This is a genomic window from Xanthomonas sp. DAR 35659, assembly GCF_041242975.1.
GTDB lineage: Bacteria > Pseudomonadota > Gammaproteobacteria > Xanthomonadales > Xanthomonadaceae > Xanthomonas_A > Xanthomonas_A medicagonis.
In genome coordinates, this window is the sequence record NZ_CP162488.1 from 1 (window position 1) to 111,759 (window position 111,759).

Below are 111,759 nucleotides of genomic sequence, written 5' to 3' on the forward strand. Positions count from 1 at the left end.
ATGGATGCTTGGCCCCGCTGCCTGGAACGTCTGGAAGCTGAATTTCCAGCCGAAGACGTTCACACCTGGTTGAAACCGCTGCAAGCCGAACAGCGCCATGACAACAGCATGGTCCTGTACGCCCCGAACGCCTTCATCGTCGAACAGGTGCGCGAGCGCTACCTGGCGCGGATCCGCGAACTGCTGACCTACTTCGCCGGCAACGGCGAGGTCGCGCTGCAGGTCGGCTCGCGCCCGCGCGCGCCCGAACCGGTGGCGCCGGCCGCCACCGACGCGGCCGCGGCGCGCACGCCGCCGGCGCCGCTGCTGGAACCGTTCGCCGGCAACCTCGATGCGCACTACACCTTCGCCAACTTCGTGGAGGGCCGCAGCAACCAGCTCGGCCTGGCCGCGGCCACGCAGGCCGCGCAGAAGCCCGGCGACCGCGCGCACAACCCGCTGCTGCTGTACGGCAGCACCGGCCTGGGCAAGACCCACCTGATGTTCGCCGCCGGCAACGCGATGCGCGAGCAGAACCCGAACGCGCGGGTGATGTACCTGCGTTCGGAACAGTTCTTCAGCGCGATGATCCGCGCGCTGCAGGACAAGACCATGGACCAGTTCAAGCGCCAGTTCCAGCAGGTGGACGCGCTGCTGATCGACGACATCCAGTTCTTCGCCGGCAAGGACCGCACCCAGGAGGAGTTCTTCCACACCTTCAACGCGCTGTTCGACGGCCGCCAGCAGATCATCCTGACCTGCGACCGCTACCCGCGCGAGGTCGAGGGCCTGGAGCCGCGGCTGAAGTCGCGCCTGGCCTGGGGCCTGTCGGTGGCGATCGATCCGCCGGATTTCGAGACCCGCGCGGCGATCGTGCTGGCCAAGGCACGCGAGCGCGGCGCCGAGATCCCGGACGACGTGGCGTTCCTGATCGCCAAGAAGATGCGCTCGAACGTGCGCGACCTGGAAGGCGCCCTCAACACGCTGGCCGCGCGCGCCAACTTCACCGGCCGCGCGATCACCACCGAGTTCGCCCAGGAGACCCTGCGCGACCTGCTGCGCGCGCAGCAGCAGGCGATCGGCATTCCCAACATCCAGAAGACCGTGGCCGACTACTACGGCCTGCAGATCAAGGATCTGCTGTCCAAGCGGCGCACGCGCTCGCTGGCGCGGCCGCGGCAGGTGGCGATGGCGCTGACCAAGGAACTGACCGAGCACAGCCTGCCGGAGATCGGCGATGCGTTCGCCGGGCGCGACCACACCACCGTGTTGCACGCCTGCCGCCAGATCAAGCACCTGATGGAGACCGACGGCAAGCTGCGCGAAGACTGGGACAAGCTGATCCGCAAGCTGAGCGAGTAGGGCGGAAGGGCGGCGCGGGGCACCGTCCGGCGCCGCGTGATAAATCGGTGCATGACTTCGCGACAAATCCGGGAGAAACTGTGGATAAAGCGCGACGCGGCAACCGCGGCAAAACTATCCACAGGTTTCCCCACCCTTCCAGGGGCAGTAATACAGGGGATTGAAGGGGAGAAAATCCCTTTTAATACAGATAGTTGAGCCATGTTTACACCGAAATTCGCTCTACCATCACCACCAAGCTTTTGATTTATTCCATATCTTTTTAAAGCATAGGGGCACGGAACCACATGCGTTTCACACTGCAGCGCGAAGCCTTCCTCAAGCCGTTGGCGCAAGTCGTCAATGTGGTCGAACGCCGCCAGACCTTGCCGGTTCTGGCCAACTTCCTAGTCCAGGTCCACGGCGGGCAACTGTCGCTGACCGGTACCGACCTGGAAGTGGAGATGGTGTCGCGCATCGCGGTCGATGACGCAGAGGACGGCGAAACCACGATTCCGGCGCGCAAGCTGTTCGAGATCATTCGCGCGCTGCCCGACGGCAGCAAGATCACCGTCTCGCAGAGCGGCGACAAGATCACCGTGCAGGCCGGGCGTAGCCGCTTCACCCTGGCCACCCTGCCCGCCAACGACTTCCCGTCGGTCGACGAGGTCGAGGCCACCGAACGCGTCGCCGTGCCCGAGGCCGCGCTGAAGGAACTGATCGAGCGCACCGCGTTCGCGATGGCGCAGCAGGACGTGCGCTACTACCTCAACGGCCTGCTGTTCGACCTGCGCGACCAGACCCTGCGCTGCGTGGCCACCGACGGCCACCGCCTGGCGCTGTGCGAGACCGAACTGGAGAACGCCGGCGGCGCCAAGCGGCAGATCATCGTGCCGCGCAAGGGCGTGACCGAGCTGCAGCGCCTGCTGGAAGGCGGCGATCGCGAGGTGGAACTGGAAGTCGGCCGCAGCCACGTGCGGGTCAAGCGCGACGATGTCACCTTCACGTCCAAGCTGATCGACGGCCGTTTCCCGGATTACGAGGCGGTGATCCCGATCGGCGCCGATCGCGAGGTCAAGCTGGATCGCGAAGCCCTGCGTGCCGCGCTGCAGCGCGCGGCGATCCTGTCCAACGAGAAGTACCGCGGCGTGCGCGTCGAAGTCTCGCCGGGCCAGTTGAAGATCAGCGCGCACAATCCGGAGCAGGAAGAAGCGCAGGAAGAGATCGAGGCGGACACCAAGGTCAGCGACCTGGCCATCGGCTTCAACGTGAACTACCTGCTCGACGCCCTGTCGGCGCTGCGCGAGGAGTTCATCGTGATCCAGCTGCGCGACGCCAACTCCTCCGCCCTGGTGCGCGAGGCCAGCAGCGCCCGCTCGCGCCACGTGGTGATGCCGCTGCGTCTCTGACCGGTCGAGCCATCGTGTTCCACGTGGAACACGGCATGAAAGCCCGGCGCAAGCCGGGCTTTTTGTTTCCTGGACGCAGCGCCGTCCGTAGGAGCGGCTTCAGCCGCGACAGACGCCATCTACTTCGCGTAAATCCCAAGACGGCAGGGGGCGATGCCCCGCTTGGATCAGTTGGGTATCGCCAGCTTCCGATCTCCCGCTACCCGCTGTGCTGCCCACAGGACGTTCGCAACGGCTTTGGGTATGCTGCCGCCCTATCCCCACGAACGATCCGCGTGCGCCCGGTGCGAGCGCCCTCGCCTCCGATCTCCACATGCACGTTTCCCGTCTCGACTTCCACCACCTGCGCCGGTTCGCGACGCTCGAACTTGCGCCAGCGCCCGGGTTGAACCTGATCACCGGCGACAACGGCGCCGGCAAGACCACCATCCTCGAGGCCCTGCACCTGATGGCCTACGGTCGCAGCTTCCGTGGACGGGTCCGCGACGGCCTGGTCAGCCAGGGCCAGGAGGCGCTGGACGTCTTCGTCGAATGGCAGGAGCAGTCCAGTCCCCTAGGCACCGAGCGCCGACGCCGTGCCGGCCTGCGGCACAGCGGCCAGGACTGGCGCGGGCGCCTCGACGGCCAGGATGTCGCCCATCTGGGCACCTTGTGCGCGGCGCTGGCGGTGGTGACCTTCGAGCCGGGCAGCCACATCCTGGTCAGCGGCGGTGGCGAACCGCGCCGCCGCTTCGTCGATTGGGGCTTGTTCCACGTGGAACCAGACTTCCTGTCGCTGTGGCGGCGGTATGCACGAGCGCTCAAGCAGCGCAATGCTCTCCTGAAGAGTGGTGGGAACGGCGCCGCGCTGGATGCCTGGGACCACGAACTGGCCGAGTCCGGCGAGCCGCTGACCTCGCGCCGCCAGGAGTACTTGGACCGCCTGCTACAGCGCCTGCTCGCCCTTGCGCCTGATCTGGCACCCGCACTGGGCATTGCGCATCTGCAGTTTTCTCCCGGTTGGCGCCGGCAGGAGGTCTCGCTGGCCGACGCGCTGCTGCTCAACCGCGAGCGCGACCGCCTGCTCGGCTACACCTCCGCCGGCCCGCATCGCGCCGACTGGGGCCTGAGCTTCGCCGAGATTCCCGGCCGCGACGCGCTCTCGCGCGGTCAGGCCAAGCTCACCGCCCTGGCCTGCCTGCTGGCGCAGGCCGAGGACTATGCGGAGCAGCGTGGCGAGTGGCCGGTGATCGCCCTGGATGATCTGGCCTCGGAGCTGGATCGGCATCATCAAGGTCGCGTGCTGCGGCGCCTGCGATCCGGTCCGGCCCAGGTCTTCGTCACCGCCACCGAAACGCCGCAGGCACTGGCCGATGCCGACCTGCCGATCACGCGGTTCCACGTGGAACACGGTCGTCTCCTGGCCCAGGGCTAGCCCGCCACGGGTCCCCTGCCCGGGGCTGCTATAATTTGCGCCAATCCCCTATCCAGCGGCGCGAACCGGCCCCGGCCTGTCTTCGCCGCCTCGTGGAGCCTACGGCACCCGCATGACCGACGAACAGAACACCCCGCCCAACAACGGCAACTACGACGCCAACAGCATCACCGCCCTGGAAGGCCTGGAGGCGGTCCGCAAGCGGCCCGGCATGTACATCGGCGACGTCCATGACGGCACCGGTCTGCATCACATGGTGTTCGAGGTCGTCGACAACTCGATCGACGAGGCGCTGGCCGGCCATGCCGACCATGTCGCGGTGACGATCCACGCCGACGGCTCGGTGTCGGTGTCCGACAACGGCCGCGGCATCCCGGTCGGCAAGCACGCGCAGATGAGCGCCAAGCTCGGCCGCGAGGTCTCGGCCGCCGAGGTGGTGATGACCGTGCTGCACGCCGGCGGCAAGTTCGACGACAACAGCTACAAGGTCTCCGGCGGCCTGCATGGCGTGGGCGTCAGCGTGGTCAACGCGCTGTCGGAGAAGCTGCTGCTGGACGTGTTCCAGGGCGGCTTCCACTACCAGCAGGAATTCAGCGACGGCGCGGCCGTGGCCCCGCTCAAGCAGGTGGGCGAGACCAGCAAGCGCGGGACCACGGTGCGTTTCTGGCCGTCGGTGGTGGCCTTCCACAACAACGTGGAATTCCACTACGACATCCTGGCGCGTCGCCTGCGCGAGCTGTCCTTCCTCAACTCCGGGGTCAAGATCGTGCTCGCCGACGAGCGCGGCGAAGGCCGCCGCGACGACTTCCACTACGAAGGCGGTATCCGCAGCTTCGTCGAGCACCTGGCGCAGTTGAAGACCCCGCTGCACCCGAACGTGATCTCCGTCACCGGCGAGCACAACGGCATCACCGTGGACGTGGCGCTGCAGTGGACCGACTCCTACCAGGAGACGATGTACTGCTTCACCAACAACATCCCGCAGAAGGACGGCGGTACGCACCTGGCCGGCTTCCGCGGCGCGCTGACCCGGGTGCTGAACACCTACATCGAGCAGAACGGCATCGCCAAGCAGGCCAAGATAAACCTGACCGGCGACGACATGCGCGAAGGCATGATCGCGGTGCTGTCGGTGAAGGTGCCGGACCCGAGCTTCTCCAGCCAGACCAAGGAAAAGCTGGTCAGCTCCGACGTGCGTCCGGCGGTGGAGAACGCCTTCGGCGCGCGCCTGGAGGAGTTCCTGCAGGAGAACCCCAACGAGGCCAAGGCCATCGCCGGCAAGATCGTCGACGCCGCGCGCGCCCGCGAGGCGGCGCGCAAGGCGCGCGACCTGACCCGCCGCAAGGGCGCGCTGGACATCGCCGGCCTGCCCGGCAAGCTGGCCGACTGCCAGGAAAAGGATCCGGCGCTGTCGGAACTGTTCATCGTCGAGGGCGACTCGGCCGGCGGCTCGGCCAAGCAGGGCCGCAACCGCAAGAACCAGGCGGTGCTGCCGTTGCGCGGCAAGATCCTCAACGTGGAACGCGCGCGTTTCGACCGCATGCTGGCCTCCGACCAGGTCGGCACGCTGATCACCGCGCTGGGGACCGGCATCGGCCGCGACGAGTACAACCCGGACAAGCTGCGCTACCACCGCATCATCATCATGACCGACGCCGACGTCGACGGCGCGCACATCCGCACCCTGCTGCTGACCTTCTTCTACCGGCAGATGCCGGAGCTGATCGAGCGCGGTTACATCTACATCGGCCTGCCGCCGCTGTACCGGCTCAAGCAGGGCAAGCAGGAGCTGTACCTGAAGGACGACAACGCGCTCAACGCCTACCTGGCCAACAGCGCGGTCGAAGGCGCCGCGCTGGTTCCGGCGAGCGGCGAGCCGCCGATCACCGGTGCGGCGCTGGAAAAGCTGCTGCTGCTGTTCGCCGGCGCCAACGATGCGGTGGCGCGCAATGCGCATCGCTACGATCCGGCGCTGCTGACCGCGCTGATCGACCTGCCGCCGCTGGACGTGGCGCAATTGGAGGCCGAGGGCGATCGCCATCCGAGCCTGGAGGCGCTGCAGGCCGTGCTCAACCGCGGCAGCCTGGGCACCGCGCGCTACGAACTGCAGTTCGAGCCGGGCAGCGAGCAGAAACCGGCCATGTTGAAGGTCGTTCGCCGCCATATGGGCGAAGAACTGATCAGTTGGGTGCCGATGGCCGCCTTCGAGAGCGGCGAACTGCGTCCGCTGCGCGAGGTTGCGCTGGCCCTGCACGGGCTGGTGCGCGAGGGCGCGCAGATCGCGCGCGGCAACAAGACCCAGGGCATCGCCAGCTTCGCCCAAGCGCATGCCTGGCTGTTCGAGGAAGCCAAGAAGGGCCGGCAGATCCAGCGCTTCAAGGGCCTGGGCGAAATGAACGCCGAGCAGTTGTGGGAGACCACGGTCAACCCGGATACGCGCCGCCTGCTGCAGGTGCGCATCGAGGACGCGGTGGCCGCCGACCAGATCTTCAGCACCTTGATGGGCGACGTGGTCGAACCGCGCCGCGACTTCATCGAGGAGAACGCGCTGAAGGTCGCCAACCTCGACATCTGACCGCGGCGGTGCCGTGTGCGGCCGGTGCCCGAACGGCGCCGGCCTTTCCTTCCGCCCGTTGCTGACCAGGACCGCGATGACCGCGCTGCCGTCGCCCACCCCGCCCTCGCTTCCCCGTCCCGCGGCGCCGACCGGCTGGCCCAAGCCGGTGCTCGGCTTCGTCATCGACGTGCTGTTCGCCGCGGTCGTGCTGTTCGGCGTCAGCGTCGTGTGCGGCGTGGCGTGGGGCGTGCTGCGCGGGTTCCAGGTCGGCATGGAGCTGCGCGCGCAGGGCATTCCCAGCGACCGCATCGCCTCCACCGTCGCCGCGCATCTCGGTCAGCCCGGCGTGCTGGCGCAGTTGCTGATCGCGCTGTTCAGCACCCTGTCGGCGGCGTTGTTGCTGTACTTCCTGCGCCGCCCGGCCGATGCCGCCGAGCGCCGCGCGTCCTGGCGGGCGGCGCGGGTGCCGTCGACCTGGGGCTGGGTGCTGCTGGTGGCGGTGTCGGTGTTCGTGGGCAGCAGCCTGCTGTCCAATCTCGGCGCCCAAGTGGGAATCAAGCCGGTCCCGACCAATCTGCCGCTGATGCGCGACGCGATGGCGCAGATGCCGCTGTTCCTGATCGTGTTCGCGGTGCTGATCGCGCCGGCTTACGAGGAACTGCTGTTCCGGCGCGTGCTGTTCCGGCGCCTGTGGGATGCCGGCTGGCCACGGCTGGGCATGGCGCTCAGCGGCTTCGCGTTCGCGCTGGTGCACGAACTGCCCGGCACCACCGGCAACGGCGTGGCCGAAACCCTGCAGTTGTGGCTGATCTACGGCGGCATGGGCGCGGCATTCGCGTGGCTGTACAAGCGCACCGGCACGCTGTGGGCGCCGATCGCCGCCCACGGCCTGAACAATGCCGTCGCCGTCGCGGGCCTGTACTGGCTCGGTACTTCCTGAGGCCGTTTGACGAAAAGTTAAGCCGCTCCCCAGCACACTGCGACACGTGTCATAGGGGGAACGATATGAAAAACGCTGTACTTGGCGCCTCGATCGCGCTGCTGCTGGCTGCCTGCGCGACCACCACGTCGCCGACCGGGCGTACGCAGGTGGTGGGTGGCGTCTCGCAACAGGAGCTCGATCAGCTGGGCGTGCAGGCCTTCGCCGAAGCCAAGGCCAAGGAACCGATCGACCGCGATCCCAAGCGCAATGCCTATGTGCGTTGCGTGGTCGATGCACTGGTCGGACAGCTGCCCGCGCAATGGCGCGGCACCGCCTGGGAAACCGCGGTGTTCGACGACAAGGAACCCAACGCGTTCGCGCTGCCCGGCGGCAAGGTCGGCGTCAACAGCGGCATCTTCAGCGTGGCCAAGAACCAGGATCAGTTGGCGGCGGTGCTCGGTCACGAGATCGGCCACGTGATCTCGCGCCATCACGAAGAACGCATCACCCGCCAGATCGGCGCCCAGACCGGCCTCAGCGTGCTGGGCGCGTTGGCCGGCGCGCGCTACGGCAGCGCCGCCGCCGACACGGTGGGCCAGGTCGGCGGCATGACCGCGCAGGCCGCCTTCCTGCTGCCGGGGTCGCGCACCCAGGAAAGCGAGGCCGACGTGGTCGGCCAGCGGCTCATGGCGCAGGCCGGCTTCGATCCGGCGCAGGCGGTGGACCTGTGGAAGAACATGATGGCCGCTGGCGGCCAGCGCCAGCCGCAATGGCTGTCCACCCATCCCGATCCCAGCGCCCGCATCGGCGAGTTGCAGCGCGACGTCGCCGCGCTCGAGCCGGTGTACACGCAGGCACGCAGCGCGGGACGCACGCCCAAGTGCGGCTGAGCGCCTCGCCGGCTGGAGCGGATGCGGGGGGCGCTGGCAATGCCAATGCATCCCAAAAACGTTTTCACGGCGTACAGGTTTCTGTTAGTTTTGCGGGCTCGGCCTTGGCCGGCCACTCCGTCTTCCGTGCCGCTCCGGGCGGTTCCACCGAGGTGATCCATGAAATTCCGTAATCGCAAGCACGCGCTGTTGTCCCTGCTGATCACCGCTGCCCTCGGCGGCGCGGTGGTGGCCGATGCCGTGGCGCAGAACGACCGCACCGAGCAGCGTTCCTCGCGCAAGTCGAAGAACGAGAAGGCCACGGTGATGTTCCCCAACGCCACCCGCCAGGAGCCGACCGGCAAGCCCTCGTCCAAGCTCGGCAGCAAGCTGCAGAAGTTGATCGACACCTACAACAAGGGCGAGGACTACGCCGGCGTGCGCAGCCAGGCCGACGAGATCCTGGCCAACAGCGCGGCCAACGAATACGACAAGTCCATCGCCGCGCAGCTGGCCGCGCAGGCCGCCTACAACCTCGACGACAGCGCCGCCGCCAAGCAGTACCTGCAGCAGGCGATCCAGCTCAATGGCCTGGACAACAACGGCCACTACCAGTCGATGCTGATGCTGGCGCAGTTGCAGTTGCAGGACGACCAGACCGCCGAAGGCCTGGCGACGCTGGACAAGTTCCTGGCCGAAACCAAGTCGACCCGTCCGGAAGACCTGATCCTCAAGGGCCAGGCGCTGTACCAGACCGAGCGCTACCAGGAAGCGATCCCGGTGCTGAAGCAGGCCATCGCGGCCTCGCCGGAGCCCAAGGACAGCTGGAACCAGTTGCTGATGGCGTCCTACGCCGAAGCCGGCCAGACCGGCGAAGCGGTCAAGGCCGCCGAGGCGCTGGCGGCCAAGTCGCCCAACGACAAGAAGGCCCAGCTCAACCTGGCCAACATGTACATGCAGGCCGACCAGATGGACAAGGCCGCTGGGGTGATGGACAAGCTGCGCGCCTCCGGCCAGTTGACCGACGAGAAGGAGTACAAGCAGCTGTACTCGATCTACGCCAACACCGATGGCCACGAAAAGGACGTCATCGCGGTCATCAACGAAGGCATGCAGAAGGGCATCCTCAAGCCCGACTACCAGACCTACCTGGCCCTGGCGCAGTCCTACTACTACAGCGACCAGCTGCCGCAGGCGATCGAGAACTGGCAGAAGGCCGCGCCGATGTCCAAGGACGGCGAGACCTATCTGAACCTGGCCAAGGTGCTGCACCAGGAAGGCCGCATCCCGGAAGCCAAGCAGGCGGCGCAGCAGGCGCTGGCCAAGGGCGTCAAGAAGCCGGAAGACGCCAAGAAGATCGTCAATCTGAAGTAAGCCGCAAAAAAAGCCCCCGAAAACCAGTGCTTAAAGTAGTGCAGGTCGCAGGGATTGGTATAAGCTTGGAGGTTCCTGCGGTGTGACACCGCGTGAACTGGGATTCAGATTCTGCGAATCCCGACCCCCCTAAACGAGTCATTGGCGCATGACGGAACAACTGGTCATCAATCGGCATTACAGAGATGAAGCCACCGGCCTCAGCTGGGCGCGCATCATCGGTATTGCCTTCGTAATCGCACTGCATCTGGCAGCGCTGATGTTGCTGCTGATCCCCGCGGTTGCGCCGAAGGCGGCAGTGGAGAAGGAACGCAACATCGTCGTGACCCTGGTCGACGTGCCGCCGCCGCCACCGCCGCCGCCGCCGCCGCCGCCGAAGCCGCCGGAAACGCCGCCGCCGCCGGTGAAGAACCTGGCCCCGCCGAAGCCGACCCCGACCCCGCCGCCGCCGGAAGCGCCGCCGATCGACGTGCCGGAACCGCGTCCGAGCGACATCGCCACGCCGCCGACGCCGCCTGCGCCGCCTGCACAGGCGACCGACATCGGCGCCAGCGTGGATATTTCGTCGAAGAACATGAACCCGCCCAAGTACCCGCCGTCCGCATTCCGGTCGGGCGCGCAGGGCGAGGTGATCCTGATCATCGACGTCGATGCAAACGGTAACGTCACCAACGTTTCCGTCGAGAAATCCAGCCGCAACCGCGACCTGGACCGCGCCGCGATGGATGCAGCGCGCAAGTGGCGGTTCAATGCCGCTGTCGTCAATGGACAGAAGACTGCCGGCCGCGTCCGCGTCCCGGTCAACTTCGCGCTGAACTGATGCAAAGGCGGCAGGCCGGCGCACCCGCCGGCCTGCAGGGCCTGTCTACTCTTTGCACCACCCTCATCACCACACACAACAAAGGTACGCGTCATGCTGCAGGAAATTTTCATCGCCGCCGCGGGGGGCAACAACGCATCTGCCCTGTCGCAGATGGGCTTCGAGCACCTGATCACCGAGATGACCTCCAAGCCGGGTGACTTCGCCGTCTCCTGGGTGGTGCTTCTCACCCTCGTCATCATGTCGGCGGCCTCCTGGTACTGGACCGTCATCAACATTTTCCGCGCCACCCGTCTGAAGGGACAGGCCGACCGCGTCACCAGCCTGTTCTGGGATACGCCGAACGCGCAGGACGCCATCCGTGCGATGGAAGAGCAGCCGGCCTCCGAGCCGTTCTCGAAGATCGCCCTGGACGCCGCGCAGGCCGCTGCGCACCACCAGCGCGCCGAAGCCGGCACCGGCGCTGGCCTGGGCGAGACCCTGAGCCGTTCGGAGTTCGTCGACCGCGCCCTGCGTCAGGCCGTGACCCGCGAAAGCACCAAGCTGCAGTCGGGCATGACCCTGCTGGCCACCGTCGGTGCGACCGCGCCGTTCGTCGGTCTGCTGGGTACGGTGTGGGGTATCTACGGCGCGCTGATCAAGATCGGTGCCAGCGGCAACGCCGGTATCGAAGCGGTGGCCGGCCCGGTCGGTGAAGCGCTGATCATGACCGCGATCGGTCTGTTCGTCGCGATCCCGGCCGTGTTCGCCTTCAACTTCTTCAGCAAGGTCAACAGCTCGGTGATCGCCAAGTTCGACACCTTCGCCCACGACCTGCACGACTTCTTCGCCACTGGTTCGCGCGTTCGCTGATCCGCGGTCGAGTAGTCCACGCAACGATTAACGGAGCCCGTTATGGCTTTCAGTAGTGGTAACAGCAACGGTCCCATGGCCGACATCAACGTGACGCCCCTCGTGGACGTCATGTTGGTCTTGCTGATCATCTTCATCATCACCACACCGCTGATGCAGCAGAAGATCAAGGTCGAGCTTCCCCGTGCGAATCTGAACGAAAACCCAGAGCAGCAGAAGCCGAGGCTCAACCCCATCACGGTCGCCGTGAAGGAGGATGGGACGATTTTCTGGAACGATGAAAAAGTCAGCAAGGAGACGCTGGAGTCCAGATTTTCTACCGCTGCACAGCAAAGCCCGCAGCCGCCGCTCAACCTGCGCGGCGATCGCACCACGAAAATGCGTACCATCAACGAGATCACGAAGATCGCGCAGTCCCAAGGTATGCTGGACGTAGGCTTCGTTGCGACAAAAGATAAGGGCCAATAACCATGGCATTTTCTAGTGGTGGTGGTAAGGGCCCGATGGCCGACATCAATGTCACGCCGCTCGTCGACGTGATGCTGGTGCTGTTGATCATCTTTCTTGTCACGGCGCCGATCATGACCTACCCGATCGACGTCGACCTGCCGCAGCGAGTCATCAACCCGCCGCCGCAGCTGCGTGAGCCGCCGCCGCCGATCGATCTGCGCATCGACGCGTCGAACCAGATCTTCTGGAACAACAGCCCGGTGGCAGTGACGGCGCTCCCGCAGATGATGGAAAACGAAGTACAGCGCGATCCGACCAACCAGCCGGAACTGCGCATCGATGCCAATCCGGATGCCGAGTACGAAGTGATGGCCAAGGTGCTGGCCGCCGCCAAGAACTCGGACATGAAAAAGATCGGCTTCGTGCAGCAATAAGTTTCACCGCAACACCTCAGTCATGACGCGACTGCAACGCCACCGGAAACGGTGGCGTTTTTTTTGGCCGCGCCCGCATGCCACCAATGGCATCGGCAGCGCGGCGCGCGACCCCGTGTGACTTTTTGTAGGAGCGACTTCAGTCGCGACACGCACCCCCGACACGTTTCGTGCCGCGGCCGATACCCATCGCGCCGCCGCCGCCGCTGCCTGGAGAAGGACGTGCAGGCGCGCACGCGGCCGCGCCGCGATGCGGCCGGTCGCGCTCCACCCGATCTCCGCTTTTCGCGTTGGTGCCCATCGCGCAACGGCCTGGCCCGGGTGTAGGCTGGGGACGCGACACCACAACCACAGGACGGAGGCAGGCCATGGCGTTCAGTACCGCAGGGAACCGGGGACCGCTGGCGGAGATCAATGTGACACCGCTGGTCGATGTGATGTTGGTGCTGTTGATCATCTTTCTGGTGACCGCGCCGCTGGTGACGCGGCCGATCACGCTGGACCTGCCGCAGCGCACCTCCTCGCCGACGCCGCCGCGCGAACCGCCGCCGCCGATCCAGTTGCGCCTGGACGCCAGCGGCCAGTTGTTCTGGAACGCCAGCCCGCTGCCGCTTGCCGACCTGCAGCCGCGCCTGCATGAGGCGATGGCGGAGGCGGCAGGCAATCCGCCGGAGTTGCGCATCGATGCCAATCCCGATGCCGAGTACGACGTGATGGCCAAGGTGCTGGCGGCGGCGAAGAACGCAAACGTGGAAAGGATCGGCTTCCTGCAGCAGCAGTAGCGTCTATTGCCGCCGTCAGGCGAAGATGCGGCGCCATCGACAACGGTGGCGTCGCTTCGCTTGGCGGTTCCACGTGCGATCTGGGTGCACGCCGATACCGGGCGCCGCGGCTCTCGCGAGCTCTTCAGGTCCGCGCCGTCCGGAGATGGCTAGTCTCAGCGATCGAGCCACGCGACGTAGTCGCAATGGCCTTCGCCTGCCTGGCAAAAGAACACCCAGGTGGTGTGGTCCTGCTCGTAGGTCCAGGCCGTGAATCCTCTGCCCTCGTAGTGTTGGACAGTCTCATGCCATGCCTCGAACGGCGCGGCTGCGCTGGCGCCGGCTGCCAGGCGGCGAAACAAGCGGGGTGCCTGCGCTGGCGCGAAGTGGAACTCTCCCGATGAGGTCCCCAGGTCGAGATTGTTGGACGTGCGAATCCGCACCGTCGACGGTGGGAGAAGATCGGGCAGCCAGCCTCGCTCGAACAGGCGGTCGGCGCGCGCAGCGGCCAAGGTGGCGTAGCGGCTGGTCACTGTATCCGGCGAGCAGGCGGCCAGGCTCCAGGCCATTGTGAGCAGGACACCGATCGATCTCATGCGTCGCAGCGTGATGCGGTAGATCGACGTTGTGGCATCGGCTCGATCGCAGCGCCGGACCAAGCAAGCTGCGGCGGCGGACGCGGCCAGGAGCGGGCCGCGAGTACGAGCGCATGCATCATCGAGCGCCTGCCACGTCGACCGTGCGGCAGCAACGCCGCGTGTCGGCCGCGTTGCTGGGCGACAGGCAGCAGAACGGACTCGATCGAGCCAGCAATCAGCGCTGACCACGACACGTCGAAGCCGCGATTCCCGATCGCGCTGTTGCGCGACCGCCAAGCGTGCGACGTGCTGGTGGGAAGGTCGCATGGGGCCAGGCGACCGCGGTGTTATCGACCCGAGGCCAGGATCGCCAGGTAGGCCTTTACCGTCGCATCGAGGCCCGCATACAGCGCCTCGCTGATCAACGCATGTCCGATCGACACTTCCAGCACCTGCGGCACCGCGGCCAGGAACGCGCCGAGATTGGCCTGGGCCAGGTCGTGGCCGGCATTGACCCCGAGTCCCGCGGCCTGCGCGCGATGCGCGGCCGCCGCAAAGGCCTCCGCTGCCGAGGCGTCGCCGCGCGCGAACGCTTCAGCGTAGGGGCCGGTGTACAGCTCGACGCGGTCGGCGCCGAGCTCGGCGGCGCGCGCCAGGTCGGGCGTGTCGGCGTCGACGAACAGGCTGACCCGACACCCCAGCGCCTTCAGTTCGCCGATCAGCGGGCGCAGGCGTTCGCTGTCGCGGCCGAAGTCGAAGCCGTGGTCCGAGGTCAATTGGCCGTCGCCGTCCGGGACCAGGGTGGCCTGCGCCGGGCGCGCCTGCGCGCACAGCGCGATCAGCCCCGGGTAGCCGGGCCGCGGCGGCGCGAACGGATTGCCTTCGATGTTGAATTCCACGCCACGCGCGCGGGTCAGCGCGGCGAGCGCCAGCACGTCCTCGGCATGGATGTGACGCCGGTCCGGGCGCGGATGCACGGTGATGCCGTGCGCGCCGGCATCCAGGCAGGCTTGCGCCGCCTCCAGCACGCTGGGCAGCTCGCCGCCGCGCGAATTGCGCAGCACCGCGATCTTGTTGACGTTGACGCTGAGCTGGGTCATCGGCACGGGCGGCTCACGGCGACATCGCGTCGTCGCTGGCGGCGGCCGCCGCCGCGGCGGCGCGGCGCGCCTCGGCCTGCTCGCGCAGCCGGCGCAGTTCGGCCGGATCGATCATCGGCAGCGCGTCGCGCTGGCTGGCGTCGCCGATCTTGGCCACGTACCAGCCGCGTGCCCAGGCCATCAGGAAGCCCAGCGCCGCCAGCAGCGCCAAGACCAGCAACGCCATGTGCGGCGTGGAGAACGCCAGGACGAAGGCACCCAGCGCAAGCAGCAGAAAGAGCCAGTACATGACGACCTCCCCAAGGATGGGCGCAGTGTAGCGCTGCCCGGCCGAGCGGTTCCACGTGATCCGCTTGTCCGGGGGCAAATCGGTCGCGCGCCACAGACGTAGGGTCGGGCCGCAAGACGTCGGCGTGGCGCCCCGGCCGGTCCGACCGACTGCGCGTACCGCGATGTTGGCAGGAGCCCGCCCGCAATGTGGGAAGCGCTAATCTCGGGACGGATGTCGTGCCGCTGCGGCATCGGCGATGACAACGGCATATCGAAGCGATACCGCGCCTGGCAGCCGAGGCGATTGCGCGGGGGCGGTGCTGCGCAGCCTGCGCCGGTCGGCGGATCGGCGATCACTCCGCCGCGATCGCTGCAGCGCCGCCCTACCCTGGCGCGAGCCTGCACCGCGCCGGTCGCTGTCCGCCGCGATCGGCGCGCCAGTGCGGCTCCCTCGCTACAGCAGCGGCGAGGTCAGCCGGGCCAGCGCTTCGGGCAGGCGATAGCGCCACAGCGAGCGCTTGCGGTCGTCGCGTACCTGCACCGCGTCGGCGATCTCGCGGCCGATCAGCGTGGCCAGTTCCTGGGTCAGCTTGCGGTCGCGGAACATCGCCGACACCTCGAAATTGAGGCGGAAACTGCGGTTGTCGAAGTTGGCGCTGCCGACGATGCACAGCTCCTCGTCGGCGATCAGCGCCTTGGTGTGCAGCATGCGTGGGCCGTATTCGTAGATCTTGACGCCGGCCTGCAGCAGTTCGTCGAAGTACGAGCGCGCCGCCAGGGTCACCAGCCGCGAATCGCTGCGCTTGGGTACCAGCAGGCGCACGTCGAGCCCGCCCAGCGCGGCCGAGGTCAGCGCCATGCGTGCGGCCTCGCCAGGGACGAAGTACGGCGTCACCAACCACACCCGGCGCTGCGCCGCGTAGATCGCCGCCACCTGCATGCGGTGGATGCTCTCCCACGACGAATCCGGGCCGGACACCAGCACCTGCGCCTGGATCGTGCCGTCGTCGCGGCCGGGCATGTCGTGCGGCCAGATCCGCGCCATGTCGAAGGTGTCGCGGCCCTGGCGGGTGGCGTACAGCCAGTCCTCGACGAACACCAGTTGCAGGCTGCGCACCACGTGTCCCTCGCAGCGCACGTGCAGATCGCGATAGGCGTCGGCGCGCAGCGCCTCGTTCTCCTCGTCGGTGACGTTGATGCCGCCGGTGAAACCGATGCGCCCGTCGATCACCACGATCTTGCGGTGGGTGCGCAGGTTGACCCACGGCCGCTTGAACTTGAACGGGCGCAGCAGCTGCGCGGGATGGAACCAGGCCACCTCGCCGCCGGCGTCCAGCAGCGGCTGCAGGAAGTGCTTGCGCACCTGCGAGGACCCCACCGCATCCAGCAGCAGGCGCACCTTGACCCCGGCGCGGGCGCGCTCGACCAGCGCATCGCGGATGCGCGTGCCGCTGCGGTCGGGATTGAAGATGTAGTACTCCAGGTGCACGTGGTGCTGCGCGGCGGCGATGTCGCGCTCGATCGCCGCGTAGGTGGCCGCGCCGTCCACCAGCCATTGCGCGCTGGTCGCCGAACTCGGCGCCAGCCCGGTGGTGGCCTGGGCGATCTTGGCCAGCTCGGTGCAGTCGGCGTCGGGCGGGCAGACGCTGCTGTAGTGCTCCATGCCCGAACGCGAACGGCCGCGGCGCAGGCGCTGCCGCTTCACCTTCTGCGGCCCGAGCAGGTAGTAGATGACGAAGCCCAGGTAGGGCAGCGCCGCCAGCGACAGCACCCAGCTCAGCGTCGCCGCCGGTTCGCGCTTCTGCAGCACGATCCAGCCGCTCAGCCACAGGATGTACAGCAGGTAGGCGGCGGTGACGTAGGCGCCGAAATGCGGGATGCCGGTGAGCCAGTCCCAGGTATTTTGCAGGGTCGCGATGACGAACATCGGCGGATTCTACGGGGCGCGCGCGCCTGCTGCGCGTGGCGCCGGAAGATTCCGTGGCGCCGGCGCGTTGTCGCACCGGCGCACAGGCTGAGGCGGCCGCGTGCGCGCGCCGATGGGCACGGCCGTCGTGGGGCGCGGCGCTGCCCGCCATCTGTCCGGCCGCTTCCACCGAAGGGGCAGTTGGCTTCAGCCTTTGGCACTATCCGCGTCGCCCCTGGATTTCGGAACGACGCCTTGGGTGCGCCGTATGATTTGGCGAGTTGCCGGCGACCAGGACTTCGAAGATGAGCCAGCCAATGCCGATAGATCGACTCAGCATGACGACGCTCAGGCTGTTCGTCGCCGTGGTGGAGGAAGGCTCGTTGTCGAAGGCGGCCGAGCGCGAGTCGATCGCCACTTCCGCCGCCAGCCGCAGGCTCAACGAGTTGGAGAGCGGGTTGGACGTTGCGCTGTTCACGCGCAATAGTCGCGGCATGCAGTTGACGTTGGCCGGAGAGAGCCTGCTTCAGCACGCCAGGCGGATGCTGTTGGCCGCCTCGGCCCTATCGTCGGAACTGCTGGAGTACCGGCGTGGGATCCGAGGCCACATCCGGATGCTCGCCAATCTCTCGGCCATCGTGGCCTACCTGCCGGAGGAACTGGAACGGTTCTTCCTCATCCATCCCGATCTTCGCATCGAGCTGGAGGAGCGCCCCACCTCCGGTGTCGTTCGCGGCATCAAGGAGGGATGGGCGGAGGTTGGGGTCTGCTCGGGAGACAGCGACCTAGAGGGTCTGGCGACCCGCTCGTTCAGGCGCGACAGGCTGGTCATGCTGATGCGCGCGGACCATCCGCTCAGCGGCACCGGCCCGATTTCATTCGCCGACACCCTTCCCTTCGACCAGGTGGCGCTGCACGCGGAGAGCTCGATCTTTACCCGCTCGCAGATGGCCGCTCGCGACGCCGGGCGCTCGCTGCGGCGACGGATTCACGTTCCCGGCTTCGATGCCATCTGCCGGACGGTGCAGGCGGGCCTGGGAATCGGCCTGGTGCCGGAACCCATCCATGCGTTGTTCGGTCGCGCCATGCAGTTGCGCTTCGAGCACCTGATGGACGCCTGGGCGCATCGGCAGCTCAAGCTGGTCTGGCGCAGCGACCGCGCGCTCTCGACCGCTGCCCAGCAACTGGTGGAGCACCTTCAAATCGACGGATAGGCGTTCGCATTATGCGAATGCGGATTCGCCAGAAAGGCATGGCGAAGCCGGGCCGACACTGGATAACCTGCGGGCATTGTCATGGGAGGTATGACGATGCCTGGTCCACTGCACGGAATTCGCGTTGTCGAATTCGGAACGCTAATCGCGGCGCCGTTCGCCGCGCGCCTCTTCGCCGAATTCGGTGCCGAGGTGATCAAGATCGAGTCGCCGGACGGGGGCGATCCGCTTCGCAAGTGGCGCAAGCTGCATGGGGATACCTCCCTGTGGTGGTCCTTGCAGGCTCGCAACAAGAAGTCGGTGGCGCTGGACTTGAAGTCGCCTGGCGGCCTGGACGCTGCGCGCGCGCTGGCCGCGAGCGCGGATGTGGTGATCGAGAACTTCAGGCCAGGAGGCCTCGAGAAGCTCGGCCTTGGCTGGGAGGTGCTCTCCGCGCTCAATCCCGATTTGGTCATGGTGCGTATCTCCGGCTACGGGCAGACCGGTCCCTACCGGGATCGCCCCGGCTTTGGCGCCATCGGCGAGGCGATGGGCGGCATCCGCTATACCACGGGCGATCCGCAGACCGCTCCCTCGCGCGTCGGCATCAGCCTGGGAGATTCCCTCGCCTCGCTGCACGGTGTCATCGGCGCCCTGATGGCATTGCTACGGGTCAGGACCGGCCAAGGTGGCGGCCAGGTTGTGGACGTTTCCTTGGTCGAAAGCGTCTTCAACCTGATGGAGAGCCTGGTCCCCGAGTACAGCATGTTCGGGACGATCCGCGAACGCACCGGTGGCGCCTTGCCCGGCATCAGCCCGTCCAACACCTATCCAACGGCCGACGGCGGCTTCGTGGTCATTGCCGGCAACAGCGACCCCATCTACCAGCGGCTCATGCGCGCGGTCGGCCGTCCCGACCTGGCGGACGATCCCGATTTGGCGACAAACCCCGGGCGCGTGGCCAGGAATGCGGAGCTGGATGCGGCGATCACGCATTGGACGAGCGGGCTGACGGTCGACGCGGTGCTGGCCGCTCTGGAGGCGGCGGACGTCCCCTCCGGGAGGATCTATTCCGCCGCCGACATCGTCGCCGATCCGCACTACCAGGCCCGGGAGATGCTGCTCGAGACCACCTTGCCGGACGGCGCGCGCGTGACGCTGCCAGGCATCGTTCCCAAGCTCTCCGAGACCCCCGGACAGATGCGCTGGACGGGACCCGCGCTGGGCGAACACACCGTCCAGGTGCTGGCGCAGTTGGGCCTGACGCCCGAGGCCATCGCGCGGCTCACCCAGCCGGAGGAATCCGTATGACCACCACACCCGCTCTGATCGTGCAGGAGGTCAGCCTCCGGGACGGCCTGCAGATCGAACCCGTCTTCGTCCCCACCCAGCACAAGATCGCGCTCGCCAATGCCTTCACCGCACTCGGCTTCTCGCGCATTGAGATCAGTAGCTTCGTATCGCCCAAGGCGGTTCCAGCGCTGGCGGATGCGGGCGAGGTCTTCGCTAGCATCGACCGCGGCGCCGACGCGACGTACGTTGCGCTGGTGCCCAATCTGATTGGCGCCGAACGAGCGCTGGCGGCCAACGCCGACGAACTCAACATGGTCGCTTCCGCGAGCCGGACGCACAACCTGGCCAACATGCGGATGACCCCGGCGCAGAGCTTTGCCGAGTTCGAGCGCATTGCCGCCGTCGGCGCGCACCGCGCATCGCTCAATGGAACGGTGGCCACTGCCTTCGGGTGCCCGTTCGAGGGCGCGCAAGCGCCCGGCAAGGTGCTGGACTTCGTGCGTCGCTATCTGGACCTGGGGTGCAGCGGGATCACCCTCGCGGACACCACCGGCATGGCGAATCCCAGGCAGGTTCGGGCGCTCGTCGAGCAGGTGCTGGCGCTTGTCGATCCGCGCGGTTTGACCCTGCACTTCCACAACACCCGCGGCTTGGGACTGGCCAATGTCATCGCGGCCCACGAGGCTGGCGCCAGGCGCTTCGACGCATCGCTGGGCGGCCTTGGCGGTTGCCCGTTCGCGCCAGGGGCATCGGGAAACATCTGCACCGAGGACCTGGTCGCCATGTGCGAGGAAATGGGAATCGCAACCGGTCTGGATCTGCCGGCGCTGATCCACCTTTCGCGAAGGCTGCCGGGCCTGGTGGGTCATGAGACGTCGGGACAGGTCGCCAAAGCGGGGCGGGTGGCCGACCTGCATCCTGCGCCGGAAGGGCTTCGCGCCGCGTAGAGCATCGAAAAGCGCCGACGGCCGCTTGGAGGAAAGCGGCCGTCGCCAGCGCATCGCTTCAATCCAGCCTGTATTCCTGGGAGGGGATCATGCACGAGTGGTTCGTTCTGGCGAACGCCATGTTCGCTATTTTGCTGATTGTCCTGCTGATCATCTACTTCAAGGTCAATCCGATGATTGCCTTGGTCGCGGGGCCGCTCTATCTCGGCGTGAGTTCCGGGCTTGGCTTCGGCGAGACCGTCAAAGCCATCACCGATGGCTTCGGTGACTTGATGGGGAAGATCGGCCTGTTGATCGGGTTCGGTGTGATGATTGGCGCCTTCCTGCACCGGATGGGCGCGTTCCAGCAGGTTGTCGGGCTGCTGGTTCGCACCTTCCGGCCCATGCAGATGCCGTATGCCTTTGCGAGCATTCTTGCGGCGATCTTCCCGCCGATCTACACGGACGTCCTGCTGCTGATGTCCGCCCCCTTGGCGAGGGCGACGGCCAAGACCATGGGGGGCACGGCGTTGCCACGGATGGCGGCGGCGGTCGGGGTCGGCATCTATCTGGCATTGACCATGGTGGTGCCCGGCGTTGCGGCGCTGGCCCTGTCCGCGGTCCTGAATGTGTAACTCGGGACCATGCTCCTGGTCGGCCTGGGGATCGCTGTGCCGACGATCTTCCTGACGCTCTGGACATTCCACTGGATGCTTCGTCGCGGCTTCTGGAAGCAGGAAACCGACGAGCTGCCCGTGGACGAGCAGCCAGCGGTCATCGGCGGCGGCGATCAGGACGATCGGGTCGAGGGACATCGGGTTCCTCTCCGGTTTTCGCTGCTCCCCATCATCGTGCCGATGCTGATGATTGCCGTGGGTGCCATCGACCGCGCGTTCGAGCTCGACATGCCCTTGCTGAAGGCCGTGGGCAACTCCACCTTCGCGCTGTTCTGCGGGCTGGGCCTCGCCTTCTTCATCGCCAGATTCACGATCCCCGCGCGGGACCGCAGCGGCGCCGCCAACGATGCGTTCAAGGAGAGCGGCCAGATCCTGTTGCTGACCGGCGTCGCCGGTTCCCTGTCCGCCGTTGTCGCGACCACCGGGCTCGGCGACATCCTGTCCGGATACTTCAGCGCCAACACCGCTGCGCCACTGCTGCTGGTCTGGGGCGTGGCGGCCATTCTGCATATCGCCATCGGATCTGTGTCCGCCTCGGCCATCACCGCCGCCAGCCTCCTGGCGCCCGCGCTCCACGCCTTGCATGTCCCGCCGGTGCTGGTGGCCCTGGCGGCAGGCTCGGGCTCCCTGTTTCTGGTGCACGTGACCAGCAACACGTTCTGGCTGATGCAGACCACGATGGGGCTCACCTTGCGCGGCACGTTGAAGACGCTGAGCCTGCCGCTCTCCATGGCATCGGTGATTTCCCTGGTCCTGATCCTGATCTCCAATGCGATCTTCTGATCGTGGCGCGCACTGAAGAGTGGAGTCTGGGGCGGTTCAAGGCGACTGTCGAGCAGGGAGAACTCAGGGATCTCTATCGTCAGCAGGTCGTGGCGCTCGCCGCCAGCCAGCCTATCGCCGGCGCCACGCTGGACGCCGAGGTCAGGTACTACGTGTCCGCTGACATTGGCGGCGGCCTGGCGGGACCCGTCGACAATCGCGCATGGAACATGATGCTCGCGTGGAAGCGAAACGGCCAGCAAATCGCCGTTGCCTATCAGGGCCTGAGCGGGCGTACCGCGATGCCCTGGGTGGGAGGCACGGACGGGAACGTGATGAACTGGACGTTCATCAACGACTTCATGGAGCGAGACGAAAGGAGCTGGCAGCTTCGCTACCAGCTGGACGGCAAGGCCATCCGTGTGCCGGGTCTGAAAGTGCTTGTGCGCTACGTGCGTGGCGACCACGCGCGGCCGTCGTTCTACTCGGGAGAGGGGCGCCAGTGGCAGCGCGATGTCGAGTTCGAATACACGTTCCAGCGACAAGCGCTGAAGGGCTTCTCCGTGCGTTGGCGCAATGGCTTCTTTCGGTCCAACTATCAGCGTGATGCGGAAGAGAATCGTCTTATGCTGATCTACACCGCCCGTCTTTGAAGCAGCGACGCATCCGGCCGGGCGTGGCCGGTCGGCGCTGCCCGGGAGGGCGGCCGGCGTGCGTCTCTGTGTGGCCTGCATCGGTTGTCGAGACAGTCCAGATGGCGTCTTCCGATGTGCGCCAGGTACCTCAAGCGCGTGCATTCACGGTGGCATTCGCTCAGACCCTGACTTGGGGCTTCATGCTGTCGAAAGCACGTGGTTCGCCGCCCGTCGCCGACGCGGATCAGAAGAGTTCGAGTTGCGGGGTCCGCAAGCGAGGAGGAGCGAACTGGCTGGTGTCCAGCCGTGGCATTCGTCCAAATCCAAGCCGACGGTAAGCTGCGGCGAATCGCTGCGAGATGAGCTGGGCGAATGGACCTTCTCCGACCATCCGCTTGCCGAAGCTGCTGTCGTAATCCCTGCCGCCGCGCATCTGCTGGATCAAGCTCATGACGTGCTTGGCGCGCTCGGGATAGTGCAACTGGAGCCATTCGCGCCACAGTTCGGCCAGCTCGTGCGGCAGGCGCAGCAGGACGTAGCCCGCGGCGCAGGCACCGTGTTCCCTTGCCGCCTCCAGGATGCGCTCGAGTTCCTTGTCGTTGATCATGGGAATCACGGGAGCGACGAGGACGCCGACCGGAATACCCGCGTCGTGCAGCGCCCGCATTGCGCGAAGGCGTGCATGAGGTGCGGCGGCACGCGGCTCCATTTTCGCCGCCAGGCGATTGTCGAGCGTGGTCACGGAGAAGTACACGGCGACCAGGTTTTGTCTTGCCATCGACGCCAGCACATCGATGTCGCGCTCGATCAGCGCGGACTTGGTGACGAAACTGAGCGGATGCCTCGCCTCGGCCAACACTTCCAAGCACTCCCTCGAAATGCGGCGGTGTCGTTCGGCGGGCTGATAGGCATCGGTATTGATGCCCAGCGCGATCGGCGAGCAGACATAGGATGGACGCGCGATCTCGGCACGCAGCAACGTGGCGGCGTTGGGTTTGGCGAAGATCCGCGTCTCGAAGTCCAGGCCCGGCGACAGGTCCAGATAGGCGTGCGATGGCCTGGCGAAGCAGTAGACACAGCCGTGCTCACAGCCCCGGTAGGGGTTCACCGACTGCGAAAACCCCACGTCCGGTGAGTTGTTGCGGCTAATGATGCTCCTCGCCATCTCGTCGCTCACCACCGTCCTGGGCCGGGCGGTGGATTCGCCGTCCGGCGCAGGGGCGTGCCAGCCGTCATCGATCTCAACCGCCGTGGTGGCCGCGAAGCGACCAGGCACATAGGAGTTGGTGCCTCGTCCTTTGATGGCCGTCCGCGAACTTCGCACGTCGCGGCCAGCCGAGCGGTCACTCGTGCCCATGGGTATCGTCCTCGAACAGGCGGATATTAGTAGGAATACTAACAAACGCCCGGGGCGACTCCAAAGGTCGAATGTTCCGCCGCAGAGCCAGGTTCAGGCCGATACCCGACGCCGCCCATTCAGACAGTTCTGCCTGTCAGCCGCGTCAGGGAGATCGCAGGCGACGAAGGCCGACGGACGAGCCGCGAGCGCCTGCCGCCCTTGCGAACCCCCACTCCCGAATCCCTACTCCCGGCCGTACAGCGCCTGCGCCGACTGGAACAGGATCCAACTGGTGGCGATGAACTTGTCGCCGCCCTGCGGCCGGTTGCCGCGATGGGTGTGGGTGAAGGCGGTCGGGGCGATCAGCAGGCTGCCGGCGCGCGGCGCGATCTTGCGCTGCTGGAACAGGAACTCGGTCTCCCCGTCCTGGAAGTCGTCGTTGAGGTAGAGCGTCCACAGCAGGTGCCGGTGCAGGGTCTCGGCACCGGGGTCGCGCGGATACAGTTCGCAATGCCAGTACGGGTAGCCGCCCTCGCCCGCCTCGTACCACTGCAGGTTGATCGCGCCCGGGCGCAGGCAGGTGCGCGCCAGGTTGGACAGCGCGGCGTCGTCCAGCAGCGCGAAATCCTCGGCATTGAGCCGGTGCGGCTGGCCGTCGGCGCCGGGCACCTGCAGCATCAGCGGCGAGATCAGCGTCTGCGGATACTTGCGCAGGTAGCCGAGCAGGCCGCCGAACACCGCCTGCTGCAGGCGCTGTTCCACGTCGCGCCACGGCTCCAGGCCGCTGATGCGCAGGTCGCGGCTGCGCTTGAGTTCGGGGAACACGCCGCTGCCCACCTCGCCCGGCTGCAACTGGGCGCTGCCGCGCAGGCGCCGCATGATCGCGGCGCAGTCCTCGCGGGACATGGCGCCGTCGAAGACTTCGATGAAATCGGCAGTGGGATCGGGCATCGGGTGACCTTGGCGGCGTTGCGGCGGCGTCGCCGCTGCGCGGGAATCGGGGGGGGCGGTATCGGTCGAGCTAACGTCTGGCGGAGGACATCGCGCCACCGCGGATGGCATAACCCAGCAACACCAGCCAGGCCGCCAGCGCCAGCAACGTCGGCAATTGGAACGTGCTGGAGGTGCCGATGGTGAAGCTGCGGGCGGCGAAGAAGATCAGCGCCCACAGGACGAGGTTGCCGGCCACGATCAGCCGCCGCGCCTTGTGCCGGGTCAGCCAGGAAATGACGCTCGGCATCAAGGCGATCGGTGCGGTTGCGAAGAAGAACAGCAGGAACACGGTCTGGTTCATGGCAGTGCCTACGTTGTCCTCTTCGGCGCCGTGGATGGAAGCAGGCCCGTGGCGCGGGCGCTACGCCACGCCGCAGCCCGATCGATCGACCGCGACAGAAGTGGCGACGATCGCCGTGCAGCGATTCTATGCGTTTCCAGGGTCTTGACCTACCGGACGACGCGCGGCACGGACATGGCGAGCATCGGGACGGATGCGTCGACCGAGCCGGAAACGAGCGGCGGCGAGAGAGGCCTAGAAGTAGCCGCCCTCCGCGTCGCGCCACATGTCGTAGCCCTCCAGTTCCTCCGCGGTCACCGAGGACTGCTGGACGAAGCGGGCGTTCCAGCCGGAAAAGGAGGCCTTGGAGATCGGCAGATGCCCCATGCCCAGCGGCTCGTCGTCGCGCCTGTCCACACCCGCCATGTACAGGGTGGATTCGTCGATGGTCTTGGGAGGCGCACGGAACACGTTGCTGTACACGCGGACATGGACACCGCGCTCGTCCACCTTGAGGATCTTCAGCGGCACGAAGCGGCCGGGCTCTTGCTCGGTCACGTAAAGGCCGCCCTCCACCCACCGGTCGGCGGCGGCGGACGACGCGGCGATGGCTGTTCCGAACAGAACCGAGAGCAATCTCTTGAGCATGTGTGCGCCGCCTGCATGGACCGACGCATCGCGCGTCGGCTGGAAGTGATGGGATCGGTCGTCCGGTGCCTACCGGACCCAGCGCATCCTACGACGGCCGGGATCGGCCAGCAAAAGCGGGTGCGAGCGGGCTGCACGGCCATGTGTCTCCGGTGCGACGGCACGTGCGCGGACGACGGCTCATCCAGTGCGCTCGTCGCAGGCGCATGCGCGCACCGCTTGCCACGCCGTCGCCGCCGTTCGGCGACAACCCTCTAACACCGAAAGAAGAAGTACACGAAGGCCAGCGCGAAACCGGCGATCCACAGCGCGAGCATCCCGACGAACCCCGCTGCGAGAGCTGCACAGCGCGGCAACCGGCGCAAACCGCGCGTGCGCTTGACGAGAGACGCGAACAGCCATCCGCCCACGGCCACGCCCACCGCGACGACCAGCCAGCCGATGACGTTGACGAGCGGATCCTTCGCGCCGAATTCCTGCGGACATTGCGCGGTCGCATAGGCGGGTGTGGAAAAAACCAGCGACGCTGCAAGAAGGCAGCTGCCGCGCCTGACCCACCCCGTCCGTGCACCGCAGCCGAGGATGCGGTGCATGTCGGCGACCATGCTGGCGATCCAGTGCATGGTGAAGTTCCGGCCGCGCACGCCGTCACCGCCGGCGGGCAGCCGGACCGCGTCGCCGTGCGCGGGCGAGTTCACCTCGCGGGGCCGTCGCCGGAGCCGCTCGACCGCTTGCGGTCCTTGCGGCGCCGGTTGTCCGCGCGGATCGCGGCCGCGCACGCCTCGGCGGTAGGCAGCGTCGTGTGCCGGTCGATCGTGTAGAAGCCCGAGCAGCCGACGTCGGAACAGCCGCAGACGGTGAACCGCACCGGATGCCGGGTCAGGCCGAGGCGCTTCTGTTGCGCGTTGATGCACTCGCGCCGCTTGATGGCGTCGATGATGGCACTGCGCTGCAAGAATTTCCCTGCCACGGCTCCTCCCGTTGTCGGCGCTACCGACGGTCCATGGAACGCGCACATGCGTAGCGTCCACTGCCGGCCGCCATCATAGCCAAGGCGCCGGTGGGCCTGCTATCGCGGCATCGGTGTCGCGGGGCGGCGGAGCTCAGGCCAGCGGCGGCGGCTAGGGATTGGTCTTTCAGGACCGATTGGATGGCGCCGTGTTGCCCCGGACCGCGATGCCCAGCAGGACCAACCACACCGCCAGCGCCAGCAGGGTCGGCAGCTCGAAGCGGCTGGAGTTGTACAGGGTGAAACTCCTGGCGGCGAAGAACAGCAGCGTCCACAACGCCAGGTTGACCAGCACGATCCGCCGCCGCCACCGGTGGCGGGTCAGCAACGCGATGACGCTGGGCATCAATGCGACCGGGCCGGTGGCGAAGAAGAACATTACGACAAGGGTTTGGTTCATGGGTCTTCTCCCGCCCGATGCGGCCAGTTGCGCGCGCCGTCCGCCGGCGTTCGTCGTCTCCACACAGCCACTGCGCTGTCGCTACCCTATCGCAGCGCGACCGCGCCGCCAGCGTCGGCGGTGGCAGAGTGGGACGCGCCGCCCGCGGATCACGCGTGCTGCAACAGGTTGACCAGTCTGCCGAACGGATCGCGGACGTAGAAGCGCCGCACGCCCCAGGGTTCGTCGACCGGGCCGTACTCCACGGCGAGGCCGGCGTCGCGGACGCGGCGCAGCGCCTCGTCCAGATCGTCGACTTCGATCGACAGATCGGGCACCGGCGTGCCCGATCCGCCCTGGCTGGCGACACTGAGCTGCACCCGCATGCGCTCCGCACCGCCATAGGTGCGGATCCATCCATGGTCCATCACCAGGTCCAGCCCCAGGATGCCGCGGTAGAACGCGTCCGCCGCGGCCGGGTCGGCGGCACCGAGGTTGGCGATGATGCGCTGTACCTTCATGGGGTCGGCTCAGCCCTGCGCGCGGTCGTGCTGCTGATGGTACCGCACCGCTTCGGCCACCTCGTTCTTCGAACCCAGGAACACCGGCACGCGCTGGTGCAGTTGCGTCGGCTGCAGGCCGAGGATGCGCTCGCGGCCGGTGCTGGCGGCGCCGCCGGCCTGTTCCACCAGCAGGCCCATCGGGTTGGCTTCGTACATCAGGCGCAGCTTGCCGGGCTTGCCCGGGTCCTTCTTGTCCCAGGGGTAGATGAAGATGCCGCCGCGGGTGAGGATGCGGTGCACGTCGGCGACCATGCTGGCGATCCAGCGCATGTTGAAGTTCTTGCCGCGCACGCCCTCCGTGCCGGCGAGCAGGTCGGCGACGTACTGCTGCATCGGCGCTTCCCAGTGGCGCTGGTTGGACATGTTGATCGCGAACTCGGCGGTGTCCTCGGGGATGCGCATGTCGGCCTGGGTCAGCAGGAAGCTGCCTTCCTCGCGCTCCAGGGTGAAGGCGTGGGTGCCGTGGCCCAGGGTCAGCACCAGCATCGTGCTGGGGCCGTAGATGCAGTAGCCGGCCGCGACCTGGGCGGTGCCCGGTTGCAGGAAGTGTTCGTCGCCGGGCTTGTCGGTGCCCGGCGGCGCGCGCAGCACCGAGAAGATGGTGCCGACCGAGACGTTGACGTCGATGTTGGAGCTGCCGTCCAGCGGATCGAACAGCAGCAGGAAGTCGCCGCTGGGATACTTGTCGGGCACCGGCTGGCTGTGGTCCATCTCTTCCGAGGCGCACGCGGCCAGGTGACCGCCCCAGGCGTTGGCTTCGAGCAGGATGTCGTTGCTGAGTACGTCCAGCTTCTTCTGCGCCTCGCCCTGCACGTTGCCGGTGCCGGCATCGCCGAGCACGCCGCCCAGCGCGCCCTTGCTGACCGCGATGGAGATGCGCTTGCAGGCGCGCGAGACGATGGTGACGAGCTGGCGCAGTTCCGGGCCGATGCGGCCGGCGTGCTGTTCTTCGATCAGGAAGCGGGTCAGCGAGGTTCGCGACATGGGCAGCGGTTGCCTTGCGTGGGGAAGGAACTCCTATTGTCGCATCGGGTCGCACCGCGATGGCGTGGGCAGGTTCGATCTCCATTGCGGAGAGGGCATGCGGGGACCTGCTGCGACGGGCACAATGGCGGCATTCATCGACACAAGGAGCAAGTCAATGGAAAGGAAGCGAGGTCCCTCCTTCGCCGGTGGCGCAGTGGCGGTCGTCCTGGCGCTTGCCGTATCGGCACCGGGTCTGGTGCATGCGCAAGAGGCGCAACCCGCCCCCGCGGCCGGATCGCCCGCAGGACGCATGTTCTACGTGGAAATGCCCGCCGCCAGCAATGCGATCTCCAACGCCCTGATGGGCCCGGCCATCGGCAGCAGCAATGCGGTGAAACAGTTGGAGAGCGTCATGGCGCGGGGCGAAACGGAACCGCTCGAGGTGGTGGCCTACGGCGGCAACGAGCGCCTCGTGCTGAAGTCGGTGGAGGCCGCGCTGAAGTCCTTCCAGGGCAAGCGGCTGCCCTACCTGACGCTGGGCGTGGTGGCGAGCGCCGACAAGGTGGAAAAGCTGCGTCCCTTGGCCGAACCGCTCGGCGTGCGCCTGGTGGTCGGCAGGCCGCTGCAATGAGCGGGCGACGGCAAGCGCGGCAGGGCATGGTGCCGCAGGAGGCCGAACGCATGGAGGGATTACCGGCCGGGGTCGTCCGCGATCTGAACAACTACACGCCTCTGGCGCCCTATCCGGCTGGCAGCAAGGAGCACGACAATCTGCTGCGGCACGGCTTGATGCTGCCGCCGCAAACGCTCACCCACGACCAGGTGGGCGATTGGCTGCTGGAGGAGATGCGGAACACGACCAAGGCGTCGGTGGTCTCCGCGTTTCTCCGTGGATTGGCGCTCGACTCGGCGCCCATGCGTTGCGGGTTGGCGGCGTACGCCTACGCGCGCCACTTCAAGAAGCACGCCTTCCGCAAGGCGCATCCGCAGGCGGAGAGCTGCGCTGTTTGCGCGGCATTTCCCGCCGAGACCTACGACCTGACCTTTCTGCATAGCTGCAGATGGACGGGCTCGCTGATCGGCAGCACGCCCTTGATGGGGAAGGCTGCGCTCTACCTGCAGGCGCACCGCCAGGCCATCGGTTATTCCGGTGGCGCCGACGCCCAGACGCTGGAGCGTGGCAAGCAACGCTTGATGGACATGCTGGCGCTCATCGGCGCTGCGCCCGGCGACGAAACGCCACGTCACCTGGCGAAGCGTCTGAGGACACTGCAGGCACCGAAGCTGACGACCGATGCGGCCAGGTCGATGATCGAGCTGCTGGGGTATGCGGGCGTGCTGCAGCCGCGCGACCATCCTTCCTGGATCGCGACGTTCATCGAGGGTGTCCCTCCGAGCAAGCGGCATAGCTCGGACTGGGCGTATCCCGTCGATTTCTGGACGGGGCGAGACGGCGTGAACGCGGACGCCGTGGCGTTCTGGTTCGACGATGCGCTCGAGGATCCCCGCCAACGCGGGTCTTGATGCGCCAGCGCGGCAGGATCCGCGTGGGGAACCGGAACAGCGACCGATAGCCCCGGTGCCGCAACGACACCGGGGCTGTTCAGTCGCGGGGAATGCGCGCCCGGCTCAGCCCTTGGCGACCGTCGCCACGGCCTGGGTCACGTAATCCAGGTTGTTCTGGCTCAGCGCGGCCACGCAGATGCGGCCGGTGCCGACCGCGTAGATGCCGAACTCGTCGCGCAGCCGGTCCACCTGCGCCTTGCTCAGGCCCGAGTAGGAGAACATGCCGGCCTGCTGCTGGATGAAGCCAAATTCCGGCGCGCCGAGGGCGGCCAGCTTCTGCACCATGCCGGCGCGCAGGGCGTGGATGCGTTCGCGCATCTCGGTCAGTTCCTGCTCCCACATCGCGCGCAGCTCGGGGCTGTTGAGCACGCCGGCGACCAGCGCCGCGCCATGCGTGGACGGGCTGGAGTAGATGGTGCGGATGATGCGCTTGACCTGCGACTGCACCGCCTTGCTCTCGGCGGCGTTGGCCGAGACCACCGACAGCGCGCCGACGCGTTCGCCGTACAGCGAGAACGACTTGGAGTAGGAACTGGCGACGACGTAGGTGTCGATGCCGACCTCGGCCAGCAGGCGCACCGCGTAGGCGTCTTCGTCGATGCCCTTGTCGAAGCCCTGGTAGGCGATGTCCACGAACGGGAACAGCTTGCGTTCCTTCAGCAGCTCGGCCACGGTACGCCACTGCGCCTGGCTCAGGTCGGCGCCGGTCGGGTTGTGGCAGCAGGCGTGCAGCAGCACCACGCTGCCCGGCGCCAGCTTGCCCAGGTCGGCGAGCATGCCGTCGAAGTTCAGCCCGTGCGTGGCCGGATCGAAGTAGGTGTACTCGACCACGTCGAAGCCGGCGGCGCCGAACACCGCGCGGTGGTTCTCCCAGCTCGGGTTGCTGATGGCGATGGTCGAGGTGGACAGCAGCTTCTTCAGCAGGTCCGCGCCCACGCGCAGCGCGCCGCTGCCGCCGACGGTCTGCGAGGTGGCGACGCGGCCGGCGGCCAGCAACGGCGACTCGGCGCCGAACAGTAGCTTCTGCGTGGCCAGGTCGTAGGCGGGCAGGCCGTCGATCGGCAGGTAGCCGCGCGGCTTGGCGTCCTGCGCCAGCTGCTGCTCGATCTGCTGCACCGCGCGCAGCAGCGGGATGCGGCCGCTCTCGTCGTAGTAGATGCCCACGCCCAGGTTGACCTTGGTCGGGCGGGAGTCGGCGTTGTAGGCCTCGGTCAGGCCCAGGATCGGGTCGCCTGGGACCTGTTCCACGTTTGCAAAGAAGGACACGGCGGTACTCGTTCGGTGGCGAAGGGTGGGGGCCGGGAGGGACCGGAGCCGGCGCGGTCAAACGCCCCATCCTAACAAACGCAGGCTTGCGTGGCGGGGCGTTGCGGCACGCGGCGTGCGGGCCGGCGACGCATGCGCGATGATGGCCGCATGCCCGATCGCACCCCCCTTGCCCTGCTCTGCGGCCTGCTCGTCCTGGGCGCGCCGCCCCTCGTTCGCGCCGCCAGCGCCGCGGCCGACCCCGCCACCCTGCCCGCCGTGCAGGTCCAGGCCGCGCGGGTCGGCGGCGTCGACGATTTCGACCTGCCGGCGTCGCTGAGCACGCTGGAGCTGGGCGACAGCGACCGCACCGGCGTGCAGGTGTCCGAGGCGCTGTCCGGGGTGCCGGGACTGCTGGCGCGCGACCGCCAGAACTATGCGCAGGACACGCAGTTGTCGATCCGCGGTTTCGGCGCGCGTTCGGCGTTCGGCGTGCGCGGCGTGCGCCTGTTGCTGGACGGCATTCCGGCGACGATGCCCGACGGCCAGGGCCAGCTGTCGCACTTCAACCTGCTCGGCGCCGAGCGCATCGAGGTGCTGCGCGGGCCGTTCTCGGCGCTGTACGGCAACTCCTCCGGCGGCGTGGTGCAGCTGTGGAGCGCCGACGGCCAGCCCGACGATCCATGGCGGCTGCGCAGCACCGTCGGCAGCCATGGCACCTACAGCGCGGGGGCGCAGCTGCAGGGCCAGCAGGGCGACGTGCACTACAACGTCGCCGCCACCCACTTCCGCACCGACGGCTACCGCGACCACAGCCAGGCGCGGCGCGACTCGGTCAACGCCAAGCTCGGCATCGACCTGGCCCCGGGGCGGCGCCTGGACCTGCTGCTGAACTACCTGGACGCGCCGCGGGCGCAGGACCCGCTGGGCCTGACCCGCGCGCAGTTCAGCGCCGATCCGCGCCAGGCCACCTCGGTGGCCACCCAGTTCGACACGCGCAAGTCCACCCGCCAGGCGCAGGCCGGGGCGATCTTCACCCAGCAGGTGGAGCAGCAGACCTGGCGGCTGATGGCCTACCTCGGGCGCCGCGACGTGCAGCAGTACCTGGCGGTCCCGGTGGCGGTGCAGGCCAATCCGTTGCACGCCGGCGGGGTGATCGACCTGGACGGCGACTACGGTGGCCTCGACGCGCGCTGGGCCTGGCAGGGCGAGTTGGCCGGGCGCCCGTTCCAGCTCACCGTCGGCGCCAATGCCGACCGCCAGAAACAGCACCGCACCGGCTACGAGAACTTCGTCGGCAGCACGCTGGGAGTGAAGGGCCGACTGCGCCGCGACCAGGAGGACCAGGTGCAGAACGTGGACCAGTTCGCCCAGGCCTGGTGGCAGTTCAGCCAGCGCTGGTCGCTGCTGGCCGGTCTGCGCCACAGCCAGGTGCGCTTCCGCTCCGACGACGCCTACATCGTCGGCCGCAACCCGGACGACAGCGGCCGCACCGACTACGCGGCGACCACGCCGGTGGCCGGGGTGGTGTTCCGCGCCAGCGACGACCTGCGCTTCTACGCTTCCGCCGGCCGCGGCTTCGAGACGCCCACCTTCAACGAGCTGGGCTACCGCAACGACGGCGGCGCCGGCCTGGCGCTGGACCTGGCCGCGGCCAAAAGCGAGAACCTGGAACTCGGCGCGAAGTGGCGCGACACGGCCGGCGCGGCGTGGGAGGCGGCGCTGTTCCGCGCCGACACCGACGACGAACTGGCGGTGGCTAGCAACACCAACGGCCGCAGCACCTACCGCAACATCGGTCGCACCCGCCGCCAGGGCGCCGAGGCCAGCTACCGGCTGCCGCTGGGCGAGGCCGCGCAGCTGCAGGTGTCCTACACCTGGCTGCAGGCCACCGTGCGTCAGGCCTACCTGACCTGCGCCAGCAGCGGCTGCGCCACGCCCACCGCGGTGGTGGCGGCCGGCGCGCGCCTGCCCGGCGTGCCGCGCCAGCAACTGTTCGCGCGCTGGCAATGGCAGCCGCGCGCCTGGCAGTTCGCGGTGGAAGGCGTGGCCGCCGGCGCGACCGTCGCCAACGACCTGGCCACCGCGCGAGCGCCCGGCTACGGGCTGTTGAACCTGGAAGCCTCGCGGCGCTGGACCACCGCGCATGGCGTGCTGCGCACCTTCGCGCGCATCGACAACGCGCTCGATCGCGCCTACATCGGCTCGGTCATCGTCAACGACGGCAACGCCCGCTACTACGAGCCGGGGCCGGACCGTGGCTACACGGTCGGCCTGCAGTGGGATTTCGCGCACTGACCTCGCCCGGGCGCACGCACGACGCTCCGCGATCCTCGCGCCTCGGCTCCGCCGCACGCGCCTTCGCGCGATGATCGATCGGTGCGCGACGACGTGGCGCGCGCTTCGCGGAAGACGCGACGTCGGCGCCGCGGCTCAGCTGCGATTGATCGAGATGCCGCCATCGACCAGCATCGCGCTGCCGGTCATGAACGAGGCATCGTCTGACGCCAGGAACAGCGCCGCGCGCGCCAGCTCCTCCGGTTGCGCCAGGCGCTTGAGCGCGTGCAACTGCGCCACCTGCGCCAGCGCCTGCGCGTCGCCGTTCATCGCGTGCGCCATCGGCGTCTCGGTGCCGCCCGGCAGCAGCGCATTGACCCGCACCGCCTGCGGCCCGAATTCGGCGGCCAGCGCCTGGGTCAGCCCGATCAGCCCCGCCTTGCTGGCCGCATAGGCGGCGGTGCCGGGGAAGCCGACGGTGTGGCCGACGAAGGTGGAGGTGAAGATCAGCGCGCCGCCGCCGCGCGCGAGCAGCGCCGGGAGCTGGTGCTTGGCGCCATAGAACGCCGCGCTGAGGTTGGTGTCGATCGCCTCCTGCCAGGCGTGCGCGTCCACTGCGGGCGTGGGCGCCAGCGTGCCGAGCGTGCCGGCGTTGTTGAAGGCGATGTCCAGGCCACCGAAGCGTTCCACGGCCAGCGCGACCAGCGCCTGCGCGTAGGCCTCCTCGCGTACGTCGCCGGCCAGGCACGCGGCGCGCCCGCCGGCGGCGGCGATCTCGGCCACCAGCGCGTCCAGCGCCGCGCCGCGGCGGGCGCCCGCCACCACGCAGGCGCCTTCGCGCGCGAACAACAGGGCGGTGGCGCGGCCGATGCCGGAACTGGCGCCGGTGATGAGTGCGATCTTGCCGTGCAAGCGTTGCATATGGAGTTCCGTGGTCTCGAAGGAGACTGGAGCATCGCCGGCATAACCGCGCGCTGCTCGCCGCGTTCGGACGCGGCAGTCCGGTGCGAAAGCGGCAGGGGAAGCGGCTTCAATTGCGGCGCGCCATTTCCGGGTAGGCCTGTCGCGGCCGATCCCGCAAAGGCAACAGGCACCCGCAGGCATTGTGCGGCCATCATTGAGCGAGGCCCTCTACTGCGCACGCATCTGCAGTGCCCATGATGGTGTGGGAGCGACTTCAGGGCACCTCCAATAATCTCGGAAAGTGCCCTGTAGGAGCGGCTTTAGCCGCGACGAGGCGTTCCCGGTAAAGCCTGTCGCGGCTAAAGCCGCTCCTACAGGGCAAACCGCATCTGACTTGATTGCGGGGAAAGCAGGTTGTCAGAGATGCCCTGAAGTCGCTCCCGCGCTGGCAATGCAGCGCAATAGGCGACGCCGTACCGCGTGTCGGTGCAGACGCCCCTCAGTGCCTCCCCAACTTCAGCCGCCGGTACAGCGTGCTGCGGCTGACGCCGAGCTGGCGCGCGGCACGCGCGACGTTGCCGCCGCAGGCGTCCAGCGCCTCGCGCATCGCCGCCAGGGCGAGGCTGTCCAGATCGGTCGCGTGCGGCGAGGCGCTCGCCGCCGTCGCCAGCGGTGGGCCGTGCGCCCCGCCCTGCCCTGGCGCCGCGCTGCCGGCGGCCGCGCGCATGCCCCGCCCCGCGCCGGGCAGATAGGCCGGCAAGGCATCGACGTCCACCACGCTACCGGCATCGCTCAGCGCGACCAGGGTGCGCAGGCAGGCCACCAGTTGGCGCAGGTTGCCCGGCCAGGGATAGGCGGCCAGCGCCGCGAGCGCGGCCTCGGTGAGGCGCCGGCCCTGCCCCACCTGCGCCCACAGGTCCTGCACCAGCGTGCGGCGGTCCGGGTGCGCGCGCAGCGCCGGGATCTGCACGCAGTGATGGGCGATGCGGTAGTACAGGTCCGGACGGAAGCGCTGCTCGGCCATCGCCGCGTCCAGGTCGCGATGGGTGGCGCAGATCAGCGCGAAATCCAGCGGCACCGGCTTGCCGCCGCCCAGCGGCAGCAGTTCGCGCTCCTGCAGCACGCGCAGCAGCCGCGGCTGCAGGGCCAGCGGCATGTCGCCGATCTCGTCCAGGAACAGCACGCCGCCGTCGGCCTGGCGCAGCAGGCCGGGGTTGCCGTGCTTGCGCGCGCCGGTGAAGGCGCCGTCCTCGTAGCCGAACAGTTCGGCCTCGATCAGCCCCTCCGGCAGCGCCGCGCAATTCACCGCCACGAACGGCTTGCCGGCGCGCGCGCTGCGCCGGTGCAGTTCGCGCGCGAACACTTCCTTGCCGGTGCCGGTCTCGCCCTGCACCAGCACCGGCAGTTGCGCATCGAGCACGCGCCGCGCGCGTTCCAGCGCCTGCGCCTGCGCGGCATCGAACAGCGGTGCGTCGCCGCCCGGCTGCGCGCGCGCGGCCGCCGACACGGTGATCGGCGCCTGCGGCGAACGCCGCCGCGGGCGCGCGTCGCCGGCGCTGTCCACGCGTCCGTGCAGCACGCGGCCCTGCAGGTCGAACACGCTTCCCTGCTGGCGCAAGCGCGACAGCGGTTCCTCGAACAGGGCCGCGTACGGCGCGCGGCCCAGGTCGTGGCGTTCCAGTCCGAACAGCTGCAGGCCGGCACGGTTGGCCGCGACCAGCTTGCCGTTGCGGAACGCGAGCAGGCCCTCGCGCGCGGTGCCGAGCAGGGCCGGATCGTGGTGCACGCGCAGCAGCTCGCAGCCGGCGATGCCCTCGTCGAAATAGCGGTGTTCGATGCTGGCCACCGCCCTGCGCGCCAGGCCCAGCGCGTGCATGTGCTGCACGCTGGCGTCGCCGGAGATGTCGAGCACGCCGGCGAGCTGGCCGTAGGGATCGAAGATCGGCACCGCGGCGCAGCTGAGGATCTGGTGCGGCGCGAAATAGTGCTCGCCGCCGCGCACTTCCAGCGAACGGCTTTCGACGATGGCGGTGCCGATCGCGTTGGTGCCGACCTGGGTCTCGCTCCAGCACGCGCCCGGCATCAGCGCCACGCGCCCGGCCTTGTCGAGGAAGCCCGGGCTGCCTTCGGCGTCGAGGATCCAGCCGGCCTCGTCGGTCAGCAGCACGATGCTGCCGGTGGCGGCGGCGTCGCCGGCCAGGCCGTCCAGCTCGGCGCGGGCCAGCCGCCACAGGCGCTCGTGCGCCTCGCGCAGTTCGCGCAAGCGCGGCGCGCTGACCGGCTCGATCGGCGGCGTGCGCTGCGCGGCCAGGCCCAGGCGCTGGCAGCGCTGCCACGATTGCAGGATGGTGTCCGGCACCTGCCCGGTCGGCGCGCCGCCGCGCTCGAAGAACAGGCGACGGGCGTGGCCGAGGTGGTGCTGCGATTGCGGGTGCGCCATGGGCGGCTCCACTGTCGCAAAGTGCGACAGGTCGTGAGACGGGTGTTTCGATAAACACCACATCCGGCGTCCGCGCGCAATCGTTGCGCGTGATGCGGCGCAACAGGAATCCGGTGGCTGCGTCGATCCGTCGCGGTGCGCGGCCATGACGCAACGCAGCAGCGAAAACCTGGCATCGCTCTTGCGGGACTCCCGGACCTGGATGGGCGCATCGCCCGTCCCTTCCCACCGCCGCAGGAGTCGTCGATGAACGCCGTCACCACCGCCAAGCCGCATGCCACCGATCCGCAGTCCATCTTCAAGTCGCGTTACGGGAACTTCATCGGCGGCCAATGGGTGGAACCCAGGAGCGGCCAGTACTTCGACAACAGCACGCCGATCAGCGGCAAGGTGTTCACCTCGGTGGCGCGCTCCAACGCGCAGGACGTCGAGGCCGCGCTCGACGCCGCGCACGCGGCCAAGGACGCGTGGGGCAAGACCTCGGCGACCGAGCGCAGCAACGTGCTGCTGAAGATCGCCGACCGCATCGAGCAGAACCTGGAGCTGCTGGCCTATGCCGAGACCTGGGACAACGGCAAGCCGCTGCGCGAGACGCTCAACGCCGACGTGCCGCTGTGCGCCGACCACTTCCGCTACTTCGCCGGCGCGGTGCGCGCGCAGGAAGGCGGCATCTCCGAGATCGACCACGACACCATCGCCTACCACTTCCACGAACCGCTCGGCGTGGTCGGGCAGATCATCCCGTGGAACTTCCCGCTGCTGATGGCGTGCTGGAAACTCGCCCCGGCGCTGGCCGCCGGCAACTGCGTGGTGATGAAGCCGGCCGAGCAGACCCCCGCCTCGATCCTGGTGCTGATGGAGGTGATCGGCGACCTGCTTCCGGCCGGCGTGCTCAACGTGGTCAACGGCTTCGGCCTGGAGGCCGGCAAGCCGCTGGCCAGCAGCCCGCGCATCGCCAAGATCGCCTTCACCGGCGAGACCACCACCGGCCGCCTGATCATGCAGTACGCCAGCCAGAACCTGATCCCGGTGACGCTGGAGCTGGGCGGCAAGTCGCCGAACATCTTCTTCGCCGACGTGATGGCCGAGGACGACGATTTCCTCGACAAGGCGGTCGAAGGCTTCGTGCTGTTCGCCTTCAACCAGGGCGAGGTGTGTACCTGCCCGTCGCGCGCGCTGATCCAGGAATCGATCTACGACAAGTTCATGGAGAAGGCGCTCAAGCGGGTGGCGGCGATCAAGCAGGGCAACCCGCTGGATCCCAACACCATGGTCGGCGCGCAGGCCTCCAGCGAGCAGTTGGAGAAGATCCTGTCCTACATCGACATCGGCAAGCAGGAAGGCGCCGAGGTGCTGATCGGCGGCGAGCGCAACGCGCTGGACGGCGAGTTGGCAGGCGGCTTCTACGTCAAGCCGACCGTGTTCAAGGGCCACAACAAGATGCGCATCTTCCAGGAGGAGATCTTCGGCCCGGTCGTCTCGGTGACCACCTTCAAGGACGAGGCAGAGGCGCTGGCGATCGCCAACGACACGCTGTACGGGTTGGGTGCGGGCGTGTGGAGCCGCGACGCGGCGCGGCTGTACCGCATGGGCCGCGCGATCCAGGCCGGACGGGTGTGGACCAACTGCTACCACGCCTATCCGGCGCATGCCGCGTTCGGCGGCTACAAGCAGTCGGGCATCGGCCGCGAGAACCACAAGATGATGCTCGACCACTACCAGCAGACCAAGAACCTGCTGGTCAGCTATTCGCCGAAGGCGCTGGGCTTCTTCTGAGCGCCGGCGGCGCGCGGCAGGCGTTGCCGGCACCTCGGTCGCGGCGCCGCCCTCCCACGCAAGCGATCGCGGGGAGGGCGGCGCGGGTCGCCGCCGCGCCGGCCGGACTACATCGCCATCGCGCGCGTCGTGTCCCGTGCCGGCTGCGCCGGCTCCTGCCGCAGCCCGATGTTCAGGTCCTGCTGCAGCTTCTGCGTGGACTGCTCGAGGGTCTGCTGCACGGCCTGGTCGCGATCGACGAAGGCGCGCCGATGCGCCGGATCGTCCAGCTTGCCTTCCACCGCGATGAATCCTTTGCCGTTGTTGCTGGGAACCACATGATCGATCTGCGACATCCCTCCGATGCTGGCGTCCTGGGTCAGCGTGCCCGCGGCCCGCTCGAGTTCGGCCCGGTTGGCGAATCCGGCCGCCGGCCCGAGCTTCTCCAGTCCGGCCACGGCCTGCAGGAACATGGGGTGGCGCGGGTGCGACCGATCCGACAGCAGCGGCGCGCGCGCCGCATCGTCCGCGGCGGTGGCGGGCGCACGCGCCTGCGCGTCCTTCAGCGCCTTGAGCGTGTCGCGCCCGGCGATGCCGTCCACGTCCAGATGGTGATCGCGCTGGAACGCTTCGACCGCGTGCTTGGTGCGGTCGCCGAACTTGCCGTCGGGGACCAGCGCCCGACCCTGCGCATCGGTGTAGCCCAACTGCACCAGCCGTTCCTGCAACGCCTTCACTTCCGGGCCGTGTTCGTCCTTGCGCAATACGCCATCGGCCATCGGCGCGGCCTGCTTCGCGGCGGCGGCGGCACCGCCCGGCGCGGCCACCGTGTGGCCATTGCCGGAGATGTTGGCGACCGTGGCCGGCGCGGTCAGGTTGGGCGCGGCGTGTTGCGGGCGCCGATCGGTGCTGATGGCGCCGCTGTCGATGTCGCGGATGTAGCGGTCGGCCTGCGGCAGGTAGCTGGTGTTGATGTCGACATGCACGTGCTTGCCGAACGCACTGGGGTTGCCTTTGTTGAAGCCGCCCTGGATGCCCACCGACTCGCCGTATTCGATGCGGTCGCCGGTGTGCAACTGGGTGTTGCGCAGATCCAGGTGCCGGTACTGGGCGATCATCTCGCGGCTGGGATCGTTGGCCGGCTTGTCGTAGATCTGCACGATGCCGTTGCGCGGATCGATCTGGCCGATATAGCCGCTGGCGATGGCCGGCACCGGCACGGCGTTGTTGTTGCCGACCTTCAGCACGAAATCCTTGGAGACGTAATGGTCGCCGTCGTGCGAGACGGTGGCCGAGCCGCGGTAGTTGCCGAGCAGCTCCTCGCGCTCGCCGTTGACCGTGGCGTAGACCCGGCCGCGCTCGTTGCCGCGGGTCGGATGATGGCGCTCGATATCCTCGTAGTCGTGAATCGCTTGCGTGCCGTGTCCGACGGACTCGACGATCGTGTACCTGGGCATCGTCCTTCTCCTTTTTCCATGGTGCCAACGAGGGCGGCACCCGCGTCGTGGCGGGCGCCGCGCCGATCAGCGCAGGTGCTGGGCCAGCCGCCAGCACTGCTGCGTGTAATCGAACACGTACGCTTCCGGCGCGCCGAGGGTCTTGACCACCTCGTCGTCGGCGGAGAATTCGGCCTTCACGAAGTCCACGCGCATCCGCTCGCCGTCCGGCGTGATGTCCAGCTTCACGCGCGCCAACTGGCCGGGGTCCTTGCCGGGCTCGTCGTAGGACCAGCTGTAGTCGATCAGGGCCAGACGGAACGGCTCGCCGGGGCGGGCGACATGCTTGGACGGATCGCGCAGATCGCCCTCGGCGACGGTGGGCGCGCTGTAGGCGGCGCGCACGGCCGGATCGGACACGATCGCCTCCAGGAACGCGGCGAATCCGTCCTGTGTCCTGTCGCACGCGCCCGACGGCAGGGCCGGGCGGGCGTCGCTCGGGGCGGGCTTGGGCGCGGCTGCGGGTGCCGTCGCCGGGGCGGGCGTGGTGGCCGCCGCCGCCGCCGCCGGGGCGGTACCGGCAGCGGACTCGGGCGCCTTGCAGCCTGGCAGCAGCAGGGTCAGCAGCGCGGCGCAGAGCAGGCATCGCTTCATGGAGTCGGTCCCTCGTTTCCCGGTGATCGGTCGGCGCCGCGCGGCCAGGCCGCCGTGCCGGGCGGTGCGCAGGCGGGGGCGCCGAGGCGCAGTGTACGAACGGCGTGTGATGACGCCGCTAACGTGCGGCTGGCATCGGCATCGGCATCGGCGGGAAGGGCCATCGGCACCGCCGCCGCGACCCGCGTCCACGCCCGCCGCGCCGCCCGCGTCGCTCCCGACGGCACGCCGGTGCGGCGCAGGCGGACAGGGGCGGGGGCGACCGGTCCGCCCGGTTGACTTGGATCAAGGCGGGAGCGGCGCAAGGCGCCTAGTGTGGATCGCAATCAATGACATGGAGTGGAAGATGGACAAGACGATGAAAGCCGCGGTGGTGCGTGCGTTCGGCCAGCCGCTGACGATCGAGGAAGTGGCGGTGCCGCGGCCGCAGGCCGGCGACATCCTGGTCAAGATCGAGGCATGCGGCGTGTGCCACACCGACCTGCACGCGGCCGAGGGCGACTGGCCGGTGAAGCCGAACCCGCCGTTCATTCCCGGCCACGAGGGCGTGGGCCACGTGGTCGCGGTCGGTGCCGGCGTGGACCACATCAAGGAAGGCGACCGGGTCGGCATTCCGTGGCTGTACTCGGCCTGCGGGCATTGCGAACACTGCCTGGGCGGCTGGGAAACGCTGTGCGAGGCGCAGCAGAACTCCGGCTACTCGGTCAACGGCGGCTTCGCCGAGTACGCGCTGGCCAACGCGGGTTATGTCGGCCATCTGCCGAAGAACGTCGGCTTCGTCGAGATCGCGCCGATCCTGTGCGCCGGCGTCACCGTGTACAAGGGCCTGAAGGTCACCGACACCAAGCCCGGCAACTGGGTGGTGATCTCCGGCATCGGCGGGCTCGGGCACATGGCGGTGCAGTACGCCAAGGCGATGGGCCTGAACGTGGCGGCGGTGGACGTGGACGACGCCAAGCTGGCGCTGGCGCGGCGCCTGGGCGCCACGGTCACGGTCAACGCGTTGACCACCGACCCGGTCGCCTACCTGAAGAAGGAGATCGGCGGCGCGCACGGCGCGCTGGTCACCGCGGTATCGCCGAAGGCGTTCGAGCAGGCGATCGGCATGGTCCGCCGCGGCGGCACGGTGTCGTTGAACGGATTGCCGCCGGGCCAGTTCCCGCTGGACATCTTCGGCATGGTGCTCAACGGCGTGACCGTGCGCGGTTCCATCGTCGGCACCCGCCTGGACCTGCAGGAATCGCTGGAGTTCGCCGAGCAGGGCAAGGTCGCCGCGACCGTGGCCACCGCCGCGCTGGAGAACGTCAACGACGTGTTCGACCGGATGCGCGCCGGCCAGATCGAAGGCCGCATCGTGCTGGACATGGCGGCGTGATGGACGCCGCGCCCGCTTCCGGCCTGCCGTTGCAGGTGCTGGCCACGCTGCCGGCGCTGCAGCTGATCGAACGGTTGCGGGCGCGGCACGGCGCGCTGCTGTTCCACCAGTCCGGCGGCTGTTGCGACGGTTCCTCGCCGATGTGCTACCCGCAGGACGACTTCATCGTCGGCGACCAGGACGTGCAACTGGGCGAGATCGGCGGCGCGCCGTTCTACATCAGCGCTTCGCAGTTCGCGTACTGGAAGCACACCCAGTTGATCATCGACGTGGTGCCCGGCCGCGGCGGCATGTTCTCGCTGGAGAACGGCGAGGGCGTGCGCTTTCTGGTGCGCTCGCGGCTGTTCGACGACAGCGAGTATGCCGCGCTGGAGGCGGCGGGGAAGGTGTAGCGGAATAGCGCGCTTCCTGTAGGAGCGGCTTCAGCCGCGACAGGCGCTCTGACGGGCCTGTCGCGGCTGAAGCCGCTCCTACAACAGCGGCAGTCGCGCTACGGCGCCTTGGACGGCACGAACGGCGAAACCGGGTCGCTGGCGGGGAAGGTCTCTTCCAGCGCTTCGTCCTGATTGGCATCGGCGTGCCGTGCGTGCGCCGCGTCCGGGGTGGAGTGCGCCGCGGCCTGCGGGGCAGGGCGCTCTTCGCCGGTACGCGGCTCGTGCGCGACGATGGTGGCGGGGCGGTCGCCGGCGCCGCGGTCTTCGCGGTCCTGGCCGTCGCGCTTGCCGCGCTGTTCGCCGGGGATGGGGGCGCCGTCGCGCAGCGGATCGGTGGGCGTGGACATGGCCGATGCCTCGTGGTGTGGGGAATGCCGCGCACAGTGCAACGCGAGGCCGGTGAAGCCACTGCGAATCGCGGTATGTCCACGCGACTGTCACGACTGCCTAACGGCGCCGGCGCTACTGCTGCGCATCCGCCCGCCGCCGCTGCCGCCCGGAGCCTCTCATGCGTCCCCGCGACCGTCTCGACCCGCTGTTGTTCAATGCCCATCTCGATCCGCTGCCGGCGCCGCCGCCGCGCCGCGGCGCCCGCCTGCGTCCGCACGATGCGCCGGACTATCGTCAGTACAGCCTGGCCGACTACCGGCAGCGTCGCGCGCGCCACGGCACGCCATGGCGCGATCTGTGTCCGGCCTACACGTTCGCGTTGCGTACCCATGCCGGCGGCTGGCCGCGCGCGCCGATCGCCGAGACCGACGGCGAACTGGCCGCGCATTGGGAACAGACGCGCGGCGAATCGCAGCTCGACTGGGGCCAGGCGCGGGCGGTGATCGAGGACGCCTGGCAGGCGCTGGACCACCTGCCGGCGCCGGCGCTGCAGCAGGTGACGCACTGATGGCGCGCCCGATCTGGACCGGCACGCTGTCCTTCGGCCTGCTCAACGTGCCGGTGGCGCTGATGTCGGGCGAGCGCCGCATCGACCTGCACTTCCGCATGCTCGATGCGCGCGACAAGCGCCCGATCCGCTTCGAGCGGGTCAACGCCGACACCGGCGAAGAGGTGCCGTGGAAGGACATCGTCAAGGCCTACGAGTACAGCAAGGGCAACTACGTGGTGGTCGAGCAGAAGGACATCGCCTCGGCCGCGCCGGAGAGCCACGAGACGGTGGAGGTGGAAGCCTTCGTCGACGCCGGCGACATCGACCTGCGCTACTTCGAGAAGCCCTACGTGCTGGTGCCGGGCAAGAAGGCGGAGAAGGGCTACGTGCTGTTGCGCGAGACCCTGCGCGCGACCGGCAAGGTGGGCATCGCGCGGGTGGTGATCCGCACCCGCGAATACCTGGCGGCGGTGATGCCGCAGGAGGACGCGCTGGTGCTGATCCTGCTGCGCTATCCGCAGGAACTGGTCGACCTGGACGACTACGCGCTGCCCAGCGGCAAGGCCGCCGACTACCGGATCAGCGCCAAGGAAACCGCGATGGCCGCGCAACTGATCGACTCGATGTCCGGCACGTGGGATCCGTCCTCCTACCACGACGAATTCCGCGAACGCCTGCATGCAGTGATCCAGAAGCGGATCGAGGCGCAGGAGGGCACCGCGCAGGTGGACGACGAGGCCGAGGCGCCGCAGCGCGAGGACGCCACGACCAACGTGGTGGACTTCATGTCGCTGCTGCAGAAGAGCCTGGACGCCAAGCGCCGCACCCCGGCCAAGCGCGGCGACGACGCGCTGCCGGTGCGCAAGACCGCGAAGAAGCCGGCCAGGAAGGCCGCCAGCAAGACCGCGGCGAAGAAGGCGGCAAAGGCCGGCAGCAAGGCCAAGCCGACCAAGGCCGCCGCACGCAAGGCGCCGGCGCGGCGCAAGGCGGGGTAGGGCGCCATGCCTGCACGCCGGACCCTCGGCGCTGGTCGCGCGGCGCCGACCAAGCCGGCCAGGCGCGGCAAGGCGACCAAGCTCGGTGCGACCGGGAAGGCCGGCAAGACCGCCGCCGCCAGCGGCGCCGGCAAGACCGGCACGGCAGTCAATGGCGCTACGCCGACCCGGGTCGCCAAGCCCGCCAAGCCCGCATCCGCCCCCCGCGCCGCTGCCGGGCCAGCGCCGCGCAAACGCGCGGCCAGTGCGCCCAGCGCCACCAAGGCGAAGACCGGCGGCGCCGCTCGCGGTCGCCCTGCGACCGCAGGCGCCACCGCGGCGCGCCGTCGCACGAGGGCACCCACGTCCTCGCCCGGCGCCGCCGACAGCGCGGCCGACGCCATCGTCATCACCCATCCCGAGCGCGTGGTCTATCCGGCCGTCGGCATCAGCAAGGGCGAGGTGGCCGCCTACTACCGCGCGGTCGCGCCGTGGTTGCTGCCGGAAGTCGCCAATCGCCCGCTGTCGTTGCTGCGCTGTCCGGACGGCAGTGCGGGCGAGTGCTTCTTCCAGAAACACGGCAACCGCGCGCTCGGCGACCACGTGCAGGCGATCGCGCTGCGCCAGAAGAGCGGCACCGAGGACTATCTGTACATCGCCGATCTCGCCGGCCTGCTCGAACTGGTGCAGATGAACACGCTGGAGCTGCATCCCTGGGGCGCCACCGTCGCCGATCCGGAACATCCGGACCGGCTGGTGTTCGACCTGGACCCGGGCGAGGGCGTGAGCTGGACGCGGACCAAGGCCGCCGCGCGCGACATCCGCGCGCGCCTGCGCCAGGCCGGGTTGGAGAGCTTCGTGCGCCTGTCCGGCGGCAAGGGCCTGCACGTGGTGGTGCCGATCATGGCCGGCAGCGCCGACTGGGAGCAGGCGCGCGACTTCTGCGAGGCGTTCGCGCAGGCGCTGGCCACGCAGGCGCCGGACCGCTACGTGGCCACGATGCGCAAGGCCAAGCGTGGCGGGGTGATCTTCGTCGACTGGCTGCGCAACGGCCGCGGCAACACCAGCGTGTGCTCGTGGTCGCTGCGCGCACGCGCGCAGGCCACGGTGGCGGTGCCGCTGCGCTGGGAAGACCTGGCGCGGATCGCCTCGCCGCAGGCGTTCCCGCTGGACAAGGCGCTGCAGCGCGCCGCGCGCCTGCGCGAGCATCCCTGGAAGGACATGGAGACGCTGCGCCAGCGGTTGCCCGGCACCTGAGCCTCCCGTTGTCGCGGCCCAGTGCGTGCTTCACCGGCGCCGTCGCCTGCGCTGGACGCACGGGTTTCCCGCGCTGCGGCTGGCACTGTGAGCCCGCGCCACGTCGCGCGCGTCGTCCACCTGCCGTGCGCTTGCGCGTCACAGATCGCGCCGCGGCCGAATGCATCGGCATGGCACGCCGCACCTACGTCCGGCGCTGGTCATCCCATCCGGCAATGCACATGCGATGGCGCCGCTCGCGCCGCAGTGAATCCAGTGCGGGGGCGGGGCGCAACCACCTGATCGCCCAGCCTGCGCGCTGCCGCCGTGTGGCGCCGATCGCCCTGCGCCATCGCGGTCGCCGCGTCCGCGCGCCATGCCGGCCGGCGCGCACCGCCATGCTAGGCTCCGCACTTCCTAGGAACCGACGAAAGGATTCGATCATGCGGATGCGCCTGTACGTTTTCATGTGCGCCTGGCTGTGCGCGCTGCCGGCCTTCGCCGGCGATCGCCTGGACGCGGTGCTGGCAACGGTGCAGGGCAGCACCACCGACGCCGGCCAGGTGCGCGCCGCGGTCGCCGCCGCGCCGGCGTTGCGTGCGCAACTGCAGCAGCTGGCCGAGGCCGGGCAACTGCAGCGCATCCGCGTCGTCGCCGAGCAACCGGTGGTCCGGGACCATCCGTTCGCGGCGGCGGCGCTCGACCAGGACCTGGTGCTGACCAGCGGCCTGCTGCAGCAACTGCGCGATGCGCCGCGCCCGCACCTGTTGCGCAGCGGCGACGTGGCCGCGGACAACCTGGTGTTCGTGCTCGCGCATCTGGCCGCGCACCTGGCGGTGGCCGAACGCCACGCCCAGTTCGAGCGCGCGCTGGCCGACAAGATCGCCGCCGGCATGCGCGAGGCGCAGGCCAAGGGCACCGACTTCGACGGCACGTCGTTGGCGCAGGAGTCGCTGAACCACAACATCACGATCGAGGCCAACGCCTATATCGCCGGCTGGAACGCGGTGGTCGATGCCGCTCAGCACCAGGCCTCGCCCGACGCGCCGCTGCCCGAAGCCAAGCGCGCCATGCTGCTGGGTCCGCTGATCCTGAGCCTGCGCTACGGCAAGGTGCTGGAGCGGGCGATGGACGGCCCCGAGGACACGCGCGTGGTGATGGGCGCCGACGGGATCCAGCCCGACGCGCGCAACCTGCTCGCCGTGGCCAAGGCATTGCTGGCCGGGGGCATGCTCGAGATCCAGTGACCGCGGGGCGCCGGCAGCGTGCCTGCCGCGCGTGGCCGCCGCCGTGGCGCTCAGCCGTGCCGGTGCGCGTGCGCGTCGCCGCAGTCCTGCCAGTGCTTGCCCTTCGGCGTCTGGCCGATGCCGGGGTTGAAGCTGTTGCTCGGGTCCAACGCGCGGTAGAACGCGGCCAGCGCCGGCTTGGCCCGGTACAGGTGGCCGACGTTGTGTTCGGCCGGGTACTCGGCGCCGCGCCGGTCGAGCAGCGCCCACATCGCGTGCTCGATCGCCAGCGGGTCGTGGCCCTTGCGCACCAGGTAGTCCTGGTGGAACACGTGGCAGAAGAAGTGCCCGTAGTAGAGCTTGCCGAGCAGCGCGGCCTCCAGTGCCGGCGGCAAGGTCTCCTGCCACTGGCGATCGTTGCGGCGCAGCGCCACGTCGAGCGCGACGATGTCCTCGACCGTGTCGCGGTGCACCTGCCGATAGCGCACCGCCGCGCCGGCCACGGCGAACCGATGCAGGAACGCCTTGCGCCCCTCCTCGGCGTCGCAGCGGAAATAGCCGCCATCGCGGCCGGCGAAATGGGCGGCGAGGAACGCCTCGGTCGCCGTCGCGTCCTGCGCGGATACGCGCAGCAGCAGATGGTGTTCGTAGCGGTCGCGCCAGGCGCGCATGCGCGGCGGCAGGTGCTCGGGCAGCCGGTCGGTCAGCGCCTGCAGCAGGCGGTCGGCCAGCCCGGGCAGGCGCAGCGCTTCGCACCAGCCGTCCAACCGGCTCTTCAGCGCGAACGCGCGCGGCACCGCGCCGGTGCCGAAGCGGTCGATCAGCAGGAAGGTGTCCTTGCCGTAGCGCGCGCCGATGTCGAAGGCGTCGCGGTGCAGGTATTCGCCGCTGATGGGCGGCTGCGCGAAGGCGGTGAGCAGGCCGCGACGCAGCGCGGTCAGGTCCTCGCCGGCGTTGCTGCCGATGTAGAACACCGTGCTGTCCTCGCGCGGGAAGGTGTCCAGCCGCACCGCGAACACGCACAGCCGCCCGGCCGAGCCGGAGGCCTCGTAGTGCCGCGCCGGATCGGCGTTGAAGCGCGCCGGCGTGGCCGCGTCCACGTCGCGCACGTGCGCGGCGTAGTGCGGATCGGAAGCCGCCAGCGCGGGATCGTCGCGGATGTCCGCCGGCGCGTAGTCGCCGGCCTGCAGCCGGGTCAGGATCTGCTCGGGGGTGTCGCCCAGCGCGATGCCCAGGTGGTTCACCAGGCGCAGCTGCCCGTCGGCGCCGAGCTGGGCGAACAACGCCAACTGCGTGTAGGCGGGGCCGCGCCGCACCAGCGCGCCGCCGGAGTTGTTGCAGACCCCGCCCAGCACCGAGGCGCCGATGCACGAGGAGCCGATCACCGAATGCGGCTCGCGCTGCAGCGGCTGCAGGCGCCGTTCCAGCGCGTCCAGCGTGGCGCCGGGCAGGCACACCACCTGGCGCCCTTCGTGCAGCAACTGCACGCCGCGCAGGCGCAGCGTGCTGATCAGCACGATCTGCCGGTCGTAGCCGTCGCCGTCGGGGGTGGAGCCGCCGGTGAGTCCGGTGTTGGCCGCCTGCACCAGGACGATGCGGTCCGCGGCGACCACCGCCTGCAGCACCCGCCACAGCTCCAGCAACGTGCCCGGCCGCACCACAGCCAGGACCGGCCCCGCGCCGAAGCGATAGCCACTGCGGAAGCGCCGCGTGGCGCGGGCGCCGACCAGCACATGGCGGCGGCCGACCACGCTGCGCAACTGGCGCAGCAGCTCGGCGGCGGCGATCGGCGCGTGCGTGGCGTCCACCGCGGCTACGGCGAGATGGCGGCGTCGCGGGTGACCCGCGCCAGCGAATCGCGCGAGATCGCGGCCAGCGACGTGGCCCCGGTCAGCGTCATCGCCACTCGCATCTCGTTCTCGATCAGGGTCAGCAGGTGCTCCACCCCGGCCTGGCCGCGGGCGGCCAGCGCATAGACGAAGGCGCGGCCCAGCAGCACCGCGTCGGCGCCCAGCGCGAGCATGCGCACCACGTCCAGCCCGTTGCGGATGCCCGAGTCGGCCAGGATCTTCAGCTCGCCCTTGACCGCATCGGCGATCGCCGGCAGCGCGCGCGCGCTGGACAGCACGCCATCGAGCTGGCGCCCGCCATGGTTGGAGACCACGATGCCATCGGCGCCGAAGCGCACCGCGTCGCGTGCGTCGTCTGGGTCGAGGATGCCCTTGATCAGCATCGGCCCGGTCCAGAACTCGCGGATCCACTCCAGATCCTTCCACGAGATCGACGGATCGAAGTTCCCGGCGAGCCAGCCGATGTAGTCGGCCAGCCCGGTCGGATGGCCGCGGTAGGCGGAGACGTTGCCCAGGTCGTGGGGCCTGCCGCGCAGGCCCACGTCCCAGGCCCAGCGCGGATGGGCGACGGCCTGCAGCATGCGCCGCAGCGGCGCGTTCGGCCCGCTCATGCCCGAGTGCGCGTCGCGGTAGCGCGCGCCGGGCGTGGGCATGTCCACCGTGAACACCAGCGTGGTCACGCCGGCGGCCTTGGCCCGCTCCAGCGCGTTGCGCATGAAGCCGCGGTCCTTGAGCACGTACAGCTGGAACCACAGCGGACGCGCGATCGCCGGCGCCACTTCCTCGATCGGGCACACAGACACCGTCGACAGGGTGAACGGCACGCCGCGTGCGGCGGCGGCACGCGCGGCCTGCACCTCGCCGCGGCGCGCGTACATGCCGGTCAATCCCACCGGCGCCAGCGCCAGCGGCAAGGCCAGGCGCTCGCCGAACAGTTCGCTCTCCAGGCTCAACTCGGCCACGTTGCGCAGGATCCGCTGGCGCAGCGCGATGTCGGCCAGGTCGGCGACGTTGCGCCGCAAGGTGTGTTCGGCGTAGGCGCCGCCGTCGATGTAGTGGAACAGGAACGGCGGTAGCCGCCGTTGGGCGGCGGCGCGGTAGTCGGAGGCGGCGGAGATGATCATGGGAGGCGCGTCAGCGGGGGGAGGGAAGGCGCGAGGCGCGGGCGCGGCGCGCCTCGTCCTCGTCCAGCGTGCGCAGCGCGGTGTGCACGAAGGCCAGATGCGCGTGCGCGGCGTCGCGCGCGCGTTCCGGCTCGCCGGCCAGGATCGCGTCGTGCAGCGCGCGGTGCTGCGCCAGCAGCGGCACGAAGGTACGCGGCGACTGGAACAGCAGGTGCCGGCTCTGCGAGATATTGGTCTGCAGCAGGTCGAACAGCCCGCGCATCATCTGCAGCAGCACGCGGTTGTGCGCGGCCTCGGCGATGGCCAGGTGGAAGTCGGCATCGGCGCGCGCCTCGGCCGCCGCGTCGCTGCGCGCATGCGCCTGCAGCATCGCCTCGAACGCCGCGGCGATGCGCGCGCGGTCGGCGTCGGTGGCGCGCAGCGCCGCGTGCCAGGCGGTGGCGCCTTCCAGCGCATGGCGGGTTTCCAGCACGTCGAAGCGGTACGCCGGGTCGCTCTGCAGCAACGGCAGGAACGGTTGCAGCGGCGCCACCACCTGGTCCTCCGGGGTGGGCGGCCGCTGCACGTAGGTGCCGCCGCCGACGCGGGCGCGCAGCAGGCCCTGGCTGGCGAGCTGGGCGATGGCTTCGCGCAGCGCGGTGCGCGAGACGCCCAGTTCCAGCGCCAGCGCGCGCTCGGCGGGCAGGCGCGTATCGGGTTGCAGCCCGCGCTCGGCGATCAGCGCGCGCAACTGCGCGGCGACGCGATCGCTCAGGCGGCCGCCGCCGGCCTCCGGCGCCACGGTCGGCGGAGCGCCGCGCGCCCCGGAGGCCGCCATCGCAGGCGCGGATAATTTGGTCATACCAATTGCCACGGAGGGTGGGAGAGAGCGGCCATTAAATTCCCAGAACCGCCCGGGTGTCAACGGAGATCTGCCTATATTGGTATTACCAATTAAAACATGCCGTAGCGCGCCATCGTCGCGGCCAGCACGAACAGCAGGGCGAGCAGACCCAGTTCGACGGACACGACACGGAACACCGTGACCACCTGCGCCGGTGCCGGCACGAAATCCGGCCGGGCACGCGCCTGGCGGCGCCAGCGCAGCAGGCGCAGCGTGGGCAGCAACGACAGCAGCCCGATCGCCGCGAACACGCCCAACTTGGCCCAGAACCAGGGATTGCTCAGAAAGGAGTCCGCACCCTTGAGCCCGTAGCGCACGCGCAGGCCGCCGACGACCAGGATCGCCAGCGCCGCCAGGCCGTACCCGGCATCGGCCCGCAGCAGCCGTGTCAGCCGTGCCGCATCCGGCGGTTCGCGCAGCAGGGTCCATTCGACCGCCAGCGCGACCGTCAGCAACAGGACGGCCAGGTGGTGCAGCACGGCGAGCAGCAGGTCGAGCGCGAGCATCGCGCCGCCCTCACCAGACGAACGGCAGCAGCCGCCAGCTGTGCGCGGCGTACCGCGGGTACTCATCGGGGAAGGCCTGGGTCAGCATGGCTTCCTCGACCTGGATGCGGCGCAGGAACGCCCAGGTCACCGGCAGCACGATCGCCAGCAGCGACAGCACGTCGCCCAGCCCGATCGCCAGCCCGTAGAACGACAGCAGCACGCCGGTGTAGGAGGGATGGCGCAGGTAGCGATACGGGCCGCGGCGCACCAGCCGGTGACCCTGCTGGATGGTCACGTCCACGGTGAACCAGCGCGCCAGCACCCGGATCGCCCACAGCCGCAGCGCCAGCCCGGCCGCCAGCAACGCGCACCCGGCCCAGCGCGCCGGTTCCCGCAGCGCCGGCGCATAGCGCCATAGGCCGAGGATGGACAGCAGCACCGCCACCGCCAGCGCCGCGTACAGCACGCGCCACAGCAAGCGCAGCGTGCCCTGGTCGCGTGCGCCGCCATCGGCGGCGCGGCGGCGCCGGCTGAGCAGCACCTCGTACAGGCCCCAGCTTGCGCCCAGCAGCGCGAACAGCAGATCGGGATGGTGCAGGCTCGGGTGCATGGTCGTTCCTCCTCGCGAACGGTCCCGGTGTACGCCACGGTGGCGTCGCTCGGGTGAATTCCCGCCGCCGTCGCCTGCTTCGGTATGGAGCGCGGCGCGCGATGGCGTGGGGCCAGTGTCGCGCCATTGCCGTGGCCGGGCAGTGGCCGCTGGTCACCGATGCGACCTGCCGGAAGTCACTTTCTGCGCCCGCCCCATTGCCGCGGACGGGGCGCGCGGTCAGCATCGTCCGCATGAACCGATTCCTGCGCGAGCTGATCGAACCCAAGCGCCTGGCCGGGCTGCTGACCGTGGCCACCGTGCTGTGGTCGTTCCAGTTCGCGCCGCACGCCTCGGCGGCCTGGCGCTGGAGCGCCGTGACGCTGTTCGTGCTGTTGCTGCTCGGTGCCCACTGTCTTCCCGCCAGATGGCGCGATGCCGCTCTGTGGCTCGAGGCGGCGGCGGCGATGGCCCTGGTCTGGCTGGAGCCGCATGTCGGCACCGCGCCGGTGCTGCTGGTGGTGGTGGTGACGCAGGTGGCGCTGCAGTGGCCGCCACGGCAGGTACTGGTGCTGGCGCTGCTGGCCAACCTGGGCACCTTCCTGGCGCTGTCCGCCGCCGGGATCAGGCATCCGCTGCTGACCACGCTGATCTACGCCGGCTTCCATGCCTTCGCCGGGCTGAGCGCGCACTACGCGCGCACCGCCGAACTCGCCCGCGCCGCGCTGGCCCGGGTCAATGCCGACCTGCTGGCCACCCGCGCGCTGCTGGCCGACAGCGCGCGCGACGCCGAACGCCTGCGCCTGGCGCGCGAACTGCACGATGTGGCCGGGCACAAGCTGACCGCGATGCGCATCAACCTGCGCCTGCTGCTGGCCGATCCGGCGCTGGCCCGGCACGCCGAGCTCGGCGCGGTCGAGCGCCTGTCCGCCGAGCTGCTGGCCGACATCCGCGACGTGGTGCAATCGCTGCGCGACGACCGCGGCCTGGACCTGGCCACCGCGCTGCGTGCGCTGGCCGTGCCGTTCCCGCGGCCGCAGCTGCGGCTGCAGATCGACCCCGAAGTGCGCATCACCGATCCGCAACTGGCCGAAGCGCTGCTGCGCCTCGTGCAGGAGGCCCTGACCAATGCCGCGCGCCACGCCGACGCTGGCGAAGTCCATGTGCGCCTGCGGCACGAAGACGCGCAACTGCGCGTGGACATCGCCGACGACGGCCGTCGCGCCGAGCGCATCCGCGAAGGCAACGGCATCGCCGGCATGCGCGAACGCCTGGCCGCGCTGCGCGGCGGGCTCGAATTGGGCCGCACGCCGCTGGGTGGCATGCAGCTGACCGCGCGGTTGCCGCTGTGAGCGGCCTGCGCATCGCCCTGGCCGACGACCAGATCCTGGTGCGCGCCGGCTTACGCGCCCTACTGCAGACGCAGGGCATCGCCGTCGCCTGCGAGGCCAGCGACGGCCAGGCGCTGCTCGATGCCGTCGCCGCCACTGCGGTGGACGTGGTGCTCAGCGACATCCGCATGCCGGGCATGGACGGCATCCAGGCGCTGCAGCAGCTGCGCGCACGCGGCGACGCCACCCCGGTGCTGCTGCTGACCACCTTCGACGACGCCGACCTGCTGCTGCGCGCCACCGAGGCGGGCGCGCAGGGCTTCCTGCTCAAGGACGCTGCGCCGGAAGACCTGCGCGACGCCATCGCGCGCGTGGCCGCCGGCGAAACCTTGCTGCAGCCGGTCAGCACCGACCCGGTGCGCGCGCGCTACCGCTATCGCGACGAGGACGCGCCGCGCGACACCTTCAACGAACGCGAAGTGGCGATCCTGCGCCTGCTCGCCGGCGGCTATTCCAACAAGGAGATCGCGCGCAGCCTGTTCCTGGCCGAGGGCACGGTGAAGAACTACGTCTCCACCATCCTCGACAAGCTCGGCACCCGCGACCGCACCCGCGCCGTGCTCAAGGCGATCACGCTGCGGATCATCTGAAGCGCCGCCGCCGTTCCTGCGCCGCCGCGTGCCCGCGCGCCCGTGGCGGCAATGGCGTCCACCTCGGAAAGCACGAACTCCGCAACAGAGGCGGCCGCCATGACAGGCGGCCGCCGTACTCCGCCACCGCCGCGCAGCGCGCCTGCAACGCGATCATGCATCGCAGGCGCGTCGGCGGCGCGGTGCGCGATTACTCGGGCGGCAGCTTGGAGATCGCGACGCCGACGATCAGCGGCTGCTCGGAACTGGTGGTCCCGGTGAAGCTGTGCCCGGATTCGCTCAGCGTCCACCCGGCCTTCTCGCTGCCGCCCTCGGCGTCGAAGGTGAACGGCCCGATGCGCAGCCCGGTCGAGACCTTGAACTTCTCGGAGAACTTGGAGAAGGACGCCTTGCTGGCGGTGATGGTGAAGGTCGGCTTGTAGCCCACGTACATGCCGGTCTTGAGCAGGCCGAAGAAGCCCTTCTCGCCGAACACCGCCTGGGTGCCGTCCTCGCCGAACGCGCTGTAGCCCTTCACGAACGGGCCATTGCGCTTGCTGCGCACGAACGAGCCGTTGTACCAGTCGCTGGGCTGGATCTGGATCTGGTCCAGCGCCTCGAACTCCACCGCGACATTGAGTTCGTTGTCGGTCTCGAACTCGCTGATGCGCTCCCACTTGCCGGCCACACGCACCTGCCAGAACAGTTGGCGGATCTTGGCCGAGCCGCCGGCCCAGGTCTCGCTGTAGTCGTAGGCCGCGTCGCGGTTGTTGAAGCCCATGCTGGCGCCCGCCGGGCCCTGGCCGGCCTGCACCGCATCGAGCCACTCGCTGGCGTTCTGCGCCACCGACCAGTTCGGCACCAGCGGGAACTTGGCCAGCGCCGGGTCGTTGAGCTTGGCCCAGAAATCGTGATTGGCCATCTGCTTCTGCGCATCGCCCAGGCCCGGCGTGTTGGCCTGCACCACCAGCGCGTTGTAGGTGACCTGCGCCTGCTCCATCTTGGTCTGCATGCTGCTGATCTTGAGCTGCCAGCCGGCGCCGGCCGGCGACCCCAGCCATTCGGTGAAGGTCGGATCGTTGTCGGTGACCTCGTCCGCGTACACCGAGCGCGCCTGGGTGTAGGCGAGGGTGTAGCCGTTGCTGGCGGCGGTCACCGCGTCGTCGGCGGCCTTGATCCGCTGCCGCAGCGAGGGGTCGTCGGTCGCCGCCGGAACCACGTTGAGGAATTCCTGGTAGGCCTGGTTGAAGCGGTCGCCGCTGGACACGAAGGCGCCGACCGCGCTCCACTGCGGCGAGGTCGAGCAGAAGTCGTACTGCGCGGTGCCGATGAAGCCCACCGGCGGCGTCGGCCAGGCCCAGGTCGTGAACGGATAGACCATCTGGAAGGTGTCCGGGCTGGCGCCGATGGCCTCGGTCAGCGCGCGGTACAGCAGGCCCCAGGGCTTCTGGTCGTAGTCCGCGGCCTGCAGCGCGGCAGCGTCGAACTGCTGGCGTTGCGCGGCGGTATGGCGGAACAGCGAGACCGGGGAATCGTGGTCCTCGGTGGCCAGGGTCTCGGTAGCGTTGTCGGTACGGGTGAGCATGGGTGCGTCTCGGTGGACCGCAGCGGGCGCCGCGGCAGGTGCCTGGGGCCGCCGGCGTCGCGGCGGTCATGTCCGGTCGGCACGGAGCCGGACGGCGCCCACCGTGCGCGCCGCGTCCCGGCGTCGCCTTACCGCAACCTGCCGGAATGCAAATCAATGAATTAACTTGGGTTTTGGCGCTGCGTGGGCGCCGCCCGCTCGGCCCGTGGCGACATGCGCCGCCGCGGCCTGGGCCTGCCGGCGTGTGCCGGCCGCAACCGTAAGCTGTCCGTCAGGTCCGTCCGGCGGGTTGCCGGCAGGGTGGCGCGGCGGCCCCTCGCGCCGCCCGGAAACCGCATCGCGCGCTCCGGCCTCCGACCAGGACTACCGCCATGAACTTGTTCCGTACGTTCGTCTTGCTGACGCTGTCGCTGCTGTTCGCGGCGTGCAGCACCCCACTCCAGCCGCCCGCGTCCTCGGCCCCGCCGCAGGCGCTGTTCAAAGGCAACGATGTGTCCGAAGCCGAGGTGATCAGGCGCTCGCAGCTGGACGGTTGCCAGCTGATCCCCTATGACAGCAAACGCCAGACCTGTGTGGACAACAACGACGGCCTGCACGACCCCGACGCCTGCGGCGCGACGGCGTGCGAGCGCGCCGCAGGCCAGGCCGCCAACCGCCTGCGCCTGATGGCGTGGCAGAGCTGCGTGGACCGGCGCACCTCGATCAACGGCGCGTTCGCCAGCACGCTCAAGGACCTGGACGCGTTCAAGAAGGGGCCGAGCTACAAGAACTGGCGGCAGCAGGGCAAGAATGCGATGGCCGAGCTGATCGGGAAGATCAAGGCCGGCCAGCCCGGGCACACGGAGGCGTTGAAGAACGCGACCACCGCCTTGAACAACTGCAAGAAGATCGTGAACTGAGCGCAGGTCCCTGGCGGGCGAGGCCCGCCAGGGACGCGGCGGTGGCGCTACCGCAACGGCTGCGGCGAGATCTCCGGGTCGTTGCCCACCTGCGGGTCGCAGCTGAACAACTGGTCGCGCTTGTCGTCGTAGATCAGCACCGAGAAGAAGATCAGCGTCTGCACGGTGTTGAGGTTGTGCACCTCGGCGCTGCGTCCGTCCGGGGCGATCGCGGTGCGCTCGATCTGCCCGCGGGCGTCGGAATTGAGCACCGCCCTGATCTTGAAATGGTGCGAGACCTCCTTGTCCAGGCGATAGATCAGCTTGACCGGTGTTTGCCCCTTGCCGACGGTGATCACGTCCGGCGAGAAACTGTAGAAGTAGCGCCCATGTCCGGCGTTGCCGCCGAACACGACGTGGGCGGCGGTCAGGGTGATGTCGACGATGGCCGTCATGACTTGGTGTTCTCCTTGGGTGGCGGGTCATAGAGAGCGACGAAGCCCGGATGGCGGTAGCCCGCCAGAGACAGCCATGCGAGCGCCTGCGACACGGTCTGGCGCTGGCCCAGATGGACCTGCGCGCGTATCCACGGATCCAGCAACGTCTTGTCGCGCGAGCCGGCCGCGCGCGCATCGAGCAACTGCACAACGCGTTCCCATTCCTCGCGCGCCTCGGCCTGCGCGCCGGCGGCGGCCAGGCGTTCGCCGCGCCACACCCGCGCGTGCGCCAGCGCCGACAGGCCGAGCAGGTCGTCGGGCATCGCCCGGTGCAGGGCCTCCAGCCGCGCGACGATGCGCGCGCTGCGTTCGTGCTCCGCGCGCGCGCCCAGCGGCTGGTTCTGCGCGATGCGCAGCGCGATGACCGCATCCAGCCATTGCCATTCCGGCAGCGGCTGCGCCTGCAGCAGCGGCGCCAGCGCACGCTGCGCCTGCGACAGCTGCCGCAGCGCCGCCTCGTGCTGTCCGCGCAAGGTGGCGACCCAGCCCGCCTGCGCATAGGCGTGGGCCAGGTCGCGGCGCCAGGTGCGGTTGTCCGGCTGCGTCGCGACCAGGGCCGACAGCATCGCCACGCTGCGTTGCGCATCGGCCTGCGCGTCCTGCAGATGCCCGCGCGCCAGCGCCAGATTGGAGGTGCGCAGCAACGAGGTGGCCCAGCGGCGGCGCCAGGCATCGGCATCCGGCTCGCGTTGCACCAGCGCCTGCAGCATCGCCACCTGTTCGCGATAGCCCTGCTCGGCGGCCGCCAGCGCGCCATGGGATTCCTGCGCCGAACTCAGCCAGGACAGGCTGTCGACCAGTTCGTAGCGCACCGCGGCGTTGTCCGGGGCCTGCGCCAGCACCTGCCGCTTCAACGCCACCGAGCGCGCGAACAGCGCGATCGCCGCCTCGTGCCGGCCTTCGCTGCGCGCCAGGCTGCCGAGATTGTTGAGCGCATAGGAGACTTCCAGTTGCCAGCGCGGCTCCCGCGGCGCGCGCCGGGTCAGTTGTTCGGCGGTCGCCAGGTAGGACGTCCAGTACCGCCGCGCCTGCGCCGGATGCTTCTGCTGATAGGCGAGATAGCCCAGCCAGTACGCCGACAGGCCGGTCTCGGCCAAGGCGTCCAGCGAGGCCGGCGTCCCGGCGCTGGCCTGGCGCGCGGTCGCTGCCGAGCGCGCGAACGCGGCCTGCGCCTCGGCCAGGTTGCCCTGGTTCATCAGCACCTCGCCGGCGGTACGCAGGGCGCGCGCATGGTTGAGCAGCTCGGCCGCGCCCATGCTGGTGCTGGGCAGCCGCTCCAGATAGGCCAGGGCGCGGCTGCCGACGCTGTCGAGCAGCTTCAGGTTGCCGGTGGTGCGCAACTGATCGGCCAGGTCGCCGAGCATGTAGCCGACCAGTTGCTGCGCTTCGTCGCGGCGCTGCTCGGCGATCCGTTGCGCCTGCCGCGCCTGCCAACCGAGCAGCATCGACGCGCTGGCCAGCGCCGCCAGCATGCCGGCGGCGCCGCTGTACAGCCAGCGCCGGCGGTCGCGTTGGCGCTCGCTGGCGCGCAGGAAGGCGAGGTCGGTGGCGTCGAGATCGTGCGCCAGCCGTTTGGCCGCCTCGCGCGCCTCGCTCAACGGACGCCCGCTGTTGAGCAGGTGATCGGCGCGCCGGCCTTCGGCCGTCCATCGCTGCGCGGCCTGTCGCAGGCGGTTGCGCGCCTGCAGCAGGCGCCGGTTCTCGTGGATCCAGTCGGCCGCGCGCGGCCACTGCCGCAGCAGGGCTTCGTGGGCGACCGCGAAGCCGGGCCCGCCGACCGCCAGTTCGCTGACGAACAATCGCGCCTGCACGAACGCCTCGGCCATCGCGCGCGCCGCCGGCTCGGCCTGCAGCGCGGACCATGGCACGCGCCGCGAGGTCACCGCGGCGCTGTCCGGATGGATCACGCACAGGCGCGCCAGCACGCTGCCCAGCGAGGCCTGTGCCGGTTCCGCCAGCGCGCGGAACGCCTGCTCGGCATGGTGCGCCAAGGCGCCTTCCAGCCCGCCCAGCGCGCGATACGCGGCGAAGGTGAGCACGCCGTCGGCGGTGCGCCGCTCGTGCAAGGCGTGCAGCGTGTGCTGCAACAACGGCAAGGCGTCGGGCTGGCCGGCGGTGGCGTCGCGCAGCACGTCGTCCAGGCGCCCGGCGCTGTCGCCGTCTTCCTGGAAGCGCAAGCCGGCCATCGCCGCGGGGATGCGGATGATCTGGCCGATCTCGCCGGCGCGCGGCGCCAGCAGATCGACGTGGCCATCGCCACGCTTGAGTTCGGCGACGCCGGGCAGCGACTCGATCAGGCGCGGATAGAAATCGCTGCGGGTCAGCACCAGCACCGCGACCTGGGGCGCGGTGCACAGGGCGCGCAGCGCGGCGTCGAGCGCGGTGCGGTCGGCATCGCCGATGCCGGGCGAGGCCACCGTGGTCTCGGCGTGGTCGATCACCAGCAGCAGGTGGCGGTCGGCCGGCGCGCCGCTGCGCGCCGGCGGGCATTGCCGGATGGCTTCGGCGATGGCCGCGTGCAGGGCCGGCGGATGCTGCAGCCAGGCGGGAAGGGATCCCAGTTGCGCGGGGGAAAACACCGCGCGGGCGTTCGGTGCCCACTGCGCCAGCGCTTGCGCGAGCAGGTCCAGCACGTCGTCGCCGTGGCACATGGCCAGGTTGCAGTACGCCACCGCCAGCGCCTCCAGCCCGTCGAGGCCGCCGGGCTGGCACAGCAGCGGCACCACCCCGGCGCGCAGCAACGAGGTCTTGCCGCAGCCGCTGGCCCCGGACACCAGCACCAGCCCGCGCCGGCTCTGCAACTGCGCGCGCAGCGAGGCCATGATCTGGGCGATGGCGTGGCTGCGGCCGAAGAACACCTCGGCGTGCGCCGGATCGAACGGCTGCAGGCCGACGTAGGGATTGCCCTGTCCCCAATGGCGCGTACCGGGCAGCGTGCCGCGGTAGTCGTCGGGAAAGCTCACCTTCGGCAGCAGCCGATAGCCGCGCTTGCGGATGGTCTCGATGTAACGCGGCTGGCGGCTGTCGTCGCCCAGGCGCCGGCGCAGCTGGGCGATGGTCTTGTGCACCGGGTTGTCGCCGTAGAAGCTGCCGTGCCAGACCTCGATCAGCAACTGCTCGGCGCTGACCACCTCGCCGGCGCGCTCGGCCAGGGCGACCAGCACTTCCATCATGCGCGGCTCCAGCGCGATGTCCGCCCCCGCCTCGATCACCACCAGCCGCTCCGGCTCCACCAACAGCGGCCCGAGCCGAAACCTCGGCACGGCGCCGAGCTGGGTCACCCGCTCGCTTCGCTGCGACATCGCTGAGGGCCTCGGTCCGCGCCGCAGAGGCCATGCCCGCAGGATGACGGACACGATGTCCGCCAGGCCCCCCTGCCGTCGCCAGGCGCGCGTGGCGACGCAAGATCATGTTCCATCGCCCCGCCCGGTTTCATCGACTGCGTCCAGCTTCGTGCGCACGGATGTAGACAGAGTGGGCGCGCGCGCGGCATCGGCCGTGCCGGCGGCGGTGCGCGGACGCGTCCATACGTAGGCGTGTGCAGGCCGCGCCGCTTCATCAACCACGCCGCAGACATTAAGATGCCGCGGGGCATCCAGCCGAGAGGACATCACGTTGATCATCCACCCGAAAGTTCGCGGTTTCATCTGCACCACCACGCATCCGCTCGGTTGCGAGCGCAACGTGCTCGAGCAGATCGCCGCCACGCGCGCGCGCGGCGTACGCGGCGACGGCCCGAAGAAGGTGCTGGTGATCGGCGCGTCCAGCGGCTACGGCCTGGCCTCGCGCATCACCGCCGCGTTCGGTTTCGGCGCCGACACGCTCGGCGTGTTCTTCGAAAAGCCCGGCAGCGAGAAGAAGGCCGGCACCGCCGGCTGGTACAACGCCGCCGCGTTCGACAAGCACGCCAAGGCCGCCGGCCTGTACAGCAAGTCGATCAACGGCGATGCGTTCTCCGACGAGGCGCGCGCCAAGGTGGTCGACCTGATCAAGACCGAGATGGGCGGCCAGGTCGACCTGGTGGTGTATTCGCTGGCCTCGCCGGTGCGCAAGCTGCCGAGCACCGGCGAAGTGAAGCGCTCGGCACTCAAGCCGATCGGCCAGACCTACACCGCCACCGCGATCGACACCAACAAGGACGCGATCATCGAGGCCTCGATCGAGCCGGCCACCGAGCAGGAGATCGAAGACACCATCACCGTGATGGGCGGGCAGGACTGGGAACTGTGGATCGACGCGCTGGAGCGCGCCGGCGTGCTCGCGCCGGGCGCGCGCACCGTCGCCTTCAGCTACATCGGCACCGAGATCACCTGGCCGATCTACTGGCACGGCGCGCTGGGCAAGGCCAAGGTCGATCTGGACCAGACCGCGCAGCGCCTGCACGCGCGCCTGCAGCGCGACGGCGGCGCGGCCAACGTGGCGGTGCTCAAGTCGGTGGTGACCCAGGCCAGCGCGGCGATCCCGGTGATGCCGCTGTACATCTCCATGGTCTACAAGATCATGAAGGAGAAGGGCCTGCATGAAGGCACCATCGAGCAGGCCGACCGCCTGTTCCGCGAGCGCCTGTACCGCGTGGACAGCCAGGCGGCCGAGGTGGACGACGAGAACCGCCTGCGCCTGGACGACTGGGAACTGCGCGACGACGTGCAGGACGCCTGCAAGGCGCTATGGCCGCAGGTGACCACCGAGAACCTGTTCCAGCTCACCGACTACGCCGGCTACAAGCACGAGTTCCTCAAGCTGTTCGGCTTCGAGCGCAAGGACGTGGACTACGACGCCGACGTCGATCCGGACGTGAAGTTCGATTGCATCGAGCTGTAGAGAGCCGGGATTGGGGAATCGGGAATCGGGAATGGAGAGGCGGCCGGCAGCGATGCCGGCCGTTTTTCCTGGTGGTTCGCGTCGCGACTGACGTCGCTCCCACAAGGGCTCGGTCGTCGCGGAAGCTGCGTGCATCGCTCCTGTGGGAGCGACGTCAGTCGCGCTGCGGGAACCTCAGGCCGCCGCCATCGCGCGCGCAGTGCAGGTGCTTAGGAACAAGCCGCCTGCGCTCCGACGCCGCTTGCAGCGCAGGCGACAACGCGAGAAGTGGTGATTGGCGAGGGACCGGTGCCGCGATTCTGTGCGTGTCTTGGCATCGCGGCGATTTCATTTTCCGGTCGCGGCTGAAGCCGCTCCTACACCAGCGCGGCGCCCGCTTTCCTGTAGGAGCGGCTTCAGCCGCGACAGAACAACGACACGCCAGCACCCTCGGCCAGCGCGCAACCCCACCGCAACCGACGCTCTTGCCAATCCCCATTCCCCAATCCCCATTCCCCGCCCCTCACCGCTTCACATCGAACCGCGACGTCCCCACGCAGGCCTGCACCTCATCCGCCGCCAGCGGATGGAAATCGCCCGGCACCGAATGCTTCAGGCAGCCGGCGGCCAGGCCGAAGCGGATCGTCGCGGTGTCGTCCCAGCCCTGGCTGAGGCCATGCAGCACGCCGGCGGCGAACGCGTCGCCGCCGCCGATGCGGTCGACGATGCCGGTCAGTTCCTCGACCGGCGCCTGCGCCACGCCGCCATCGCGGCGCAGCAGCATCGCGCCCAGGCTGTGATGATCCACGCGGTGCGCCACGCGCTGGGTGCAGGCCATCGCCTGCAACTGCGGGAACGCGGCGAAGGCGTCGCGCGCGCCGGCTTCCACCCGCGCCTGCGCGCTGTCCTGCGGGTACTGATGGCCCAGCACCACGCCCAGGTCGCGGTAGTCGGCGAACAGCACGTCGGCCTGCGCCAGCAACTGGCGCAGGATGCCCGGCGCATCGCCGTTCCACGCCTCCCACAGCTTGGGCCGGTAGTTGCCGTCGAACGACACGCGCACGCCGAGCGCGCGCGCGCTGCGTGCCGCCGCCAGCGCCGCCGCCGCGCCCTGCTCGCCCAGCGCCGGGGTCACCCCGGACAAATGCAGCCAGTCCGCGCCGCGCAGCAGCGCCGGCCAGTCGTAGGCATCGGCGCCGGCCAGCGCGAAGGCCGAGCCGGCGCGGTCGTAGGTCACCTCGCTGGGGCGATGGCCGGCGCCGGTCGTGAGGAAGTACAGGCCCATGCGCCCGGGCACGAAGCGTACGCCGCGGGTGTCCACGCCGTGCCGGCGCAGCTCGCCGGCCGCGGCCGCGCCGAGCGGGTTGTCCGGCAGCACGCTGACCATCGCCACGTCGTGGCCGAAATGCGCCAGCGACACGCCGACGTTGGCCTCGGCGCCGCCCACGTGCACCTCCAGCCGCGGCGATTGCAGCAAACGCTCGTGGCCGGGCGCACCCAGGCGCAGCAGCAGTTCGCCGAAGCAGACGATGCGGGAGGCGGTCATGACGATGGGAGTCCTTGGTGGAAAGGAAAGGGCGCCCAGCATGCCGGGGAACGGCGCCCACGGCCAGTGTGGTGACCATCGGTGTCATTTTTCCGGCCCAACGACCCGCCGCATCGCCTGCAACGACCGCATTCCCGCGCCCTTCGCATGCAAAACGCCCCGCAATTCCGGGATGCGATCTGCTGCGCTGCAAGATGCCGCGATGTTTCCCAACTGTTAAGGTCGGTTTTGACCAGCGGTGTCATCCGCGGCGAAACCGAACACCAACGCAGTTCATGGACCCTTGGGAGGGGAGACATGCAATCTCGTACCGAACGCCGGAAGACACCGGTTACCTTGCTCGCGCTGTCCATCGGCCTGGCGCTCCAGGCCGGCGCGCTGCAGGCGCAGGACGCGCCCGCGCAGGCGCCCGCCACCGCCTCCGCCGATGCCACCACCGAACTCGACACCATCGTCGTCACCGGCTACCGCGCCAGCGTGGAGAAGGCGCTGGACATCAAGCGCGCCGAGAAGGGCATGGTCGACGCCATCGTCGCCGAGGACGTGGGCAAGTTCCCCGACACCAACCTGGCCGAATCGTTGCAGCGCATCCCCGGCGTGGTCATCACCCGCGACGCCGGCGAAGGCCGCAACATCTCGGTACGCGGCCTCGGCCCGGACTTCACCCGCGTGCGCATCAACGGCATGGAAGCGCTGACCACGGTCGGCGCCAGCGACCAGAGCGGCGGCACCAACCGCGGCCGCGGCTTCGACTTCAACGTGTTCGCCTCGGACCTGTTCACCCAGATGGTGGTGCGCAAGACCGCCTCGGCCGACGTCGAGGAGGGCTCGCTGGGCGCGACCGTCGACCTGCGCACCGCGCGTCCGTTCGACTACGACAGCTTCACCTTCGCCGCCAACGGCCAGGCCACCTACAACGGCATGTCGCAGAAGGCCGATCCGCGCATCGCTGCGCTCATCGCCAACACCTGGGCCGACGGCACCTTCGGCGCGTTGATGTCGGTGGCCTATTCCGAGCGCCAGGTGCTCGAGGAAGGCAGCGGCACCACGCGCTGGGCCAACGGCCCGAGCAACAACGGCTACAGCCCCACCTCGCCGTTCGCCGCCGCCAACAGCGCCAATGTGTTCAGCCCGCGCATCCCGCGCTACACGCAGATGGAGCACGAGCAGAAGCGCCTGGGCGTGACCGGCTCGCTGCAGTGGAAGCCCAGCGACAGCACCGAGTTCTCGCTGGACGGCCTGTATTCGAAGATCGACGCCAAGCGCTACGAGCACTACATCGAGGCGATCAGCTTCAGCCGCGGCCGCTCGCAGAACGGCAAGCCGGAGATGATCGTGCGCGACGGCTACGTCGATCCGGCCTCCGGCGCGTTGCTGTACGGCCGCTTCGACAACGTCGACGTGCGCTCGGAAAATCGCTACGACGAGTGGAACACGGTCTTCAAGCAGCTCACCCTGAGCGGCGAGCATCGCTTCAGCGACACCTTCAAGATCACCGGCGAAGTCGGCTCGTCCAGTTCCAAGCACCGGAACCCGATCCAGACCACGGTGATCATGGACAAGAACAACGTCGCCGGCTACAGCTACGATTACCGCGACAGCTTGACGTCGCCGGTATTCAACTACGGCATCGACCCGACCGCCGCCAACGGCTGGACGCTGGCCGAAGTGCGCATGCGCCCGCAGGCGGCCAACAACGACTTCGACACCGGCTCGTTGAATTTCGAGTGGAACCTGGGCCCGAACTTCACCCTCAAGGGCGGCGTGCTGGCCAAGAACTACGGCTTCGACACCAAGGAGTTCCGCCGCGCCAACGAGACCTCGGTGCCGACCTTCGCCACCGGCAACCGCATCGTGCCGGTCGACCTGGTCGCGCAGGCCGGGCTGAAGGGCATCGGCGGCGCGCCGTCGAACTGGGCGGTGCCGGACCTCAACGGCATCGCCGACGCGCTCGGCATCTACAGCGGCACCGGCACCTGGACCCTGGCCGAGCGCGCGGTCAACACCCGCAGCGTGGAAGAGAAGGACCGCGGCGCCTGGTTGATGGGCGACTTCGGCTTCGACATCGGTTCGATCCCGTTCTCCGGCAACATCGGCGTGCGCTACGTGAAGACCAACCAGTCGTCCACCGGCTACGCCCTGGTCGGCCCGAACCTGATCAACACCACCGTCGAGCGCGACTATCACGACACCCTGCCGTCGTTGAACCTGGTCGCCGAGATCAGCCCGGACTTCCTGATCCGCTTCGGCGCCGCCAAGGTGATGACGCGGCCCGGCCTGGGCAGCCTGACCCCGGGCGTGACGGTCGCCGTCGCCGGCGGCGCGCGCACCGTCAGCGGCGGCAACCCGAACCTGGACCCGATCCGCGCCAAGACCGCCGACCTCGGCTTCGAGTGGTACCTGCAGGAAGGCGCGATGCTGGGCCTGGCGCTGTTCTACAAGGACATCGACAGCTTCGTGCAGACGGCGCGCACCATCGCCCCGTACTCCAGCAGCGGCCTGCCGGTCAGCCTGCTCGATGGCACCGGCGCGGCGGCCAGCGACGACTTCGTCTTCAGCGTGCCGCTCAACACCCCGGGCGGCAAGCTGAAGGGTGCCGAGTTCAACTACGTCCAGCCCTTCACCTTCCTGCCGGGCAAGTGGGCCAACTTCGGCACGCAGTTGAACTACACCTACGTGCAGTCGAAGATCCAGTACGTCACCGGCACCGGCGCGCTGTCGTTCAACACCGACCTCACCGGCCTGTCGAAGAATTCGTACAACGCCACGCTGTTCTACGAAGGCGAGCGCTTCAGCGGTCGCGTGTCGCTGACCCACCGCGACGGCTACCTGACCCAGGTGCCGGCAACGGAAAGCGGCTTCGACATGCACGGCATGCGCGGCACCAATGTCGTGGATGCCAAGCTGACCTACAAGATCGACGAGAAGATCGACATCAGCCTGGAAGGGTCGAACCTGACCAACGTGCCGTACTACGAGTGGGTGCAGACCAGCGCGACCGGCGCGCAACTGCCGCTGACCTACAGCGAGACCGGCCGCCAGTACGCGATCGGGGTGCGTTACAAGTTCTGAGGGTTGCGTTCGCCGGTGCCGCGCCGCGGCATCGGCGACGCCCCGGCGCCTGCATACTTGCGGGCCGGGGAGGGAGATCGACGCGCGCCGTCGCGGTGCGCGCCGATCGCAAAGGAGCGAGATGAAACAGGCAATTCGCCGTGGCGCCGTCGCCGCATACGATCCATCCGCCCCCTGTAGGAGCGGCTTCAGCCGCGACAGAACCCCACCGCCCCACGCCATCGCGCCACCCACGCGATACTCCACACGCACAGCTCAAAAGCTCCCCAACATCGGCGAGCGCCTCCTGGCCTACGGCCTGGTCCTGCTTTCCTGCCTGGCATTGCCGGCCTTCGCCGCACCCGCACCTAGCACCGCCCCCGAACTCCTGTTCCGCGTCTCCGCCGACCACGGCTTCGACGCCGACATCGCCCAAGGCGATGCCACGCCCAACTTCCGTGACAAGGTCGCCCTCGTGCCCACCGGCGTGAAGGGCAACGCGATCGAATGGGCCGACGATGGCGTGCTCGCCTGGAACGCGCCTGGCAACCTCTACACCCAGCGCGGCACGCTGTCCTTCTTCTGGCGTTCGCGCTATCCCGTGGGCGAAGCCCCGTTCGTGATTTTCCGCGTCGGCTACGCCGACCACAGCAGCTGGGACATGGCCTGGCTGCGCATCGACTGGAACGGCCACGGCTTCGATGCCTTCGTCACCGACGCCAACCTGGCGCGCACCCGCGTCTCCTTCACCCTCGACAAGCACCCGGCGCCCAGCGCCTGGACCCACCTCGCCTTCGCCTGGGACGAAACCCGCGGCGTGCGCTTGTACGTGGACGGCAAGGAAGCCGCGCGCGCCGAGTGCGCGCAGGCCTGCGCTAACGGCGGCTCGCTCGACTTCGATGCCGCACTCGACCAGCTCGGCCTGGCCGGGCGGGTGATGGCCCCGCACCAGGTGCAGAGCCGCTACAACTTCCTGCGCGGCAGCGACTTCGACGAACTCCGCGTCTACGACCGCATGCTCGACAGCGCCGGCGTCGCCGCCTTGGCCAAGTTGCAGGAACCGCGCAGCGCCGAACCATTGCGCGACGATGCCGCGCGCAACGCCTGGCTGCACCGCTACGGCTGGGACCACGGCCGCGCACCGCCCGTGCTGGACGCGCCGTCCATCCGCATCCGCAAGGTCGAATTCGCCGACGCCAAGGACCTCAAGCAGTGGATGTGGAAGGCCACCGACGGCATCGCCGAGACCACCTGGCCCGGCGTCTACAACCGCTCGCGCCTGCCCGGCCGCAACGACTACTTCCAGCTGCCGGACTGGAACGTCTACGTCGAAGGCGGCAAGGCACTGGACCTGGCGCTGCCGGACGAACCGTTCAACCGCATCGAACTGCGCGGCGCCGCCTACGGCGAGGCCAGCTACGCTGCCGCCGGCGCAACGCCCGCGCCGCTGTTCCAGCGCAGCCAGGGCACCGTGCGCAGCGTCGACCAGTTCGAGCGCCGCCGCGGCGGCCACCTGCGCTTCACCAACACCGCGCAGGAAACCCCGATCCAGGAAATCTGGGCCTACGACGTCAGCGCCGGCGCCGCGCCATCGAATCCCAGCGCCACCCTCAGCTACACCGTGCGCAGCGACATCGCGCCGGACTATGCCAACCTCGCCGCGCTGCGCAGTTATATCGACGGCCGCTACCCGCCGGCCGAACGCAGCACCGTGATCGCGCTGCCGAGCAAGGCGCCGGCGCGCAAGCGCGGCGACGAAAAACCCGCCGCGCCATCGCTGCCGATCGTGCACGTGCTGATCCCCTCCAGCCTCGGCGACGCCCCGCCGGACCAACCGTTGATGCGCAGCTGGTCCTACGGCTGGGAGAACATGCACGACGGCCTGGACGGCATCGCCATCGACCTGCCGGCGCTGAACCTGCCGGCCACCCACGACGGCCTGATCCCGCTCAACATCCGCGTCAAGGATCCGATCTGGCCGGCGCGCGACATGCTCGACGTCTCGGTATCGGTGAAACCCGGCCAGGCGCGCACGCTGTGGCTGGACCTGCGCGACCGCATCCTGAGCAACGATAGCCTGATGCTCAGCATCGCCTCCGCCGCGCCCGGTTTCCACGCGCGCGCGCTGGACGGCGCGCAGCTGCGCCTGCTGTTCAAGCCGCGCGACCAGGCCAAGGCCGAACACATCGCCGACCGCTTCAACCAGGTCAAGGACAACTGGGGCTTCCTGGTCGAGGAACACACCACCTCCAAGCGCCAGCGGCTGTACGCGCGCCTGGATGCCGACATCAACGACCTGCTGCGCGTGGACCCGGACAACGCCCTCGGCCGCGAATACTGGAACGACATCAGCTACGGCAACCAGGGCGCGCTGCCGGTGGACCTGCCCACCCCGCCCAAGGGCGTGCCGGCCTGGGCGTTCTGGCAACTGGAAGACCTCAAGGCCACGCGCCGCTACATCAACTGGTGGATCGACCAGCGCCAGGTGGCCTACGGCGATTTCGGCGGCGGCATCTCCGACGATTCCGACCTCACCCAGCAATGGCCCGGCGTGGCCCTGATGGGCGTGGACCCGGACAAACTCAACGCCTCGCTGACCGCGCTGTCCGACTCCAACTACCGCAACGGCATGTTCACCGACGGCCTCTCCACCATCGAGACCGACGAACTGCATTCGTACGAGGAAGGCATCAACATCAACAGCGCCATGCTCTACCTCAACTGGGGCGACCCATTGACGGTGGAACGGCTGATGCGCACGGTGAAGGCCTTCGACCGCATCATCCAGGTCAACCCGCAGGGCCACCTGCTGTTCGCCAGCAACTGGTTCGGCGGGCGCAAGGTCTACCGCGAGCCGAACTGGCAGTGGCAAAAACCCTATTCGTTCCCCATCCTGCACCCCGCGCTGCTGCTGGGCGGCTACAACGCCGACCCCAACAGCCGCCGCATCGTCACCGGCCTGGCCGATGGCTACCTCGCCCACGCCTACACCGACGCCAAGGGCCAGTGGGCGCTGCCCAACGAGATCAACTGGAAAACCGGCAAGACCCGCGGCGGCAACCTGTTCGAAGGCAGCGGCGGCGCCGACACCCTGCACACCTTCTGGGCCGCCTACCGCTGGACCGGCCAGGCGCGCTACCTCAAGCCCATCGACTACCGCGTGGCCAACGCCGGCCCCAACGGCCTGTCGCTGCTCAACGAAAACTTCCTCGACGTGCTCGGCAAGCGCGACAGCTGGGGTGCCGACCTCGCCAAGGCCGCGGCCGACGCGGACGCCAACGACACCCCGGACTTCGCCAATCACGTCGCCTGGGAACAAAGCGGCGACCCGCGCTGGCTGGAAACCCTGTACCGCGCCGAGACCCGCGACAAGTTGCAGAGCTTCTACATGAACACCGAAGGCCACTGGTGGAGCGACCGCGTCGAATCGCCCACCGTGAACCTGCAGCGCGCCCGCCTGGGCGGCGTGGCCCTCAAGCGCAACCAGACCTACCCCGGCCACACCGTCAGCTGGCGCTTCGCCGATCCCGAAGGCGCGGTGCAGGTCGCCCTGCTGCTGCCTAAGCCGCGGCAGGATCGTTTCACCGTTATCGGCTACAACACCGGCGGCAAGGCGCAGCGCGCACAGATGACTGGCTGGAATGTAGCCGCTGGGCAATGGCGCATGCGTTCGGGCATCGATCGCGATGGCGATGGGAAGATCGACGGCAAGGCCGACACGCGCGAGTTCGCCTTCGAGAAGAGCGGGGCGGTGGACGTGGAATTCCCGGCCGGCAAGACGGTGGTGATGGAGTTCGAACTGGCCGCGCCTGCCGCGCTGCCGGTCGAGCAACGGCCGGACCTGGGAATTGGGCGTAGCGATGTGCGGGTGAGTGCGGATGCCATCGAGGTCACCGTGCACAGCCTTGGTCATGCGGATGCGCCAGCGGGGTTCGTGGTGCTGGAAGATGCACGTGGCCGGGAATTGGCGCGGGCGGCGTTTCCTGCGTTGGGGGCGCCGCGGGATTTGGAGCCGAGGACTGCGAACGTACGGCTGGCTTTGCCCGATAGCGAAAGCATCAAGGGCGCACGGTTGCGCGTAGTGACCGGAGGGGAGATGGTAGAGGCCACCCAACGCAACAACATGCTTGAGTTGCGGTGAAATCCGAAAGCTGTTCGCAACCTGGTGTGCTGGGATCTCGGTAAGACCTTCATTACACCCGGAATAAGCGGCGGTAACGGCTGTTTCGGCGGATTGACGGCGTTCAATGACTCAGCGAGGATTGCGTTACTCCGCGTTTAGGCGGTCCAATAGTAGTCTTAGGGGTTACGGACAGATTATGGCAACGGAAAGTTCCTACCCGGGTGGCTCCAAATCTCGTGTCAGCCGAGCCGGAGACAACGTCCGTCACGGTCGCGCTACACCCGAGGATCTCTCCGTAATTGAAGACTGGCGCGCAGCTCACCGTGGCGTCATCAATACATTTCAAGCAATTCTTCGCAATCGCCTTCGCGGGCAGCGGGTTACGGTTGCACAGCGCCACAAGCGTCGAAACACCATTTTTGACAAGCTAGAGCGCCTGCCCGGAATGCAACTCGCTCGAATGGACGACGTCGCTGGATGCAGATTGATCTTTCGCAACGAAAAAGAGCTTAGAAAGTTTCGTCGCTCCCTTCACGAAGCCAGATTCAATCACAAGCTTCGTCACGAGCCGGATAAGTACGACTACATTGAGAGTCCAAAAGACACCGGTTACCGCGGAATACATGACGTGTACGAATATGACGTCAACTCTGAAGCTGGAAAAGGGCTAAAGGGCCTTTATGTGGAAATTCAGTACCGTACACTTGTCCAACATGCATGGGCTACAGCGGTCGAGATCGTTGGTTTTATCACCGAAAGTCAACCAAAATTTGAACGAGGTGATGAGAGGTATCATCGGGCGATGGCCCTTGCGAGTGAAATCTTAGCCCGAGCACATGAGAGTAGAACCGGACCGCTTCCGGACATAAGCGATCGGGATCTTCTTGAATCATTCCTGTTGCTCGATCAAGAACTGGGTCTCTTACAAACGCTGCGGGGCCTTCACCAGGCCAAGAGCGATATTTCCGACAAGAAAAATAGCATTCTAATTTTTGATCCATCAGGTGAACTAACGATCCGCAGCTATCGAGACTCTACAGATGCGCTCCGAGATCTATTTGAGCTCGAGAAGGAAATGCCGGGAAAGGACATCGTCCTCGTGCGCGCAGACTCAAGCGATGAAGTACGGACGGCCTTCCGCAATTATTTTACTGACGCGCGCGAGTTCGTTCGGCTCCTTGACACAGGTTGCGCAAAGCTCAGCGGACACGATGGTGGGTTACGCAGGCGGGCTCGGCGTAACACCTGAAAATTCATTCAAGCCGACGCCGCGGCGCGGCTTAATTCAGGCGTTAAGGCTCATATGGACATCTCGACAATTTCAGCGGCGGTATCGTCGCTAAAGGTTGCAAAGGACATTGCTCAGGGTATGTTGCACCTCAGCAACATTGCCGAGGTACAGAGCAAGGTCATTGAGCTACAGTCCGCCATATTGGACGCACAGGGGAAGGCGCTCGATGCACAGGCCGATCTTGTATCAATCAGTCAAGAGCTTGCTGCGGCCAAGAGTGAGATCGCCGCTCTTAACTCGCACAGAGACTTTGTTGCAACCCTCTCGCGCCATGATGGCGCCTATTTGGCACCGGGCGATCCAGATCCGTTCTGTCCTCGATGCGTCGAGGCAAGCACCACGCCGATCCATCTGTTCAGGACCTCCAAGATGGAGCTCCGCCATTGGATTTGGGCATGCCCACAATGCAAAACGCAAATGCCTTGGAGTCGGCCAGTGAACCCTAACAATTAATTCAAGCCGAACCCACTTCGCGGTCGGCTTAACTCAGGTGTTATGTCTTTGGAGAAGGTGTGTGGCGACTTATAATGGACTGGCTTTTGATACTCCGCTTCTTGCCCAATGGGCAGCATTCTTCGATCTGGCAGGCTGGAAATGGTCGCGAGGGGTAGCGCCGGCAGGTGACTGGATTCCCGACTTTCGCGCAACATTTGATTGCTGCCACTCAGAGTGCAACGGAAGCCACACAATTCTAATTTCAGTCTTGCCGGTTTCAGACATAAATACGGTCAAAGGCCATCCTGCACTTAGCCACTGTTGGGGCGTCACCGGATCTGATGGCGTGACTTTTGCTGATGCTGGCGCACTGTTTGGAACAAGTCCGAGCAATACGTACTGGGTGATGGCCCACGGTGCGGGCGGCGGGACCGATGACGCGACCTACTGGGCTGACGACGCTGAGGCACTCTGGTTAAAAGCAAAATCAGCGATCAACTCATCTCGTGCAGATACATAACAATTAATTAAGCTGAACCAAATAAAGGGGTCCAAATAAAGGGGTCGGAGGAAAAATCTGCTGTTCCCATTTATCCAGGATGAGATCCAACATGCGCACTGCAATCGTCATCTGCGCGACACTAATCACTTTGCTCGCTCCAGCATTGGCACTCGCGCATCCGGGCGGTTTGAACGCCGAAGGCTGCCACAACAACCGGAAGACCGACGAGTACCACTGTCACCAAGGTGGCGCTTCTGGTTCTCGCACCTCTAGTGCCCCTCGGCAGAGCTTCTCCGTTCCAGCTGAGGACAAGGGCAACACTCGGCCGTTTGCCAACTGCTCCGAAGCTCGGGCCGCGGGCGCCGCACCGGTTCGCCGTGGCGATCCAGGGTACGCTCCCAAGTTGGACCGCGATAACGATGGTATTGGGTGTGAGTGATATCCAGAGGCTTGAGCACAACCACCCGTTCAAGCTGATGCCGCTTTGCTGCGTGGCTTAATTTGCATGCCTGATATGAGGCGGAAAGAGGTTTGCGATAACAGGATCAAGCTCACTTTCAATCCTGCGATTTTGCCACGTCGATCAGTTGACATTCGAAACAACAAGTAGCAATCTAATCTCCAAGGAGCGTAGAAACTCCTCTAACAGCGGTATCCACCTCCGACAAACCGGTGGGTTTTTTGTGCCTGATCCTCAGGTGCAACCGACGTGATGCCTGCGTCGGGAGGGCGGCTAATACAACACCCTTCGGGGAAATACGCCCGCCGTCTGTTAGCGGTTTCTAACCTCCCGACATCCCGTCGCCGGTCGGCGGGGGGTTTCTGGCCGTCAAGGAGGGCTTCGCCATGCATCCACCGTCATCCCGTCCCGCCCCTGCGCGCAAGCGTGCCACGCGCAACGCAACCTGCTGCCCGAACTGGACCATCGTCGAGTCCGAGCTCATTCCCATGCTGACGACCGAGCAGATCGCCGCGGCCGACGCCGCCGATCTCGCCCGCCAGCAACGCGCCCCGCGCCGCACACGCCCGCCGCAGCACTGCACCGTCGGCTGCGGCCATGCCGCCAACGGCAAGCGCATGCCCGCGTTGCGCCTGGCCGGCCGCTGGATGGAGGAACTGGGCTTCGCCATTGGCGAGAAGTTGCAGGTCCGCGTGCGCCACGGCGAACTGGTGGTAAGCCTGTCCGCCGAGGACTGACCCAGGCATCCTGCACCTGCTGCGCCACCGCTCGGCGCGCTGTACCGGCGGTGTACGGTGGCAGCGCTTCATCGACCTGGTTGCCCGGACTCGCGCATCACCAAGCTTCCGTGCACAGGTCCGGTCATTCAATTAAGGGAGCAGGCATCGGAATGTCATCGTTCTTACTTCATGCTGGAAGCGTCGCGGTGGAACATCCAGAGGGAGAATGCCATTTGGTCGGCTTCGCCGACCAAGCGTTCGATACCACAACCTATCTCCTGCTCCAGCGCGCATTCGCGTTCGACGAACAGGACATGGCATTGGGGATGGACACATATCATGTCGAGTGGTCCGGTCAGGAAACCTCGGGCTATGGTGGCATCTCCCAGTTCCTGCTCAGCCGTAGCCATGCGCGGATCACGTTCGCTCCAGATTCGCCGATGGCGAGGGGCGGCATGGCGATTCTCACTATCGTGTTCCAGTTGGTCCCTTCGGAGTACCTGGCATTGCAGGATGCCCTTCACCACATCCTCCAGGGGAGCGATTGCTACTTTGTGGCCGACCCTTAAGGCATCACAATCAAACAGTCAGTCCAGGGTTAACCCAATGAGCGCTCCCCCCAAAATCGTTTTGCACTCGCTGCACGGCTATCGAACCGACCTGGAGCCGTTGGTTGCCGACTGGATTCGAGAGGGAGTTAAGTACGTCGGTGTTGTAGGTGTAGATGCCGCGCGGATTGAGGAAGCGATCGATGATCTGTGCACGGGCGACGGCTCAACCCCCTACTTCATGCTTACCGCCTCTCATGGCGAAGGCGAGACTCTTGCTGATGCCATCCTCCTTGCTGAGCAATTGTCGGATGGCTTCGACGGTCCTCTAAGCGTGGTTGAATTCTGAGACACTTATGCAGAAAATTCTGGTATCGGGGAAGCCGGGCAGCACATTGGGCCGATTGGCGGCGTTCCATGGCTCGGCGAGGATCTTCCACCGCCTCGTTATCGGTCCAGTAGCAGTTGACGCCCATGCCCCGACATCTCGCTCTTTTGCTGCCTTTGCTCCTCGCGGCATCGAGTGCTGCGAACGCCAACTGTCTGCCAGGTCAGCCGGCGACTGTTCGGCTCACTGGCATCCTTGAGCGCGTCACGTTCCCAGGTCCACCAAACTACGAGAGCGTCCAGAGCGGCGACGCACCCGAAACCTACTACGTCCTGCAACTGCCAGCGCAGGTATGCGTTGTCGATTCCGATCAAAGCGTCATCTCGGCCAACCACCTGCAACTATTCCTGGAGCCGAAGCAATACGACGTGTTCCGACCTCAGCTCGGCAAGCGCATCACGCTGCCGGGCGAACTGTGGCCTGCTGAAACCGGACACCACCACACACCGCTGATGTTTACGCCGGCCAGTGGGAAGACGGGTTAATGATCCATCGTTCATAAGGCAGCCTCGGGCATTTCGATGATTGACGGCCGTCGGAGCCTCGGCGAGTATCGTCCCATGCCGCGCTTGCATGGCCGATAGAGGATCAAGGCTGCTCACGGGGGACGCATTCATGGACGTACGCACCGTTTGGGAAATCATCTCCTACGCCTGGACCGAGATCGGGATCGACGAGGCCGAATGCCAGGCGCTGGTGCAAAAGGGCGGTATCGGGGTGGGCGATCTGGACGAGGTCGACAGGCTGTTCTACAGGGACATCTGTGCTTCCTTCGCGGTAGACGCCTTTCTTGTCTTTCCCTTGATGCTGTGGATGCTGATGCCGGACTGGGGCTACAGCGACAAGTATCTGCGAAACCGCATCGCTCGCTGGTATGGCCGCCCTTACTGGGTCCACTTCCTCAACCCCCTGCGAATGCTGGGTTATCCCGTGGCACTGTGCTTCGCATGGAACTACCGCGCGAAGCTTCGTCGCGCGGTGCATGTAGTGGCAATGACCTGACAGCGAGTGCAAGGCACCCGATCTGGGGTGCGCCCGCAGAACAAATGCCGTAGAAGAGGTACCGGCCCGTTCCAGTCGCAAACGACTTACGCCGCCGCTGCCTTGACGTCATACACGACCACGCGCTGCCACAGGTGCTCGCAATCGGCGACGAATTGCTTGTGAATGGGATGGACCTGATAGGCGTTCTGTCCCGCGACATCGTCGAAGAACAGGAGTTCAGAGGCGCTGTAGCTGCCATCGACGACGCCGCGCTGTTCGGTCTCCGCCGGCACGCCGATGTGGATGCCGCGCACCGTGTCGATGCCGGCCAAGGTCCGCAAGCCGGCGAGCAGCTTGGCAAGATCCTCCTGGGAACTCGGATTCTTCAGCCAGAAGAACACGTGGTGGACGATCGGCGGGAACGATGCCTTGTTGGCAGGCGCGGGCGTGGCCGCGCGGGAGCCAGTGGCAGCAACGCCGGCAGCCAAGGCGGTGGCGGCAACGATGAGGTCTCGGCGTGTGCGATCGGTCATGATCAAGCCCTTTGTTCCAGTCTGCGGCCTGCAGTATAGGACGGTACTACCGTCACGGACCTGGTTGGGAATCAAACCCGACCCCACTTCCCGGCAAAGGAGCACAAATGAGAGATCCGGCAAGAATCGATGAAGTGCTCGCCGCGTTGAAGGAGGTCTGGGAGCGCGACCCGGACCTACGTCTCGGCCAGTTGATGATGAACGCCGTAAAGCCCGAGTCGCCTTGCCGCGAAATGTTCTACATCGAGGACGACGTGCTGTTGCAAGGCCTGCTGAACTACGCCCGGCGACGCGGCATTGGGTCGGCGCGCGGCTGCGATGACCTGATTGTCTTGCGCCGCGCGGTCTGCGAGGTGCTGCATTACATATGGGATCCCATCGGCGTTGCCGGGAGTCCGAGCGCGCGCGATGAGTACGACGGCTATGTCGAGCCGATCTGCAGTCTGCTGTGGAGGGGCACAGATCGTGCCACGCTGGTTCGCCATCTTCTCCAGATCAGCGAGCAACAGATGGGCATTCCACACAGGCGCGAGGAGGCCGAGCGGGCAGCCGACAGGCTTCTGCAATGGCGTGAGATCGCTGCGCGCTGAAGTGGGGCACTCTGGCCGCGGACCAGGTCTGCCGCGCCGGCTTGACGCAGTCCTCCGAACCAAGTGGCAGAGCGGTGCCTTTCCGTCAGCGTGTTCGCAGCGGCGATCAGGGCGAATGCGACGGTGCGTGGTGATGTTCGGCCTGTCTCGCGGCAAGGCACCAAGCTGGCACCCGGACGACCTCGCGATTCTGGTGCGGTTCTGGCCAAGTGCGGATCGCGCGCTTGCGCCATCCTCTGTTCGAGCCGGAACGGGCGCCGGCAAGGACGGCGTTGGTCCCACCTCAGGAGAAGTCGATCTGACCGTTGCCGTCTATTCTTGACGCCGCGCAGCCACTGGCCGAGGATCGTCGTGCCACCCTCGGCGACTCACGGTGTCAGCGATCCCCACCGCGAATGCGGCTTGCATGTCGGGCAACCGTTCCGCCACATACCAGCGTTCTGTTACTACCAACGGCCTCAAAAGGACTGAGATACATGAGCCGCTCGATCATTGCCCTCCTGGCATTCGGCCTCCTACTGACCACATTGCGATTGCGTGGGCAGGACTTCAAAGAAGAAGCCAAGCCAGCCGAGCTCTCCACCATCGCTTTGCCGCCCGAGCTCGATCGGGTGCTACGGGACTACGAACGCGCATGGCGCAAGGGCGACGCGGGTGCCCTGGCTGCATTGTTCGCAGAAGATGGATTTGTGCTGCAAAGCGGGCATCCTCCCATCCGAGGTCGGGCGGCCATTCAAGCAGCGTACGAAGGTAGCAGCGGCGGTCCGCTACGCCTGCGCGCGCTCGGCTTTTCCGCGGAGGATCATCTCGGCTACATCATCGGTGCGTACGGCTACGGGGAGGCACCTGGAGACATAGGTAAGTTCACCCTTACCCTGCATCGTGCACCAGGCAAGCCATGGTTGATCTTCTCGGATATGGACAATCTCAATACTTCGGTCAAGCGGTAGCCGGCTTCATGGTGCGAGGTTGACAAGAAAGAGTTGCGTGATTGACTCGGGCAAGCAGGGGAGACGCAGCGTACTTTTAGACATGCACTCTAGCCTTCGTTCTTGATCTGCACTTCCAGGGGCAATCGCGAGCGCGCAGCTTGCACCTGACATGCAGCCTTGTCCTCGCTTTGCCGTAGTCTTCACGCTTGGTCGCAGATAGCGGCTCACTTCACGCAAAAGGCCAGCTCGAAATCCATGGAAAACCCGTATCAAGTGCCTGGGCACAGCAGCAAAGATGGCTCTCAAGCGGCACGCGGGAAGGACCACACTGCTCTTTCCCTGATCATTGCGGCGCTCTGCGTTCTGCAGTTTCTCGGTGTCTGCATGGTCGTACGCCGCGCTATGGTTGAGTACGGGGTAGCACCGGGCGCGGTGGCCCACAAACTGGTGCTGCCATTTCTACTGGCGCTAGCTGGCGTGCTCCTGGTTTTCCGACGCAGGCTGGCAGCGGTCTTCTTTGCCATGTACCTGGTGATGTATCTGGCCGAATTCGGAACCAGGAAAAGTATCAACGTGCCGACCGTTGTGTTGACGCTCGTGTTCCTTTCGTATGGGCTTTGGCTATGGAAGTCGGGTCTGCTCACTGGTTGGCCCAACATTCCAGTACGGGATGCCGATGTGGTCAATGGCTCCGAGACGGAGGTGCCGGTGCAAAACTTCAGCGCGGACCTGGCGAACCAGGCGCGTGCCTCCACGGCCGCCACCGCTGCGTCATCGTCTCAACGCTGGATGACGATCGCCGCACTGCTTCTCGTGTGTCCTCAGGTGCTGCTAACGGCGATGCTCGCACCGACGCTGTTCGGGCAGTTCCGCGATGGGGACATGGGCGCACTGGCCTACCTGAGCTGGATGTCGCCCAGCATCGCGCTTGCCCTTGGCATGTGGCTGCTTCTGCGTGGCCGCAGGGTCGCCCTGTATGTGTTCGCCTGTGCAGTCGCGCTGCCGGCGTTCGCTTACCTACAGTTGCATTCGCCCGGCTTGGCCCCCGGTCTTTTCATCGCGGGTTGCGCCGGGGTTGTAGGTTCCATCGCGTCCTATGGATCCACGAAGGTCAGTTCGTACTCGTAAGCGGAACCGATCCGTGACGCAATCCGGGCGGATGAGTTCCAGTGTCCTGCAGCACGGCACAGGACTGCCGGAAAGGCGTTTCCTGTTCCTAGAAAAAACAATCTGCCCGAGTTCGGATCAATTCCGGGTCGGATTTTTCAACCGCCAACCTCCGCCTGCAGATCCGCCATGTCCGACGATGTGCTAAGGATCGTTCCCGCAAGTTCAACGCATATCCCTCCTGTAGAGACGCATGAGCCCGCGGTGCGTATGCTTGAAAAGCTGCTTCCCGATGGTGAGATGTGCGAAGCGGACGTGTATGAGAACGTCGAGTTCATAGACTGCGGCGAGAACCTGGAAGCGATCATCTGTCCCGCATGCGGGACTCGCACCAAGCTTCACATCTTCTCTGAGACGGATGCAGGGACTCTGCTCTGGGACGAAATTGCAACCGCTCTGGAAGACGTTCCCGCAGCGAAACTGGAGGTTCAGATGCCGTGTTGCGGCACCACGATGCTGTTCACAGCGCTAGGCTTCGATTGGCCGACGGCGTTCGCTCGATTTGAGCTGAGCATCTACAACCCCAACACTTCAGAGAACCTTCCGCCCGGTCAGGTGGCTCTACTTGAGAATATTTTAGGCTGTGAGTTGAAGCAGGTGCGCGCGCACTACTGAAGTTCGCGCCAGGAGTAAACACGCATCCAGGAACACAGATGATTCCTTTCGTCTTCTTGCTACAGTCTGCAGCGCACCCCGCGCCGCCACCGCCACCACAGTCTCAGACCATTTGTACGAAGACGTTCGACGAGTACAGGCCTCTGTCGTTGGATCGCGCCTACGCGGTCATCGGCAAGGTGCCTGGGAGTGAAGCTCTTTACTCAGGTGTGCTGTCTTTGCGATTTTCGCAAGGTCGCTACGTCATGACGAGGCGTGTCGACGGGAAGGCAGTTCCAGGCGAGGCCTGGGCAGTGCTATGTGGGCCAGACAAGGTCCCGCTGCTGCAAGTGCGCTATGAGACCAGGCCGATCGCTACGCAGTTCTATTGCACCATCAGCGTCAACTACGACAACGACACGTTGGGCAACTGCGGCCCGGCCTCAAAGGCACATCAATCCATCGTCGGACTGGAGGCGTGGTATCCCACGTCCGCCGACGAACGCTAGACTGCCGCACGGTGCAGGGCGTGTGCGGCAGACGCAATGCGCGTCCGCGTGGCGATGCGGTTTGCCCGGCACTGCAGTCGATGGTGGATTTCCTTGCTGATGATCGGCCCGGATGTCGGGAGCATCTCCGTCTGCAAGCCCGCATCCAGACCCAATGCATGAGCAAGGCCGGGCGCAAGACATGTTGCACGTAGGAGAGGTTGGCTCGAATGGTGGAGAGGTACAAGGCGGGTGATGTCTTCTCGATCCCGCTGGGCACGAGCGCGTACGCGCTTTGCCAGGTCGTGTGGGCGCCTCGGGGCGACTACCGCAATGTGTTCGCGTTCTGCGTGCTGGAACGATGCGCACCGGTCCCCGAATATCGCGCAGGGCATGCGCGGCCATTGCCCATGCGCGACGGGGACAAGGAGATCAAGGTGCTGTTCACCGGAACCAAGAAGATCAAGAACGGGCACTGAAGATCATCGGCCACGAGGCGCTTTCCAGCGAAGCCAGGGACTTGCTGACGTTCCATATCGCCGGCGAGTTGCACGAGGGCGACACGTTCATTCGGATGTTGTCGGCGGAAGAGTCTGCCCGCTACCCTGCGATGTCCGTGCTCGGATTCGAGTTGGTACAGCACATCCTGAGCGAAGGACTGGGGTCACGCCTACCGGAGGCGTCGATCTGACGCCGCCTTGTCCGATGCCGCTGGCCGCTGCTGCGCCATACCAGTACGGCTCCGCGGCTCAGCATAGCTTCCTGTCGATGCCGCCCCGCAGCACAGTCGGGGCCTACCTCAAGATCCCAATGCCTACGAACGATACCCTTGCAACAACACTGCAGGCCGTGCACGACGAAGCATCCTTCCTCGCCTTCGCCCGCGCGCTTCTGGCGGATCGCCAGGCCGCCGATGGCGCCGCGGTGACACGGGATGGCGTGCAGGGCGAGTGGGCGAACAACGCGATCGCGTCCTTCTTGGAAGGCGCGATCGCGTGGGCGGAGGACTCGGACTTCGGCGCGCGGCCTGGACCGAAATCCTCGAACCCATGGGCGCGTTTGGCAATGTTCCTGTGGGCGGGCCGCGGTTACGAGTAGCGGCACTACGGCTTCGTCATATGCCGCCTGTCACCGCGCCCGCCTGGACATGGCTTGACCGTCCAAGTCGCCGCTTGCTAAAAACTGCCGCGCGGGGGGGAATCTAGGAGATTGAAGATGAGGACGACTTCAAAATTTCTAATGGCCGCCTTATTGACCGCGCCCTTCGCGATCGCGGCGCAAACGCCTGGCGTGAAGGCGGGAAGTCTCGAAGCCAGGTCTTACGCGGAAAGCGCCATGCTGTCGGACCAGGAAGCTGCGAGGCGGATCAATCTGCAGCACGCGTCGCAAGGGCAGGTCGCCCATCTGGTCGCACAGTACAAGGATCGCTTGGCTGGCGCATATTGGGAAGACGAGCCCGAACTCAGGTTCGTGATTCGGTTGAAGGGGGATCAGGACGTTCCCGCCGCCAAGGTGACGACGGCGTCTGGAGAGGTTCCTGTCGTCATCAAAACCGGCGCACCCAATACCATCGAGGAGCTTTGGAAGATCGTCAAGGAGCATCGCCAGGAACTGTATAAGACCGTTCCCGGGTTGCAAGGCATCTTCGTGGACGAGCGCACTGGCGAGATCGTGCTTCACGTCCAGTCCGGCAGTGGCGACAAGAATGCCTACTCCAGCGAGATTGCGTCGCTACGCCGCGTTATTCAGGCGCCCGTGCGCATCGACTTCCTTGCCGGCCCAATGCGCCCGGCGGCGTATCTGAGGGGCGGTTCCATCCTGCAGGGATCCAACGGAAACGTCTGTACCGGCGGATTCATGGTCCGGCACAGGGCAACGTCCAAGATCGGCATTGTCACGGCCGGCCACTGTCCGGACGACATGGTGTACTACAACTGGCAGGCGTTCGACAGCGGAAGCCAGATCACCGCGATATTGAAGAAGGAAGGAGAGCTATGGGACGCCAAGCACGATCTTCAGTGGCATAGCTTCCCGTCGGTCGGATACTCGGCCCTTGGGGAAATTTATGGCGCCGGGACCAGTGAAGGGTCGGGTCTGTCCATTCTCTTTGCCGGCACGCCAAGCGTCGGCGGACGGATCTGCCATCGCGGTGTCAACACCGGGAACTCCTGCGGCGTGGTGTCGGCTACGCGGTACGACTTTCCGCCTGGCACATGCAATGGCCAAGATTGCGATGAAGCCTCATTCACCGTCGCCGTCGGCGACAACCTGGCATGCTTTGCCGGCGATAGCGGAGGACCGGTATATTCCGGAAACACCGCGTATGGGATCGTGACGGCGGCGGCTTATGCCGGCGCCAACCCGGGCCAATGCGGGGCCTTGGCATTCATGCCGATCGGAAAGATCGCCGACGCTGGGCTATCGCTCTATTGATATCGGTGGAGACCCGTTCGCTTCTCGCGGATGGCGCCCGTCCGCTGCTTGCCTATGCCATCGCCGTGGAACAGAGGTTCCGGTCGCAGGATCCGCGTCGCACCGGGTCAGAACCAGGACGACTTGTCGGGAAAGCCCACGTATGCGATGTCGGCGGACCACAAATGCTGTCCAGTGAACGAATGCGCGCGGCCGCGCGGGTCATCCGACACCTGACCTTTGGTATGCTCGATACAACAAGCCCTTCAAGTCGACGCCCTTTCTGGGCGTCGCTTGATTGCGGAATCAGGAGCTATATGAAAAGGATCATCGCCATCTCAGCGACAGCCTGCGCCACGGTGCTCGCTGGTGCATTCTTCCTCGGCTACTCGCCTCCCACCTGCGCGTGCAGCGATGCGGTAACCGTGCTGGCCCTAGACGCTGGTTATCAGGGGCTGCCACGGGGGACCCTCCCATCGCCAGCCGATCTCGAGGCGTCCATGAACACGCATATGGTCGGTTCCGCCATCGTGTACGGGGAGTACCCGTACTCCGTGGAGAACCGGTGCACGCAGCGTTCGCCGCAGGACATCGTGTGCACGGTCTACGCCGGCACCTTCATGTTCGTTCCGCACGGCTACAAGGTCACGTATCACGTGCAGAATGGCCGTTTGCAGCATGCGACCGTGGACAGGACCTATGGAGAATGGCCGTAACGGATCGGCCCAGACGGGAAGATCCACGATGCCCCCCGATTCGGACGTGACATGGCCGACGCCGACGTAGTCCTCGCACGAAACTCCGCCGGCCACGCCGGGTACCACGACCGATCGTTCGTCGGTCGCCTCCACGAGGAGGCGATGTGGGACTGGGACGAGTATTGGCTGCTCGAAAAGGCGCTGTACGACCTCGCGGCCGCCGGCGACTTCCGCCGCGAGGTCGCATGGCCGCTGTTTCGCATTTTCAGCTACGGCCTCCTGTTGTTCGGCTGCCACGTCGACCCGAACGATCGGTTCGCGTTCGAGGCGATGTCCGCCGAGCAAGTCCATGAGCTGCGGGATCGGTTCCAGTGCGTATTCGAGGGTTTCTTCGCCGGTGAAATGCCGGCGCAGGACAGCTTCGCCACGCGGAATCCGTTGCTGCTTCGCGCTGGCGGCTGATTGCGCGGTGCGTTGCGGGTGGATCCGGTCCGGTCTCGGTCCACGCGATGCCGCGTGGCGCGACGTTCGCTTGATCCGATCGTCGCCCGCACCATGGTTCCATGCCGCCTGCGAGCCAGCCGTACAGCGCGGCATACTCCTGATGGAGTGCGAACGTCCGGGTGGGACGTGGTGCGCGCCCCGGCGGACGCCATGGACCGCCATCCCTCGACGATCGATTTCCGTTCCACCAATCCACACGACCCAAGGAGCTTTCATGCGTCTCAGCGTTCTCGCCGTCCTGGCTCTCGCGCCCGCCTTCGCCGCCGCGCAGTCGCTGCCGCAGGACCGGGTCACACACGTACGCAACGACGACAGCGAGATGAACCGGGCGATCGCGCAGGCGCAGGCGTCCCTGGACGATTTCCTTGCCCTGGCCCGCGATCCGCCCAGCGGCGCCGACACCTTCAAGCTGAAGGTGAAGTTCTCCGACCCGAACGGCGACGAGCATATGTGGGTGATCCCGTTCCAGCAGAACGCAAAGGACTTCAGCGGCGTGCTGGCCAACGTGCCGGAGACCGTGCGCAATGTGCAGCTCGGGCAGACCGTGCACTTCAAGCGCGCGGACATCACCGATTGGGGCTACCGTCGCGGTGGCAAGCAATACGGCAGCTTTACCGTCTGCGTCCTGTTCAAGCACATGCCGCCGGACGAGGTGGCGGCGTTTCGGTCGTATGGATTCCAGTGCGACCAGGCGCCGGCGCGCACGGCCAAGCCGGTCCGCGGCGCGCGCTGACGCAACGCTGGACCGCCGCCTGGACCTGGTCCAGGCTATTGGCGGATGCATTCGTGCGATGGCAACCGATCCGGTAGGCCCTGCACTCCCGCAGCCCTGCCGGACGAACAGGAGATGACATGGGGTTGGATCTATCGGTCGGCTTTGGCGCGTCCCTCCGGCAAGACGATCCGGAGGCTGCAGACGACCTCGATCAGCTGTTCGCCGGTGTGGCGCGCGTGCTCGCGCGGCATGGGCTGCCGCCGCACGTGGAGCCGTCGGCGTGCGCCACCTGGAGCAGCCAGATGTATGGCTACTCCGGCCTGCGCTACCTGCGCCGCATCGCGGCGCACCTGGACGCCGGCTTGCCGTTGCCGTCGCCGGGCGGTGCGGGCAGCGCGCAGGACCCGGTATTGGAGGCGTACTTCGAGGACGTTCAGGGCAAGCGGCCGGGGCTGGCGCAACGCCTGTTCGGGAAGCGGCCGCGCTTCGCCCGCCGCTTCGATCACCTGATCGTGCATAGCGATGCGGAAGGCTTCTATCTGCCGCAGGACTTCCCGAAGGTGCTGTTCGCCGACGACGAGGAGATTCCGGGTGGGATGCTCGGATCGGTCCCGCGCGTGCTGGCCGAACTGGAGCGGCTGGCCGCCGTGCTCGGCGTGCCCGACGAGCTCCACGCGCAGTCGGAGGCGCTGTGGGAGGCATGCGAAGACCAGGGCGAGGGCGAGGCGCGCTGGGAGCAGTACGGCATCGAGAGCTTCTGCTGCGTGGTGCTGCGCGAGGCTTGCCGTGCCAGCCTGGCCACCGGCGCGGCGGTGGTGTTCCATTAGCGGCGTGCGCTGAAAGCCGCGGGAAAGGCGGGCGGCGCGTAATGCACCAGGGAACAGGTAGGTGCCGGTGCGATGCATCGCGCTGGCGCGGACCGCACCCCGCCGACCGCGGCCCACGACGCGCCCGAACGCCCCACCCGGTACAGCATCATGTTCAAGTTGATAGCGCTTGCGGCATTGGCGGCCACGCAGGGATCGGCGGCGCGCGCCGACGCGCAGCGGCTGGACTTCACCTCCCTCGGGAAGGCCCGCATCGGCATGAGCGAGCAGGCGCTGGCCCATGCGCTGGGTGCTCCGCTGACCCACGTCGCCCCGGAGGCGGAAACGGGTGGCTGCTACTACGCGTCCGGCCACGGACTTCCCGACGCCGTGCGCCTGATGATGCTCGACCATCGCCTGGCGCGCATCGACGTGTCCGCGTCAGGCGTCGAAACCGCCGCGGGCGTGGGCGTCGGAACGGCCGAGGCCGACGTCAAACGCCGCTATGGCGACAAACTGGTCGAGGAACCGCATGCCTACACCGGACCCGCCGGCCACTACCTGACCGTGCAGTCCGCCGACGGCAACGACGGCATCCGCTTCGAGACCGACGGGCAGGCGGTCACCCTGTTCTATGCGGGCACGGCGAAGGCGATTCAGTACATCGAGGGATGCCAGTAGGGGCGATCCCGCCGCACCCCAGGCATACAGTTCCACGCCCTGCGCCGCGCCGGCGGGTGGCGTCGCAGGCCATCGCAGCCGCATCCTCTCGCCCCCACGGGGCGACAACCGAACGGCCCCGGCGCCGCGCCAGGCGCTGCCCGGCGGGACCGGACAGCGCGACTGTTCCCATGCGCGCCGTGTCCCGCAAGCGTCCAATGCCACGCTTCCTCTCGCCAGACCAAGGGTGCCAGCATCCTGCCGCAGGCAAAAACGCATGACCCGTTGACCATCTCCCTACGGCTCGGCGAGCATCGCGCAGGTCCTGAGCGGCCGCATGGGAGCGGATGACGCGATGACCCTGTTTCAGTTCAAGCCGCGCTGGAAAGAAGAACTGGTTTGCATCGGGCCGGGCGGCGAGTTCGTCCTCGACTTTCCCATGGGCGTGCCGACGGTCTATTTTCCCACGCAGCACGCCTGGGCCCAGTGCGCTCCCGACTGGGCGCGCGAGTTGTGGCCGGTGCTCAAGACGGAGTTGGAAGCCTGGTGCGAGGCCGGCAACGCCCAGTTCGTCCTGGATGGGTCGGCCGGTGTCTACCCGGTGGGTTGAGAAGGCGGCATCGCCCTTGGCCGTTGCGGGGTCCGATGCAACACGGCGACCGGGTTCCGAGGTTTCGTCTGCCCCGGGACCCGGACCGCTCCGCGGTCTCAGCGCCGCGCCGCCGGCGCCCGCCGGTACACCCCGCTGAAGCTGACATTGAGCCCGCCGCACTGCAGGTTGTCCGCGACCACCAGCAGATCGCCGAGCAGTTGCAGGCGCACCTTGCAGTCCTCGTCGCGGACCTCGAGCCGATTGCCTTCCGGCAGGTTGCGCGCGGTGACGGCGCCGAGGTGCGGGCCGCCGGGCGCCTGCTCCGGATCGGGGTTGGCGCTGGGCCAGTAGGCATCGCCGTTGACGGTGACGGTGCCGTCGCCGTTGGCGGTCAACTGCAGCTGGTTGTCGCCGTCGTGCCACTGGCCGTGCCAGGCCTCCGACCGCGGCGCGGCCGCGCTCGGCAACGGCTGCACGCTGGACTGCGCGACCCAGCCGGCGCTGCCGCCGACCTTGTTGGGGTAGAACGCGCAGGCGTAGCCGCCGCGGTGCTGTGCCAGCACCAGCACATCGCCCTTGACCACGTAGGCGCGCTGCCGGCACACGGCCTCGCCCTTGCCAGGGCAGCCATTGCTGTCGTCGAGCAGATACAGCCGCGGCACCGCGACCTGGGCCAGCGCGAACCTGGCCGGGGACCGGGCGAATGCACCATTGCGGCAGGTCGCCGCTTCTTCGTCGTTCGGCGCGGCGTGCGCGGCCGCCGACAGCGCCAACAGGGCGAGCAGCCAGGCTCTCTGCATCTCGATCACTCCACAGGTCCGACTCGGTAGTTTGAGCCAATCTGGACGCGCTTGCATCGGTCGACCGGGTGCGCGATGCCGGCCGCGTGCACGTCCTCGCTCCCCCACGTTGTCATTGCGCGTGGCGGCCGCTAATGTGCGGGCGTCGCAGTCCCCGCCAGATCGCTCACGCCCACCGTTCGCGGCGGGGCCAACGCAGGTTTCCGCCCGATGTCCAAGACTGCGCGTCACTTCATCCTCTGGCTGTCGGTCTTGCTCCTGTCGTTCCCGTTGCTGCGCCTCAGCGGGTGGTTCGGGTTGGGCATTCCGGTCGGCCTGGTCCTGTCGATTCTCTACGGACGCGATCTGGCGGCGGAATGCCGCAACGCCCCGTCGTCCAATCGGTTGCTACGGATCGCCTGCCGGGCGCTGGCCGTGCCGCAGGTCCTGTTCGGATTGATGTCCGCTGCCATCGGCATGGCGATCCTCGTGTGGGTTCTCTACAACACCTTCGTCGATCGGCAGCCCCAGTACAGGCCCCACCTGTTGGGGTTCGGCGTTGGCCCGGCGCTGCTGCTGTTCGGGATCGGCTGGATGGCGAGTGCTTTCCGTCGTAGGCCATCGGAATCGGATGACGTCTAGCCTCTCCCACCCGCGCAGAGCGGGCGCCTGGCTGGTGCGGCCCGACCGCAGTGCCAAGCGCTACCATATGTCCTCATGAACGCGTCGCCTCCCAACCAGCAAGCGCGCTCCGCGGCGATCGCGCAGGCGGCGCGCCAGGCGGTGGAGGCGCTGTTCCGGGAGCATGCGCAAGACGTCTCCTACACCGCGCTCATCGCCACCGGGGAAGCCCGTGCGCCGTTCCTGTCGGCCTGGTCGTGGCAGGCGCTGTCGGCGGAAACGCAACGGCAAGGCCTGGACAGCGACGAGGCGCTGAAAGGGTTCTACGCCGATTCGCCTTACGCGCTCTTCGGCGAGGGCTGCTTCGCGGAGGTGCACCGTTACTTCGCGCAGCGTCCGGCGGTGGATCACACGCTGCGCGATGCGGCCTGGGCGGCCGAGTTCGACCTCCGGCCGACGGCGATGGAGGACGCGGTGCGGCAACTGGATGCGCAAGGGCCAGGGGCCGAGCGGGACAGGCGCGTCGTCACGGTCGAGGGGGTGCCGCCCGACCGCGGCAACACCGAACGCGCCCTGCGGCTCACTCCACCGGCGGCGCTGGTGCACTGGCTGGCGAAGGCGGCCGAGCCATGACCTCCACGTCGCCTGCGGCCGCCGACGCCACCTGCCAGCACGCCAGGCAGATCATGGTGCGCCTGCGTCCACGCCTGGACGAGACGCCCGAGCGGATGATGATGGTCCTGGGCGTGATCGAAGTGGAAGCGGAGCACTTTCCGGATCGCGTGTCGTTCGAGGCGGCAGCGCATGTCGAGGACTGCACCGCATGCCAGCAGTGGCGCGAGGACTGGCTGGACGAGGAATTCCCGGAGCGCGTCGCGCATCGCGAACGCTTCAGCAAGTACTGTTGCGTCACAATGTATCGCGCCATCACGCATCCGGACGCCGACGTCCGCTTTTCCTTCGAGATGTTCAGGGGCGAAGACGCATGCTGGCTGATCGATGACAAGTACGCGTTTGCGCATTTTTGCCCCTGGTGCGGGCAGGCGCTGCCGGACCACCCCTTCGAGCCGGAGCCGACCCCATGACCCCATCCGCGCCCATTCATGCGTTGACCGTGATCTACGCCAGCGACATCCGGCGTGTCGCCGACTTCTACAGGCGCACGCTGTCGCTGCAACCGGTGGACCAGGACGAAGCGTTCGTGGTGGTGGGAAACGCGCACTACGAGATCGCGGTGGTGCACACGGCCTGCGCCGCGACGCCCGCTGCCGAGCCGGTCCCGCTCCACATCAGGACCAGGACACCGCTGAAGTGTTCGTTCCTGGTGGAGAGCCTGGAGCATGCCCGCGCCGCCGCCGAGGCGTGCGGCGGCGCGTTCAAGCCGCTCGCCTCGGCGTGGCGCTGGCGCGATCAGCTGCACCTGGATGGGCACGACCCGGAGGGCAACGTGGTACAGATCCGCGCCGTCGTGCCCTGAGGATGCACGCGCGGGGCGGGGCTGCGGAAAGCGGCGGTGTGACCGCGTCACCGCCCGCAGCGTTCCCGGCTTGCATCCCGTCACGCGGCCGCTAGGCTTTTCCCGATTCCCGATTCCCGATTCCCGATTCCCGATTCCCGATTCCCGATTCCCGATTCCCGATTCCCGATTCCCGATTCCCGACCCAGGAGCGACGATGGCAGGACTTCTTCTCCCGTTGATGGCCCTGGCGGAGGTGGGGCTGCTGCTGAGCCTCTACGTGAACATCGCGTCCTGGTTCGGTCTCCCGATCCCGGGCCACGAACTGGTGTGGGGCCTGCACCTGGGCATCTTCGTGGTGTGGATTCCCGCGGTGCTGGTGGGCAATCGCGCCACGCAGGGAACGCCCCCGGAGATCTTCTGGAAGACGGTCCTGTCCGGTTGCCCGGCGTGGATGCGGTATGTCAACGGCGTCCTGTTCGCCTACGCGGCCCTCACCTTCCTGTGGTTCATGTTCACCGACGAGTTCCCGCCGCATCGCAGCGCCGGCATGCCCGCTGGCATCGCGACCGGATTCTCCGGACATTGGATGGCCTTCTATGGCGCGGCGTTCGTGATCTTCTACTCGGCCTATCGCAACCCGCGGTTGCTGATTCCGCCGACGTGCCCGGAGGGTCATCCGGTCGCGGCAGGCGACGCGTTCTGTTCCAGGTGCGGCAAGAAGATCCAGGTTCCCGTCGTCAATCGCTAGGGAACGCGGTAGCGGTAGGATGCCCAGGCACCTTTCCGTTCCGTCGAAGCCGATCTGCGATAGCCACGGGCTGCCGACAATTCGACCAAGCCGCTTCCGCTCCGCGGGCGGCCAGCACCAGGCGCAATCCCTCATGCTGATCGATCGCACTCGCGCAAGGCTCTATGGCGTCGCCGCCATCCTCGGGGTCGTGGGGTTGCAGGCATTCAACAGCGCCGCCTGCTACAAGCACGGGATCGGCGAGTTCCTGGCCGCGCTGGGCATGTTCCTGCTGGTGCCATTGCTGCCGCCGCTGATCGCGTTGGCGACGGCCAATCCGTTGCGCGCCGTCGGCGGTTGCCTGCTGTTCGCGCCCTGGCTGGCGTTCGCGTACTACACCGATTGCGTGCGGCCATATGCCGGCGGTGGCGCATCCATGGTCTATGTCGCCGTGCTGCTGTGGGGCACGCCCAGCTCGATCCTGGGCGTCCTCGTGACCGGCCCGATCCTGCGCGTGCTCGGCTTCCCCGTGGCTGGTGGCGCAGCGAAAGCGCGCTAGCCACGAGGTGCGGCATCGCGCATCCGGCGGCGGGCGAGCGCCGCAGCGGTGCAGCGTGTGTCGTGTGCCGCCGCGCGCAGTGGTCATATGACTGCCGTATGCTTGCCCGCCTCTCCGCGTCCCCGGATCCCCAATGTCGTTGCGCCTCCCGTTGCTGCTCGTCTGCCTGTCGTCCGGCGCGGCGCCGTTGGCGCAGGCGCAGACACACTGTCTGCCCCAAGGTCCGATCAAGATCACGCTGTCGGGCAAGCTGGAGCGTCCGCCCCAGGCGCCCGCGACACCCGGATCCGGCAGCCAGATTCTGGTGTTGCCCAGACCGGTGTGCGTGGCGGCGTCGCCCGCCGGACAGGCACCGCGCCACGAGGCCGTGCGCCGCCTGCGCCTGGAAGTGAGCAAAGACCAGGCCACGCATCTGGAAGAGGAAGGCGCCGGCCAGATCGTGCGCGTCACCGGCACGCTGTCGGAGACGGCGGCCGCGCAAGGCGACGTGCCGCTGTTGCTGACCGTCATCGGCATCGACAGCGACTGAGGGCTCGTCGCGCCGGGGCGGTTCCTGTTGCGGGCCTGCGCTTGCTGTTTCCAGGCGGCGCCGATGTCCGCCCGGAGCGGAACAGCCCCGATGCCGAAGAACGCGATGACCACTCACCGTTGCCGCTTGCGAACCCGGAGCAGCGGAGCATGGTCGGCGATAGGCGAGCAGACACGCCGAGCGTGGTCAAGCGTTCGCGCTGAAATCGGGATGCAATACATGTGACATATCGTGCCGCGCTACGCCATATCATGGCGCGCCGTCGCGGACTGTTGCGCAAGCCGAACGGAATCGTCATCCAGCGCCCAAAGGAAAAATCCCCAATGTTGTTGCATCGCTCTGTCTCCGCGCGCCGCCCGGCCGCGCCTGCCCCGCGCCCGCCCGCTGCCCTGGCCCGCAACCGCCTGGCGCAGGCCTGCGCCGGCTTGCTGCTGGCCTCGCTCGCCACCGCGGCCATCGCCCAGGATGCGGCGCCGTCGCTGGTCGGCAGCGCGCCGCCGCCCGCGCGCGCGGCGACCGGCGATGCGGCGACCTCGCTGGACACCATCACCGTCACCGCCGAGCACCGCGAGCAGAACCTGCAGGAGGTGCCGGTGTCGGTGGGCGTGGTGCAGGGCGATGCGATGCGCAACTACACCGCCGGCGGCGACGACACGCTGCTGGCGCTGTCCGGCCGCGTGCCCAGCTTCTACGCCGAGACCACCACCGGGCGCATCTTCCCGCGCTTCTACATCCGCGGCCTGGGCAACATCGACTTCTATCTCGGCGCCTCGCAGCCGGTGTCGATCATCCAGGACGACGTGGTGCTGGAACACGTGGTACTGAAGTCCAACCCGGTCTACGACCTGGACCAGGTGGAAGTGCTGCGCGGCCCGCAGGGTTCGCTGTTCGGCCGCAACACCACCGCCGGCATCGTCAAGTTCGACAGCATCAAGCCCAGCGACGACTACAGCGGCCGGCTCAGCGCCAGCTACGGCAGCTACGGCACCACATCGCTGGACGGCGGCTTCGGCGGCCCGATCAACGATGTGCTGTCGTTCCGCCTGTCGGCCTTGTACCAGCACCGCGACGATTGGGTGGACAACACCTACAGTGGCCTTAGCGCCGACGGCACGGTCACGCCGGAGAAGGACGCGATGGGCGGCTACAACGATCGCAACGCGCGCCTGCAGTTGCTGCTCAAGCCGAGCGAGAACTTCTCGCTGCTGGCCTCGGCGCATACCCGCGACTACGACGGCACCTCCACGCTGTTCCTGCGCAATGCCATCACCAAGGGCTCGGACAAGGTCGATGTGCCGCGCGATCAGGTCGCCTACGACGAGGCGCACGACAATCCGCAGGCCTACAAGACCCACGGCGGCTCGCTCAAGGCGGTGTACGACTTCGGCGGCGTGTCGCTGACCTCGATCAGCGCCTACGAGACCACCTCCGGCTACAGCCGCGGCGATACCGACGGCGGCGCGGCGGCGAACTATCCGGTCAACGGCGTGCCCAACGGCTACGGCCAGTCGATGGGCCAGGTGCGCGACCTGGACCAGTACACGCAGGAACTGCGTCTGGCCAGCGAAGGCGATGCGCCGTTGCAGTGGCAGGCCGGCGCGTTCTACTTCGACGGCAAGGACACCACCGACTTCTACCAGCGCGCCTACTTCCTGCAGACCGCCGCGCGCAATCCGAACAACTGGGTGCGCCTGCGCAACAGCAACACCTCCTGGGCCGGTTTCGGCCAGCTGACCTACAAGGTCACCGATGCGCTGACCCTGACCGCCGGCGTGCGCCAGACCCGCGACAGCAAGGAGACCAAGCTGCTCAAGACCGCCGACACCGCGGCCGGTGTGGTGACCTACCGCGGCCGCCGCGACGTGCGCATGGCCGACACCCAGCCGAGCTGGGATTTCAGCGCGATGTACGCGATCAACGACAACGTCGGCGTCTATGCCAAGGTGGCGCGCGGCTTCCGTGGCCCGACCATCCAGGGCCGCTCGGCGGTGTTCAACGCCGACTTCACCACCGCCGATTCGGAAACCATCCTGTCCTGGGAAGCGGGCATCAAGAGCAGTCTGTTCGACAACCGGCTGCGCCTGAACGTCACCGGGTTCACCTATACCGTCGACGACATCCAGCTCAACGGCAACGACTCCAACGGCAACGGCGTGCTGTTCAACGCCGACAAGGCCAAGGCCTACGGCCTGGAGGCCGATCTGGATTGGCGGCCGATCCCGAACCTGGCCCTCAGCGCCGGCCTGAGCCTGCTGCACAGCGAGATCCAGGACAAGCGCGTGTACGCGCAGGTGTGCGGGCTGAACGGCGTGGTGGTGTGCACGGTGAACGATCCGACGATCAAGGTCGGCGCCAACACCTTCGCCCAGATCGACGGCAATCCGCTGCCGAACGCGCCCACCTACAACGTGAACCTGGCGGCGCGCTACGACATCCCGGTCGCCGACGGCGGCGCGTTCTTCGTCGCCACCGACTGGAACAAGCAGGGCAAGACCAACTTCGTGCTGTACGACACCGCCGAGTTCAAGTCCAACGGCAACTTCGAGGGAGGGCTGAAGCTGGGCTACAGCGGCGACTACGGCGCGTGGGAAGTGGCGGCGTTCGCGCGCAACATCACCAACGAGAAGAACCTCAAGGGCGTGATCGAGAACTACATGGCGGCGGTGTACAACGAGCCGCGCATCGTCGGTGTGTCGGTCGACGTGCATTGGCATTGATGCGTAAAGGCCGGTAGTCCGGCAACGCGGCTTCGGTTGGCCGAAGCCGCGATGGCGCAACCCGTCGGCAGGTTGCGCCATCGCACCTGCGCTTCTGTAGGAGCGGCTTCAGCCGCGACAGCATCCATCGATACTTTCTGTCGCGGCTGAAGCCGCTCCTACAGAAGGCAACGCTCGCTTTCCGGAAAGCGGAGGAGAGCCCCCAGGGTGAATTCCGCCGTGGCCAACGCGGCGCCCCATGCCCGCGGACACCGGGATACGCCGCACGAATATGTAGCCGCGATCTTCACACTCTGTTAAAGTCCGCGCCCAGCGCTGCCGGGTCCGGCAGCCAGGCACAGCCATCGCCATGCCTCCGTTCGATGTTGCATTACACGGAGCGATGCGCGTGCGGGTCCATTTTCTTCCTTTGTCTGTGTCCATCGCCGCGGCCCTGGCCAGCCCGGCGCACGCCTTGGCCGCCGACGCCGCCGATCCCACCACCCTGGACCGCATCGTTGTCACCGGCGAGAAGCGTCAGCGCACGCTGCAGGACACCAGCAGCAGCGTGGCGGTGACCACCGAGGCGCGGATCGAGCAGGAAAACCTGCAGAACCTGTACGAGGTGCTCAACCGCACCGCCAACGTGGCGCAGAGCTACGGCGATACCGGCTTCACCATTCGCGGCATCCGCGACATCGACGGCGGCGGCGATGCGCCGCTGACCACCATCTACCTGGACGGCGCGGCGCTGCCGCGCAATGCGACCAGCTCGGCGCCGCTGAGCCTGTGGGACCTGCAGCAGGTGGAGATCCTGCGCGGGCCGCAGTCCACGCTGCAAGGCGAGAACGCGCTGGCCGGCGCGGTGATCCTGCACACCGCCGAGCCGACCATGACCTGGGAGGGCAAGGCGCGCGTGCTGGCCTCCGACCCGTCCGATCGCACCCTGGCCGCGGCGTTCGGCGGCCCGTTGCTGGCCGACGAACTGGCGTTCCGCACCTCGGTCGAGCAGCGCAGCTTCGATGGCTACCTGTGGAACGACACGCGCCAGGCGTCCGACGACGCGCAGCACGCGCTGACCTATCGCGGCAAGCTGCTGTGGACGTCGTCGGCGATCGCGGGCCTGCGCGTCCAGCTCGGCTACACCAAGGCGCACCGCACCGGACCCTACCTGTACGTGTACCTGCACAGCGACGAACCGGGGGCCCTGGCGCGCCGGGTCAACCACGACAACGTCCCCAACCGCAACCGCACCGACAGCGACATCGCCACCCTCAACGTCGACTACGCCCTCAACGCGGCCTGGTCGCTGTCGGCGGTGACGGCGTGGAACCAAGTCGACCTCGACAGCACCTGGGACGGCGACCGCAGCGCCGCGCAGATCGCCGATGCCAGGCGCGTGAACAGCACCCGCACCACCTCGCAGGAGCTGCGCCTGAACTACGACGGCCAGGCGCTGGAAGGCTTGTTCGGCGCGTATTGGGCCAGGCATCAGACCGACGACGATCTGGTCAATCGGCTCAACGTGAACACGCCCCTCGCCACCATCACCCGCCTGCTGCGCGGCGCCGGCTTCCCGGCCGCCAACGCGGCGGCGATCTCGGCCGCCTATGGGCGCGCGATGCCGGTGATTCCGGTGCTGTACGTCAGCGCGGCGCCGACCACCTCGGAGAACCGCGCGCTGTTCGCCGACGGGCAATGGCATGTCGGCGGCGGTTTCTCGCTGATCGGCGGCTTCCGCTACGACCGCCAGCGCTACGAGATGGCCTCCAGCACCGATGCGACCTTCGTCGGCACCTATCCGAGCGCGGCCAGCTTCGCCAGCCCGGGCACCGCGCTGTACCAGGCGATCAATGCGATCAACGCCGGCGTGGCCGGGATCGTCGATGCGGCCAGCGGCGAGGTGCCGAACAACGCGCGCGACTTCAGCGCGTTCCTGCCCAAGGTCGGCGTCCGCTACGCATGGAGCAAGGACCTGGCCGCCAGCCTGGTGGTGCAGCGCGGCTACCGCTCCGGCGGTTCCAGCTTCAACACCGCGCGCAGCCAGGCCTTCGCCTACGACCCGGAATACACCTGGAACTACGAGGCCGCGCTGCGCTCGCAGTGGCTGGACGGGCGCCTGAGCGTCAACGCCAACGCCTACTACATCGACTGGAAGGACAAGCAGGTCTTCGCCTTCTTCGGCCTCAACGACTACGACTACAACACCATCAACGCCGGGCGCGCGCACCTGTACGGCTTCGAGCTGGAGGCCAGTCACCGGCTCGGCGAGGGATTCGACTGGTATGGGTCGCTGGGCTATTCGCGCACCCGCTTCGACGAATTCAAGACCGTGGCCGGCGCCGAGATCACCGACTATGCCGGCCGCGAGTTCGCCTACGCGCCGCGCTGGACCGCGGCCGTGGGCGCCAACTGGCGCTTCGGCGGCGGCTGGGTCGCCAACCTCAACGGCAACTTCCGCGACAGGGTCTACACCGATATCGGCACCGATGCGCCGCAGCTGGCCTCGCGCACGCTGGTCAACGCCAAGTTCGGCTACGAGACCCTGGACTGGAGCGCCTGGGTGTTCGCAAACAACCTGCTCGACCGGCAGTACCTGCAGTATCGCTGGACCGACCAGCCGATCGTCGTGCTCGGCGCGCCGCGCGTGGTCGGGATCGGCTTCGAGATGCGCTGGTAGCCACCGATGAGCCCGCACGCGCCGCTCACCGCCGTGTACCTGCTTGCCGCCGCGTTCGCGGCGCTGGCGTTCTACCTGGCCACCGCGCACCAGCGCCTGCGCCCGCGCTGGCGCCGCCACGCGCGCGCGCTGCGCGTGGCCGGCGCGGCGCTGAGCGCGCTGGCGCTGGCCGCGGCGATCGCCGCGCTCGGCGTCTGGGCCGGCACCTTCGCGGCGCTGAGCGCGCTGATGCTGGGCGCCACCGTGCTGCCGTACCTCGACGCCTGGCGTCAGGCGCGCGGAGGCCGTGCCGATGTGGGCTAGGTGGCTGGCGGCGATCGTGCTGGGCCTGCCGCTGGCGGTGGGCGTGGTGGGGCTGTGCGTGCTGCTGTGGCCGGGTGCGCTACAGGTGCATACGCTGCCCTGGCTGCTGCTGATGTTCCCGCTGTGGATCGGCGCGATGGCGCTGGCGTTCGTGTTCCGCAGCGGCGCGCGCGCCTGGCTGTGGCTGGGCGCGGCGACCCTGTTGTGCCACGCCGCGATCTACGCGTTGAAGGCCGCCGGCATCGTGCAGGTGGCGGCATGAAGGCGGCGACCCTGCGCCAGTTCCTCGCGGCGCATAGCTGGATGGGCCTGCTCGCCGGCATGGCCTTGTTCATCGCCTTCTACGCCGGCGCGATCACCGTGTTCTCGCACGCACTCAACGACTGGCCGCGCCCGGCCGCCGCGGTCGCGCCGCCGCCGCAGAATCCCGAGCAGGCGGCGCAGGCGCTGGCCGATGCGGTGCTGGCGCGGCATCCGGCGCTGGCGGCGTCGTTCACGCTGAACCTGCCGGGCGAGCATGGGGCGCAGCCGCGGCTGCTTGCCTATGGGCCGGCGGCGCAGCCGTTCGGCGGTATCGTGCAGTTCCAGCCTGGCGCCGACGGGCGGCCGGTGCAGTTGCCGCAGCGCAGCGGGTTCGTCGATTTCCTGTACGACCTGCATTTCACCGCAGGCTTGCCGCGCACCTTCGGCCTCTACCTGTTCGGCGTGGTCTGCATCCTGTACGGCCTGGCGCTGGTCAGCGGCGTGGTGCTGTACGCGCCGGTGTTCCTGAAGGACCTGTTCGCGCTGCGGTTGGGGCGCAACGTCAAGCGCTTCTGGCAGGACGCGCACAACGTGGTCGGCATGCTGTCGCTGCCGTTCCACGTGATCTTCGCCTGGTCCGGCGCGGTGCTGGCGCTGGGCGTGCTGTTGCTGGCGCCGTTCCAGTACCTGGTGTTCGACGGCAAGCTGATGCAGGTGCTGGAACCGGACCTGGAACTGGCGCCGCACGCGCAACCGGCGCAGCGCGCGCTGCCGCCGCTGCCGGTGGCCGAATTGCTGGCGCGGGCGCGCGCGGCCAACCCGGGATTCGTGCCGGAAAGCCTGTCCTTCCACGATGCCGGCGATGCCAATGCGCGCGTGGAGATCTATGGGCATCAGGCGCAGCGCCGGCTCAATACGCTGGCCGGCGTGGCCATGGAGGCGGCCACCGGCAAGGTGCTGCGGGTGCTGGCGCCGCAGAGCATGTCGCCCGGTGTGGCGGCGCTGCGCGGGTTGCAGGCGCTGCACTACGCCAATTACGGCGGCGCGCCATTGCAGTGGCTGTACTTCCTGCTCGGCCTGGGCGGCGCCTTCCTGTTTTACAGCGGCAACCTGCTGTGGGTGGAGGCGCGGCGCAAGCGGCGCCAGCAGGCGCAGCCGTGGCGCACGCATGTGCTGGCGCGGCTCACGCTCGGCGTCTGCCTGGGCTGCGTGGCCGGGGTGTCGGCGTTGTTCGTCGCCGCGCGGCTGTTGCCGCCCGGGCAGGAACGCCACGTGTACTACGCGGTGTTCGCGCTCGGCGTGGCCTGGGCGCTGCTGCGCCCCACCGCGCGCGGCGCGTACGAGCTGCTGCTGGCCTGCGCCGTGCTGACCGCGCTGGTGCCGCTGGCCGGGTTGCGCGGCGCCGAGGGCTGGGTGGCGCCGTGGAGCAGCCCGCTGCTGCTGGCGGTGGACGGCTGCGCCCTGGCGCTGGCCTGGGTGTACTGGCAGATCGCGCGCGCGACCCGCCACCGTGGCCGCAACGGCGATCCCAACAGCGTCTGGGCGCTGCCGGCGAAGGCCTGAACCCGGCGCGGCGCGGGCACCCGCGCCGTCATTGCGCGCCGGCCCGCGACGGCGCCACGTGCCGCATCGCGCGGGCAGCGGCCTGCATGCGCGGCGGCGGAAAAGTGGACATTCCCGCGCCGGTGCTTTCTCATGTACGCGGAAGTCGAAGTCTGCAGCGTTGGCGCTGGGTGGCGCACGGCGGGTTTTGTGACCGTCTCCACCTTCAGCTCCGCGCCGCTGCGTACAGGGGATCGCATGCACCAACGCTACGAAGGACCGCCCGACCCCGTGTCCGGCGAGGCCTACGCCAGGCAGTTGCGCAACGGCTTCGCCGCGTTGCGCTTCGATCCGCCGCTGGAACAGGCCTACCGCCGCTACATCGCCTCGACCATGGGCTTCGCGCAGCGCGTGGCCGCGTCGCTGGGCGTGCTGATCGCGCTGGCGCTGTTGACCTGGGATGCATGGCATTTCGGCTGGAGCGGCAGCACCGGGCTGGTCGGCTACGCGGTGGCGATCCGCGCCGCCACCCTGCTGGCGCTGCTGTGGGTGGCGGTGTCGATCCATCGTGCGTCCACGCACGGGCCAGGGCGGGCGGCGCTGCTGCTGCTGGTCGGCGGCACCGGGCTGGTGCTGTCGAGCATCGGCTATCCGCCGCAGGAATTGCGCTATGCCGCGGCGGTGATGACGCTGGTGATCGTCGCCGGCTTCTTCCCGCTGGGCCTGGCCTTGTGGCAGAGCGTGGCGGTGGCGCTCGCGTTGTGCGCGATCAGCGCCGCCGCCGCGCAGCTGTTGCTGGACGGCCCGGCGCGCGACGCCTACCTGCGGCTGCAATGGTTGCTGTGGGCGGCGGTGCCGATCGGCGCGGTCGGCGGCTACCTGCGCGAGCATTCGCGTCGCGAAGGATTTCTGCAGCGGCGGGTACGCGACGACGAGGCCTTGCGCGATGCGCTGACCGGCCTTGGCGATCGCCGCCGTTTCGAAGAGCACCTGGCGGTGGCGCTGGCCGAAACCCGGCGCCTGCAGCGCGGATTGGCGTTGATCCTGGTCGAACTGGATGGATACGCCGCCTTCGTGCAGCGCTACGGCGCGCAGGAGGCCGATCGCGCCGTGGTGGACGTGGCCGAGGTGCTGCAATGCCTGCTGCGGCCGATGGACGTGACCATGCGCATCGAGGCCGATCGCTTCGCACTGGTGCTGTACGACGCCAGCGGCGCGCACCTGCGGCAGGTGGCGCCGGCGTTGCGCGACATGGTCGAGCTGCTGGCGATCGCGCACGCCGACATGGCCAACGAACAGCTCGGCGTCAGCGTCGGCGCCCTGCTCGCCACGCCCGCCGACACCGCTGCAACCCTGATGCAACGTGCCGAGGACTTGCTGCTGCGCGCGCGCATCGGCGGCGGCAACCAGGTGGTGCTGGCCGAGGACACGGGTTGGTAGGACCGTCGCGTGAGCGTCGGTCGGGAGCGCATTACGCTGGCGACCGTGGATGGGTTGGTGTCCCGCGCAATGGCGCTTTCCATGCAGACGAGAAAAATCGCGCTGCTCCTTGTGATGGTGGTGGCAGCGGTGGTGCAAGGATGCGTCGGTTTCGACCTGCTCCCGCCCAACCCGGTGTCCAAATCCATCGACCGCAACGACGATGCCGACCGCTTGCGCGAGAAGATGCAGCAGGCGGAACGCGATGCGGTGATGCGCGTGCGCCGGATGGAACACGCCTGTGAGCCGCCCGATGAGCCGATGCAGCGGGACTACGCGTATTCCATGTGGCCGATGTAGCCAAGATTCCCGATGCGTTCTGTACCAGCAAGGCGGCGCAACAACACTGGCAGCGCGGACCGGTGCAAGACGCATGGCACGCACGCAGCGGCGACGGCCGTCGAGCATGGGCCGTCGAACATGCCGACGCGGCAGCGAAGCGGGTGAGTGCCAGCATCGGCGACGTGCTGGCGGCTGGTAGCGTCCCCATGCGCTGCCATGCCATGCTGGTGAGACGGGCATCGTGGTGGAGGTGAAGGGTGCGCTTGGTCAAGCTGTCGACGCTTCTTTTGCTGGAGTCTGTGATCGCGACGGCCATCGCCTTGCATGGCTATCTCGGGCTCATGGCGTTGCCGTCGAACCCGGTGTCGGACTACTTGCGCTACGGTTCCGACGACGCCGACGAGATGCGCAATCGACTGCAACGCAGCGGACTTGGCGGGGTCACGCATATACGCAGCGTGCTCCACGCCTGCAAGTCCATCGGATTTCTCGACGGCTTCGCCTACACCTATATCGTGGATGTCGCGAAAATTCCCGATGCCTACTGGACCAGCGCCGCCGCGCGGCGTCATTGGCATCGCGGTCCATTCCAGGACGTTACGGAGCAGCGCATTTTGGAGGACGCGAGCCGGCCCTGGGGAGCGATACCGAGATGCCATAGGGCTCCTTCGATGAATTCATCGCGTTTCGTGGTCACCTTCCTGTACGACGAATCGGGCCATCTTGGTCCGCGAACCCCGTCTTCCAAGGGAGCGGGGGTGATGGCCTACGATACGCAGACATCCACGCTCTACGTGGACTACTCCGGGAGTTGACGCTCCTGCGTGGACGCGGCCTGCATTGCGACGGCGTGATCGAGGGCGGCGACGCCATGCTGCTGCAACGCGCACGCATCGGCGGCGGCGACCAGGTGGCGCTGGCCGGGGACACGACGGGTAGCGCTGGGCGGTGCGGCATGCGAGGGTAGCGGGTGTGGAGAGCGTTTCGCCGAGGTGATCGATGCGTCTGCTCAAGCCGTTGCGGGTTCTCGCGCTGTGGTTGGTGATCCCCTTGGGGGCGATCGTGCAGTTGCAGACGGCCGGCATGATGCTGCACAGCTACAAGGCTGTCGGCGCAATGCGCGATCAACTGCGGCGCAGCGGGCTGGACCAGGTCACCTCCCTGCGCGGGATACCGCAATTCTGCGAGGACGTGGGATTTCTCGATGGATTTTTCTATTCCTATGCCGTCGATGTGGCGAGGATTCCCGATGCCTACTGGGCCACTGCGGCCGCGCGGCAGCACTGGCAGCGTGGTCCCTTCGACCTCGCCAAGCAGTTCGAGCTGGAGCACTGGGCCGAACCCGAATCCCCCCTGATTAAAGGTTGCCCCACGTTTCCCGTGGCAACGTCCTCGCGCTTCGTGGTCACCTTCTTTTTCAGCGAATCGGACGAACTTGGCCCGCAGACCGAGTTCACCAAGGGCGCGGGCGTGATGGTCTACGACACCCGGACATCCAGGCTGTACTGGAAGTACTCCGGCTCGTAGCAGAGGGTCGTGCGGATGCCGTGGATGACGGCGAACCGGCTCACAACGTCCCGCGCTGCACGAACGGCACCTGCTGATAGAGCCGGCGCTCGCCGCCGCGCGGGTCGTGCGCCAGGCGGCTGTCGGTATCGAACAGCATGGTCTCGCGCCGCGCCAGCGAATACGGTGCCCAGTGCGGCAGGCCGGCATGGTTGGGATCGCCATGGCGGGCGAAGGCGAGCAACGCCTCGCTCATCACATCGGCCATGCGCTGCGCCTGCGCACCGTCGCCGGTGCGCGACCCGGGCTGGCGGATATTGTCGAACACCAGCGGGATGTCCAGGGTGTGGAAGGCGCCGAACTTGCCGCCGTCCAGCGGCGAACCCCAATCCAGTTGATAGGCCCAGGTCGGCGCGCCCTGCCGCGCGCGCGCCTCGGCTTCCTCGATCGCGCCGCGCCACGAGCGCCCGGCGGTGGTCGCGGCGAAGAACACCTCGCTCGGCGTGTAGTGCGGATACAAGCGCCGGTATTCGGCGATCACCACCTGCGGCAGCAGGTCCACGTATTGTTCCTGCTCCAGTTTGGCCGGCAGCGTGTCCCAGGTCAGCGCGAAGTTGGCTGGATCGTTGCCGAGGAAGGCGCGGGTCTCGTCGTGGGTGTTGCCGATCACCATCGGGATCCGCGCCGATTGCCGTGGTGCGTCCGGCCAGAACGGATGCCGGTGCAGCGCCTGCGCATCCAGCACCGGGCCCAGGTACAGGGAGGTGTTCTCCACCCGCGATGGATCGCGCATGCGCGTGGCCTCGAGCAGGCGCTGCATGGGCAGCGTGCGTAACGCGTCCAGGCGCGCGGGATCGAGTTCCAGCGCCTGCAGCAGCACTTGCGCGCGCTGCGTGGCCGCGCGCGGCCCGGCGGCGGTGACCTGCTGGCCGCTCATGGTCCAGGCGCGATGGAACAGGCCCTGCGCGGCCGGCATCGACATCAGCGTGGCGATCTTGGCGCCGCCGCCGGACTGGCCGAACACGGTGACGTTGCCGGCATCGCCGCCGAACTCGGCCGCGTGCGCGCGCACCCACTGCAACGCCTGCACCAGGTCCAGCTGGCCGACATTGCCGGACGCTGCGAACGCGGCGCCGCCGAGCTGCGCCAGGTACAGGTAGCCGAAGGCGTTGAGGCGATGGTTGACGCTGATCACCACCACGTCGCCGCGCCGGCACAGGCGCGCGCCATCGTACAGCGGGTCGCTGCCGGAGCCGTTGTTGTAGGCGCCGCCGTGGATGTAGAACAGGATCGGGCGTTTCGCGCCGTCGCGCAGGCCGGGCGTCCACACGTTGAGGAACAGGCAGTCCTCGCTGACCGGCTCGAGCTTGAGTTGCGGCGCGGACGCGGCATAGCCGCTGCAGTCGCGCACGCCGCGCCAGGGCGCTTCCGGCAGCGCCGGCTGGAAGCGGCGCGGCGCGGTGTCGGCGCCGTAGGGGATGCCCTTGAAGACCTGCACGCCCTGGTCGCGGTCGCCACGGATGCGGCCGCCGCGGGTGCGCGCCAGCGGCGCATCCGCCGCCGGGCGTGTGGCCGCGGCCGCGGCGGCGCCGAGGGGCAGGGCACCGCCCAACGCCAGGGCGCCGAGCGCGCTGCCGTGCAGGAAGCGGCGCCGGCCATGGTCGGCGGGGGCTATCGGCGCGCCAGTGGCGGATGCGCTTGGTGGCGGGAAGGCGGGCGTCTTCATGCGTGGCGGAGTCCGAGTGCGAGCGTGGCCGGTGGCGGGCGATCGCCCGCGGCGGCGGAAAGGGGCGGCCGGGCGCGGTCCGGCAAGGTGGTTGTGCCGCCCGGCGGTACGCGGTGCGGCCGGGAGGGATCCACATGCGCGTGTCCGCTCATCGGGTGCGGCCTGTGGCGTGCGGCATCGCGGCGGTTAGCGCGCAGGGGCGATCGGTGGGATCGGTGCCAGCGCGTCCGCCCCGCCCTGCACGCTGCGCATCCAGGCCAGCGCCAGCGACGGCCAGGCCGCCAGCGGCAGCCCGCCGATCCCGCGCGTGCCGAAGCCGTGGCCGCCATGCGCGAACAGATGCAGTTCCGCCGGCACCCCGGCCTGGCGCAGCGCCGCGTAGAACAGCAGGCTGTTCTCCACCGGCACCACGCGGTCGTCCTGCGCATGCACCAGGAAGGTCGGCGGCATCGCCGCGGTCACGCGGTTCTGCAGCGAATAGGCGGTCATCGTGGCGGCATCGGGGTGTTTGCCGAGCAGGCGCAGGCGCGAGCCGGTGTGCGCGGCGGTCCCGCTGCCCATGTCGATGACCGGATACAGCAGCAGCAGGAAGTCGGGCCGCGCGCTGAGCCGGTCGATCGCGTCGCGCGCCGGGTAGACGCGCTCGTCGTAGCGGGTGCCGAGGCTGGCGGCGACATGCCCGCCGGCGGAGAAGCCGATCGCGCCGACGCGGTGCGGGTCCACGCCGTAGTCGGCGGCGCGTGCGCGGATCAGCCGCAGCGCGCGCTGCGCGTCGGCCAGCGGCAGGTCGCGCTGCGCCGCCGCGTCCGCGCCGGCGGCCTCGGCGTCGGGCAAGCGATAGCGCAGCACGAACAGGGTGATGCCGGCCTGTTCGGCGAAGATCGGCAGCAGGGCGGTGCCTTCCTTGTCCAGCACGATGCGCGCATAGCCGCCGCCGGGCGCGACCAGCAGGGCGCTGCCGTTCGGCGTCTTCGGCCGGTACACCACCAGATAGGGTTGGTAGCGGCCGCTGATGCTGCGGTCGGGCAGCGCCGGATCGTCGCTGCGCTCGACGATGCGCGCCTGCTCCGGGCCTGGCGCGGCACCGGGGGCAGGGCCTGGCCACAGCGGGATGCGCGCCGCCTGCTCGGCGGCGGTTTCGCTGCTCGGGTGATCGGCTGCCAGCGCGGGACCGGCAAGGCCAAGCGCCAGTGCCAGCAACGCGCCCAGCACGCCGAGCCGGCGCTGGCGCCAGGCCCGGCCCTGCCGGCCGCCGTCGTCGATGCTGCCGTCGGCCGCATCCGCAATGCCGCTGCGTCCCGTTGTCGTCGTGTTCCGCATCCGTCGCCCTCCCAGGTCAAGGATGTGCAGCTAATCCGCTCGCACGGCACCGCGCAAGCGATGGGTACGCAGAACGGGGGAGGTCACAGCGCTTGCGCGAATCCCCCATCCCGAATGCCCAATCCCGGCTTTTTGCCGCACCGCACATTGCCAATGACACCGGTTTACCATATACAACTGCGCAATGCGCTGTCGATGCGCGATGCAGCAATCCCCCGATCCCACTCTTGCGGAGATGCCCTTGAGCACTCATTCCGGCCCTTCGGATACGCCACCGTCCGCGTTGGCCGACATCGCGGCCCGCTTCGTCCAGGCCCGCCAACAGGGCGCTGCGCTGCCTGCGTTCCCCGGCACCATTCCCGACGACCTGGAGACCGCCTATCGCGTGCAGGACCTGGCGATCGAGCAGTGGCCGGACCGGGTGGTCGGCTGGAAGGTCGGCTACATCGCCGCCGAACGCCGCGACCATTCCGGCGACGAACGCCTGCTCGGCCCGATCTTCGCGCGCAACCTCTGGGATGCTACCGGTGGAACAACCGACATCCCGGTCTTCGCCGGCGGCTTCGGCGCGGTCGAGGCGGAGTACGTGATGCGCCTGGATGCGGACGTGCCGGCCGATCAGCTGCACTGGACCCCCGAACAGGCCGCGCAGGTGCCGTCCACCCTGTTCATCGGCGTGGAAGTGGCCAGCAGCCCGCTGGCCACGATCAACCAGTTGGGGCCGCGCGTGGTGATCTCCGACTTCGGCAACAACAACGGCCTGCTGCTGGGGCCGGAGGTCGCCGACTGGACCACGCTGGACGAAGCGGCGCTGCTGGCGGAAACCTGGATCGAGGGCCAGCGCGTCGGCGCCGGCGGTGCCACGCTGCTGCCGGGCGGGTTGCGCGCGGCGTTCGCGTTCGCGCTGGCGCGGTCGGCGCGGCGCGGCCGGCCGCTCAAGCGCGGCGACCTGATCGCCACCGGCAATGCCACCGGCATCCACGACATCGCCATCGGCCAGCACGCCACGATCCGTTTCGAGGGCTACGGCGAATTGCAGTGCAGGGCGGTCGCGGCCTGAGCCGCGGCACGCCGACCAACGCGCGGGAGGGCGCAGCATGATCACTCGTAGAGGTTTCCTGGGCGCAGGCCTGGCCGCCGCCGCCGCCGCGCCGCTGGGCGCGCTGGCGCAGGCCGGCGGCGGCGGCCGGCTGCTCACCGCCACCGACGTGCACGTGGCCGACTACCCCACCGTGGAGGCGGTGCGCTGGTTCGGCCAGACCCTGGAGCGACAGACCGGCGGACGCCTGAAGCTGCGCCAGTACCACTCCGGCCAGCTCGGCCGCGAAGCCGAGGCGATCGACATGGCCCGCTTCGGCGCCATCGACATCACCCGCGTGTACTCCGGCGCGCTGAACAACACCTTCCCGCTGACCCAGGCGCTGTGCCTGCCGTATGTGTTCGACTCGGTGGCGCACCTGCGCCGCGCGATCGACGGCCACGTCGGCGACAGCATCCTGGCCAGCTTCGAGCAGCGCGGCCTGGTCGGCCTGGCGATCTACGATTCCGGCGCGCGCTGCTTCTACAACACCAAGCACCCGCTGCACGAGCCCAAGGACCTGCACGGGCTCAAGCTGCGCGTGGCGTCCTCGGACATCTTCCTCAAGCTGATGCGCATGCTCGGCGCCAACCCGACGCCGATGTCGCTGGGCGAGACCTTCTCGGCGATGGAGACGCACATGATCGACGGCGCCGAGAACAACATGCGCAGCTTCCAGTCCAGCCGCCACTTCGAGGCCGCCCGCTACTGGTCGCAGAGCGAACATTCCTATGCGCCGGACGTGCTGGTGATGTCGCGGCGCAGCTTCCAGGCGCTGTCGCCGGGCGACCGCGCGCTGGTGGTGGAGAGCGCGCGGCAATCGGTGGCGGTGATGCGCCAGCTGTGGGACACCTCCGAGGCCAAGGCCCGGCAGGACGTGATCGACTACGGGGTGGAGCTCAACACCGTGGACATGCCCGCCTTCCGCAAGGCCGCCGCGCCGCTGCTGGCCGAGTACCGGCGGCAGCCGGAGATCGAAACCCTGTACCGCCGCATCCGCGATTTCGCCTGAGGCCATCCCCATGACCGACCCCGCCCTCGCCGTCCCGGTGGCGCCGCTGCAGCGGCTGCTGGACCGGATCGCCCACCTCGCCATCGGCATCGCCGCCGCCGCCCTGCTCGGGCTGGTGGTGGTGCAGGGCTGGCAGGTGTTCACCCGCTACGTGCTCAACGATTCGCCGAGCTGGACCGAGCCGGTGACGCTGCTGTTGCTGAGCACCGCGATGAGCCTGGGCGCCGCCGCCGGCGTGCACACCCGGCGTCATTTCGGCTTCTTCCTGCTGGCCGAGAAGCTGCACGCGCACCTGCGCCGCGGCATCGACCTGCTGCGTCCGCTGCTGATCGTCGCCATCGGCGCGGTCATCGCCTGGTGGAGCGGCGTGCTGCTGCTGGACGGGCTGGACATCAAGATGGCCGGCGCGCAGTTGCCGCAGAGCATCAACTACCTGCCGCTGGCGATCGGCGGCGCGCTGATGAGCGTGTTCGCGCTGTACCAGGCGTGGCAGGTCCTGCGCCCGGCCACTGCCGAAGGAGTGAACTGACATGGCCATCGCACTCCTGCTCGGGCTGTTCGTGCTGTTGCTGTTGATCGGCGTGCCGGTGGCGTATGCGCTGGGCGCCGCTGCGCTGGCGACGATCCTGTACCTGGACCTGCCGGCGATCGTGCTGGTGCAGCAGATCTCCGCCGGCAGCGGCTCGGCGTCGCTGATCGCCATTCCGCTGTTCATCTTCGCCGGCGAACTGATGCTGCGCGGCGGCATCTCCGAACGCCTGATCGCGCTGGCGTCGTCGCTGGTCGGGCGCATGCGCGGCGGCCTGGGCCAGGTCAGCGTGCTGTCCTCGCTGTTCTTCGGCGGTGTGTCCGGTTCGGCCATCGCCGACGTCTCGGCGGTCGGCGGCACGATGATTCCGCAGATGATCAAGCGCGGCTACGACCGCGACTACGCGGTCAACGTCAGCATGACCGCGGCGCTGGTGGCGCTGCTGGTGCCGCCCTCGCACAACCTGATCCTGTTCTCGGCCGCGGCCGGCGGCGGCCTGTCGATCGCGGACCTGTTCGCGGCCGGCATCGTGCCGGCGCTGCTGATGACCGCGGCGATGATGATCACCGGCTATGCGGTGGCGCGTTCGCGCGGCTACGGCACCGAGGCGTTCCCAGGCTGGCGCGCGGTGGCGCTGCGCCTGATCGGCGCGCTGCCGGGCCTGGGCCTGGTGGCGCTGATCTTCGTCGGCATCCGCGCCGGCATCTTCACGGCGGTGGAGAGCGCGGCGATCGCGGTGGTGTACGCGCTGCTGGTCACCGCGCTGCTGTACCGGCAACTGCGCTGGGCCGAGTTCTTCGCCGCGGTGACGCATGCCGCGCGCACCACCGGGGTGATCCTGTTCGTGATCGCCACCGCGGCGGTGTTCGGCTGGCTGCTGGCCTACCTGCAGGTGCCGGCGGCGGCGGTGCACCTGCTGCAGTCCATCGCCCACAGCCAGCACACCGTGCTGCTGATGATCGTGGTGATGCTGCTGCTGCTGGGCATGTTCATGGACCTGGCGCCGAAGATCCTGATCTGCACGCCGATCTTCCTGCCGGTGGCCAAGGCCTACGGCATCGACCCGATCCACTTCGGGTTGGTGATGGTGCTGGCCGGCGGCATCGGCCTGATCACCCCGCCGGTGGGCTCGGTGCTGTTCATCGGCACCTCGATCGGGCAGATCACCGTGGCCCAGAGCATGCGCACGATCTGGCCGTTCTGGCTGGCGGCGCTGTGCGTGCTGCTGATCGTGGCGTTCTTCCCGGAACTGTCGCTGTGGCTGCCGCGCGCGCTGCGCGGGTGAGCCATCGCCGCGTCGCCGGCGTCGTGCGCCGGCGGCGTCGATTTCCGCCAATTCCGCCATCGCGCGTGGAGTGAACATGACTACCGGTAGAATCCGAGCTCTTCCGTCCGGTCTTCCGTCCATGGCGCCGAGCAAACCCACCCCGTCCGATGTCCACGCGTCCGTCCATGGCAAGGCGGCGACGATCAACGACATCGCGCGTTTGTCCGGGGTGTCGAAGAAGACGGTGTCGCGGATCATCAACAACTCGCCGTTGGTGCGCAAGGACACCCGCGAGAAGGTCGAGGCGCTGATGCGCGAGGTCGGCTACGCGCCGGACCCGCTGGCGCGCGGACTGGCGTTCCGCCGCTCGTTCCTGATCGGCATGGTCTACGACAACCCCACCGCGCAGTACATCGTGGACATGCAGTACGGCGCGCTGGACGCGCTGCGCGGCTCCAGCTTCGAACTGGTGGTGCATCCCTGCGACAGCCGCAGTCCCGGCTACATCGAGGGCGTGCGCCGCTTCGTGCAGCAGCAGAAGCTGCACGGGGTGATCCTGGTGCCGCGCGCCTCCGAGGACCAGGCGCTGGCGGACATGCTCGCCGGCATCGGCGTGCGCTACACCCGCATCGCCTCGCTGCCGCTGGACGCCACCTCGCAGATGGTGGTCACCCACGACCGCGACGGCGCCGCCGAGGCCGCCGACTACCTGCTATCGCTGGGCCACCGCGACATCGCCCTGATCACCGGCCCCAGCGCCTACCGCTCCGCGCACGAGCGCACCGCGGGCTTCATCGATGCGCTGACCCGGCGCGGCATCGAACTGCCGCCGGAGCGCATCGTCGAGGCCGGCTACACCTTCGAATCCGGCGTGGCCGCGGCCGAGAAGCTGCTGCTGGGCAAGCGCCGCCCGAGTGCGATCTTCACCGGCAACGACGAGATGGCGGCCGGCGTGTACAAGGTCGCGCTGCGCGCCAACATCAACATCCCGCGGCAACTGTCGATCATCGGCTACGACGACAGCCCGCTGGCCTCGCGCCTGTGGCCGTCGCTGACCTCGGTGCGCCGCCACACCCGCGACACCGGACGCACCGCCGCGGCGATGCTGATCCAGCCCGAAGGCACCCCGGCGCTGGCGATCGCCAGCGTGCGCCCGCACCTGATCGTGCGCGACTCCTGCCAGCCGCCGGAGGATTGAAGCCCCTCTCCCGCCGGGAGAGGGGTTGGGGTGAGGGTCCGGCGCGAAAGCGACGCGCGGAGTTTGGGCACACGAGGCTGCGCCCGTCCCCTCATCCGCCCCTGCGGGGCACCTTCTCCCGACGGGAGAAGGAAGAGCCGAGCCCCTCTCCCATCGGGAGAGGGGTTGGGGTGAGGGTCCGGCGCGAAAGCGACGCGCGGAGTTTGGGCACACGAGGCTGTGCCCGTACCCTCAACCGCCCCTGCGGGGCACCTTCTCCCGATGGGAGAAGGAAGAGCTGCGTGCACGGTTGCACCTCATTTCGTGCACTGCGCAATGACACCGGTTAACCAGAGTGGCTAGAATGTCGCTCCTGCGGGCTGCGGCAAGCCCTGCTTGCTCCGGAGATCCCCATGTCCCTGTACTGCAAGACCCACTACGCCACCCATCCCGACGCGATCAAGGGCGCCAGCAACGACCAGTTGCGCGAGCTGTACCTGCTCGACGGCCTGTTCGTGGACGACGCGGTCACCCTCAAGTACACCCACTACGAGCGCTTCGTGCTCGGCGGCGCGGCGCCCGTGGGCAAGACCCTGAAACTGCCCGTGCAGACCGAACCCGCGTCGGCCGCCGGCCACCCGTTCCTGGAGCGGCGCGAGCTCGGCGTGATCAACGTCGGCGCCGGCGCCGGCACGGTCACCGTGGACGGGACCGCCTACGCACTGGGTCCGAAGGACGGCCTGTACGTGGCGATGGGCAGCAGCGAGGTGAGCTTCGCCTCCGACGACGCGGCCACCCCGGCCCGGTTCTACTTGGCCTCGACCCCGGCGCATGCGCGTTTCGAAACCCGGCAGCTCTCGATCAAGGACGCCGTGGCGCTGGATCGTGGCGCGCTGGAGACCAGCAACGAGCGCACCATCTACCAGTACATCGTGCCGGCCACCTGCCAGTCCTCGCAGTTGCTGCTGGGCCTGACCGTGCTCAAGCCGGGCAGCGTGTGGAACACCATGCCGCCGCATCTGCACGACCGCCGCAGCGAGGTCTATTTCTACTTCGACCTCGGCGCCAACGACCGCGTCTATCACTTCATGGGCGAGCCCGACGCGCAGCGCCATCTCGTGGTGCAGAACCAGGAAGCCGTGGTGTCGCCGCCGTGGTCGATCCACATGGGCGCCGGCACCAGCAACTACGCCTTCATCTGGGCGATGGGCGGCGAGAACCTCGACTACACCGACATGCACGTGCTGGACATCTGCCAGCTCAAGTAGGCGTGCGCGCCACCGGCGCCGCGCCGTTCCATCGCATCCGCATCACCCTCAGGGAGCATCCGCAATGACGAATCCGTTCAGTCTCGAAGGCAAGGTCGCGCTGGTCACCGGCGCCAACACCGGCCTGGGCCAGGGCATCGCGTTGGCGCTGGCGCAGGCCGGCGCCGACATCGCCGCCGCCGGCATCCAGGCGCCGACCGAGACCGAGCAAAAGGTCACCGCGCTGGGCCGCCGCTTCGTCGCCATCGAGGCCAACCTGATCAGCATCGAGCCGGTGCAGCGCATCCTCGACGAGACCCTGGCCGGGCTCGGCCGCCTCGACATCCTGGTCAACAACGCCGGGCTGATCCGCCGCGCCGACGCGGTCGATTTCAGCGAGCAGGACTGGGATGACGTCATGAACGTCAACATCAAGTCCGCGTTCTTCATGGCCCAGGCCGCCGGCCGCCACTTCATCGCCCAGGGCCGCGGCAAGATCATCAACA

Annotated in this window: 111 protein-coding genes and 2 pseudogenes (1 of these 113 only partly in view); 81 read left to right on the plus strand and 32 right to left on the minus strand. The window is 68.1% G+C overall.

Going from position 1 to position 111,759, the window contains the following annotated elements:
* The 12 genes from dnaA (at position 1) to AB3X07_RS00060 (ending at position 13,203) form a co-directional block, all read left to right on the plus strand.
* Entirely contained in the window at positions 1-1,341 is a 1,341-nt protein-coding gene (dnaA, locus tag AB3X07_RS00005; protein ID WP_369941606.1) for a chromosomal replication initiator protein DnaA, read from the plus strand.
* 287 nt (positions 1,342-1,628) lie between these two features.
* Complete coding sequence (gene dnaN / locus AB3X07_RS00010) at positions 1,629-2,729, plus strand: DNA polymerase III subunit beta (protein WP_369941608.1); 1,101 nt, start codon at positions 1,629-1,631, stop codon at positions 2,727-2,729.
* Positions 2,730-3,042: 313 nt separating this feature from the next.
* Positions 3,043-4,143 (plus strand): DNA replication/repair protein RecF, encoded by a 1,101-nt coding sequence (recF, locus tag AB3X07_RS00015; protein WP_369941610.1) that lies wholly within the window; start codon positions 3,043-3,045, stop codon positions 4,141-4,143.
* Between the two features lie 112 nt (positions 4,144-4,255).
* Positions 4,256-6,718 carry a DNA topoisomerase (ATP-hydrolyzing) subunit B gene (gyrB, locus tag AB3X07_RS00020; RefSeq protein ID WP_369941612.1) on the plus strand — a complete coding sequence of 821 codons (2,463 nt, stop codon included), beginning with the start codon at positions 4,256-4,258 and terminating at the stop codon, positions 6,716-6,718.
* 76 nt (positions 6,719-6,794) lie between these two features.
* Positions 6,795-7,640 (plus strand): CPBP family intramembrane glutamic endopeptidase, encoded by an 846-nt coding sequence (locus AB3X07_RS00025; RefSeq protein ID WP_369941614.1) that lies wholly within the window; start codon positions 6,795-6,797, stop codon positions 7,638-7,640.
* Positions 7,641-7,705: 65 nt separating this feature from the next.
* On the plus strand, positions 7,706-8,512 hold the full coding sequence (locus AB3X07_RS00030) for a M48 family metallopeptidase (RefSeq protein ID WP_369941616.1): 807 nt from the start codon (positions 7,706-7,708) through the stop codon (positions 8,510-8,512).
* Positions 8,513-8,671: 159 nt separating this feature from the next.
* A complete protein-coding gene (locus tag AB3X07_RS00035; RefSeq protein WP_369941617.1) occupies positions 8,672-9,865 on the plus strand; it encodes a heme biosynthesis protein HemY in 1,194 nt (397 codons plus the stop codon).
* A gap of 148 nt (positions 9,866-10,013) precedes the next feature.
* Positions 10,014-10,685 carry an energy transducer TonB gene (locus AB3X07_RS00040; protein ID WP_369941618.1) on the plus strand — a complete coding sequence of 224 codons (672 nt, stop codon included), beginning with the start codon at positions 10,014-10,016 and terminating at the stop codon, positions 10,683-10,685.
* A 93-nt stretch (positions 10,686-10,778) separates the two neighbouring features.
* On the plus strand, positions 10,779-11,537 hold the full coding sequence (gene exbB, locus AB3X07_RS00045) for a TonB-system energizer ExbB (protein WP_369941620.1): 759 nt from the start codon (positions 10,779-10,781) through the stop codon (positions 11,535-11,537).
* A gap of 42 nt (positions 11,538-11,579) precedes the next feature.
* Positions 11,580-12,005 (plus strand): ExbD/TolR family protein, encoded by a 426-nt coding sequence (locus AB3X07_RS00050; RefSeq protein WP_369941622.1) that lies wholly within the window; start codon positions 11,580-11,582, stop codon positions 12,003-12,005.
* 2 nt (positions 12,006-12,007) lie between these two features.
* A complete protein-coding gene (locus AB3X07_RS00055; protein ID WP_369941624.1) occupies positions 12,008-12,421 on the plus strand; it encodes an ExbD/TolR family protein in 414 nt (137 codons plus the stop codon).
* A gap of 368 nt (positions 12,422-12,789) precedes the next feature.
* Positions 12,790-13,203: an ExbD/TolR family protein gene (locus AB3X07_RS00060; RefSeq protein ID WP_369941626.1), complete on the plus strand. Its 414-nt coding sequence runs from the start codon at positions 12,790-12,792 to the stop codon at positions 13,201-13,203.
* A 155-nt stretch (positions 13,204-13,358) separates the two neighbouring features.
* Here AB3X07_RS00060 and AB3X07_RS00065 read toward each other — a convergent pair whose 3' ends face one another.
* The 4 genes from AB3X07_RS00065 to cls all read right to left on the minus strand — a co-directional run bounded on the left by AB3X07_RS00065 (position 13,359) and on the right by cls (position 17,057).
* Positions 13,359-13,778, minus strand: a complete 420-nt coding sequence (locus AB3X07_RS00065; RefSeq protein ID WP_369941627.1) for a hypothetical protein — start codon at positions 13,776-13,778, stop codon at positions 13,359-13,361.
* A gap of 329 nt (positions 13,779-14,107) precedes the next feature.
* Entirely contained in the window at positions 14,108-14,860 is a 753-nt protein-coding gene (locus tag AB3X07_RS00070) for a pyridoxine 5'-phosphate synthase (protein WP_369944852.1), read from the minus strand.
* A gap of 13 nt (positions 14,861-14,873) precedes the next feature.
* Entirely contained in the window at positions 14,874-15,149 is a 276-nt protein-coding gene (locus AB3X07_RS00075) for a hypothetical protein (protein WP_369941629.1), read from the minus strand.
* Between the two features lie 435 nt (positions 15,150-15,584).
* Positions 15,585-17,057 (minus strand): cardiolipin synthase, encoded by a 1,473-nt coding sequence (gene cls / locus AB3X07_RS00080; RefSeq protein ID WP_369941631.1) that lies wholly within the window; start codon positions 17,055-17,057, stop codon positions 15,585-15,587.
* Positions 17,058-17,341: 284 nt separating this feature from the next.
* Here cls and AB3X07_RS00085 point away from each other — a divergent pair, with 284 nt between their 5' ends.
* The 5 genes and pseudogenes from AB3X07_RS00085 (at position 17,342) to AB3X07_RS00105 (ending at position 22,540) form a co-directional block, all read left to right on the plus strand.
* Positions 17,342-18,250: a LysR family transcriptional regulator gene (locus AB3X07_RS00085; RefSeq protein WP_369941633.1), complete on the plus strand. Its 909-nt coding sequence runs from the start codon at positions 17,342-17,344 to the stop codon at positions 18,248-18,250.
* Positions 18,251-18,346: 96 nt separating this feature from the next.
* Positions 18,347-19,540 (plus strand): CaiB/BaiF CoA transferase family protein, encoded by a 1,194-nt coding sequence (locus AB3X07_RS00090; RefSeq protein WP_369941635.1) that lies wholly within the window; start codon positions 18,347-18,349, stop codon positions 19,538-19,540.
* Positions 19,537-20,469 carry a hydroxymethylglutaryl-CoA lyase gene (locus tag AB3X07_RS00095; RefSeq protein WP_369941636.1) on the plus strand — a complete coding sequence of 311 codons (933 nt, stop codon included), beginning with the start codon at positions 19,537-19,539 and terminating at the stop codon, positions 20,467-20,469. The genes AB3X07_RS00090 and AB3X07_RS00095 overlap by 4 nt, the downstream gene beginning before the upstream one ends.
* Before the next feature lie 119 nt (positions 20,470-20,588).
* A pseudogene (locus tag AB3X07_RS00100) lies at positions 20,589-21,908 on the plus strand (GntP family permease).
* Positions 21,909-21,910: 2 nt separating this feature from the next.
* Positions 21,911-22,540, plus strand: a complete 630-nt coding sequence (locus AB3X07_RS00105) for an OprD family outer membrane porin (protein WP_369941638.1) — start codon at positions 21,911-21,913, stop codon at positions 22,538-22,540.
* A 226-nt stretch (positions 22,541-22,766) separates the two neighbouring features.
* Here AB3X07_RS00105 and AB3X07_RS00110 read toward each other — a convergent pair whose 3' ends face one another.
* From AB3X07_RS00110 to AB3X07_RS00150, 9 genes are all read right to left on the minus strand, one after another.
* Positions 22,767-23,879 (minus strand): PA0069 family radical SAM protein, encoded by a 1,113-nt coding sequence (locus tag AB3X07_RS00110; RefSeq protein ID WP_369941640.1) that lies wholly within the window; start codon positions 23,877-23,879, stop codon positions 22,767-22,769.
* Between the two features lie 225 nt (positions 23,880-24,104).
* The gene (locus AB3X07_RS00115; RefSeq protein WP_369941642.1) at positions 24,105-24,812 is read right to left on the minus strand and encodes a 2OG-Fe(II) oxygenase; all 708 of its coding nucleotides are present in this window, start codon (positions 24,810-24,812) and stop codon (positions 24,105-24,107) included.
* Between the two features lie 70 nt (positions 24,813-24,882).
* Complete coding sequence (locus tag AB3X07_RS00120; protein WP_369941643.1) at positions 24,883-25,155, minus strand: hypothetical protein; 273 nt, start codon at positions 25,153-25,155, stop codon at positions 24,883-24,885.
* A 234-nt stretch (positions 25,156-25,389) separates the two neighbouring features.
* On the minus strand, positions 25,390-25,782 hold the full coding sequence (locus AB3X07_RS00125) for a hypothetical protein (RefSeq protein WP_369941645.1): 393 nt from the start codon (positions 25,780-25,782) through the stop codon (positions 25,390-25,392).
* 254 nt (positions 25,783-26,036) lie between these two features.
* Complete coding sequence (locus AB3X07_RS00130; RefSeq protein ID WP_369944864.1) at positions 26,037-26,480, minus strand: hypothetical protein; 444 nt, start codon at positions 26,478-26,480, stop codon at positions 26,037-26,039.
* A complete protein-coding gene (locus tag AB3X07_RS00135) occupies positions 26,477-26,752 on the minus strand; it encodes a hypothetical protein (RefSeq protein ID WP_369941647.1) in 276 nt (91 codons plus the stop codon). The genes AB3X07_RS00130 and AB3X07_RS00135 overlap by 4 nt, the downstream gene beginning before the upstream one ends.
* A 166-nt stretch (positions 26,753-26,918) precedes the next feature.
* The gene (locus AB3X07_RS00140; protein WP_369941650.1) at positions 26,919-27,191 is read right to left on the minus strand and encodes a hypothetical protein; all 273 of its coding nucleotides are present in this window, start codon (positions 27,189-27,191) and stop codon (positions 26,919-26,921) included.
* Between the two features lie 149 nt (positions 27,192-27,340).
* Positions 27,341-27,691 carry a VOC family protein gene (locus tag AB3X07_RS00145; protein ID WP_369941651.1) on the minus strand — a complete coding sequence of 117 codons (351 nt, stop codon included), beginning with the start codon at positions 27,689-27,691 and terminating at the stop codon, positions 27,341-27,343.
* A gap of 9 nt (positions 27,692-27,700) precedes the next feature.
* On the minus strand, positions 27,701-28,717 hold the full coding sequence (locus AB3X07_RS00150; RefSeq protein WP_369941653.1) for a class 1 fructose-bisphosphatase: 1,017 nt from the start codon (positions 28,715-28,717) through the stop codon (positions 27,701-27,703).
* Between the two features lie 196 nt (positions 28,718-28,913).
* On the opposite strand from AB3X07_RS00150, the gene AB3X07_RS00155 reads away from it, so the two are divergent.
* Entirely contained in the window at positions 28,914-29,330 is a 417-nt protein-coding gene (locus AB3X07_RS00155) for a hypothetical protein (protein WP_369941655.1), read from the plus strand.
* Positions 29,327-30,223, plus strand: coding sequence for a hypothetical protein (locus tag AB3X07_RS00160; RefSeq protein WP_369941656.1), 897 nt, complete (start codon positions 29,327-29,329; stop codon positions 30,221-30,223). The genes AB3X07_RS00155 and AB3X07_RS00160 overlap by 4 nt, the downstream gene beginning before the upstream one ends.
* A gap of 105 nt (positions 30,224-30,328) precedes the next feature.
* Here AB3X07_RS00160 and AB3X07_RS00165 read toward each other — a convergent pair whose 3' ends face one another.
* Complete coding sequence (locus AB3X07_RS00165; protein ID WP_369941658.1) at positions 30,329-31,531, minus strand: aromatic amino acid transaminase; 1,203 nt, start codon at positions 31,529-31,531, stop codon at positions 30,329-30,331.
* Positions 31,532-31,681: 150 nt separating this feature from the next.
* Between AB3X07_RS00165 and AB3X07_RS00170 the strand changes: the two genes are divergently transcribed.
* A complete protein-coding gene (locus AB3X07_RS00170; RefSeq protein WP_369941660.1) occupies positions 31,682-33,808 on the plus strand; it encodes a TonB-dependent receptor family protein in 2,127 nt (708 codons plus the stop codon).
* A gap of 135 nt (positions 33,809-33,943) precedes the next feature.
* Here AB3X07_RS00170 and AB3X07_RS00175 read toward each other — a convergent pair whose 3' ends face one another.
* Positions 33,944-34,708 carry an SDR family oxidoreductase gene (locus tag AB3X07_RS00175; protein ID WP_369941662.1) on the minus strand — a complete coding sequence of 255 codons (765 nt, stop codon included), beginning with the start codon at positions 34,706-34,708 and terminating at the stop codon, positions 33,944-33,946.
* A gap of 481 nt (positions 34,709-35,189) precedes the next feature.
* Positions 35,190-37,130: a sigma-54-dependent Fis family transcriptional regulator gene (locus tag AB3X07_RS00180; RefSeq protein ID WP_369941664.1), complete on the minus strand. Its 1,941-nt coding sequence runs from the start codon at positions 37,128-37,130 to the stop codon at positions 35,190-35,192.
* Between the two features lie 246 nt (positions 37,131-37,376).
* Between AB3X07_RS00180 and adh the strand changes: the two genes are divergently transcribed.
* Positions 37,377-38,906, plus strand: a complete 1,530-nt coding sequence (gene adh / locus AB3X07_RS00185) for an aldehyde dehydrogenase (RefSeq protein ID WP_369941665.1) — start codon at positions 37,377-37,379, stop codon at positions 38,904-38,906.
* Between the two features lie 107 nt (positions 38,907-39,013).
* On the opposite strand, the gene AB3X07_RS00190 is transcribed toward adh, so the two are convergent.
* Both AB3X07_RS00190 and AB3X07_RS00195 read right to left on the minus strand, forming a co-directional pair.
* Positions 39,014-40,342: an XVIPCD domain-containing protein gene (locus AB3X07_RS00190; protein WP_369941667.1), complete on the minus strand. Its 1,329-nt coding sequence runs from the start codon at positions 40,340-40,342 to the stop codon at positions 39,014-39,016.
* A gap of 66 nt (positions 40,343-40,408) precedes the next feature.
* The gene (locus AB3X07_RS00195; RefSeq protein ID WP_369941669.1) at positions 40,409-40,975 is read right to left on the minus strand and encodes a hypothetical protein; all 567 of its coding nucleotides are present in this window, start codon (positions 40,973-40,975) and stop codon (positions 40,409-40,411) included.
* A 346-nt stretch (positions 40,976-41,321) separates the two neighbouring features.
* Between AB3X07_RS00195 and adhP the strand changes: the two genes are divergently transcribed.
* Positions 41,322-42,350, plus strand: a complete 1,029-nt coding sequence (gene adhP, locus AB3X07_RS00200; protein ID WP_369941671.1) for an alcohol dehydrogenase AdhP — start codon at positions 41,322-41,324, stop codon at positions 42,348-42,350.
* Positions 42,350-42,742 carry a DUF779 domain-containing protein gene (locus tag AB3X07_RS00205; protein WP_369941673.1) on the plus strand — a complete coding sequence of 131 codons (393 nt, stop codon included), beginning with the start codon at positions 42,350-42,352 and terminating at the stop codon, positions 42,740-42,742. The genes adhP and AB3X07_RS00205 overlap by 1 nt, the downstream gene beginning before the upstream one ends.
* A 98-nt stretch (positions 42,743-42,840) precedes the next feature.
* Here AB3X07_RS00205 and AB3X07_RS00210 read toward each other — a convergent pair whose 3' ends face one another.
* Complete coding sequence (locus tag AB3X07_RS00210; RefSeq protein WP_369941674.1) at positions 42,841-43,131, minus strand: hypothetical protein; 291 nt, start codon at positions 43,129-43,131, stop codon at positions 42,841-42,843.
* A gap of 161 nt (positions 43,132-43,292) precedes the next feature.
* Here AB3X07_RS00210 and AB3X07_RS00215 point away from each other — a divergent pair, with 161 nt between their 5' ends.
* The 4 genes and pseudogenes from AB3X07_RS00215 to AB3X07_RS00230 all read left to right on the plus strand — a co-directional run bounded on the left by AB3X07_RS00215 (position 43,293) and on the right by AB3X07_RS00230 (position 47,121).
* Positions 43,293-43,682 (plus strand): hypothetical protein, encoded by a 390-nt coding sequence (locus AB3X07_RS00215; RefSeq protein ID WP_369941676.1) that lies wholly within the window; start codon positions 43,293-43,295, stop codon positions 43,680-43,682.
* Complete coding sequence (locus AB3X07_RS00220) at positions 43,682-44,659, plus strand: Ku protein (protein ID WP_369941677.1); 978 nt, start codon at positions 43,682-43,684, stop codon at positions 44,657-44,659. Before AB3X07_RS00215 ends, AB3X07_RS00220 begins: the two co-directional genes overlap by 1 nt.
* 381 nt (positions 44,660-45,040) lie before the next feature.
* Positions 45,041-45,895, plus strand: a pseudogene (gene ligD / locus AB3X07_RS00225) (non-homologous end-joining DNA ligase); the annotation flags it as partial.
* 422 nt (positions 45,896-46,317) lie between these two features.
* Positions 46,318-47,121 (plus strand): hypothetical protein, encoded by an 804-nt coding sequence (locus AB3X07_RS00230; protein ID WP_369941678.1) that lies wholly within the window; start codon positions 46,318-46,320, stop codon positions 47,119-47,121.
* A 50-nt stretch (positions 47,122-47,171) separates the two neighbouring features.
* Here AB3X07_RS00230 and dld read toward each other — a convergent pair whose 3' ends face one another.
* The 5 genes from dld to AB3X07_RS00255 form a co-directional block, all read right to left on the minus strand.
* Entirely contained in the window at positions 47,172-48,908 is a 1,737-nt protein-coding gene (gene dld / locus AB3X07_RS00235) for a D-lactate dehydrogenase (RefSeq protein ID WP_369941679.1), read from the minus strand.
* Positions 48,909-48,913: 5 nt separating this feature from the next.
* Positions 48,914-50,074 carry an FMN-dependent L-lactate dehydrogenase LldD gene (gene lldD / locus AB3X07_RS00240; RefSeq protein WP_369941680.1) on the minus strand — a complete coding sequence of 387 codons (1,161 nt, stop codon included), beginning with the start codon at positions 50,072-50,074 and terminating at the stop codon, positions 48,914-48,916.
* A 10-nt stretch (positions 50,075-50,084) separates the two neighbouring features.
* Positions 50,085-50,891 (minus strand): transcriptional regulator LldR, encoded by an 807-nt coding sequence (gene lldR / locus AB3X07_RS00245; RefSeq protein ID WP_369944853.1) that lies wholly within the window; start codon positions 50,889-50,891, stop codon positions 50,085-50,087.
* A gap of 116 nt (positions 50,892-51,007) precedes the next feature.
* Positions 51,008-51,463: a DUF2214 family protein gene (locus tag AB3X07_RS00250; RefSeq protein ID WP_369941681.1), complete on the minus strand. Its 456-nt coding sequence runs from the start codon at positions 51,461-51,463 to the stop codon at positions 51,008-51,010.
* A 10-nt stretch (positions 51,464-51,473) separates the two neighbouring features.
* On the minus strand, positions 51,474-52,055 hold the full coding sequence (locus AB3X07_RS00255; protein ID WP_369941682.1) for a methyltransferase family protein: 582 nt from the start codon (positions 52,053-52,055) through the stop codon (positions 51,474-51,476).
* A 233-nt stretch (positions 52,056-52,288) separates the two neighbouring features.
* Here AB3X07_RS00255 and AB3X07_RS00260 point away from each other — a divergent pair, with 233 nt between their 5' ends.
* Together AB3X07_RS00260 and AB3X07_RS00265 are read left to right on the plus strand one after the other, a co-directional pair.
* Positions 52,289-53,386 (plus strand): sensor histidine kinase, encoded by a 1,098-nt coding sequence (locus tag AB3X07_RS00260; RefSeq protein ID WP_369941683.1) that lies wholly within the window; start codon positions 52,289-52,291, stop codon positions 53,384-53,386.
* Entirely contained in the window at positions 53,383-54,015 is a 633-nt protein-coding gene (locus AB3X07_RS00265) for a response regulator (RefSeq protein ID WP_369941684.1), read from the plus strand. The genes AB3X07_RS00260 and AB3X07_RS00265 overlap by 4 nt, the downstream gene beginning before the upstream one ends.
* A 190-nt stretch (positions 54,016-54,205) precedes the next feature.
* Here AB3X07_RS00265 and AB3X07_RS00270 read toward each other — a convergent pair whose 3' ends face one another.
* Positions 54,206-55,579 (minus strand): hypothetical protein, encoded by a 1,374-nt coding sequence (locus AB3X07_RS00270; protein WP_369941686.1) that lies wholly within the window; start codon positions 55,577-55,579, stop codon positions 54,206-54,208.
* Positions 55,580-55,950: 371 nt separating this feature from the next.
* On the opposite strand from AB3X07_RS00270, the gene AB3X07_RS00275 reads away from it, so the two are divergent.
* On the plus strand, positions 55,951-56,478 hold the full coding sequence (locus AB3X07_RS00275; RefSeq protein WP_369941687.1) for a hypothetical protein: 528 nt from the start codon (positions 55,951-55,953) through the stop codon (positions 56,476-56,478).
* 47 nt (positions 56,479-56,525) lie between these two features.
* Here the strand turns inward: AB3X07_RS00275 and AB3X07_RS00280 are convergent, their stop codons facing one another.
* Positions 56,526-56,912, minus strand: coding sequence for a hypothetical protein (locus tag AB3X07_RS00280; RefSeq protein ID WP_369941688.1), 387 nt, complete (start codon positions 56,910-56,912; stop codon positions 56,526-56,528).
* A complete protein-coding gene (locus AB3X07_RS00285; RefSeq protein WP_369941690.1) occupies positions 56,909-60,256 on the minus strand; it encodes a winged helix-turn-helix domain-containing protein in 3,348 nt (1,115 codons plus the stop codon). The genes AB3X07_RS00280 and AB3X07_RS00285 overlap by 4 nt, the downstream gene beginning before the upstream one ends.
* 313 nt (positions 60,257-60,569) lie before the next feature.
* Between AB3X07_RS00285 and fabV the strand changes: the two genes are divergently transcribed.
* Positions 60,570-61,775, plus strand: coding sequence for an enoyl-ACP reductase FabV (gene fabV / locus AB3X07_RS00290; protein ID WP_369941693.1), 1,206 nt, complete (start codon positions 60,570-60,572; stop codon positions 61,773-61,775).
* A gap of 502 nt (positions 61,776-62,277) precedes the next feature.
* Here fabV and AB3X07_RS00295 read toward each other — a convergent pair.
* Positions 62,278-63,300 carry a PfkB family carbohydrate kinase gene (locus AB3X07_RS00295; protein WP_369941694.1) on the minus strand — a complete coding sequence of 341 codons (1,023 nt, stop codon included), beginning with the start codon at positions 63,298-63,300 and terminating at the stop codon, positions 62,278-62,280.
* Between the two features lie 297 nt (positions 63,301-63,597).
* Between AB3X07_RS00295 and AB3X07_RS00300 the strand changes: the two genes are divergently transcribed.
* The 11 genes from AB3X07_RS00300 (at position 63,598) to AB3X07_RS00350 (ending at position 75,819) form a co-directional block, all read left to right on the plus strand.
* On the plus strand, positions 63,598-66,372 hold the full coding sequence (locus AB3X07_RS00300; protein ID WP_369941695.1) for a TonB-dependent receptor: 2,775 nt from the start codon (positions 63,598-63,600) through the stop codon (positions 66,370-66,372).
* Positions 66,373-66,694: 322 nt separating this feature from the next.
* Positions 66,695-70,492: a LamG-like jellyroll fold domain-containing protein gene (locus AB3X07_RS00305; RefSeq protein ID WP_369944854.1), complete on the plus strand. Its 3,798-nt coding sequence runs from the start codon at positions 66,695-66,697 to the stop codon at positions 70,490-70,492.
* 178 nt (positions 70,493-70,670) lie between these two features.
* Positions 70,671-71,723: a RelA/SpoT domain-containing protein gene (locus tag AB3X07_RS00310; RefSeq protein WP_369941697.1), complete on the plus strand. Its 1,053-nt coding sequence runs from the start codon at positions 70,671-70,673 to the stop codon at positions 71,721-71,723.
* Between the two features lie 54 nt (positions 71,724-71,777).
* A complete protein-coding gene (locus AB3X07_RS00315) occupies positions 71,778-72,218 on the plus strand; it encodes a hypothetical protein (RefSeq protein WP_369941699.1) in 441 nt (146 codons plus the stop codon).
* A gap of 61 nt (positions 72,219-72,279) precedes the next feature.
* On the plus strand, positions 72,280-72,720 hold the full coding sequence (locus tag AB3X07_RS00320) for a hypothetical protein (RefSeq protein ID WP_369941701.1): 441 nt from the start codon (positions 72,280-72,282) through the stop codon (positions 72,718-72,720).
* A 91-nt stretch (positions 72,721-72,811) separates the two neighbouring features.
* Entirely contained in the window at positions 72,812-73,141 is a 330-nt protein-coding gene (locus AB3X07_RS00325) for an excalibur calcium-binding domain-containing protein (RefSeq protein WP_369941703.1), read from the plus strand.
* A 509-nt stretch (positions 73,142-73,650) separates the two neighbouring features.
* Positions 73,651-73,899, plus strand: a complete 249-nt coding sequence (locus AB3X07_RS00330) for a SymE family type I addiction module toxin (protein ID WP_369941705.1) — start codon at positions 73,651-73,653, stop codon at positions 73,897-73,899.
* 152 nt (positions 73,900-74,051) lie between these two features.
* Positions 74,052-74,450: an Imm10 family immunity protein gene (locus AB3X07_RS00335; protein ID WP_369941707.1), complete on the plus strand. Its 399-nt coding sequence runs from the start codon at positions 74,052-74,054 to the stop codon at positions 74,448-74,450.
* A gap of 37 nt (positions 74,451-74,487) precedes the next feature.
* The gene (locus AB3X07_RS00340; protein WP_369941709.1) at positions 74,488-74,778 is read left to right on the plus strand and encodes a hypothetical protein; all 291 of its coding nucleotides are present in this window, start codon (positions 74,488-74,490) and stop codon (positions 74,776-74,778) included.
* Between the two features lie 125 nt (positions 74,779-74,903).
* Positions 74,904-75,302 (plus strand): DUF4431 domain-containing protein, encoded by a 399-nt coding sequence (locus AB3X07_RS00345; RefSeq protein WP_369941711.1) that lies wholly within the window; start codon positions 74,904-74,906, stop codon positions 75,300-75,302.
* A gap of 130 nt (positions 75,303-75,432) precedes the next feature.
* The gene (locus AB3X07_RS00350) at positions 75,433-75,819 is read left to right on the plus strand and encodes a hypothetical protein (protein WP_369941713.1); all 387 of its coding nucleotides are present in this window, start codon (positions 75,433-75,435) and stop codon (positions 75,817-75,819) included.
* A gap of 86 nt (positions 75,820-75,905) precedes the next feature.
* Here the strand turns inward: AB3X07_RS00350 and AB3X07_RS00355 are convergent, their stop codons facing one another.
* A complete protein-coding gene (locus AB3X07_RS00355; protein WP_369944855.1) occupies positions 75,906-76,334 on the minus strand; it encodes a Dabb family protein in 429 nt (142 codons plus the stop codon).
* 107 nt (positions 76,335-76,441) lie between these two features.
* Here AB3X07_RS00355 and AB3X07_RS00360 point away from each other — a divergent pair, with 107 nt between their 5' ends.
* The 16 genes from AB3X07_RS00360 to AB3X07_RS00435 all read left to right on the plus strand — a co-directional run bounded on the left by AB3X07_RS00360 (position 76,442) and on the right by AB3X07_RS00435 (position 86,510).
* The gene (locus tag AB3X07_RS00360) at positions 76,442-76,924 is read left to right on the plus strand and encodes a hypothetical protein (protein ID WP_369941715.1); all 483 of its coding nucleotides are present in this window, start codon (positions 76,442-76,444) and stop codon (positions 76,922-76,924) included.
* A gap of 133 nt (positions 76,925-77,057) precedes the next feature.
* Positions 77,058-77,246 carry a hypothetical protein gene (locus tag AB3X07_RS00365; protein WP_369941716.1) on the plus strand — a complete coding sequence of 63 codons (189 nt, stop codon included), beginning with the start codon at positions 77,058-77,060 and terminating at the stop codon, positions 77,244-77,246.
* 154 nt (positions 77,247-77,400) lie between these two features.
* Positions 77,401-77,874 carry a YybH family protein gene (locus AB3X07_RS00370; RefSeq protein ID WP_369941719.1) on the plus strand — a complete coding sequence of 158 codons (474 nt, stop codon included), beginning with the start codon at positions 77,401-77,403 and terminating at the stop codon, positions 77,872-77,874.
* Between the two features lie 237 nt (positions 77,875-78,111).
* Positions 78,112-78,984 (plus strand): hypothetical protein, encoded by an 873-nt coding sequence (locus AB3X07_RS00375; RefSeq protein WP_369941721.1) that lies wholly within the window; start codon positions 78,112-78,114, stop codon positions 78,982-78,984.
* A 168-nt stretch (positions 78,985-79,152) separates the two neighbouring features.
* Positions 79,153-79,638, plus strand: a complete 486-nt coding sequence (locus AB3X07_RS00380) for a hypothetical protein (protein ID WP_369941723.1) — start codon at positions 79,153-79,155, stop codon at positions 79,636-79,638.
* Between the two features lie 38 nt (positions 79,639-79,676).
* The gene (locus tag AB3X07_RS00385; protein ID WP_369941724.1) at positions 79,677-80,126 is read left to right on the plus strand and encodes a hypothetical protein; all 450 of its coding nucleotides are present in this window, start codon (positions 79,677-79,679) and stop codon (positions 80,124-80,126) included.
* A gap of 209 nt (positions 80,127-80,335) precedes the next feature.
* Positions 80,336-80,584 carry a hypothetical protein gene (locus AB3X07_RS00390; RefSeq protein WP_369941726.1) on the plus strand — a complete coding sequence of 83 codons (249 nt, stop codon included), beginning with the start codon at positions 80,336-80,338 and terminating at the stop codon, positions 80,582-80,584.
* A gap of 41 nt (positions 80,585-80,625) precedes the next feature.
* Entirely contained in the window at positions 80,626-80,796 is a 171-nt protein-coding gene (locus tag AB3X07_RS00395; protein ID WP_369941728.1) for a hypothetical protein, read from the plus strand.
* A 14-nt stretch (positions 80,797-80,810) separates the two neighbouring features.
* Positions 80,811-81,203 (plus strand): hypothetical protein, encoded by a 393-nt coding sequence (locus AB3X07_RS00400; protein WP_369941731.1) that lies wholly within the window; start codon positions 80,811-80,813, stop codon positions 81,201-81,203.
* A gap of 117 nt (positions 81,204-81,320) precedes the next feature.
* Positions 81,321-82,538, plus strand: coding sequence for a S1 family peptidase (locus AB3X07_RS00405; protein ID WP_369941732.1), 1,218 nt, complete (start codon positions 81,321-81,323; stop codon positions 82,536-82,538).
* Between the two features lie 479 nt (positions 82,539-83,017).
* Positions 83,018-83,233, plus strand: coding sequence for a hypothetical protein (locus AB3X07_RS00410; RefSeq protein ID WP_369941734.1), 216 nt, complete (start codon positions 83,018-83,020; stop codon positions 83,231-83,233).
* 51 nt (positions 83,234-83,284) lie between these two features.
* Positions 83,285-83,677 (plus strand): hypothetical protein, encoded by a 393-nt coding sequence (locus AB3X07_RS00415; RefSeq protein WP_369941736.1) that lies wholly within the window; start codon positions 83,285-83,287, stop codon positions 83,675-83,677.
* A gap of 256 nt (positions 83,678-83,933) precedes the next feature.
* Positions 83,934-84,452 carry a YegJ family protein gene (locus AB3X07_RS00420; RefSeq protein ID WP_369941738.1) on the plus strand — a complete coding sequence of 173 codons (519 nt, stop codon included), beginning with the start codon at positions 83,934-83,936 and terminating at the stop codon, positions 84,450-84,452.
* A gap of 119 nt (positions 84,453-84,571) precedes the next feature.
* The gene (locus AB3X07_RS00425) at positions 84,572-85,261 is read left to right on the plus strand and encodes a hypothetical protein (RefSeq protein ID WP_369941739.1); all 690 of its coding nucleotides are present in this window, start codon (positions 84,572-84,574) and stop codon (positions 85,259-85,261) included.
* A gap of 72 nt (positions 85,262-85,333) precedes the next feature.
* Entirely contained in the window at positions 85,334-85,921 is a 588-nt protein-coding gene (locus tag AB3X07_RS00430) for a hypothetical protein (protein WP_369941741.1), read from the plus strand.
* A gap of 334 nt (positions 85,922-86,255) precedes the next feature.
* On the plus strand, positions 86,256-86,510 hold the full coding sequence (locus AB3X07_RS00435; protein WP_369941743.1) for a hypothetical protein: 255 nt from the start codon (positions 86,256-86,258) through the stop codon (positions 86,508-86,510).
* A 98-nt stretch (positions 86,511-86,608) separates the two neighbouring features.
* Here AB3X07_RS00435 and AB3X07_RS00440 read toward each other — a convergent pair whose 3' ends face one another.
* Positions 86,609-87,292, minus strand: a complete 684-nt coding sequence (locus tag AB3X07_RS00440; protein WP_369941745.1) for a hypothetical protein — start codon at positions 87,290-87,292, stop codon at positions 86,609-86,611.
* A 210-nt stretch (positions 87,293-87,502) separates the two neighbouring features.
* Here AB3X07_RS00440 and AB3X07_RS00445 point away from each other — a divergent pair, with 210 nt between their 5' ends.
* The 16 genes from AB3X07_RS00445 (at position 87,503) to AB3X07_RS00520 (ending at position 101,918) form a co-directional block, all read left to right on the plus strand.
* Entirely contained in the window at positions 87,503-87,913 is a 411-nt protein-coding gene (locus AB3X07_RS00445) for a hypothetical protein (RefSeq protein ID WP_369941747.1), read from the plus strand.
* A gap of 75 nt (positions 87,914-87,988) precedes the next feature.
* Positions 87,989-88,525 (plus strand): DUF4303 domain-containing protein, encoded by a 537-nt coding sequence (locus AB3X07_RS00450; RefSeq protein WP_369941749.1) that lies wholly within the window; start codon positions 87,989-87,991, stop codon positions 88,523-88,525.
* Complete coding sequence (locus AB3X07_RS00455) at positions 88,522-88,977, plus strand: hypothetical protein (protein WP_369941751.1); 456 nt, start codon at positions 88,522-88,524, stop codon at positions 88,975-88,977. The genes AB3X07_RS00450 and AB3X07_RS00455 overlap by 4 nt, the downstream gene beginning before the upstream one ends.
* Positions 88,974-89,369 carry a VOC family protein gene (locus tag AB3X07_RS00460; protein ID WP_369941753.1) on the plus strand — a complete coding sequence of 132 codons (396 nt, stop codon included), beginning with the start codon at positions 88,974-88,976 and terminating at the stop codon, positions 89,367-89,369. The genes AB3X07_RS00455 and AB3X07_RS00460 overlap by 4 nt, the downstream gene beginning before the upstream one ends.
* 196 nt (positions 89,370-89,565) lie before the next feature.
* A complete protein-coding gene (locus tag AB3X07_RS00465; protein WP_369941755.1) occupies positions 89,566-90,099 on the plus strand; it encodes a hypothetical protein in 534 nt (177 codons plus the stop codon).
* A gap of 133 nt (positions 90,100-90,232) precedes the next feature.
* Positions 90,233-90,637 carry a Na+:solute symporter gene (locus AB3X07_RS00470; RefSeq protein ID WP_369941757.1) on the plus strand — a complete coding sequence of 135 codons (405 nt, stop codon included), beginning with the start codon at positions 90,233-90,235 and terminating at the stop codon, positions 90,635-90,637.
* A 133-nt stretch (positions 90,638-90,770) separates the two neighbouring features.
* Positions 90,771-91,166, plus strand: coding sequence for a hypothetical protein (locus AB3X07_RS00475; RefSeq protein ID WP_369941759.1), 396 nt, complete (start codon positions 90,771-90,773; stop codon positions 91,164-91,166).
* A 323-nt stretch (positions 91,167-91,489) separates the two neighbouring features.
* Positions 91,490-93,883 (plus strand): TonB-dependent receptor, encoded by a 2,394-nt coding sequence (locus tag AB3X07_RS00480; protein WP_369941761.1) that lies wholly within the window; start codon positions 91,490-91,492, stop codon positions 93,881-93,883.
* A gap of 388 nt (positions 93,884-94,271) precedes the next feature.
* The gene (locus tag AB3X07_RS00485) at positions 94,272-96,542 is read left to right on the plus strand and encodes a TonB-dependent receptor (RefSeq protein WP_369941762.1); all 2,271 of its coding nucleotides are present in this window, start codon (positions 94,272-94,274) and stop codon (positions 96,540-96,542) included.
* Between the two features lie 6 nt (positions 96,543-96,548).
* The gene (locus AB3X07_RS00490) at positions 96,549-96,845 is read left to right on the plus strand and encodes a hypothetical protein (RefSeq protein WP_369941765.1); all 297 of its coding nucleotides are present in this window, start codon (positions 96,549-96,551) and stop codon (positions 96,843-96,845) included.
* Positions 96,835-97,107, plus strand: coding sequence for a hypothetical protein (locus AB3X07_RS00495; protein ID WP_369941768.1), 273 nt, complete (start codon positions 96,835-96,837; stop codon positions 97,105-97,107). Before AB3X07_RS00490 ends, AB3X07_RS00495 begins: the two co-directional genes overlap by 11 nt.
* Positions 97,104-98,651: a PepSY-associated TM helix domain-containing protein gene (locus AB3X07_RS00500; RefSeq protein ID WP_369941770.1), complete on the plus strand. Its 1,548-nt coding sequence runs from the start codon at positions 97,104-97,106 to the stop codon at positions 98,649-98,651. Before AB3X07_RS00495 ends, AB3X07_RS00500 begins: the two co-directional genes overlap by 4 nt.
* Positions 98,652-98,888: 237 nt before the next feature.
* Positions 98,889-100,070, plus strand: coding sequence for a sensor domain-containing diguanylate cyclase (locus tag AB3X07_RS00505; protein WP_369941772.1), 1,182 nt, complete (start codon positions 98,889-98,891; stop codon positions 100,068-100,070).
* A 9-nt stretch (positions 100,071-100,079) separates the two neighbouring features.
* Positions 100,080-100,409, plus strand: coding sequence for a hypothetical protein (locus AB3X07_RS00510; protein WP_369941774.1), 330 nt, complete (start codon positions 100,080-100,082; stop codon positions 100,407-100,409).
* A 245-nt stretch (positions 100,410-100,654) separates the two neighbouring features.
* Positions 100,655-101,206 carry a hypothetical protein gene (locus AB3X07_RS00515; protein ID WP_369941776.1) on the plus strand — a complete coding sequence of 184 codons (552 nt, stop codon included), beginning with the start codon at positions 100,655-100,657 and terminating at the stop codon, positions 101,204-101,206.
* A gap of 184 nt (positions 101,207-101,390) precedes the next feature.
* Positions 101,391-101,918 (plus strand): hypothetical protein, encoded by a 528-nt coding sequence (locus tag AB3X07_RS00520; protein WP_369941778.1) that lies wholly within the window; start codon positions 101,391-101,393, stop codon positions 101,916-101,918.
* Positions 101,919-101,958: 40 nt separating this feature from the next.
* Here AB3X07_RS00520 and AB3X07_RS00525 read toward each other — a convergent pair whose 3' ends face one another.
* Positions 101,959-103,623 (minus strand): carboxylesterase/lipase family protein, encoded by a 1,665-nt coding sequence (locus AB3X07_RS00525; RefSeq protein ID WP_369941780.1) that lies wholly within the window; start codon positions 103,621-103,623, stop codon positions 101,959-101,961.
* 186 nt (positions 103,624-103,809) lie between these two features.
* Positions 103,810-104,943, minus strand: coding sequence for an alpha/beta hydrolase (locus AB3X07_RS00530; protein WP_369941782.1), 1,134 nt, complete (start codon positions 104,941-104,943; stop codon positions 103,810-103,812).
* A 235-nt stretch (positions 104,944-105,178) separates the two neighbouring features.
* Between AB3X07_RS00530 and AB3X07_RS00535 the strand changes: the two genes are divergently transcribed.
* The 7 genes from AB3X07_RS00535 to kduD all read left to right on the plus strand — a co-directional run.
* Positions 105,179-106,003 carry a 2-keto-4-pentenoate hydratase gene (locus AB3X07_RS00535; RefSeq protein WP_369941784.1) on the plus strand — a complete coding sequence of 275 codons (825 nt, stop codon included), beginning with the start codon at positions 105,179-105,181 and terminating at the stop codon, positions 106,001-106,003.
* 37 nt (positions 106,004-106,040) lie between these two features.
* Positions 106,041-107,033, plus strand: a complete 993-nt coding sequence (locus AB3X07_RS00540) for a TRAP transporter substrate-binding protein (protein WP_369941786.1) — start codon at positions 106,041-106,043, stop codon at positions 107,031-107,033.
* Positions 107,034-107,043: 10 nt separating this feature from the next.
* Positions 107,044-107,562 (plus strand): TRAP transporter small permease, encoded by a 519-nt coding sequence (locus tag AB3X07_RS00545; RefSeq protein WP_369941788.1) that lies wholly within the window; start codon positions 107,044-107,046, stop codon positions 107,560-107,562.
* A 1-nt stretch (position 107,563) separates the two neighbouring features.
* Complete coding sequence (locus AB3X07_RS00550; protein WP_369941791.1) at positions 107,564-108,847, plus strand: TRAP transporter large permease; 1,284 nt, start codon at positions 107,564-107,566, stop codon at positions 108,845-108,847.
* A 121-nt stretch (positions 108,848-108,968) separates the two neighbouring features.
* On the plus strand, positions 108,969-110,027 hold the full coding sequence (locus AB3X07_RS00555; RefSeq protein WP_369941794.1) for a LacI family DNA-binding transcriptional regulator: 1,059 nt from the start codon (positions 108,969-108,971) through the stop codon (positions 110,025-110,027).
* Positions 110,028-110,419: 392 nt separating this feature from the next.
* Positions 110,420-111,274 (plus strand): 5-dehydro-4-deoxy-D-glucuronate isomerase, encoded by an 855-nt coding sequence (gene kduI / locus AB3X07_RS00560; RefSeq protein ID WP_369941796.1) that lies wholly within the window; start codon positions 110,420-110,422, stop codon positions 111,272-111,274.
* A 64-nt stretch (positions 111,275-111,338) separates the two neighbouring features.
* Positions 111,339-111,759, plus strand: the 5' portion of a protein-coding gene (gene kduD / locus AB3X07_RS00565; RefSeq protein WP_369941797.1) for a 2-dehydro-3-deoxy-D-gluconate 5-dehydrogenase KduD. The gene runs 335 nt beyond the window's last position; the window shows 421 of its 756 coding nt (coding positions 1-421); the start codon lies at positions 111,339-111,341; its stop codon lies beyond the right edge, outside the window.

Excerpts from the sequence above, each read along its gene's own strand:
- AB3X07_RS00455 (WP_369941751.1), top strand. The coding sequence starts at position 88,522 with ATGACCTCCACGTCGCCTGCGGCCGCCGACGCCACCTGCCAGCACGCC.
- AB3X07_RS00275 (WP_369941687.1), top strand. The coding sequence starts at position 55,951 with ATGAACTTGTTCCGTACGTTCGTCTTGCTGACGCTGTCGCTGCTGTTC.
- lldD (WP_369941680.1), bottom strand. The coding sequence starts at position 50,074 with ATGATCATCTCCGCCGCCTCCGACTACCGCGCCGCCGCCCAACGGCGG.
- adh (WP_369941665.1), top strand. The coding sequence starts at position 37,377 with ATGAACGCCGTCACCACCGCCAAGCCGCATGCCACCGATCCGCAGTCC.
- AB3X07_RS00085 (WP_369941633.1), top strand. The coding sequence starts at position 17,342 with ATGAGCCAGCCAATGCCGATAGATCGACTCAGCATGACGACGCTCAGG.
- AB3X07_RS00475 (WP_369941759.1), top strand. The coding sequence starts at position 90,771 with ATGTCGTTGCGCCTCCCGTTGCTGCTCGTCTGCCTGTCGTCCGGCGCG.
- AB3X07_RS00525 (WP_369941780.1), bottom strand. The coding sequence starts at position 103,623 with ATGAAGACGCCCGCCTTCCCGCCACCAAGCGCATCCGCCACTGGCGCG.
- AB3X07_RS00070 (WP_369944852.1), bottom strand. The coding sequence starts at position 14,860 with ATGACCCAGCTCAGCGTCAACGTCAACAAGATCGCGGTGCTGCGCAAT.
- AB3X07_RS00110 (WP_369941640.1), bottom strand. The coding sequence starts at position 23,879 with ATGGGCACGAGTGACCGCTCGGCTGGCCGCGACGTGCGAAGTTCGCGG.
- AB3X07_RS00115 (WP_369941642.1), bottom strand. The coding sequence starts at position 24,812 with ATGCCCGATCCCACTGCCGATTTCATCGAAGTCTTCGACGGCGCCATG.
- AB3X07_RS00365 (WP_369941716.1), top strand. The coding sequence starts at position 77,058 with ATGTTCGGCCTGTCTCGCGGCAAGGCACCAAGCTGGCACCCGGACGAC.
- AB3X07_RS00450 (WP_369941749.1), top strand. The coding sequence starts at position 87,989 with ATGAACGCGTCGCCTCCCAACCAGCAAGCGCGCTCCGCGGCGATCGCG.
- AB3X07_RS00555 (WP_369941794.1), top strand. The coding sequence starts at position 108,969 with ATGGCGCCGAGCAAACCCACCCCGTCCGATGTCCACGCGTCCGTCCAT.
- AB3X07_RS00530 (WP_369941782.1), bottom strand. The coding sequence starts at position 104,943 with ATGCGGAACACGACGACAACGGGACGCAGCGGCATTGCGGATGCGGCC.
- cls (WP_369941631.1), bottom strand. The coding sequence starts at position 17,057 with ATGTTCGTCATCGCGACCCTGCAAAATACCTGGGACTGGCTCACCGGC.
- AB3X07_RS00535 (WP_369941784.1), top strand. The coding sequence starts at position 105,179 with ATGCCCTTGAGCACTCATTCCGGCCCTTCGGATACGCCACCGTCCGCG.
- AB3X07_RS00380 (WP_369941723.1), top strand. The coding sequence starts at position 79,153 with ATGTCCGACGATGTGCTAAGGATCGTTCCCGCAAGTTCAACGCATATC.
- AB3X07_RS00270 (WP_369941686.1), bottom strand. The coding sequence starts at position 55,579 with ATGCTCACCCGTACCGACAACGCTACCGAGACCCTGGCCACCGAGGAC.
- AB3X07_RS00025 (WP_369941614.1), top strand. The coding sequence starts at position 6,795 with ATGACCGCGCTGCCGTCGCCCACCCCGCCCTCGCTTCCCCGTCCCGCG.
- AB3X07_RS00030 (WP_369941616.1), top strand. The coding sequence starts at position 7,706 with ATGAAAAACGCTGTACTTGGCGCCTCGATCGCGCTGCTGCTGGCTGCC.
- AB3X07_RS00500 (WP_369941770.1), top strand. The coding sequence starts at position 97,104 with ATGAAGGCGGCGACCCTGCGCCAGTTCCTCGCGGCGCATAGCTGGATG.
- AB3X07_RS00490 (WP_369941765.1), top strand. The coding sequence starts at position 96,549 with ATGAGCCCGCACGCGCCGCTCACCGCCGTGTACCTGCTTGCCGCCGCG.
- AB3X07_RS00480 (WP_369941761.1), top strand. The coding sequence starts at position 91,490 with ATGTTGTTGCATCGCTCTGTCTCCGCGCGCCGCCCGGCCGCGCCTGCC.
- AB3X07_RS00310 (WP_369941697.1), top strand. The coding sequence starts at position 70,671 with ATGGCAACGGAAAGTTCCTACCCGGGTGGCTCCAAATCTCGTGTCAGC.
- dnaA (WP_369941606.1), top strand. The coding sequence starts at position 1 with ATGGATGCTTGGCCCCGCTGCCTGGAACGTCTGGAAGCTGAATTTCCA.
- AB3X07_RS00325 (WP_369941703.1), top strand. The coding sequence starts at position 72,812 with ATGCGCACTGCAATCGTCATCTGCGCGACACTAATCACTTTGCTCGCT.
- AB3X07_RS00295 (WP_369941694.1), bottom strand. The coding sequence starts at position 63,300 with ATGACCGCCTCCCGCATCGTCTGCTTCGGCGAACTGCTGCTGCGCCTG.
- AB3X07_RS00210 (WP_369941674.1), bottom strand. The coding sequence starts at position 43,131 with ATGTCCACGCCCACCGATCCGCTGCGCGACGGCGCCCCCATCCCCGGC.
- AB3X07_RS00205 (WP_369941673.1), top strand. The coding sequence starts at position 42,350 with ATGGACGCCGCGCCCGCTTCCGGCCTGCCGTTGCAGGTGCTGGCCACG.
- AB3X07_RS00280 (WP_369941688.1), bottom strand. The coding sequence starts at position 56,912 with ATGACGGCCATCGTCGACATCACCCTGACCGCCGCCCACGTCGTGTTC.
- AB3X07_RS00430 (WP_369941741.1), top strand. The coding sequence starts at position 85,334 with ATGCATCGCGCTGGCGCGGACCGCACCCCGCCGACCGCGGCCCACGAC.
- AB3X07_RS00545 (WP_369941788.1), top strand. The coding sequence starts at position 107,044 with ATGACCGACCCCGCCCTCGCCGTCCCGGTGGCGCCGCTGCAGCGGCTG.
- exbB (WP_369941620.1), top strand. The coding sequence starts at position 10,779 with ATGCTGCAGGAAATTTTCATCGCCGCCGCGGGGGGCAACAACGCATCT.
- dnaN (WP_369941608.1), top strand. The coding sequence starts at position 1,629 with ATGCGTTTCACACTGCAGCGCGAAGCCTTCCTCAAGCCGTTGGCGCAA.
- kduI (WP_369941796.1), top strand. The coding sequence starts at position 110,420 with ATGTCCCTGTACTGCAAGACCCACTACGCCACCCATCCCGACGCGATC.
- AB3X07_RS00180 (WP_369941664.1), bottom strand. The coding sequence starts at position 37,130 with ATGGCGCACCCGCAATCGCAGCACCACCTCGGCCACGCCCGTCGCCTG.
- AB3X07_RS00520 (WP_369941778.1), top strand. The coding sequence starts at position 101,391 with ATGCGTCTGCTCAAGCCGTTGCGGGTTCTCGCGCTGTGGTTGGTGATC.
- AB3X07_RS00090 (WP_369941635.1), top strand. The coding sequence starts at position 18,347 with ATGCCTGGTCCACTGCACGGAATTCGCGTTGTCGAATTCGGAACGCTA.
- AB3X07_RS00465 (WP_369941755.1), top strand. The coding sequence starts at position 89,566 with ATGGCAGGACTTCTTCTCCCGTTGATGGCCCTGGCGGAGGTGGGGCTG.
- AB3X07_RS00065 (WP_369941627.1), bottom strand. The coding sequence starts at position 13,778 with ATGAGATCGATCGGTGTCCTGCTCACAATGGCCTGGAGCCTGGCCGCC.
- AB3X07_RS00175 (WP_369941662.1), bottom strand. The coding sequence starts at position 34,708 with ATGCAACGCTTGCACGGCAAGATCGCACTCATCACCGGCGCCAGTTCC.
- AB3X07_RS00335 (WP_369941707.1), top strand. The coding sequence starts at position 74,052 with ATGTCATCGTTCTTACTTCATGCTGGAAGCGTCGCGGTGGAACATCCA.
- AB3X07_RS00055 (WP_369941624.1), top strand. The coding sequence starts at position 12,008 with ATGGCATTTTCTAGTGGTGGTGGTAAGGGCCCGATGGCCGACATCAAT.
- AB3X07_RS00340 (WP_369941709.1), top strand. The coding sequence starts at position 74,488 with ATGAGCGCTCCCCCCAAAATCGTTTTGCACTCGCTGCACGGCTATCGA.
- AB3X07_RS00160 (WP_369941656.1), top strand. The coding sequence starts at position 29,327 with ATGAGCGGGCGACGGCAAGCGCGGCAGGGCATGGTGCCGCAGGAGGCC.
- AB3X07_RS00345 (WP_369941711.1), top strand. The coding sequence starts at position 74,904 with ATGCCCCGACATCTCGCTCTTTTGCTGCCTTTGCTCCTCGCGGCATCG.
- AB3X07_RS00060 (WP_369941626.1), top strand. The coding sequence starts at position 12,790 with ATGGCGTTCAGTACCGCAGGGAACCGGGGACCGCTGGCGGAGATCAAT.
- AB3X07_RS00120 (WP_369941643.1), bottom strand. The coding sequence starts at position 25,155 with ATGAACCAGACCGTGTTCCTGCTGTTCTTCTTCGCAACCGCACCGATC.
- AB3X07_RS00230 (WP_369941678.1), top strand. The coding sequence starts at position 46,318 with ATGCGGATGCGCCTGTACGTTTTCATGTGCGCCTGGCTGTGCGCGCTG.
- lldR (WP_369944853.1), bottom strand. The coding sequence starts at position 50,891 with ATGGCGGCCTCCGGGGCGCGCGGCGCTCCGCCGACCGTGGCGCCGGAG.
- AB3X07_RS00350 (WP_369941713.1), top strand. The coding sequence starts at position 75,433 with ATGGACGTACGCACCGTTTGGGAAATCATCTCCTACGCCTGGACCGAG.
- AB3X07_RS00170 (WP_369941660.1), top strand. The coding sequence starts at position 31,682 with ATGCCCGATCGCACCCCCCTTGCCCTGCTCTGCGGCCTGCTCGTCCTG.
- AB3X07_RS00420 (WP_369941738.1), top strand. The coding sequence starts at position 83,934 with ATGCGTCTCAGCGTTCTCGCCGTCCTGGCTCTCGCGCCCGCCTTCGCC.
- AB3X07_RS00035 (WP_369941617.1), top strand. The coding sequence starts at position 8,672 with ATGAAATTCCGTAATCGCAAGCACGCGCTGTTGTCCCTGCTGATCACC.
- AB3X07_RS00460 (WP_369941753.1), top strand. The coding sequence starts at position 88,974 with ATGACCCCATCCGCGCCCATTCATGCGTTGACCGTGATCTACGCCAGC.
- AB3X07_RS00355 (WP_369944855.1), bottom strand. The coding sequence starts at position 76,334 with ATGACCGATCGCACACGCCGAGACCTCATCGTTGCCGCCACCGCCTTG.
- AB3X07_RS00260 (WP_369941683.1), top strand. The coding sequence starts at position 52,289 with ATGAACCGATTCCTGCGCGAGCTGATCGAACCCAAGCGCCTGGCCGGG.
- AB3X07_RS00215 (WP_369941676.1), top strand. The coding sequence starts at position 43,293 with ATGCGTCCCCGCGACCGTCTCGACCCGCTGTTGTTCAATGCCCATCTC.
- AB3X07_RS00415 (WP_369941736.1), top strand. The coding sequence starts at position 83,285 with ATGGCCGACGCCGACGTAGTCCTCGCACGAAACTCCGCCGGCCACGCC.
- AB3X07_RS00540 (WP_369941786.1), top strand. The coding sequence starts at position 106,041 with ATGATCACTCGTAGAGGTTTCCTGGGCGCAGGCCTGGCCGCCGCCGCC.
- AB3X07_RS00300 (WP_369941695.1), top strand. The coding sequence starts at position 63,598 with ATGCAATCTCGTACCGAACGCCGGAAGACACCGGTTACCTTGCTCGCG.
- AB3X07_RS00440 (WP_369941745.1), bottom strand. The coding sequence starts at position 87,292 with ATGCAGAGAGCCTGGCTGCTCGCCCTGTTGGCGCTGTCGGCGGCCGCG.
- recF (WP_369941610.1), top strand. The coding sequence starts at position 3,043 with ATGCACGTTTCCCGTCTCGACTTCCACCACCTGCGCCGGTTCGCGACG.
- AB3X07_RS00405 (WP_369941732.1), top strand. The coding sequence starts at position 81,321 with ATGAGGACGACTTCAAAATTTCTAATGGCCGCCTTATTGACCGCGCCC.
- AB3X07_RS00220 (WP_369941677.1), top strand. The coding sequence starts at position 43,682 with ATGGCGCGCCCGATCTGGACCGGCACGCTGTCCTTCGGCCTGCTCAAC.
- AB3X07_RS00095 (WP_369941636.1), top strand. The coding sequence starts at position 19,537 with ATGACCACCACACCCGCTCTGATCGTGCAGGAGGTCAGCCTCCGGGAC.
- AB3X07_RS00150 (WP_369941653.1), bottom strand. The coding sequence starts at position 28,717 with ATGTCGCGAACCTCGCTGACCCGCTTCCTGATCGAAGAACAGCACGCC.
- adhP (WP_369941671.1), top strand. The coding sequence starts at position 41,322 with ATGGACAAGACGATGAAAGCCGCGGTGGTGCGTGCGTTCGGCCAGCCG.
- AB3X07_RS00445 (WP_369941747.1), top strand. The coding sequence starts at position 87,503 with ATGTCCAAGACTGCGCGTCACTTCATCCTCTGGCTGTCGGTCTTGCTC.
- AB3X07_RS00360 (WP_369941715.1), top strand. The coding sequence starts at position 76,442 with ATGAGAGATCCGGCAAGAATCGATGAAGTGCTCGCCGCGTTGAAGGAG.
- AB3X07_RS00495 (WP_369941768.1), top strand. The coding sequence starts at position 96,835 with ATGTGGGCTAGGTGGCTGGCGGCGATCGTGCTGGGCCTGCCGCTGGCG.
- AB3X07_RS00435 (WP_369941743.1), top strand. The coding sequence starts at position 86,256 with ATGACCCTGTTTCAGTTCAAGCCGCGCTGGAAAGAAGAACTGGTTTGC.
- AB3X07_RS00385 (WP_369941724.1), top strand. The coding sequence starts at position 79,677 with ATGATTCCTTTCGTCTTCTTGCTACAGTCTGCAGCGCACCCCGCGCCG.
- AB3X07_RS00050 (WP_369941622.1), top strand. The coding sequence starts at position 11,580 with ATGGCTTTCAGTAGTGGTAACAGCAACGGTCCCATGGCCGACATCAAC.
- AB3X07_RS00390 (WP_369941726.1), top strand. The coding sequence starts at position 80,336 with ATGGTGGAGAGGTACAAGGCGGGTGATGTCTTCTCGATCCCGCTGGGC.
- AB3X07_RS00040 (WP_369941618.1), top strand. The coding sequence starts at position 10,014 with ATGACGGAACAACTGGTCATCAATCGGCATTACAGAGATGAAGCCACC.
- AB3X07_RS00145 (WP_369941651.1), bottom strand. The coding sequence starts at position 27,691 with ATGAAGGTACAGCGCATCATCGCCAACCTCGGTGCCGCCGACCCGGCC.
- AB3X07_RS00330 (WP_369941705.1), top strand. The coding sequence starts at position 73,651 with ATGCTGACGACCGAGCAGATCGCCGCGGCCGACGCCGCCGATCTCGCC.
- AB3X07_RS00250 (WP_369941681.1), bottom strand. The coding sequence starts at position 51,463 with ATGCTCGCGCTCGACCTGCTGCTCGCCGTGCTGCACCACCTGGCCGTC.
- AB3X07_RS00425 (WP_369941739.1), top strand. The coding sequence starts at position 84,572 with ATGGGGTTGGATCTATCGGTCGGCTTTGGCGCGTCCCTCCGGCAAGAC.
- AB3X07_RS00400 (WP_369941731.1), top strand. The coding sequence starts at position 80,811 with ATGCCGCTGGCCGCTGCTGCGCCATACCAGTACGGCTCCGCGGCTCAG.
- AB3X07_RS00190 (WP_369941667.1), bottom strand. The coding sequence starts at position 40,342 with ATGCCCAGGTACACGATCGTCGAGTCCGTCGGACACGGCACGCAAGCG.
- AB3X07_RS00140 (WP_369941650.1), bottom strand. The coding sequence starts at position 27,191 with ATGAACCAAACCCTTGTCGTAATGTTCTTCTTCGCCACCGGCCCGGTC.
- AB3X07_RS00505 (WP_369941772.1), top strand. The coding sequence starts at position 98,889 with ATGCACCAACGCTACGAAGGACCGCCCGACCCCGTGTCCGGCGAGGCC.
- AB3X07_RS00370 (WP_369941719.1), top strand. The coding sequence starts at position 77,401 with ATGAGCCGCTCGATCATTGCCCTCCTGGCATTCGGCCTCCTACTGACC.
- AB3X07_RS00315 (WP_369941699.1), top strand. The coding sequence starts at position 71,778 with ATGGACATCTCGACAATTTCAGCGGCGGTATCGTCGCTAAAGGTTGCA.
- gyrB (WP_369941612.1), top strand. The coding sequence starts at position 4,256 with ATGACCGACGAACAGAACACCCCGCCCAACAACGGCAACTACGACGCC.
- AB3X07_RS00285 (WP_369941690.1), bottom strand. The coding sequence starts at position 60,256 with ATGTCGCAGCGAAGCGAGCGGGTGACCCAGCTCGGCGCCGTGCCGAGG.
- AB3X07_RS00470 (WP_369941757.1), top strand. The coding sequence starts at position 90,233 with ATGCTGATCGATCGCACTCGCGCAAGGCTCTATGGCGTCGCCGCCATC.
- AB3X07_RS00255 (WP_369941682.1), bottom strand. The coding sequence starts at position 52,055 with ATGCACCCGAGCCTGCACCATCCCGATCTGCTGTTCGCGCTGCTGGGC.
- AB3X07_RS00195 (WP_369941669.1), bottom strand. The coding sequence starts at position 40,975 with ATGAAGCGATGCCTGCTCTGCGCCGCGCTGCTGACCCTGCTGCTGCCA.
- AB3X07_RS00550 (WP_369941791.1), top strand. The coding sequence starts at position 107,564 with ATGGCCATCGCACTCCTGCTCGGGCTGTTCGTGCTGTTGCTGTTGATC.
- AB3X07_RS00410 (WP_369941734.1), top strand. The coding sequence starts at position 83,018 with ATGAACACGCATATGGTCGGTTCCGCCATCGTGTACGGGGAGTACCCG.
- AB3X07_RS00375 (WP_369941721.1), top strand. The coding sequence starts at position 78,112 with ATGGAAAACCCGTATCAAGTGCCTGGGCACAGCAGCAAAGATGGCTCT.
- AB3X07_RS00125 (WP_369941645.1), bottom strand. The coding sequence starts at position 25,782 with ATGCTCAAGAGATTGCTCTCGGTTCTGTTCGGAACAGCCATCGCCGCG.
- AB3X07_RS00075 (WP_369941629.1), bottom strand. The coding sequence starts at position 15,149 with ATGTACTGGCTCTTTCTGCTGCTTGCGCTGGGTGCCTTCGTCCTGGCG.